Origin of the sequence: Rhodoferax potami (assembly GCF_032193805.1) — a bacterium.
GTDB lineage: Bacteria > Pseudomonadota > Gammaproteobacteria > Burkholderiales > Burkholderiaceae_C > Allorhodoferax > Allorhodoferax potami_A.
In genome coordinates, this window is the sequence record NZ_JAVBIK010000001.1 from 1,615,687 (window position 1) to 1,726,714 (window position 111,028).

Genomic DNA, 111,028 nt, shown 5'->3' on the forward strand with positions numbered 1-111,028 from the left:
GCCTGAGTTTTTCTCTTTATTTATTTGAATAAATAGTGAATTTCTCTACCAACCATGCAAAAAGCCGGCCCACAGACTGGATTTTCACTACAGGGCAGAAGAATCAGAGTCCGAACAGGTTCTTGAGCTTGCCGGCTGCTTCCATCGCCTTGTTGGCGTCGTCCATCAGGTTGCGGGTTTTAGGTGCTTCCTGCGCGGGGGCCGGTGCGGGTTGTTGCGCAGTCGTGTTGGCAGTTTGCGCTGGTGCGGCAGGCGCCGGGCGGGTAGCTGGGGCCACCACGGGGGTTGCAGGCAACTGCGCAATGATCTCGACCCGGCGGTTCTGGGCGCGGCCGGCCTCAGTGGTATTGGCGGCCAGCGGCACTGTTTGGCCCATGCCACGGGTTTTGAGGCGCGGCGCGGCAATGCCGTAACTGCGGTTAAGCGCCTCGGCCACCGCCGCAGCGCGCGCCTCTGATAGGCGCTGGTTCCCGTCAGCACCGCCCACATCGTCGGTGTGGCCCACCACTTCTACATTCAGGCCCGGGTTGTCTTGCAGCACCCTGCCCAGCTCTTGCAAGGTCGGTTTGGAGCCATCGCGCAGCACCGCTTTGCCGGTGTCGAACTGAAAGCCATACAAATCCACCTTGCCGTCTGTGCCCAGCGCTTTGGCGATCGGGCCCTCGCCGGTCACGGCCATCAGGCCGTCATCCAGCTTCTCCTTTTCCACCACAAACAAAAAGGCGCCACCCTCGTTCACCCAGAGCGACACATAGGTGTTATTGCGCTGGGCAGCCAGGTACTGGTTGTCGGTGCTGTAGTTCAGGTAGAGCTGGCGCGCCTTCATCAAGCTTTGGAAATTGCTCAAATTCTCAGTGGTGCAAGGGCGATCACAGGTGAACAGGTCGCTAAAGCCACTGCGGCGCAGGGACGACTGGTAGTTGCGAAACACCTGCAGCGGCGAGACCGACTTGGGCATTTCATAGTGGATATAGGTAACTTTGCCTTCCAAAGGCATCAACTTGGCTGCAGTAAACGCGCCACCCGGGGCGCGCTGGGGTTTGGCGAGGATGAGCTGGAATTCTTCGTATTCCTTGTAGTCGTAGTTGTTGATGCGGGCGCCGGGAAAGCGGGCAACTTCGGGGTGGTCGGCCCCTTGTTCCGCACTTGCCACAACCGGCAAGGCTGCCAGCCCCATGGCCATCGCCACTGCAAAAGCGCCACGGCGCCATGACTCTTTAGTGAAAAGCACTGCTTATTCCTCCCATTTGTTTTTTGATGGGTACCGAGTGTAGGCAGGCTGCATGAATGAGGCCACAACACCCGCATCAAAATAGTTTCCATTCGTAGCACAGACCTCTGATCGGCATCGGCGAACCCACTTGAAGAGGGAGAAAGCAAAGAGCAAGGAGCAAACCGCAGCCACCATGGCCCAAACCTTTGGAGCCGTGAGCTGCCCGCTTGGCAGAAGAAGCCCCACCTATGCAAGCTGAAGTAAGCTCACGGTGTGAACGAACACATCGAACTCGACCGCATCGACCTGCGCATCCTGAGCTGCCTGCAAGCCGACGGGCGCATTGCGAACCTGAAGCTGGCAGAGACGGTGGGGCTCTCCCCCACCGCCGTGCTGGCCCGCGTCCAAAAACTCAGCAAAGAGGGTTACATACTCGGCTACGAGGCACGCCTGAACCCACTCAAACTGGGTGCCGGCATGATGGTGTTTGTGGAGGTGCTACTCGACCGCACCACACCCAATGTGTTTGAGGCCTTCAAGGCCGCGGTGCAAGTGCATGGCGAGATCATGGAGTGCCACATGGTGGCCGGTGGGTTCGACTACCTGCTCAAAACCCGCATGGCCGATATGGCCGCCTACCGCCACTTTGCAGGCACCGTCCTGTGGCAATTGCCCGGCGTGCGCGAGACCCGGACCTACGCGGTCATGGAAGAGGTCAAAAACACAAATCAGCTCAAGCTGTAATAAGCGACACCCAAAACGGCTGCTTTCAAGGAAAATGGGGCGATGATCAATCGTCGCCAATTCTCTCTAGCGGCCGGGGCCAGCGCCCTGGCAGGTTTTCCGGCTGTCCACGCACAGTCCGAGAAAATCATCATCGGGCAGTCCGCCGCCTTCAGCGGCCCGGCCGCGCAGTTGGGTATCCAGCTACACGCCGGCGCCAAACTCTTTTTCGACCAGCTCAATGCCCAAGGTGGCATAGGCGGGCGCTCGGTGGAAATCCGCAAACTCGATGACGCCTACGAGCCCGCCCGTTGCGAAGAAAACACCCGCAAACTGCTCGAAGAGGATGTCAGCGCCTTGTTCGCCTACGTGGGCACCCCAACCAGCGTAGTCGCACTGCCGCTAGCCACCAAAGCCAAGGTCCCATTTATCGCACCGTTCACCGGCGCCATGGCGTTGCGCACGCCCTTCAACCGCTACGCCTTTCACGTGCGCGCGTCGTACAACGACGAAACCGCGCTCATCGTGAACCAACTGCGCAATGTGGGCCTCACCAAAGTCGCGGTCATGTACCAGAACGACGCCTACGGCAAAGCGGGCCTCGATGGGGTGCAATTGGCCTTGGCCAAACACAACCTCAAGCCGGTCGCCATTGCAACAGTAGAGCGCAACTCGGTCGACGTGGCCAAGGCGGTTGAAACCATCAACGCAGCCAGCCCCGAGGCTGTGGTCCAGATCAGCGCTTACACCTCGTGCGCGGCCTATATCCGTGCCGCCCGCAAGGCGGGGTACGGCGGCGGGTTTTACAACGTGTCCTTCGTGGGCACCCAAGCGCTGGCCGACGAGCTGGGCAAATTCGGAGCCGGCGTGGTGGTGTCCCAGGTGGTGCCGTCGCCTTACAGCCCCGGCAAAGCCATCTCCCGGGAGTTTGCGGACGCGGTGCGCCGATCCAATGGCGCGGTGCAAAGCAACTACTCCAGCATGGAAGGCTATATCGCCGCCAAAGTGCTGGCGGAGGGGCTACGCCGCAGTGGCGGCAAAGGCGGCGCCGATGGCCTGATGGCTGCGCTGGAGAGCATCAACAACATGTCGATGGGTGGGTTCAATGTGAACTTCTCCAAAACAGATCACGTGGCCTCGACCTTCGTCGAAATGTCCATGCTCACCGGCGACGGCAAGGTCCGGGTTTAAGCAACACCCGGGTAGTGGCGGGCGCCGAAGATGGCGCTGCCCACCCGCACCATGGTGCTGCCGCCGGCAATGGCGGCATCGAGATCACCACTCATGCCCATGGAGAGCGTGTCCAGCGGCACGCCCTGCTCCACTATGGCATTAAATACGGCCTTAGCGCTCATAAATACTGCGCGCGCAGCTACAAAATCAGGAGCAGGCTCCGGGATGCACATGATGCCCCGCAGCTGCAGCCGTGGCAGCGCCCGGACCGCCAGCGCCAGCGCCGCGGCCTCCGCCGGGAGCACGCCGGACTTGGTCGGCCCGCCGTCCACATTCACCTGAATACAGACCTGCAAGGGCGGCAAATGGGCGGGGCGCTGATCGCTCAGGCGCTGGGCGATTTTGAGCCGGTCCACGGTGTGCACCCACTGAAAGTGCTCCGCCACCAACCGGGTCTTGTTGCTCTGGATGGGGCCGATACAGTGCCACTCGATCGGCAGGGCGCTGAGCGCCGTGATTTTGTCGACCGCTTCCTGGATGTAGTTTTCGCCGAAAGCGCGCTGCCCGGCGTCAAAAGCCTGCTGCACCGCGTCAGGCCCGAAGGTCTTGGAAACGGCCAGTAATTGCACGCTGCTCGTGGCCCGTCCGGTAGTTGCGCAAGCCTGCGCGATACGCTCTGTAACAGCGTGGAGATTGTCGGCAATCATCGTCATAATCTCTCGAGCGTAACAAACCTGCCATTCGCCGAAAGAGGACTCCGTGGACATTACCCAGCTGCTCGCATTTAGCGTCAAAAACAAAGCGTCTGACTTGCACCTCTCGGCAGGCCTGCCGCCCATGATCCGGGTGCACGGCGATGTGCGCCGCATCAACGTCGAACCCCTGGACCACAAACAGGTGCACGCCATGGTGTACGACATCATGAACGACACCCAGCGCAAGATGTATGAGGAGTTTCTGGAGATCGACTTCTCCTTCGAGATCGATGGCCTGGCCCGCTTTCGCGTCAACGCCTTCAACCACAACCGCGGCGCGGGCGCCGTGTTCCGGACGATTCCGAGCAAGATTTTGTCGCTGGAGCAGCTCAACGCCCCCCGCATTTTTGCCGACCTGGCCCTGAAGCCCCGCGGCTTGGTGTTGGTGACCGGCCCCACCGGCTCCGGCAAATCCACCACCTTGGCAGCGATGGTGAACTTCTTGAACGAAACCGAGTTCGGCCACATCCTGACGGTGGAAGACCCGATCGAATTCGTGCACGAATCCAAGAAGTGCCTAGTGAACCAGCGCGAAGTCGGCCCCCACACCCTGAGTTTTGCCGCCGCCCTGAAGTCTGCACTGCGGGAAGACCCGGACGCGATTCTGGTGGGCGAAATGCGCGACCTGGAAACCATCCGCCTGGCCATGACAGCCGCAGAAACCGGCCACTTGGTGTTCGGCACCCTGCACACCTCGAGCGCTGCCAAAACCATTGACCGGATCATTGACGTGTTCCCGGCGGAAGAAAAAGAAATGGTGCGCGCCATGTTGTCTGAGTCGCTGCAGGCGGTGATTTCGCAAACGCTGTGCAAAACCAAAGACGGCCAGGGCCGCGTGGCAGCCCACGAAATCATGCTGGGCACCAGCGCGATTCGCAACCTGATCCGCGAGGCCAAGGTGGCGCAGATGTATTCCGCCATCCAGACCGGCAACAGCGTCGGTATGCAGACCCTGGACCAGAACCTCACCGAGCTGGTCAAGCGCAATGTGATCAGCGCGGCGGAAGCGCGCTCCAAAGCCAAGATTCCTGAGAACTTCCCAGGCTAGACAGAAAGGTAGGTGTTCTGATGGAACGCGATCAAGCCACGAAATTTATCAACGACCTGCTCAAGCTGATGGTCAGCCGCAATGGCAGCGACTTGTTCATCACCGCCGAGTTTCCGCCCGCCATCAAGGTAGACGGCAAGGTCACCAAGGTGTCGCCGCAGCCACTGAACGCAGCGCACACCATGGCGCTGGCGCGCTCCATCATGAACGACAAGCAGATCGCCGAGTTCGAGCGCACCAAGGAGAGCAATTTTGCGATTGCGCCGGCTGCCATCGGCCGTTTTCGGGTGAATGCGTTTATCCAGCAAGGCAAAGTGGGCATGGTGCTTCGGGTGATTCCGCAGGTGCTGCCCACGATTGACGGACTGGGTGTTCCGCAGGTGCTCAAAGACATCGTGCAGGCCAAGCGCGGCTTGTGCATTCTGGTGGGAGCCACGGGCTCCGGCAAGTCGACAACGCTGGCGGCCATGGTCGATTGGCGCAATGAAAATTCCCACGGCCACATCATCACCATCGAAGACCCGGTGGAGTTTGTGCACGCCCACAAAAACTGTGTGGTGACCCAGCGCGAAGTCGGGCTGGACACCGACAGCTGGGAAGCCGCCTTGAAAAACACCCTGCGCCAGGCGCCGGATGTGATCCTGATGGGCGAAATCCGCGACCGCGAAACCATGGAGCACGCGATTGCATTTTCTGAAACCGGTCACCTCTGTTTGGCTACTTTGCACGCCAACAGTGCCAACCAGGCGCTGGACCGCGTGATCAACTTCTTCCCTGAAGAGCGGCGCAGCCAGCTGCTGATGGATCTGTCGCTGAACCTGCGCTCGCTGGTATCGCAACGCCTGATCCCCAAACAGGATGGCAAAGGCCGTATTGCCGCGGTCGAGGTGCTGATCAATTCACCGCTGATCTCGGACCTGATTTTCAAGGGCGATATCTCCGAGATCAAAGAGATCATGAAGAAGAGCCGCCAAGCCGGCATGCAAACCTTCGACCAGGCGCTGTTCGACCTGTACGAGGGCAACGTCATCACTTACGAGGATGCGCTGCGCAATGCCGACTCGCTCAACGACCTACGCCTGCAGATCAAGCTCAACAGCCAACGCGGCAAGTCGACCGACCTCTCCGCAGGCACTGAAAACTTCGCCATCCTGTGAATGTGACCCGGCGCAAAATGGCCCATTCGATCCACTGAATCCTCACATCCATGCCCAATATCAACGACAAAACCTACGAACCCTCGCCCGCTTACTCTGTCGCCTTTCTGGGCCTGGGCGTCATGGGCTACCCCATGGCAGGCCACCTGGCGCGCGCTGGCCACCAGGTCACGGTCTACAACCGCACTGCTAGCAAATCAGTAGCATGGTGCGAAGAATTCAAGAGCGCTAGCAGCCAATTGGGCACACATTCCCACGCACCGACGCCCCGTGAGGCAGTGCTGGCAGCGGACATCGTGTTTTGCTGCGTGGGTAACGATGCGGATTTGCGCAGCGTAACGCTGGGGGCCGACGGCGCCTTTGCCGGCATGAAGCCCGGGGCGATTTTTGTGGACCACACCACCGCCTCGGCGGACATTGCCCGGGAGCTGAGCGCTGCGGCGGTGGCGCGGGGACTGCAATTCATCGATGCGCCCGTGTCCGGCGGCCAAGCCGGCGCACAGAATGGCATGTTGACCGTGATGTGCGGGGGCGATGCCACCGCGTTTGAGGCGGTCAAGCCGGCGGCCATGGCGTTTTCCCGCGCATTCACCTTGCTGGGCGAGAGCGGCTCCGGCCAGCTGGCCAAAATGGTGAACCAGATTTGCATTGCCGGCTTGGTGCAGGGCCTGTCCGAAGCTGTGGCCTTTGGCCAGCGCGCCGGGCTGGACATGAACCAGGTGCTGGACGTCATCGGCAAAGGGGCCGCCCAGAGCTGGCAACTCGACAACCGGGGCAAAACCATGGTCGCGGACCAATTTGAGTTTGGTTTCGCCGTGGACTGGATGCGCAAAGACCTGGGCCTGGTACTGGACGAAGCCAAGCGCAATGGCGCACGCTTGCCGGTGACCGCGCTGGTGGACCAGTTTTATGCCGACGTGCAAGTCATGGGTGGCAATCGCTGGGATACCAGTAGCCTGATCAAGCGCCTCAAATAAGGCGCCGCCCCCATAAAAAAAGGCCTGCAATTGCAGGCCTTTTGACTGGGCAGAGCGAACCGCTTACTTCTTGGCGGGCTCCGCCGGCTGCGGCAGGGTGCGCGCCAGCTCTTCTTCGGAAATGATTTCCAGAATCCGCACTACACGCGCGACGCCGCTCACGCCACTGATGATGTCGGTTGCGCGCTTGGCTTCACGCGCCGTCACACGGCCCATCACATAGACGGTGCCGCGCTCAGTGGTCAACTTGAAGGCGCTGGCAAACAAATCTTTGGCGTCCACCAACGCGGCCTTGGCACGGCCGGTCACTAGGGTGTCCGAGGAGCGCTGAGTCAGGGTGGTATTGCCCATCACCTCAAGCTCGTTGACGATGTTGCGGACGTTGTCCACGCCGGCCACGATCTTTTCGATCAGCTGTTTGTCCTGCAAGTTCGGCACTTCACCGGTCAGCAGCACCTGGCGGTTGTAGCTGGTCACATTCACGTGCACCCGCTCGCCCAAGTTTTCGCGAATGCGGCTGGCAGCGCGGAGCTCAATGCCCTCGTCTTCCACCAAGCTGCCGGAGGTGCGGCGATCGGTCGCCACCAAACCGGTACCGACAAAGGCGCCGCCCACCACGAGAGGGAAGCAGCCGCTCAGGCTGACAGCCACCAAGGTGCCGAGGGCTAGGCGTTGAAGAAGTTGTTTCATGTTTAGGGTTCCTGTTCACCGAGTAATTGGGCATCCACCGCATCACAGATGCAATGCAGTGTGAGGATGTGGACTTCTTGGATGCGGGCCGTCCGGTCGTGCGGCACGCAGATATGGACATCGGTATCGCGCAATAGTTGCGCCATCTTGCCGCCGGATTTGCCGGTCAGCCCGACCACCACCATTTCACGCTCATGGGCGGCTTCAATCGCAGCCAGCACATTGGCAGAGTTGCCGCTGGTCGAGATGGCCAACAACACATCGCCGGGGGCACCCAGCGCGCGCACCTGGCGCGAGAAAATGACATTGAAGTCATAGTCGTTAGCGATCGCCGTCATGATGGAACTGTCGGTGGTGAGCGCAATCGCGCCCAGCTCTGGCCGTTCGCGCTCGAACCGCCCGACAAACTCTGCCGCGAAGTGCTGGGCATCCGCCGCCGAGCCCCCGTTGCCGCAGGCCAATACTTTGCCGCCACTGGTCACACACGCCAGCATGGCTTGCACCGCATCTGCAATCGGTTTGCTCAGTGTCTGGGCAGCCTGGTATTTGAGGTCGGCACTGTCGATAAAGTGTTGTTGTATACGTTGTTCCAGCATGGGCGGCATGATACCGCGCAGCGTATAAACCCTGATGTCTGAGCCTTGTCAGGGCGATCAGGATGCATCGAAGGCGGCGCGCAACCACTCGACCGCGTCGCCGTCCATCACCACCACATCAAACCGACACGAAGGAACGGTGCGCAACTGCAGCAAGTAATGCCTTGCGGCAAAGATGATGCGGCGCTGTTTGACATGCCCCACGCTGGCAGCGGCCCCTCCATGGTCGGTGCGGCTGCGTTTGCGCACCTCGACAAACACCAGGGTGCCGTCGCGGTCACGCATGATCAGGTCGATCTCGCCACCGCCCCGCCCGGGGGTCCGATAATTGCGGGCAACGAATTGCAGCCCCTTGGCTTGCAAAAAACCCGACGCCCGCTCCTCCGCCGCATCGCCCACTTGTTTGGTCGTGCGGGAAGCGGGTCGTGATGGAAGTAAGCCCAGTACGAGTGCGTCTTTTTCTTCAGCCATCCAAGCCGCCAAAGATGCGGCCGGTGCGCAGCATTATCCGCAAGGCTGCTTGTATGTCGTCGCCACGCCCATCGGCAACCTGGCCGACATCACCCTGCGTGCCCTGCATGTACTAGGACTTGCCGATTGCATTGCCTGTGAAGACACACGCCACACCCAGCAGATGCTGCGCGCCTACGGCATCGACAAAGCGGGCTCGGCCCTGCTGGCCGTGCACCAGCACAACGAGACCGAGGCTGCACAGACCGTGATCGCCCGCCTGCGGGAAGGCCAACGTGTCGCCTATGTGAGCGACGCCGGCACACCCGGTGTGAGCGACCCCGGGGCAAGGCTGGTGGCGCAAGTGCGGGCGCAAGGTTTACGCGCTGTTCCGCTGCCGGGGGCAAGCAGCGTGGTGACCGCTATTTCTGTGGCCGGACTGGTCGCCGCGGGCGAGGGCCATGGCGGTTTTGTGTTCCGGGGTTTTTTGTCCTCCAAAGCCACAGAGCGCGCCAACGAGGTCGCGGCGATAGCTGCGCAGCCCGACGCGGTGGTGCTGCTGGAGGCGCCGCACCGGCTGGAGGCACTGGCCAAGGCGCTTGCGCCCTTGGGCTCGCGCAAAGTCACGGTAGGCCGGGAACTGACCAAGCAGTTTGAAGAGGTGGCCATCGTGGATGCGAGCGAGTTCAGCGCTTGGTTGGCCGCAGATGCCAACCGCTTGCGAGGCGAGTTCGCGCTGGTCATTCACCCTGCGGCTGCAGCCGCCAGCACGGCGGATGACCGCGTCTTGAGTTTGCTGCTGGAGCAACTGCCACTCAAATCGGCGGTGAAGCTGGCAGCAGATATCACCGGCGAACCGCGCAACGCACTGTACGAGCGCGCCCTGCTGCTCAAGCAGGGCTCTGGCAGCGAAGACTAGGCCGTAGCAGCCTGCCAGGCCTGCACATAGGCACTGGCACGCTCGTGGACTTGCGCCGCTGTGACGCCCGGCGCAAACAACTGGCTGCCGATGCCGAAGCCGGTGGCGCCGGCTTTAACCCATGGTCCGATGCTCTCGGGGGTGATGCCGCCCACCGGCCAAAGATCGGTCCCAGCGGGAACCACGGATTTGAGCGCCTTCAAGCCGCCGTGCCCGAGCGACTCCGCGGGGAACAACTTGAGGGCATGCGCGCCAGCGGCCAAGGCGGCAAAAGCTTCGGTCGGTGTTGCCACACCGGGGGACGCCAGCATGCCCAACTCCACCGCACGGCGGATCACCGCCGGATCGCAGTTGGGAGAGACCATCAAGCGGCCGCCGGCCGCATGCACCGCGTCCACATGCGCAACCGTGAGCATGGTTCCACCGCCAATAAGGGCATCAGCCGGCAATCCAGCTGCGAGAGCTGCTATACATTCGATAGCGCCGGGGCGATTCAAGGGCACTTCGAGGCTCCGGAAGCCTGCTTGGTACAAGGCCTGGCCGATATCCAAAGCCTCTTCGGGCGTGAGCCCACGCAAAATGGCAATCAAAGGCATGTGGCGGGCTTGCGCCAACAATGGGAAAACAGAACTCATCAAGCGCTCCAATGGGAATGAATGTGTTGCACGGCAGCCAGAAAGGCTTGGCGGGCATCCAGAATGTCAAAACGGCAGTCCAGGCGCTGTGCCGCCTTTTGGTAGAGCTCTGCGAGCTGCGGCGAGCCGATCAACTGAAAAGTGGGGACCTCGCCGGCTTCCGCCCCGAGTACATCTTTGAGTTCCGCACCGATCAGGAGGCCGCTTAAATAGGAGGCGCTGGCTTGCGGCGCCATGTCTTTGCTGACCACACGGGCCCGGGTGCCAAACAGCACATGGCTCAGCGCATGGTGTCCGGCCGCATCCACCCCGGCTGCAAAAGCAGCATCGTCCCATGTAGCCTGGCCGCCCGCAGCTGCGGCCAGTGTGCCGTGCTTACGCAACAGGTCATAGAGTTCGCCGGTCATGTAGGTGCGCAGTTTGCGCACCACGCCATCTTGCAGTAACACCCATTTACTGTGCGTGCCAGGTAGCACGAACCAACCAGACACATGGCCCAAAGCCCAGGCGCCCAAGAGTTGGGTTTCCTCGCCGCGCATGACATCCGGCACACCTGCGGAGTTGCGAATGCAATAGCCGGGGACCAGCACCACGGGCGCGTCTCCCGGAGCATCTGGGACCCTGAACACATGGCGCCCCAAGTCCTGCAAGGGCACAGACGCATCGATATACGGCACTTCATGCCACCCGAGCGCACTCCCCACCATTCCGGAGGCGATCACCAAAGACGGGGTCGCCTGCACGCTGGTCAGCGCGCCGGTGAGCGCCTCCGGGAAGCGCCCTTTGCAGGCCAGCGCGCCATCGCCATCGCTGGACTCCCGGATGCACTCCCCCGTCGGTCGGATCACATAGGTGCGGCGGTGGGTGGTTCCCCAGTCCACACCGACAATGGCGGATGTTGGGCTCATAGTCATAGTTAAGTTCACGAAGATGGGTTTCCCCCCGATTTAAACATATGATCATTAAATGCCAATTCGCATGATGCCTGTCGATCCCAAAACGCCGCCCGTTCCGACCTCCCACGCGCGCTACAGCGGCCGCAAACTGCATGGGCAGGTGGTGGATGAGCTGGGCCGCCGGGTCGCAGGGGGGATCTACCCCGCCGGGCAGGTGCTCCCGAATGAGGAGTTGTTGTGCCAGGAGCTGGCCGTGAGCCGCACTGCCCTGCGTGAAGCCGTCAAGGTTCTGGCGGGCAAAGGTCTGCTGGAAGCCCGGCCCCGCATCGGCACCCGGGTGCGCAGCAAAGACCAGTGGAACCTGCTGGACCCGGACATCCTGGCGTGGCGCTGCGCCACCGGCGTAGATGCGGAGTTTTTGCGGCACCTCACCGAGCTGCGCGAAATCATTGAGCCTTCCGCGGCCGCACTGGCCGCGACCAGCCGCAGTGAGGAGCAACTCCAATCGATCGCGCAGGCGCTGCGCTCTATGGAGTCGGCAGCCTCGATCACCGACTGGGTGCAAGCTGATCTGGCCTTTCACACCGCCGTGCTCCAAGCCACCAACAACCCGCTGCTGATGCCACTGGCCGCCATCATCGGCAGCGCCCTGGAATCTTTGCTGGGCGTTACTGCGCGCACCTCGGACAACTTCAAACAAGCGTTACCGGACCACCAGAAAGTGTTTGAGGCCATCCGCCTGCAAGAGCCGCAGAACGCTTTGCACCGCATGGCCAGCATGCTTTCTGACACCCGCAGCCTGATCCGCACCACGATCCAGACAAGCTAAGCGGCTTCGTTTAGGCTTTATTTGTATGATGATTGCTTTTACAATCGTCGTCTATTTACCTCTTGGAGACCTATGAAGCCGGACACCCTCTCCCACTTCGCGCAGTACCCGAGCTTGCAAGGGCGCAGTGTTTTTGTCACCGGAGGCAGCTCTGGCATCGGTGGCGACATCGTGATTGCCTTTGCGCGCCAAGGCGCCAAAGTGGCGTTCACCGGCCGCAATGCTGTGGCCGCTCAGCAAGTCATTGAGGCGGCGCGGCAGCTGGGCCCTGAACCGCTGTTTCTGCAAAGCGACGCATCAGATGTGAAAGCCTTGCAAGCGGCCATCGGCACGGCGGCCGAGCGCTTTGGCGACATCACGGTGCTGATCAACAACGTGGCCAATGACCAGCGGCACGAGCTAGCCGATGTCACGGCGGAAGACTTCGACTGGCGGGTATCGGTCAACTTGCGACCCCACTTTTTTGCCGCCCAGGCGGTTGCCGAGGGCATGAAGCGTTCCGGCGGTGGCGCCATCGTGAACCTAGGCTCGACCAGCTGGAAGATCAAGGGCAAGGGCTACCCGGTCTATGCGACCTGCAAGTCAGCGACCGTGGGCCTGACCCGCAGCCTGGCGCGAGAACTGGGTGAGTTCAATATCAGGGTCAACACCTTGACTCCGGGCTGGATCATGACCGACAAGCAGTTGGCTTTGTGGGTCGACGAGGCGGGCGAAAAAGCCATGAAGGACAACCATTGCCTGCCCGGCCGGATTCTCGGCGCCGATGTGGCGAATATGGCTTTGTTTTTATCGGCCGCTGACAGTGGCATGGTGACAGCCCAAGACTTTGTAGTGGACGCCGGATGGACCTGAATCACACACTCCCCCAAGCCATCTGGCCTGCAGAACTGCTGCTGGGTGAGGGCCCCGTCTGGGAAGCCCGGACCGGGCGCTTTTTCTTTGTCGATATCCATGGTTGTGCTTTGCACGCCTGGACCCCCGCGACGGATGCGCGCCAAAGCTGGAAGATGCCCGAGCGCATCGGCTGGTTGATTCCCCGCAAAAACGGGGACGGCTACATGGCGGGCTTCCAAAGCGGCATAGTGCATCTGACGCTGGAGCCAGAACTGCGCTGGGAACCGATGGCTCAGCCGCATCCCGGCGAACCGTCCGTCCGGCTGAACGATGCCAAGGCAGATGCCTTCGGCCGTATCTGGGCCGGCTCGATGGACAACGACGACCCGGCCCGCTGCAAAGGACGACTCGCCCGCCTCGACCCGGATCTGCAATGCACCGTGGTGGAAACCGGCATCTATATTGCCAACGGCCCCGCGATCGCACCGGACGCCCGGTGGATGCTGCACACCGACAGCTTTCTGAACACGGTCTACCGATACAAATTGGATGCCTCGGGCAACATCACTGACAAATCGGTGTGGCGGGTTTTCTCGGAAGACGAAGGCACGCCCGACGGAATGACGCTGGACAGCGAAGGCCGCGTCTGGATTGCGTTCTGGGGCGGTGCTTGCATTCGGTGCTTCACGCCGGACGCGGAGTGCCTGCAGACCATCGCGATACCCGCGAGTCAGGTGACGAGCATCAGCTTTGGTGGCACCGACCTCCAAACCATGCTGGTGACGACAGCGCGGGTAGGGCTGGGTGATGCGGAATTGGCGCAGTACCCCTTGTCGGGTAGTGTGTTCACCCTGCGCACCGGCGCGACAGGGGTGCTGCCCCTGGCGTTTGGCTGAAACGGGACGCTAGTTTTTCTCTGCGCGCAAGCGACGGCGGCTGTTCCGTGCATTGGGCAGCCAGCCGCGCCAGAGCCAACGGCTGAGCAACAGCAAGCCGCGGATCCACTCGTCCAGCGCATAGGCCAACCAGATACCGGGCAGGCCGAACAAGCGGCCCAACCAAAAAGAGCCGACGCCCAGCACCAACACAAGGGACGCGACGCTGGACACTGCCGGGTAAATGGCGTCGCCCGTCGCACGGAGGGCTCCATTCAAAATCAGATTGAACACGCGGCCGGTCTCGAGCAGCAGCGATAGCCACAGCAAGGTTTGTGCGGCCTCAATGACGGCCGCGTCTTTGGTAAAAGCGCGCATCAACCACGGGGCGCCCAACGCGGCAAACAGTGCCAGCGAGCCGGAGGCCAGTAGCCCATTGCGCACTGCCTTACGGACCAGTCCATTGGCGGCCCTCAAATCGCCAGCTCCGACGAGGCGGCCCACCATGATTTCACAGGCCCAGCCAATGGCCATGCTGGTCAACAGCACATATTTGAGCAGCTGCAAGGTGTAGGAGTGGGTGGCGAGTGCGGTGACCCCCAAGCGGGCGGTCGCCGCCAGCGACACCATAAAGGCAGCGCGGTAAGTCACCTCGACCCCGGCGCCCGGAAGCCCCACCCGCAATACGGGCGCAAAGTCCACCCACGCAAATCGCCACCAATCTTGCCTATAGGGAGTCAATTGCATGCGGACCCGCCAGAACCACAGGTGCAATACCAGCCCCAATGCACGGCTGACCAGCATGGCTATGGCGTAGCCCTCAAGACCCATGCCATCCCAGCTACCCCAACCCCGCATGATCACGAATGCCAGCGCGAGATGTGTGCCGTGCATGGCGATCATGATCCGCAAAGAGTCTTTGGCAAACAGGTGGGCGCGCAGCACCGCCGCCATGCTGAGGTTGTAGGCGTCCAGCAGCAAGGCCGGTGCAAACCATTGCAGATACGGGGCGGCTAAGGACGCCACCATGGCCGGGGCGTTTAACCAGTCGAGCATGACGTCGTTGCCTGCGACCACCACCAGCATGATCGCAGCACCCACCCAGCTGCTGGCACCCAAGGCCAACAGGGCAACACGTCGGGCGGCGGCGTGCTGCCCTCCCCCGACATATTGCGTCACCATCACGCCCAAGCCGATGGCAAGCACCCGGAAAGCGACGCTCAGGGTTTCCAGGATCTGGTTCACCAGCCCGAAAGCACCTGCTGCGGCATCTGACTCATGCGAAGCCAGCCACAGCCCGCCCATCGCGACCGTCATACCCAACAAAAACTCGCCGAGCAAAGGCCCGGCGATCGTATTCAGGCGCAAACGCTCGGGTGTACTCATTCGAAGAATGTACCCGAGCCCTTTACCTGCAGGAGGTCAGGCATGGCCCAGAAAAGCGCCGCCCCATGCGGGCAACTGCAGCACCGCGCCCTGGCGAACTGCATCCCCCAGACCACTGCCCGTCACCGTGTGCATCGCAGCGAAGGCTACCGGGACTACCCACTGGGCCGGCTCAGGGCTGAAGTTGAATACGCAAACCATGCTGTGGCCTTCATGACGACGCACATAGGCGAACACCTGGGGATGCGCATCCAGCACCTCCAAGGTACCACTCACCAGGCAGGGCTGGGTTTTGCGCCAGCGCAGCAGGTTGCGATAGAAATGCAACAGCGATGCAGGGTCTTGGATCTGCGCCTCGGCGGTTAACTCCCGGTGGGTCGTGGCCACGGGCAGCCATGGTTTTTCCGGTGCCGGCGATGAGGAGAAGCCCAAATCTGCAGCATCCGCAAGCCACGGCATCGGGGTGCGACAACCATCGCGCCCTTTGAACTCGGGCCACATCGTGATGCCGTAGGGGTCCTGCAGGTCTTCAAATGCAATGTCTGCCTCTGGCAAGCCCAGCTCGTCACCTTGATAGATGCAAGGGGAACCGCGCAAGGACATTTGCAAGGCCGCGCCCAGGCGCAACAACTCAGGCGCCGCAACCGCAGCAGTACTGGCCCAGCGGGTAGCAACCCGCACCACGTCGTGATTAGACAGGGCCCAGCATGGCCATCCACCGGGAGCCACCTCTTCAAACCGTTTCACAAAGCCGCGGAAGTGCGCGGCACTGTGCGCGGTACCCAGCAGGTCAAAGCAATACGCCATATGCAACTTGTCACCGCCACTGGTGTATTCCGCCACGCGGGCCAGACCGTCGTCGTCACCGATTTCTCCCACCATGGTGGTGTCGGGATACGCGTCCAACAAGGCACGCAGCTCACGCAAGAAGGCCAGGTTTTCGGGCTGGCTCTTGTCATGTTGGTGCCACTGCCAGCCATAGGGGTTCACTGCGTTGACCGCAGGATCCTCACCATCGGGGCGACCGCGCGCGGGGTTGTCGCGCAGTTGGGCGTCATGGAAGTAGAAGTTGGCGGTGTCCAGGCGGTAGCCATCCACCCCGAGATCCAACCAGAATTTGACGGTCGACAGCAGCGCTTTTTGCACTTCGGGATTGTGAAAATTCAAATCCGGCTGGCTAGTCAGGAAGTTGTGCATGTAGTACTGGCAACGGCGGGTATCCCACTGCCATGCACTACCGCCAAAAATGGACAGCCAATTATTGGGCGGGTTCCCGTCGGGTTTGGCATCGGCCCAGATGTACCAATCGGCCTTGGGGTTGTTCAGGCTGGAGCGGCTTTCTACAAACCAAGGGTGTTGGTCGGAGCTGTGGGAGAGCACTTGGTCGATCATGACCTTCAAGCCCAGTGCATGTGCGCGTTCGACCAGCTGCTTGAAATCATCGAGCGTTCCGAACATCGGGTCCACGTCGCAGTAGTCGCTGACGTCGTAGCCGAAATCCTTCATCGGGCTTTTGAAGAAGGGCGACAGCCAAATGCCGTCTGCGCCCAGGTCGGCCACATAGTCCAGCTTGGCGGTAATACCGGCCAAATCGCCCACACCGTCGCCGTTGCTGTCCGCATAACTACGCGGGTAGATCTGATAAATGACGCCACCGCGCCACCAGTTGTTGTTCGTTGCTTTAGCCATGATGGAAAGGTCCCTTGAATGAAAACGGCGAATCTGCTTGCGCAAATTCGCCAAGGAAGGTTGGTCCTAAATTTACTTGACGGAGCCGCTCAGCAGCCCGCGCACAAAAAAGCGTTGCAGCGAGAAGAACACAGCAACCGGCACTGCAATAGAGACAAATGCGCTGGCGGTCAAGATCTCCCAGCTCTCACCGCGAGAGCCCAGCAAGTCGTTGAGCTTGATGGTGAGCACCACCTGGTCCGGCGCTTTGCCAAGGAAGACGAGTGCAATCAAAAAGTCGTTCCAGACCCACAGGAACTGGAAGATGGCAAAACTCGCCAACGCAGGGATCGACAAGGGCAGCACGATGCTGGTAAAGATCTGGAAATGCGAGGCACCGTCCATCCGCGCGCTCTCGATGATGTCGCGTGGCAGGGACGCAATGTAGTTGCGCAGCAGGTAAATCGCCAGGGGCAGACCAAACGCGGAGTGGGCAAGCCACACCCCGAGGTAAGACTTGGACTCTGTGCCAAAAACCTCGCCCATCTGGTTGTAGAGCCGCAGCAGCGGAATCAGTGACATCTGCAAGGGCACCACCAGCAGCCCCACCACCACAATAAACAAGAATTTGCGGCCGGGGAACTCCATCCAGCTGAAGGCATACGCAGCAAAAGCCGCAATTAAAATCGGAATAAAGGTAGCCGGAATCGTGACCTTGAAGGTGTTCAAGAATGCCTGGCCTACCCCTTCACCCGCAATCACCTTTTCGTAGTTCTGGGTCATGAAAACGGGTGGAGACTCGGCCACATAAAACACCCGGACACCACGATCCTTGTCATAGGGCTGGTCCAGATCAAGGCGATAGCTTCCGTCGGCTTTCACCGTCAGCGTGCCGTCGGGTTTGCCGTCTTCCTCGTCAAAGATTTGCCCGTCCGACACTTCCACTGTCGTACCAACGGCGAACTCTTTGGGGTTGGCCGACTTGAGCGAAAACTGCTTGATTTGTATGCCGCCCCCCTCGGGGAACAAGCGGCCGCTGATGACGTAGCGCTCACCTTCTTTCACCAGACTTTGGACCCCTGCCGTGCGACGCATGTCTGCACGGGTTTGGGTGGAGAGCGCGGTCCACCAGCCACTGCTGACCAGTTGCTGCTTTTCCCGGAAGCTGGAAACCAAGAGGCCGAAGGTAGGGAGCACCCACATTAACACGATGACCAGCAACAAGGCTTGCGCCATCAAAGATGGGAGAGAGAAATACTTTTTCATCGCTGAGCCTCCTCAGTGCGGAAGCGGCGGATATTGAATGCCATCACCGGTACCACTGCAAACATCAAAACCATGGCCAAGGTGGAACTGCGGCCGTAATCGCCACCGCCACGGAACATCCAGTCATACATCAGATTGCCCAGCACACTGGTATCCCACTGGCCACCGGTCATGGCCATCACGATGTCAAACACCTTGAGCACCGTGATGGTGATGGTGGTCCAGACCACCAGAATGGTGGACATCACTTGGGGCACCATGATTTCGAAAAAGATTTGCAGCTCGCTGGCGCCATCGATGCGTGCAGCCTCGATGGTTTCGTGCGGCACACCCCGCAGGGCGGCAGAGAGAATCACCATGGCGAAGCCTGTCTGGATCCAGATCAAAATCGCCATCAGGAAAAAGTTGTTCCAGAACGGAATCGTGACCCAGGCCTGGGGCTCAAAACCCATGCCCATCACCATGGCGTTCAAGATGCCGATTTGCTCTGCATCAGGCCCGCGGAAGTCGTACACAAACTTCCAGATCACACTGGCGCCCACAAAGCTGATAGCCATGGGCATGAACACCATGGACTTGGCAAAGCCACCCCACCAAACGCGGTCTGCGAGCACCGCGACCACGAGGCCGAAAGCAGTGGCCGCGGCAGGAACGACCAGCAACCAGAGAAAGTTGTTGCGGATCGTCAGCAAAAAATTCTGGTCTGCGAACACCCAGCGAAAGTTGGCGAGTCCGACGAATTGCTCTCCCGTTGCGTCATAAAAACTCAAGCGGAAGGTTTCAAACAAGGGGTACACCAGATAGGTACCCAGCAACAACAGGGCGGGCGCAATAAAGAGCAAGGGTCGCACGTTGGAGCGGAAGATTTCGCGTCCATTTTTACTGCCCACTGGCAGCTGGACGATTTTGTCCAACACAAAGTTGGAGCCGGCGAAGTACAGCAAGCAGAACGCAATACTGACCAGTACAGCGGTGATGGTCTGGATAACTTGATCAGTCATGGGATCAATGCTTTTGCGTGTCGTAGGGAATGGGATTCAAAAGGGCCGGCAGCCGAAGCCGCCGGCCTGAAGACGTGCCGCAAGGCGACGTCAGAGGAGATACTTACTTGATCGCGTCCCAGCTCTTCTGGATCTCGTCAGCTACTTCCTTGGCAGAGGCGCCGCCGGAATAATTGACCATGCCCCTCCAGAAGCTGCCTGCACCCACTGCGCCGGGCATCAGATCAGAACCGTCAAAGCGGAAGGTGGTGGCGTTTTGCAGAATCTCGCCTTGCTTCTTGAGCGAGGCGGTCTTGTACTTGGCCAAGTCCACACCCTTGTGCGGTGTCAGGAAGCCACCTTCAGCCATCCAGATTTCATGCGACTGGGGGTGCTGCAGGTATTCCATGAATGCACGGGCACCCTTGCTGTCTTTGGTGATGGTCAGAATCGTGCCGCCACCCAGAACCGGGTTGCCCAGCTTCTTGCTGCTGTAAGAGGGGAAGTAGAAGAAGTCGGCTTCGTCCGCCTTGCCTTCGGGGAAGAAAGCGGGGATGAAAGACGCTTGACGGTGCATGTAGCACTTGGGCGGGGAGCCGAACATGCCCTTTGGGCTGTCCTTGAAGCTCACAGTGGCCACGGCCTTGGCGCCGCCGTCCACATAGGCGTCGTTCTTGGCGAACCAGCCGTAGGCTTCGATCGCTTCGATCACGCGCTTGTCGTTGAACTTCATCTTGTTGCTGACCCACTGGTCATAGACCTCAGGCGTTTGAGTGCGCAACATCATGTCTTCGACCCAGTCAGTCGCAGGCCAGCCGGTAGCGGCGTCAGAGCCCAGACCGATACACCATGGCTTGCCGCCATCGGCTGCAATTTTCTTGGTCAGGGTTTGCAGTTCTTCCATGGACTTGGGCACTTTGTAGCCCTTTTCCTTGAAGTTCTCAGGGATGTACCAGACCAGGCTCTTCACGTTCACGTTGTAGAACATGCCGTAGAACTCTTTCTTGCCGGCCTTGTTGGCGTAGGTGCCCAGGTCAGCCCAGGAGCTGCCTGCTGCGTAGTTCTTTTTGACCCATTCCTGGGCCTTGGCGCCCAGCGGCTTCAAGCCGTCAATGGCGGCCATGTTGGCAGCCAAACCAGGCTGCGGGAACACGGAAATGTTGGATGGGGAACCTGCCTTAATGTCGATCACGATCTGCTGCTCGGAGCTTTGTGAGCAGGAGTGCTTGACGGTGGCGCCGGTTGATTTCTCAAAGTTCGCGATCACTTTTTTGAACATGCCTTCTTCAGCACCTGTCCAAGGGCACGTGATGGTGACCACTTCACCTTTCAGATTTGGCCCTTTGTAGTCGGCTGCCATGGCCGGTGCGGTCACGGCTGCTGCTGCCAGAGCGCAAGCGCCGGCAATCATGGTTTTCTTCATCATCGTCTTCTCCTCTAGTGGCGCCGCAGCCCATCCACGGCACGTTAAAAGCTGTCGCAGATCAGTCGACCCGCTTGCCTTCGGCATTGAACTTGTACAGGTGCTCCGGCGCAAAACCCAAAGCAATCGGCTGTCCGGGCGCCAGGCCCAAGGTGCCGTCCATACGGGCCGTGATGTCGCCAAACGCACCCGCACTGACATAGGCGAAAGTTTCGTTGCCCAGCTGCTCTGAGTGCTTGAGGGTGCCCTGGATCGGACCACCCTCTGTGACCCTCAGGTGCTCCGGACGCAAACCAATCGTGGCGACGTTGTGGCGGGCTGCGATGTCGCCGCCCAAAAAGTTCATCTGGGGGGAACCGATGAAACCAGCCACAAACATGCTTGCGGGCTTGTTGTAGAGGTCCAGGGGTTTGCCCACCTGCTCAACCCGGCCCTTGTTTAAGACCACGATCTTGTCCGCCAGGGTCATGGCCTCCACCTGATCGTGGGTGACATAGATCATGGTCGCCCCGAGGCGGCGGTGCAGTGTGGCCAGCTCCACCCGCATCTTGGTTCGCAAGGCGGCATCGAGGTTGGAGAGGGGCTCATCAAACAAGAACACCTTGGGATCGCGCACGATCGCGCGGCCGATAGCGACCCGCTGACGCTGGCCGCCGGACAGCGCTTTGGGCAAGCGGTCGAGGTATTCGGTCAGCTGGAGGATGTCAGACGCCTCGCGGACTCGCCGCTCAATTTCCGCTTTGGGCGTTTTAGCAATCTTGAGGGCGAAGGCCATGTTGTCGAACACGGTCTTGTGGGGGTACAGCGCATAACTCTGGAACACCATAGCCACGCCGCGCTCAGAAGGTCCGAGGTCATTCACCCGGGCGCCACCGATGTTGAGGTCGCCGCCAGATATCTCGTCCAAGCCGGCAATCATGCGCAGCAGAGTCGTTTTGCCGCAACCGGAGGGCCCCACAAACACGGCGAACTCGCCGGGCTCTATATCCAAGTCGATGCCGTGGATGACATCTGCCTTGCCGTAGTTTTTGATGATTCCGCGCAAGCGGACATCAGACTGACTCATAAACATGCTCCTGACGGGGGGCCCAGTCTTGGTGAGACTGCAGCGGGATGTGTTGGATGGTAATTAAATTACCTCCCCAACCACCTCGGGCAAACCCTTAGAAATCGATGCTTTTGCGCTTTTTTCTGCAAAATCAAAATCGGTTTTGTACAAAGGAGACACGCCGACGGCCAACCGGAGCTAAACCATGTGGTTTGGCAATTTGGTTACCGGATAGTTACGCTTTGACAACGTTTTCAAGATTTTGCCATGGCCACGACAAGATTTCAGCCATTCTTTGAACGACCCATGCAGATTGCGCTGGATTGAGCACGCAAGGTTCGGTGCGCAGGCCTAGGTAGCAGCGTTCGATCACGTCCTGCTCAGTAACACCGAGCTTGAATTGCATGTCTGCCGCGGTCGGCGCCAGCATTTGGGCCATGTCTTCGCACAGCTCGTACTCGGTCAACACCTGGGACAAGGGAGCAGACGGTTTGGTGCGGCCCGGCACCACGTACAGCTGCAGAAATGAGGGGGGAATTTCAATGGAGGGGGTGTACTCGTTCATACCCCATTGTCAGCGGGTTGAACCTGCCCCCCCCCCGCAGGCTCGCGAAGGGCGCCCCATCGGCAGCGCCTATTTCGTGCGGGCTTGCTGACGGGCGATGTGGGCCAGGAGGCCGTCGCAGGCGTCTTCCACCAGATCCAACACCTGTTCAAACCCCGCATCTCCGCCGTAATACGGATCAGGAACCACGCTCGCATCGTGGCGGGTACAGAACTCGGTCAGCCTGCGCACTTTGTGATGGTTGTAGTCGGGGCACTGCGCCTCTACGAGCGCGAGGTTGTCCCAGTCCATCACCAGGATGAGGTCGGCGCTTGCGAAATCGCTGGCTTCGAGCTGCCTGGCCCGCAGGTCCGCAAACGCGTATCCGCGGCGGACTGCGTGTTGCAAGCTGCGGGGATCGGGCGCCGCACCGGGGTGATAGTTGTGGGTGCCTGCAGAATCGATCCGTAAGACATCGGCACCCCAACCCTGTGCCAGCGCTTTGTGGCGCATGACGCCATGGGCCGTAGGACTCCGGCAGATATTGCCCATGCAGACAAACAGCAAAGTCGTGGGCGCAGTGGACTTAGGCAAGAAATTGACTGCTAGCGCTCATAAAGATTGCGCGAATAGCTATTATTTTTATAGCATTACTGCAATCGCGGCAGCAGGCCGGCTGCGCGCAATTTGTCTTTTTTACTGGGCCGGTGCCCCTTGATTCCGCCCGCTGCGCGATCAGCACTGATGGCTGGTAACGCCTGCGCAGGCTCAAAGCCCGGCACTTCTTCTTGCGGCACGGTAAGGGCATTGCGCTTTTCGATCAAGGCGAAATGTGCGGCGGTTTCTGCACTCACAAAGCTGACCGCGGTACCGGTTTTGCCCGCACGCGCAGTGCGGCCGATTCGATGCACATAGTCTGCTGCGGCACGTGGCAGGTCGTAATTCACTACAACCGGCAGCCCGGCAATATCCACACCACGGGCAGCGACATCGGTGGCCACCACCACTTGCACCACACTGGCTTTGAAATCAAACAGCACCTGACTGCGCTTGCCTTGGCTTAACTGGGCGTGAAACGGCTCCGCCTGCAATCCAGCGCGGCGCAGCTTGTCCGCCACCATTTCTGCGGCATATTTGGTCGCCACAAAGACCAGCGCACGCGGCCAGGCTTCGGCCGTGACCAAGCGCCGCAAGAGCTGCGTGCGGCGATTGGCATCCACCCGGATGGCTCGCTGCAAGATATCAGGCGGCGCTTGCTCTTCGGTGTCGAGTGTGATGCTCTCAGGATCCCGCAAGCGCGCCTCGGCAAGGCTGCGCACCGCAGGGCCGAAGGTGGCAGAAAACAGCAGGCTTTGGTGCCGCTCAGGGAGTAGCGCGTCAATCCGGTCCAACTCCTCGGCAAAACCCAAGTCGAGCATGCGGTCGGCCTCGTCCAGAACCAGGCAGCGAATCTGATCCAAGCGCACAGCGTTGCGCTCAACCAGATCCAGCAAGCGGCCGGTGGTGGCAATCACGATATCAGTGCCACCCCGCAAGGCCATCATTTGCGGGTTGATCGATACACCACCGAACACCACCGAGACCTTGACGCCAAGGCCGGCATCGCGCGCCAGGCCGGACAGGACTCCGCCCACCTGGACGGCGAGCTCCCGCGTGGGCACCAACACCAAGGTTTGGGGGTTACGCCCAGCGGACGACGACTCCGCCACCCAGCGCTGCAGCACCGCCAGCGCAAAGGCGGCTGTTTTGCCAGAGCCCGTCTGGGCGCAGACCAGCACATCACGGCCCGCAAGTGCGGCAGGAAGGGAGGCTGCTTGCACCGGCGTGGGCGCAGCAAACTGCCGCTCCATAGCAGAGGCCAGTGGGGCGCTAAGGCCTAAATTTGAAAATGACATGTCGGGTTACTCAGTGGCAGCCACGGCGGCACGAGCCCCCGTGAGCGTTCAGGCCGCAGGGCCGCGTTTGGGCTGTGCAGGCGCTTGGATAAATTGGCCCGCGCGATTCAAGCGGGTGGCGAGCGCGTCGAGGTAACCCAACAAGCGCTCTGCCTGCAGGGGTTTTTGGTACAGCGTCACCCAGTTAGGCAAGCGGCCGTCTTCTTCGACTTCCTTACGGGTCAGCGCAGTGAGCACAATGACCTCGATCGGTTGGTAGGCGCTCTCTTGCGCCATGGCGTTGATCAGGTGGTAGCCATCAAAAGGCGTCATCATCAAATCGGTAACGACCAAGTCAGGACGCTGGCGCTCCAACTGAATCAGGGCTTGCGATGCGTCGTTCGCAACCGTCAGTGCCACATCGTGGCCGCCACGCGCCAACAGGGCCTGAAAGTAAGCCACTTGGATAGGATCATCCTCGGCGAGCAACACACGCAGGGGGCGCGCACCGGTTTCTGTGGGAGCGGCGGTACCGCGTGACTGCACCAGCTTATCGATGGCGCTGCGAAAGATGCGGCGATGCCCCCCGGGAGTGACCCAAGCTTCCAACTCGCCGCTGATGACCATTTTCTGCACCGATGTGGTGGACAGCCCAAGGATACGGGCTGCTTGTTGTGTAGTCAGAACGTCGCTGCTGTTAGTCATGGCAAAGGAAAAAAAAGGCTCTGGGAACCGCGACCGAATTTAAATCTTTCAGTTTTGGGGCTTCCATTGCATTTTATTCGACACACACCACTTTGGCGCAGCCGCACATCCGCAAAACGTCGTTAATTTACCAATTTATTAATAGTTTATTTGTTAAAAAGCACAGTAACAACCTATCGAGAAATATTCGTATTTCGACCGTGCTTTTCTGACTCGGTGGCAAGTACTGCGGATTCAAGTGGTGCTTTATTGAACGGAATTTGCACCCCGTCGCTGGCGCCCTCCGCCTTTCCAGAGGCAGCCACACTTTCACTCCGCAGATAAGGCACCACGTTTGGATTTAACCAAAAACTGAAAGGCAATACTTCCACTGTTTCAGAAGATTTTTGCATGGCTTTAAATTTATTTAAATCAATTTAAATAAAATATAACATTTTTAGAAGTTCGCCGAAAGAAAATGTAGTTGCAGTCTTCAGGGCTACTTCTCAGTTGACGCATTCAAACTGTCACAGCAAGGCCCGCAGCTCCTGAGCGGCATCTTGCAATACGGGCAACAAAGCAACTCTGAATTCCTCGGGCTGCCACCGGTGTGGAGCGGCCACGACATTCAACGCGCCGACAACCTTACCCTGAGGATTGCGCAAAGGGACCGCCAAAGCCTGCACACCGAGTTCGTGCTCCTGAAAGGCCAAACTGTAGTCTGCCTTGCGCGCCGCCTCGACCTGTGCCTTGAGCACCGCGGGGTCTGTCACGGTGTGCGACGTCAAACGCCGCAAAGGGTGGGCGGACAACCACTGAGTCAGAGCCGCATCAGACAGCCCGGCCAAAAGCACCCGCCCGGTCGAGGTGGCGTGCGCAGGCAGTCTCGCGCCCAGGTGCAAACCATACGCGAGCACCTGGGTCTTGCCTGCGGGTGAGCTGCGCCAATCGTTCCCACTGCGGGCCACGATCACCACCTCGCTGCCATCCAACACCACCGCAGAAAATGACTCTTGCGTATGTGCCGCCAGGCGGTTGAGCGCGGGCTGCACCACCCGGGGAAACCGCGCCGAGGACAGGTAGGTGCCGGAGAAGCGCAAAACCTTGCTGGACAACCAAAAGTAGCTACCGTCTGTCTCCAGGTAACCCAGTGCGGTCAGCGTCAGCAAATGCCTGCGCGCGGCAGCCCGGGTGATCCCTGCCCTTTGAGCGGCCAGGGTGGCGTTCAAACGCTGCCGCTCAGTATCAAAGCTCTCCAGCACCGCCATGCCTTTGGCCATACCGGCAATCAGGTCCGCTTTGGCAACCACAAATGGGGCATCTGCATCCGGGGCATCAGACATCACTCAACTCCTGTTTTTGCGCGATATTCGCACATCGATTCTATTGATCGCACAAAAGCCCGTCGCACCAGACCCCCAAATACCTCCACGTCGATAACCTTTCGCTCAATCAAAAGGAGCAGACATGCGGACACAAGTGGCAATCATTGGCGCAGGCCCATCGGGCTTGTTATTGGGGCAACTCCTGCACAAAGCAGGCATCGAGACCGTCATCATTGAGCGGCAGAGCGCCGACTATGTGCGCTCGCGCATTCGAGCCGGCGTGTTGGAACAGGTCACCACAGATCTGCTCGACGAGGCCGGAGTGGGCGCGCGCATGCACCAGGAAGGATTGCCCCACACGGGTTTCGATTTGCTGTTCGGTGGTGAACGCCATCGGATCGACCTTCGGGCTTTGACGGGCGGGCAGCAGGTCATGGTCTATGGCCAAACCGAGGTCACTCGCGATTTGATGGCCGCTCGTGCTGCCGCGGGACTCAAGACAGTCTACGAAGCCAAAGATGTCTCGATTCACGACTACGACACCACACACCCCCAGGTGCGCTACCAAGAAGACGGTCAATGGCACACCTTGGACTGCGACTTCATCGCCGGATGCGATGGCTTTCATGGCGTTTGCCGTGCGAGCCTTCCCCCCGGTGCCGTGACCGAATACGAAAAGGTGTACCCCTTCGGCTGGCTGGGCCTGCTGGCTGACACTCCGCCGGTCCACCATGAACTGATTTACGCCAACAGCGAACGGGGGTTTGCCTTGTGCTCTCAGCGCAGCATGACCCGGAGCCGTTACTACCTGCAGGTGCCCTTGACTGACAAGGTCGAGAATTGGTCGGATGACGCGTTCTGGAATGAGTTGCGCCTGCGGCTCGACCCGCACGCGGCCGAGACACTGATCACCGGCCCCTCGCTGGAAAAGAGCATTGCTCCATTGCGCAGCTTTGTGGCGGAGCCCATGCGGTTCGGCCGACTTTTCTTGGCCGGGGATGCGGCGCATATCGTCCCCCCTACCGGCGCGAAGGGCCTGAACCTCGCCGCCACAGACGTCAAGTACCTGTCCACGGCGCTAATTGAGTACTTTGCCGAGCGATCCTCAGCAGGCATAGACCATTACTCGCAACGCTGCTTGGCCAGAATCTGGAAGGGCGAGCGCTTCTCCTGGTGGTTCACCAGCTTGATGCACCGATTCTCTGCCGATGGTGCCATCGGGCAGAAGTTGCAAAACGCAGAGTTAGAGTATCTGGTGCAGTCCCAAGCCGCTTCTACAGCGCTTGCAGAAAACTATGTGGGGTTGCCCTTGTAGCCTTACAGCACTGCTGGTTGCGCCCGTACCTGGCTTGTCAGTGCAAAGGGTCTACGTTAGCCTAGTGTGGTCACGCATCGATCCCACATAGCATGAACGAGCCACCTACCCCGCTGCCGGAGCTGTTAGACAAAATGTCGATCGCCCGGCAGCCCATCGTCAGCCCTGAGCGATCGGTACTGGCGTACCAACTGTTCAACCGCTCGACCCGCGCGAACGAACACTCAGAGGCCAGCGATCTGGCGCTGGCCCTGCACGCAGTCGCCCAAAGCGGTGCACCCTTTTCAACACAAAAGCACGACATCTTCATCCACTCGGTCCACAAAGGGCTGACCGGCCAGCAGTGGGATTTTTTACCCCCGACCCGCACAGTGGTGGAAGTCAGCCCTGCACCGCGCCATAGCGCTGACTTTGTGCGGGCGCTGGTGCCGGCCCTCCAAGCGCTCAAAGCGCGCGGCTTTCGCTTGGCGTTCAAACATAGTGTGGTGGCACCCGTGTACAAGCCATGGCAAGGCTTGGCGGATTTCGTGAAACTCGATGTCGGACGCATCGAGCCGGCGCAATACAAGTCGCTAGTGCACGCAACCCGAGTGAGAACCAACGCCGTATTGATTGCCGAGAAGATAGAGCAGCAAACGCAGTTTGAAAGCATGCTGGCTTTGGGTGTGACTGAATTCCAAGGCTATTGGCTCTCCGTGCCCGAGACCACCCAATCCAAAGTGCTGACCCCCGCGCAAGCCAGCGCGATACACCTCTTTCAACTGCTCAGATCCGGCGCAGAGCTGGACGAGGTAGAAACTGCCCTCAAAAAGGATGCAGGTCTGGGCGTGAGCCTGCTGCGGATCATCAACGCAGCCAGTACCGGATTGCCTCGAAAAGTCACGTCACTGCGGCAGGCTGTAATGTTGATCGGCTACGAGCGGCTGGTTCGCTGGTCAGCCCTCGTGCTCACCAACACCAGCGCACATGCCAGCATTCCAGGTACTGCAGCTGTCGTTCGTGGCCGCATGATGGAGTTGCTCGCACTCCAACAAAGTGGCGTAGAAACCGCTGATTCCGCTTTTTTGGTAGGGCTGCTGTCACAGCTCGACACGTTACTGGGTAGACCGATGCCGGAGCTGCTATCGCAGTTGGCCCTGGATGAAAGCGTGGCAGAAACTCTGCTGACAGGCCAAGGCGCTTTTGGGGATCTGCTGGCCTTGGTCTGCGCTTGTGAGTCAGACGAAGAGACGGAATTCAGCCACGCGTTTGCAAGACTTCCCTTCACCCTAAAGCAAGTCAACATCGCACACATGGAGGCGTTGGTGTGGGCAGATAGCCTAGCCGCCTGACTGAATTGCCACCGTCCGTGGCGGCGCTTCGTGGAGCGCGGAGTTCAAAAACATTGTCGCTGGAACCATATCTGTGCCGGGCGAGGAAGCATATCTGTGCCGTCGAGCAGATCTGTCCGGGCATAGGAGCAAATTATGAATCGCTCCAAACTGCGGCAATGGTGGATTCAGTTTCTGAGGCCAAAAGGGGCCTATGACGAAATAGACCCAGGTATCAAGCCACTAGTTGACGCGATGAATGCAACCGGCGTTATCAAAACCATTGCGTCATGTCAGGGGCATGCCTCTTATGGAATGCCTCCTTATGTTTACTTCAACTCTACTGTGGAAGTGGCCGGATTAATTGAACGGCAGCTCCGCAAGTCGAAGATTGACAGCGCGATTTCATTTGGAGGAGATTGGACCATCCAAGGAATGTTCGATGAACATTGCGAACTCAGATTCATTCTTTACTCCCCCTTTTATCACGAGAGATCTGAGACGTTATTCGCTCCAATTGAGTTCACGCTATACCGCCGAACAATTGCAAAGGATCTTTTATCGCTTGTGGATCAAGTTGATAAGGCCGTGCTCCCTGATGTCAGGGAGTAGTTCGATCCAAAAATAGCCCCCAACGGCGCACAGCAAAATGAGAACCACTAGTTTTTCCACTACTTTTCTCTTGAATTTCTGCTTCGATGGATCTGGCGTCCCGCAGGCAGGACATACTGGCGCTTTGATTCCTACAGGTTTTGTGCATACATAGCATGGGACAAGGGACATAGTTTCTCCGCAGAAATAAGAAATTTTGAGCTTTAGAGACCAAGGTTCCTGATCTCGCACAGGTTGCCCGATCAGGATTATGTACAGGGTGATTTTAAGTTTCCCCATTTCTTACTAATGAGAACAACGTTTTCCGCGTCGTCGGTGAACGACGAGTCGCTGAGTTTGTGTGTCAATGCCTTGCCCACACTCGACACCCAGAAGTCGAACTCGGCCAAATCCCGATCCGGGGAAGCGTGCCGACTTAGTCTGGGGGCAATGGAACGCGTATGCCGGTCCTCTCCTCCACCTGCAACACGTGATCCACCAGCCACCTAGGACTCCAGTCCCTTGGCGCACCGCCTTGATCGACCAGATCCGACCACGCACCGGGCATGTCGTGCAGTTGCAGGGACTTCAGCTCTGTAAGCACATCACGCCTGAGTGACTAGGAGCCGCTACCAGCTTTTCCTGCACATTTCACTCGACCGGGCATCTGCATTCTTCGATTTCCCCCGTTCTACATGAAATCGTGAGAAAATACGTTTATTCCATTTACTGAATTTATAAATCCATTATTTATCAACGAGTTACATCAATGTTGGACGAAATGAATGAAACGCAATCCGACTTAGCCCAGTTGATTAGGCTTGCACTCGCAGAACAGACAGAGGACGTGCGACTATTCGTCGCCCGGCTTGTGCGCAAGTATCGCAATACCGATCCCGAGCTGGCTGAACAGATGGACTTGTACTTGCGCGCAAAAGCCCCTCGCGCGAGCGCTCCCATGCGCAAGGTAGCCCCCCCTGTCACTCCTGCGCAAACTCTGCCGGTCGATGACGAGTCGAGGCTGTCGCTACTGAAGGTCTTTAAAGACGATCCCGATCGGGAGCAACCTTTGCTGTCGCTCGACCTGGAAGAATCCTTGAGCCAATTGATCCAGGAGCGCCGCCAGACCGAGCGCCTGGCATCGATGGGGCTGAACCCCACTCGTTCAGCTATCTTTGTCGGCCCGCCTGGTGTCGGCAAGACGCTGACGGCACGTTGGCTGGCATCTCAGCTGGGTGTGCCACTGTATGTGCTTGACCTGACAGCCGTCATGAGCAGCCTGTTGGGTCGCAGCGGCAGCAACCTGCGCTCTGCGCTCGATTTCGCCAAACGCAGCCCCTGTGTGCTGCTTCTCGATGAGATCGACGCGATCGCCAAACGCCGCAGCGACGATACCGACATCGGCGAACTGAAGCGCTTGGTCACGGTCATCCTGCAGGAAGTCGATGAGTGGCCGGCCACCGGTTTGTTGCTGGCGGCCACCAATCACGCGGAACTGATAGACCCGGCGCTGTGGCGTCGCTTCGACCTAGTGATCAACTTCAAGGCGCCAGAAATGCCAGCCGTCAAACAGGCAATCAAGCGTTTTCTCGGACCAGACTATGCGTTGTTCGGCCGCTGGATCGACATTCTGACCTTCGCCTTCAACGGCGAGTCATTCAGTGACATCGAACGGGATCTCCAGCGTTTTCGGCGCGCTGTTGCCTTGGGTACAGCCTCGGACGCCGACCTGATTGAGGAGTTCGTCAAATCGCGCGCACTCGTCTTGGACCGCCAGGGCCGCATTGACCTGGCTGTCCTGCTGGCCAAGCAGACCCGTCTGTCGCAGCACACTATCTCTGACATCACCGGCGTGAGCCGCGACACCATCCGCAAGTACACCGGCGAGCATCCAGCCGCGGTCAAGAAGATCTCGAAAGGAAAGTCTGACGCATGAGCCAAACCAATTTTCTTATCGGACGCGGCGAACTGCTGACCCATGACATCAAGGGGCCGAAGCGCATCCAGGGAAAAGCGGAGGTGTACTCCTTTGCGCAAGCCGCACAGCGACTGACGCCTCAGTTCTCAGCCACCGCCACGACCCTCGATGCCTTGCCGCCGTACGCTTGTCCTGGCGATTTCGGGGTGGCCCGGCTGACGATGAACCCCAGTTACATTGCCCGGTCTTTTTTCCCAACGGCTATGCTTCGCACCGTCGGCCTGGAGTCGGTCGGTAGCCGAACCGTGAAGGTGACGCCCGGCGGATGGACCAAGAAGGGCGTGCCGCATGTCACTTTTCACCACATACAGGCCAATTGGTTTTCGGCACATAGGAGCCAGAGCGTTTTCGGCACATATAGGCCATTTGGTTTTCGTCATATAGGAGCCAGCCGGGGGATTGGACGGGCATCTCGAACGCGACGTAACTGTCGTTACCTTCTGAATTTTTTGTTCAGGAGTAACGGATGGGTCGCAGAAAGATCGAGATGCATGAATACAGAAACGTTTTAATCAGACTACGCGCCGGTGACGGCGATCGCGAGATCGCGCGTCTGGGCCTTATGGGCCGGGTCAAGGTGGCGAGCTTTCGCGAACACGCCCGCAGCTTGGGCTGGTTGGAGGCTGAGCTGCCGCTGCCCGAACCCGAAGTTATTGCCCTGAGTCTGTGCGCAGCGGCCAAGCGCCCATCCAGCACGGTCTCCAAAGCCCACCCATGGCGCGAACAAGTGGCGCGCTGGATGGCTGCCGGGGTTGAGGGCGTAGCCATTCATGCCGCGTTGGTGCGCGAGCACCAGTTCTGCGGCAGCTACTCCTCTGTCTATCGCATCATGCGTGACATTGCCAAGGCACAGCCGCGTACCGATCTCACTGTGAGACTGAGCTTCAAGCCCGGCGAAGCCGCTCAGGTTGACTTTGGCGCGGGGCCATTTTTGGTGCATCCGGATGGACAGCGTAGGCGCACCTGGGCCTTTGTTATGACCTTGTGTCACAGCCGCCATCAGTATGTGGAATTCGTCTGGGACCAAACGGTGGCCACATGGCTGGGCTGCCACCGCCGTGCCTTTGAGTGGTTTGGCGGTGTGCCCGAGCGCGTGATCATCGACAACGCCAAGTGCGCCATCATCAAGGCTTGCCGATTTGACCCGCAGGTGCAGCGCTCCTATGCCGAGTGCGCTGAAGGTTATGAATTCAAGATTGACCCGTGCCCGCCGCACGATCCGCAGAAGAAGGGTATCGTGGAGTCGGGCGTCAAATACGTCAAGCGTAACTTCCTGTCTACCCGCGAATTCCGTGATCTGGCGGACCTTAATGCACAGGCGCAGGCGTGGGTATTGCAGGAAGCCGGTGTGCGCATTCACGGCACCACCCGCCAGCAGCCCATGGATTTGTTTGCGCTGGAGCGGGCCTTGCTCAAGCCGCTTCCACCGCAGGCGCCGGACTTGGGCGTTTGGCAGTGCGTGACGCTGCACCGCGACTGCCACGTCAAGTTTGACTACAAGCTGTATTCCGCCCCCTTTGCGCTGGTGGGCAAAGAGCTGTGGCTACGTGCCACCGATAACTGCGTGACTTTGTTTGATGACTACCGATTGGTGGCAACCCATGCGCGGGGACAGCGTCCCGGTGAACGCCTCACGACCAAAGACCACTTGCCACCCGAGGCACAACTCTTCTTTGCCCGTGACCGCGAGTGGCTGGGTACCCAAGCGCTGCAAATCGGACCGTACTGTCAGCAGGTTATTGACTGGCTACTGAGTGACCGGATTCTGGAGCGATTGCGCGCAGCTCAGGGTGTGATTGGTCTGGCAAAGACCTACAGCGCCCAGCGTGTTGAGCTCGCCTGCCGACGTGCCATGGCCCACAACAGTCCGTATTACCGCACTGTCAAGACCATCCTGAGCAGTAATTCCGACCGGCTACCGATGCCTGATCACAGCATCGTGCCTACCTATGCAAAGGCCCGGTTTGTCCGCGACGCCGCAAGCCTCTTCACCCCCGATACCCACAACCCGCAGCAGGATTTGCTGCATTAACTATCCAGGAGACCATCCCAAATGACACCCATCCCCGAACTCGTTCCACATCTCAAGCAGTTGCGCTTGTCCGGTATTCTGGATTCGCTGGACGCCAGAAACCGCCAGGCGATTGAATCGAAGTTGGCCTATACGGAGTTCCTGGCCATCCTGATGGGCGATGAAGTGGCCCGCCGGGAGCAGAACAGTTTCAGTACCCGCCTGCGCCGGGCCCAGTTCCGCTCCACCAAAACGCTGGAGCAGTTTGACTTCGAGCGGCTACCCCAACTCAACCGCGCGCTGGTGCATGACCTGGCCACCGGGCGCTACGTGCGGGAGTGTTCTCCGGTATTGATTGTTGGCCCTAGTGGAACCGGCAAGAGTCATCTTGCGCAGGCCTTGGGCCATTGTGCGATCCGTCAGGGCGTGGATGTGCTGTTTACCAACTGCTCGGCACTCACGCAGTCACTGCACGCCGCGCGCGCCACCAACGCCTACGAGCGCAAGCTGCAGACCTTGAGTCGCATTCCGGTACTCATCATTGATGACTTCGGACTCAAGCCTCTGCGTGCGCCGGCCGACGAAGACCTGCATGAACTCATTGCCGAGCGCTACGAGCGCACTGCCACCATCGTCACCAGCAATCTGGACTTTACTGAATGGGATCAGGCATTCCCAGTCAACCCGCTCTTGGCATCCGCAACCTTGGACCGCTTACGTCACAACGCATACTGCCTGGTGCTTGATGGCCAGTCCTATCGGGCGCCACGCCAGATGCCGACCACCATGCCGACAAAAACAAAGAATTCAACGCAACAAAAAGACGTCAAATAAAGGCAAAATCCATACCCGAGTGATGTCCGTCAGACACCCTCCGGCTGGTCTCTATATGCCGAAAATCACTGGCTCCTATATGCCGCAAAGTGACACCGCAAGAATGCACGACGACCGAACTGTTCGTCGCCGGCAAGCGCCAGGCATTTCGTCATCTCAATGACTGGACCCAGCAGATCGAACCCGAATCCGATGAAGCACTGGATCTAGCGCACATCGAGCAGTTCTCCGCATTCACGCCGCGCGAGCGTATTGCCGACAACGGTAGCGCCAAGGATCGTTTTTTCGAAGTGGGCATCCACCTGCTGCCTGAAGAAAACCGTCTGTTCGTCCAGCAGGCCTTCGTGAAATACGCTAAAGAGGTGAGCGTCAAGGTTCACAGTGAACTTGGCTTCACAGCAGGCAACCTGTGGTTCGTGCCTGTCGAAGGCAAGCACGATCGCATCGAACAACTTGCCGAATTCGTCTTCGTGCGCGTCATCCGTCCGGTACCCAAGCTGCGCGGTATGCGGCCGGTGCACCGCACAGGCGAGGTGACTGTCAGTTGCAATCTGCCGACCGAGCAGCCGCTGTCGTCAGAGCCCAAGGTCGCCATCCTTGACGGCGGCCTTCCCAAACAACACGCGATCGGTCCCTGGTTGCGCTCATACCGCGTCCTGGACGAAGACGCGCAAGACGATCCGGCGGGTCCGGAGCATGGCTTGGCGGTCAGCTCCGCCTTCCTGTTTGGCCCCATCCAACCTAACGGCACCGCTTCCCGCCCGTTCGCATACGTTGATCACCTGCGCGTACTCGACAAAGGCGCTGACAAGGAAGACCCGCTGGAGTTGTACCGTACCCTGGGCTTCGTCGAACAGGTCCTGCTCTCACGGCAATACCAGTTCATCAACCTCAGTCTCGGCCCTGACCTGCCGATCGAGGACACCGACGTACATGCCTGGACGTCGGTCATCGACGATCTGCTGAGTGACGGAGACACCTTGATGACCGTGGCCATCGGTAACAACGGCCAGATGGACCGCACCTCCGGCAATGCCCGCGTGCAGGTGCCTTCGGACTGTGTCAATGCGCTGGCCGTCGGTGCTACCAACGACACCGGAGCAAGCTGGGCGCGCGCGCCATACAGTGCAGTTGGCCCCGGCCGCAGCCCTGGCGTCATCAAGCCCGATCTGATGGCATTCGGCGGCAATGCCGGTAACTATTTCCATGTGCTGTCACCGGGCAAGAAGGCGACACTCTCGCCGCAGTTGGGCACCAGCTTCGCTTCCCCGTATCTGCTGCGCAGCGCAGTCGGCATTCGCGCAATCCTGGGTGCTGAATTGTCGCCGCTGGCGATCAAAGCGCTGTTGGTCCACGCCGCTGACACTGCAACGCACGATAAGCTTGAGGTGGGCTGGGGTAAGGTGCCGGAGGACTTGATGAGCATCATCACCTGCCCTGAAGGTGTCGCCCGTATCGTTTACCAAGGAGAGCTGAAGCCGGGCAAATACCTGCGCGCCTCGCTGCCACTGCCCGCCGGGGGCCTGACGGGCAACATCTGCCTCAAGGCAACTTTTTGCTACGCCTCCCCGACAGATCCGCAGGACGCCGCCGCGTACACGCGCGCAGGCCTGGAAGTCGTTTTCCGGCCCAGTGACGAAAAGATCAAGGACGGCAAAGCGAACGCCGACACGAAGAGCTTCTTTGACATGAAGAAGTACGCGACTGAAGAGGAGCGGCGGTCCGATATGGGCAAATGGGAAACAGTCCTGCATAGCGCGAAGAAGATGCGCGGCAGCACCCTCAAGAACCCGGTCTTCGACATCCACTACAACGCGCGCGAAGCCGGCCACAAGGCGAATGGTGCGGAGAAGATTCGCTACGCGCTGATCATCACCGTCGAAGCCCCCAAGCATGCTGATCTCTACAACGAGATCCTACGCGCCTACGCAAAGACGCTAGTGCCTATCCAGCCGCAAGTGTCGCTGCCGATCCGCATTCGATGACATGACCAGAGTTATCGCTGATCCATTAAACAAGAACACTGGAGGAAAGGATGCCGACAGCACTCAAACACAAGCAGAGGGACGGAACGCCCTATCGGCGACCACCCAATATTGAGTCATGGATTGAAAAGCTTGAGGCAATTGATGTGGCATCACGACTTTCGCAGTTCGCCCGCGCTTCAAGGAAGCATTCGGAGTATGTACCGACGGAGGTCGTGCTTCATTTTCTGCGACGAGCCTGGATCGACGGCGAACAGGGACAGTTCGAGAAGATTTTTGGGATCCTCCTGCCGCGTGTTGAGCAGTCACTCCGCTCAACGATCTGGAACTCTCGCATCGGCAGCGCGACCGATATCCGTGACGAGATTGTTAGCCGCTTTGTCGTGCTGATCACCAAAGATTGCACTTCGCAATCGAACCGTCTGGATTTCTTCGAAATCCACTTTGACCAAGCAATGGTGGCGCTTCGAACGTCCGTATTGCGCAAGTTCAAGTCGATAGCTGGTGACATTACGACTGTCCCTTTGGGTTCTCTGGAGTCTGATGGCCCGGAAGTTTCATCCGAAGTCGAAGCTGCCTTGGAGGCATTCTTGAGCGGTGACCCGCAAAAAATTGACGATCCCGCTTTCCGGTCAGTGCTGTTCGCTGCGATTGACCTTCTACCCCAGGATCAAAAGCAGGTCATCGGCCTCCTCCTGCAGGGAATTCCGATAGATGCGAAGGAAAAAGATGTCATGACAATTGCACGCATTCTGCAGTGCGACGAAAGGACGGTTCGCAACCGTCGTGATCGTGCCTGTAAAGCTCTTAAGGCCGTTCTTGAAAAGGAGGCCGAACTATGAGCGCTGAATATCCTAGACTCGACGAAGAAGAAGTTCTTCTTGCGTTCTCCGTGGAGCCGACGCATGACAGCGCAACGTTGGAGCATTACCTGAGTCAGTACCCGGAGCATACGCAGGCCCTCGTGGACTGCTCGATTGAACTGATGATGAATGCCTCCCGTGCCGACGAAGATGTACAGGTTTCGTCTGATCAGTTGGTCGAGCAAGCTTGGCGGCAGTTTCAAGCAGCGATGGGTTCGGCACAAAGCAGTGTTATTGCCAACCCCTTTGCGCAGTTGACTCCTACTGCGTTTAAGTCGATGGCCAAGAGGCTGGACATCAGCAATTTATTCTTGATTCGAGTGCGCGAACGGGCGATTGACGCCGCCACCATTCCCAGGCGGTTGGTCCAACGACTCGCCGCCGAACTTGGTGCAACCGCTGATGCGGTGTCAGCTTATCTGGGCAGCCCGCCCTCTATTGCGTCGGGCCAGAGTTTCCGATCAAACGTGAAGCCTGCGGTGGCTGCTCAGATATCGTTCGAACAGGCCGTGGAAACCTCCCAACTGAAGCCCGCTCAGAAAGAAGCTCTGCGGGCATTGCGAGACTAATCATGGATGCGACCGAAGCCGCACGGCGTGAGGCGGAACGCATCCACCACGCTGCGGTCGAGGAAGGTGATGATCCATGGGACCTGTTCGAACTCGTCAGTCGCGAAGCGGCTCGGCGAGATCTCGATGTCTACGCGTTAGCGCAGGGGGACTCAGCGCTAAAAGGCGGGCGCGCAGTGCTCGACAGCCAAGCCGGGTGCATTCTGTATGAAGACATTGGTTCAGCGTTTGACCGCGCCTTCCTGATAGCGCACGAACTTGGACATTTCGTCCTGGAAGGTGACACTCAAAATGTAGTGACGGAAGAAGTCGAACCGGACCGCTCAGTCGAGGATACGCCGGTCGGCGTAGAGCGCGTGCTCGACTATGGCGCCAGGGAGCGCCGAGAGGTCCGGATGGATCTGTTCGCACGCGAACTCCTGCTGCCGCGTTCAGTGGTGCGGCGTCATCACATTGACAGCGACTTCTCTTCCGTCGACATCGCCACACGTCTTGGAGCGCCGTTGCAAGTGGTCCAGCAGCAGCTTCTGGATGCCCTGCTGTTGCCGACCGAGCCACCCGTCATCGCGGAGCCTACCGCGGCAGGGCCTATACCGATCCCAGACCCTACCCAAATTGCAGCGGCTAACCATCGCGACACGGCACTCCTGTTGCAGGCGGGCCCAGGAACGGGCAAGACGCGAACGCTAGTGCAACGCATCGAGAGCCTTCTGGCCGAGGGCGTGGACCCGATGTCGATCCTTGTTCTCACGTTCTCGAATAAGGCCGCGAACGAGTTGAGCGAGCGGCTCGCCGCACGAAACCCGCAAGCTGCTGCAGCGATGTGGATTGGTACGTTTCACGCATTTGGCCTGGATATCGTCCGTCGCTTTCACGACAAGCTCGGGCTTCCCGCCAACCCGCGTCTCATCGATCGATCCGAAGGCATCGAGTTGCTGGAAGATGAGCTGCCGCGGCTATCCCTGCGCCACTATCGGAACTTATGGGATCCAGCGCTCGATCTCAGTGACATTCTCAGTGCGATTTCACGCGCCAAGGACGAAGTGGTCGATGCCGCCGGCTATCGGGCATTGGCGCAGTCCATGGCACAAAGTTGCAGCACCGACGCAGAGGCGATGAAGAGCGCTGAAAAATGCATGGAAGTTGCCTTGGTCTACGAAACCTACGAGCGCTTGATGGCAGCAAAGCACCTGATCGACTTCGGCGATCTTGTTGCTCAACCTGTGCGGTTGGTCGAAACTGATGCCGAGGTGAGGGACGCCCTGCAGGCGCGACACAAACATGTGCTGGTGGACGAGTACCAAGATGTCAACCGCTCTTCCGTACGCCTCCTCAAAGCCATCGTGGGTGATGGGCGAAACCTCTGGGTCGTCGGCGATGCACGGCAATCTATCTACCGCTTCCGTGGTGCGTCGGCAACCAACATGGCCCAGTTCACTTTGGATTTCCCCCGCGCACAGATCGCCCAACTGGGTGTCAACTATCGCTCGCGGCAAGAAGTCATCGACGCTTTTACCGCTTTCTCAGTCACGATGAAAGCATCGACCGGGTCGCTGCCATTGCACCTCAAGGCAAGCCGCGGTGCGTCAGTCAACAAGCCGGAATTCAGGGTTGTGGGCTCAACGGAAGACGAGATTTCCGCTGTGGCTGTCACGATCAAGAACCAGCGAGAAGCCGGAACCGCATTTCGCGAGCAGACATTGCTCTGCGCGTCCAACGCCCGCTTGAGCGAAATAGCCGAGGGCCTCGAAGCCAGAGGAATTCCGGTGCTTCACCTCGGGAGTCTGTTCGAGAGGCCAGAGATCAAGGATCTCCTGGCCATGCTTTCAATGCTGGGGGACCCTTATGCCGTCGGACTGGTGCGCGTGTCCACGATGTCAACGTACGAACTACCGCTGCAAGATGTCGTACAGATCATCGAGGGGCTACGCGAAAGCAAAGTTGCGGCTCTTGAGTGGCGCCTTGCCAAAAACTGGCCACCGGAACTCGCCAAAGCGAGCAAGGCGGCACTAACCCGAGCGGCAATGCTTTTCGACGGGTTAAGCCCGACGGACAATCCTTGGAGCATCTTGTCCACCTGGGTGATAGATCGTCTCGGTCTCGCAAAGTCGCTGTACCTGGCAGGTGACGCGCGAAGCAGGATGAAGGGCCTAGCGCTATGGCAGTTTCTCAACTTCTGCCGTCAACAACCCTCCGGTGCCGGCGCACCCTGCGTGCGTCTTCTTGATCGAATTCGCCGACTCGTCTTACTTTCGGAGGATCGCGGACTGCGCCATTTGCCTGGGGCCGCAGACTGCATCGATGCGGTCCGCCTGATGACGATCCATGCCAGCAAGGGGCTTGAGTTCCACACCGTGCATATTCCCGGCTTGGTGACCTCAGGTTTGCCGCGCAACAACATGGCACCGCGCTGCGTGCCACCCGACGGGCTCATTCACGGCTCGGACGGATTGACCGGCTTGGAAGCGGTGAAGGCCGGGCACGATGAAGAGGAGGAATGCTTGTTCTTCGTGGCGCTGTCCCGCGCGCGTGATCGGTTGTTTATCTATGCATCGTCAGTTCAGACCGATGGCAGAGCGCGCAGTCCTTCAAAATTTATTCCATCCATCCTGCACCATCTGATCCAACCGCCAACTCCGCCGCAGCGACCTTCCGGGTTGCGACCGATGTCAGCCCTGCAGATTGCTTGGGAGCAGAAGCCGGTCTGGACCGACAGCCAGTTCAACCTTTTCGAACGATGCCCACGTCGATTTCTCTACACCCACGTCATGAAACTCGGAGGCCGCCGTACTGAGACTGCCTTCATGAAGATGCACAACGTTGTCGGGGACGTATTCGATTGGCTGAAGACCGCGCATGCAATGACCTCGCCGAGCGAGGCTGAACTCGGCGCGCGCTTTGACCAGGCATGGCAAGCCAAGGGATCTGTCGACCATGGCTATGCCGAAGACTACCGGCGCATCGCGCGGCGGCTGGTGGACTTCGTCATCGAGACCCGTAGCCGCGGCGTACCGGCCCCTGCAACTCCAATCTCGCTGGGGTGGGCGGAAGGCGAAATTCTTGTCCGACCGGACAGTGTCGCCCAGGGTGACAAAGGGCAGATCGTTGTCCGGCGCGTCAAGACAGGGAAGCCACGATCCAACGCGTTTGATGACATCGAGTACACCCTGCTCCACCTCGCGGCAATGCAGGCCTACGGTGGATCGGCCCAAGTCGAGGTGACTTACTTGACCAGCGAGACAACGCAGCCGATGGAAATCACAGAAAGAAAGCTCAAGACGCGCAGTGAGAAAGTCCAGGAGTTCGTGAAGCGGGTTTACGCTGGTGATTTTCCTGCGAAGGAAGAAGCGCGCACTTGCCCACGTTGCCCCAGTTTCTTCATCTGCGGCAACCTTCCTGTTGGCGCGATCAGCATAAAAAAAGTTTGAATCAGCTTTCCGGTCCGGAAATCGGCCGCGATTGACTTAGTGGAGGCCAAGAAAACTGCAATCTAGCAGGTGGCCGACAGAAAGTTAATCAAATGCAAACTCAAAATCCTGGCGATGACAGCCATATCCCCCTCGAAGATGTTAGCGCCGCCATCCGCGAAGGCCGCAGCCTTCGCTTGGCACACCTCTATCGCATCATGGTGGCAGATGAACAGCTCAACGAGCGCAACCTGGATCTGGGCGATCCGGTCCCAACCGGCCGCCAGATCCTGCAGGCTGCTGGAGTTCGCCCGGTGGCTGACTACAGCATCTACGCGATCCTGCCATCCGGCGAATTTGAAGATCTGCGGCTCGACGAGACTTACGACTTGCGTGAACGCGGCGCGGAGCGTTTCGTCATCTTCCAGACGGACCGCGCATTCAAGTTCACGATCGACGATCGCCAAATGGAATGGGGTAAGCCCTCGATCAGCGGCAAAATCTTGAAGACGTTGGCTGGCGTCCCTACCGACACCTATGACGTCTACCTCGAAGTCCGCGGCGGCGGCCAGGATGTTCTCATCCGCGACGCCGACTTGATCGACCTCAGCAAGCCGGGTATCGAGCGCTTCATCACGCTGATCCGTGACACGACGGAAGGACTGGCGGCGCTGCCGGAGGCGGATCTGCGCTATCTGGACAGCCACGGCTTCGCCGTGGAAGTGGTCGGTGACGGCACGCACACGGGTGTTGTGTTGAAGCAGATGCAACTGCCGCAAGGCAAGTTCAACCACCCCGCGGCCGACGTGTTGGTGATCCTCCCACCCGGCTATCCCGACGTGGCGCCGGACATGTTCTTCTGTGACCCCTGGTTGACGTTGGTGTCCGCTGGCCGTTATCCGACATGTGCGGATCAGCCACACGCCTTCATGGGCCGCAACTGGCAACGCTGGTCTCGCCACAACACAAACTGGCGGCCGGGTGTCGATGGCTTGCACACGATGATCAAGCGCATCGAGCACGCACTGGCGGAGGCCAAGTGATGTCGGCCCCAGCGCTGGACATCATCTTGCTGGAATCCCATGAAGCGGCGCTCCGTGCGCTGCTTCATCGGGAGAACGGCTCGGAGGCAGCGGCCTATGTGCTGTTCGGCAAGGCCGAAATCGCAGCAGACCCATGGTCCAGTCAGCCCCGCATCCGCCTGATCTCGCACGAGGTGGTGCCGATCACGTTAAACGAAATGGTTTCAGCCTCCTCGACGCATGTGACGTGGTCGACTCAGGGATTCATGCGGCTGCTGGGCTTGGCGCTGCACCGCAACCTCGTTCCTGGGCTGGTTCACACACATCCTGGGGCCAACGCGTTCTTCTCCGACCAGGACGACCGCAACGAAGCTGAGCTCGCGCGCACCACCTTCAACAAGGGCACACAGGGGCTTGCCAGCATGGTCTTCGGCCAGCACGATGCCATCGTGGGGCGCCTGTGGACATCGGCCAAGGCATCCACGCAAGCCTCATCGATCTCCATTGTCGGAAGCCAGATCAAGATCTGGCGTGAGGATGCTGGGCACGAAGACACGGCGTTCTTGGCTCGACAGGCAGCACTGTTCGGCAAAGGATTCAACCCCATCGTGAGGGCGCTACGCGTCGGCGTGATCGGTTGCGGTGGTACGGGCAGTGCCGTGGTTTCGCTACTGACTCGGTTGGGGGTCGGTCACCTGGCGTTGATGGACAACGACACGATCGACACGACCAACCTCAATCGTGTGCACGGTTCACGCGCTGCAGACGTACCTGCTAAGCTGGCCAAAGTGGACATCCTCGCACGCGAAATCGAGGCGTGCGGCTTGGGCAACCACGTAGTCACCCGGCGGGCGTGGGTGGGAAATACATCGCTGCGTGACGTTCTGCGGTCTTGCGACGTGCTTTTCGGCTGTACCGATGACAACCAGGGCCGTCTGACCCTGAATCGGCTTGCCCACTACTACGGGATTCCCGTGATCGACGTGGGATTGCGTATGCGGTCGGCCAAAAGCGGGGGGGACTACGACATGACGGGCCGCGTCACGACGATCCGACCAGGCAACCCTTGCCTGATGTGTCTTGGCGTCGTCAGCGCCCAGCGTGCTGCAGCCGAAGGTCTGCAGCGCAATGATCCCGCGGAGTTTGAACGACGCAAGGCTGAAGCGTATGTGGAGGGCGGCGGCGACCCAGCCCCAGCAGTGGTCACGTTCACCACTAGCATTGCTTGCGCTGCAGTGGATGAGTTAATCCAGGGCTTGACAGGTTTCCGCGGCCAAGGCGGCATGGTCCACAACCGCATTCGCCGATTCGACCGTGTGGAGGATCGCGCCATGACCTGCCGTCCGGTTTCTACTTGCCCTGTTTGTGGAACCGAGGCTACCTGGGGCCGTGGTGACGTGAATCCCTTTCTTGGCGTGATCGGTTGACTATATGAAGCTTTTTTTCGCATTGATGCTACGCCGCCTAGGTCTTCTGGACTTCAACTTTCTTGTGAAACGAGTGGCTCGACATCCAGGCAAGACTGAGATTCCCGCGGGTGAACTGTGGCTGGTGATAGATGGCGGAGTCAAGAAATGGGCATGCTTGAGTTGCCCAGGCGGATGCGGTGTGCAGATATCGCTGTCATTGAACCCCGAGCGCCGTCCACGCTGGGAAGTTGATCAAGACTTTTGGCAGCGACCTACGGTTTCGCCGTCTATTCATCAGCAGAAAATGTGCAGATGCCATTTTTGGATTCGAAAAGGAATGATCCTCTGGTCAAAGACTTGAGCACTTGGACAGTTGATGCTCGAATGCATGTAGCTCAGACTAAGCCCTGGATGTCACTAAGATGCCGCTCAGAACTAGTCATGCGTCGAGCAGACCGGTAGGCCATGCGTTATCCAGCCACTCAAATTTTCAGGGAATTATTGAATCCATGTCCAACGAACTCTATATCCTCGCCGGAGCAACTGTGGGGGCCTTTGCTGCATACATCACGGCCAAAATTACCACCGGCGTACAAATGAATATTGCACGCCTCAATGCCGACAAAGACATCACATTGCAAAGAGATCGCCTAAATGAGGATCGGCTTAAGAATGAGATTTTTATAGAGCGAGGCAAGTTAGAAGTTTTGCACAGAATTCTTTCACGAATTGCTTTGGAGAACTCGCAAACGATGAGCTATATGCAGTCAGATGCCAATCTTCCAATTGAAGATTTTCGAACTCGCTATCTTGAGAATTGCGAGCGTCTTCACGAAGCCATGGGAATTGCTGATATCTACTATCCGAAAATGGGAAGAAAGCTGCGTGAAATATTCGCTCAATCGAGCATATTCTGGGGCAATCAGGAAAATCTTCTGCGAACTGACATTACTTCAAACCGTGATAGCTGGAACTCATTGCTCGGAGTTGTTTTAGAAGCGAGCAAAGCAATCGGAAGTCGAACTGATCAGCTTCAGGATGAAATCGCTGACCGCGCAAAGAAGTTGTCAGAAAGCATCGCCTAGTCGCGGCATGAACACATGTTCATTCGAGAGATTGCCAGGCCTACAGGCACCCTCGAATCTCTAGCGGTTTTCAATGGCTGCTGCTAACCACTCAATCACTGGAAAAATGAACTCTCACTTGCTCTTCACCGCTGAACTGATTGGCGCCATCAATCTATGGATGATTTCACCATCGCCTGCTGCGGCACAACGTATTGACTTGGCTGCCGTCGATCTGCCGGATCAATTCAAGACTCGTACCGAACCCGTGTTCCGCAAAATCGACCTCATCAAAGAACATGTATGGGACCTCATGGCAGAGGAGCGCCTAAAAGAGAAGATTTCATCTTGGACATTCAGCGAGTCTGTCGCCAAAACCTTTAACAACGGTGTACCGCCAGTTGGCTGGCAGGGCGTCATTTTCAAGATTGATCCGTCGAGAGGGCGAACCGTGCTCAATATCTCAGGACTATTCGCTACACCAGGATTTACGCAGGCCATCGAAGCGCATCGTCCCACAACGCCCAACCTTGAGCTCGGCATAGACCAGTTTCGGGACTCAGAACGCGAAGCCCTGGTTGAAATCGATGAATTACTCCCGAACGTAACCGGTCACTGTCCGGCGTTCTTGCGAACTGATTGCAGGTACCAAAGAATGCGCCCTGATCAACAAACAGGACGGGGTCGGATATGGAAGAGACGCAGAGCGTGCTCAGGCGTGCAGTGTTGAGTGAACAGACTTGGGCTGAGGTACTGGATCGTTTTGACCGCGCTGGATTGACGATAGATGAATTTTGCAGCCGCGAAGGCATCAGTCGCAGCAGCCTTGCTCGCCGACGCACGCTTAGGAATAAACAGAGGGGAATCGCGTCCCCGCTGCGAACGAACAAGGTAGCCCCCACCACCGTGCCGAAGGCGGCGTTCGTTGATCTGGGCGACCTTGCTGGAGTGCACGGCAGCGGCAATGGAGCCATGGAGTTACGCATCGAACTCGGCTCGGGCATGAGTTTGCATCTGGTACGCCGGTAATGTTCTTTCCCGAGGGCCGCATTCGCGTGTTCCTGTATGGCCAAGCTGCCGATATGCGCCAGTCCTACGACGGCTTGTACGCTCTGGCACGCCAGGGGTTTGAAGTGGATGTGCTGGCCGGACACATGTTTGTTTTCATCAACCGGCGGCAAACACAGATGAAGGTGCTGTACTTTGACCGCAGCGGCTGGTGCCTGTGGTGCAAGCGTTTGGAGAGCGGCAAGTTCTCCCGTAAAGGCGTTCAAGGCGGCAGTGGCGAGATCGACTGCACGGCGCTCAAACTGATGCTCGAAGGCATCGAAGTGCGCCGACGCCACAAACGCTACCAACACCCTGCGCGGAGGTGACGATGTGCCCATTTTCAATCCGGAGAAGCACTCTTTTGCTTTGTCCCTAAAGGCCGCAAGATAAGGCCCATGTCGATGCCCAATACCAGCACTCCCACATTTACCGTCGAAACGGTCATGGGGCTGTCGCCGCAGAGCATCGCGCAGACACTGCAAGCACAGGCCGCCAGCATCAGCGCGCTGGAGCAGCAGCTCGAATGGTTCAAACGCCAACTCTTTGGCAAGAAGAGCGAGCGCTTTGCACCCTTGCCCGATGCGCAGCAAATGCACCTGGGGCAACTCCTGGGCGACCTCCCTGCCACTGATGCGCCCGAAGCCGACTCCGACTCCAACACCATCCCTGCACACCAGCGACGCAAACCCCGCAGCAACTTTGCCGACGAGGGCACGCCCGCATCGTTCTTTGACGAAACCAAGGTGCCCGTGCACACCATCGAGCTGGCCAACCCCGAGACCAAAGACCTCTCGCCCGATCAGTACGAGGTTGTCAGCCAGAAGGTCAGCCACCGCTTGGCACAGCGCCCCGGTGCCTATGTGGTGCTGAAGTATGTGCGCTCTGTCATCAAGCGCCACGACACGCAAACCCTGCACTGTGCGGGCGCGCCAACAGGCATCATTGAGGGCAGCCGCGCTGACGTGAGCTTGCTCGCAGGCGTTGTTGTTGACAAGTTTGCCTGGCACATTCCGCTGTACCGGCAGCACCAGCGCCTGAGCCAAGCGGGCTTCAAACTCAGCCGGGCGTGGCTGACGCAACTGGCGCAAAAGACCATTTCCCTGCTGGAGCCGATTTACGACACGCAGCTCGAGTCGATCCGCAACAGCCGGGTCAAGGCAATGGACGAGACCCCCATCAAGGCCGGGCGCAGTGGGCCCGGCAAGATGAAGGCGGCCTACTTCTGGCCTGTGTACGGCGAACTCGATGAGGTGTGCTTTGCCTATTTCGAGTCGCGCCGCCACGAGCACGTACAGCAGGCATTGGGGCTGCCAGGGGCCACAGATGCCGTGTTGCTCACTGACGGCTATGAGGCCTATGCACGTTACGCTGCCAAGACCGGCATTACGCATGCCCAATGCTGGGCGCACTGCAGGCGTGGCTTCTTTGAAGCTCTAGGGGCCGAGCCACAGGCCGCTGGCCAGGCGCTGCAGCAAATTGGCGAGATTTACGCCCAGGAAGAAGCCATTCGTGAACGTGACCTCTACGGGGATGCCAAACGAGAGCACCGTCTAAGCCACAGCAAACCGCTGGTGCAGAACTTCTTTGAATGGGTGGATTTGCAGTTCGAGCGGCAAGGCTTCCTGCCCAGCAATCCGTTGACCAAGGCATTGGCCTATGCACGCGAGCGCCGCGCGCAACTGCAGGTGTTTCTGGGCGATGCGGATGTGGCCATGGATACGAACCATCTGGAACGCGCCTTGCGCGCGATACCAATGGGCAGGCGCAATTGGTTATTCTGCTGGACGGAGGTGGGCGCCAAGCGCGCGGGCATCATGCAGAGCCTGATCGTGACATGCCGTTTACATGACATTGACCCCTACACCTACCTGGTTGATGTCTTGCAACGCGTAGGCCACCACCCCGCCTCCAGAGTTTCAGAACTGACGCCTCGTCAATGGAAGCAGCACTTCGCCGAGAATCCATTGCGTTCACCATTACACGGTTTGGTAACGTAGGCAATAACGCCGGACAGTGACCGGTTACGACGGTACGACACGAAAGCGGAAGTGCCATAAAAAAACCGCCAAGGTTGCGCATGCTGAAAGCAGAGGCGTGGCGGTTGTGTTGGAGTCGATTTTAGCGCACTTGGGTCTAGCGCCAACTTCACGCTGCAACTAAGGTTTGGCGATGCGCTAAGGGCCTACTTCTTAGATGCACGTGCTCGCTGGCGGATGCCCCCGGCCGTTGGGATGTTCAAGGGGCTTATGGTTGCCATGGGTGCAACATTGCGCAACCAGTCCTCTCGGCCAAGCGCACGGACGATTGCAATGAGCGTTCTCAAGGTTGACCCGTTGCCAGACTCCAAATTCTTCAACGCGCTGACACTGCAACCCGCACGCAATGCCGAGGTGGCTCGTTCGATGTTCAGTTTGAGACGCAGCGATTTGATCTGCTGCCCAATGTCTGCCTCAAACTCTTCGATGGTATTTGCCTGCATTTTTATGGACTCAAATGGAGCAATAAAGTCAAAAATTGGTAGGTTGTGGCTTTATTCGGATCCATTATGCAAAGGCGCTCAATTTGCAACATCCAGTTCGGGCCAACTGAATAAGCCTTGGAATTGAATGGCCTCCTCATTCCAAATCTGAAACGTTTTCAATGCCTTTGGGGACAGTTTTTTGAAGTGATCCAGGCATCGATCCACCCAGGTGGTGTACATCAGTGCAGCGTGCACCGTGAGTGATTTGGTGGTGTTGTCTTCCGTATGGTCATCTGATTTCTCCTTTGGCAACTGGGGCTCGTGGGTGAGCAATCGCGCCATGTGAAGTACGCATAGGCCTTCCATGGTCAGAAGAATGCTCCGACCCTTGGTCCCTGCCAGGAAGGGCATTGTGGAAGGGCAATTTCTTAGGCTGTGGATCGCATATTTCATGAAAAAGACAAATTCGAATGGGTCTTGTGCAAGGTAAGACATACGCGCCTCTATGAGGCCGACCGCGACTCCGTCAAATCCTTTGATACCTTTCAAAACATCCACACCCAACTTAAGGTCAGAGTTGCGAGCGCGCCAAAACCAAAAATCCTGAGGTCGCGTTCCTTCTCCGCAGACGGATTCGTCGAAATGGAAGTACTGCCAGACATCACTGTCCATGGTCAAGTAGATTTCCTGTAATTGCTTGGGTCCAAGCAGAACCTCTAAATCCAGTAATTGCCACACCGAGTGGCAAAAAGTGCGTCTTGTACCGGGAAACAAGGGTTCAATGCGGTCGACTAGGGAATTGGTTGCGCCGACCTTGGCCCCCTGCGGTGAAACGTCCCCGCGCAAGTGTCGAGACCATTGGCCTTTGGAAAGCACAACGCGCTTACTCCTGCGGTTCAGAAATTGTTCGAACTCTTCGGACGTGCCCAATTCACTTCGATCTTGCACATGCATGCTCCAAGTGGCCACGCGCATGCGCTCACGAGGGGTCGTCGTTGGTCGTCCTCGGGGGCGTTTTCGCTCAGATGCCATGAAATTGCAATTTAATCGTAATTTATTGCAATTTTAGTCTTGACGAATTGACGAACCGTGATTCACCGGTAGCTTGGTTTTTGCGCAGGCGTGAGCCGGCGCGCTGGTGCATGCCGCACCAGCTTTTACCAACGCCGAGAAGGAAAGTGCAGATGTTCGCCAAAGCAAACCGGAAATGAAAAAGCCCAGGCCTTGCCGGGCCCGGGCTTAGTCCAAAGAAGCCATTGCTTCAGTAGTCGTACTTAAAGTATATGGCGCAAAAGCTCCACGTCAAGTGGGCTGGGGACAACTATTGCCTGTTGTTTTGTGAATTGTTGATGCTTGCCCGATCGGCATTTTCAGGAGTCTGAAATGCTGAACGAAAGTGAATTGGCCGAACTGTGCCGTGAACGCAAACTGAGCGACTTTGCCATCGCCACCATCCGCCGGGTGCGGGAAAGTCCCCCCTCGCGGATCGTGCGCAGTGGTACGCACAACATCGTGACCCATTACGCCAGCCGAAAAATGGGCTGCGTCATTAAGGCCGAGGCAGCAAGAACGGAGCTAGCGGCCATCTACCACTGGGATCACGACAAGACCACCTACGAGTTCTATGACCAGCCACCGGCGATCAAGAAGATTCATCTTCGGGACAACGGCAAAACGACCTCCCACCTCTACACGCCGGACTTCTTTGTGCTCGCAGATGATTTCATCGGCTGGGTGGAATGTAAGGCCGAAGACTGGCTGAAGAATCAGCTGGATCGTCCGTCGCCCCATTACGTCCGAGATTCAGAGGGGCGCTGGCGTTGTCCGTCAGCGGAACGGTACGCGCAAAGCGTCGGCTTGGGTTTCGCTGTCCGTTCGTCGGCCGAGTCTGACCCCATCACTATCCAGAACATCGCGGACTTGTCTGATTACTACCGCGAAGACTGTCCGATACCGAGCAAGGCGGAGCTGGCGCGGGTTCGTGAGTTCATGGGGTCTGGGGGGTGGTGCTGGTTGCGCGACCTCTTGGCCAATGAGCAAGGTCTGAGCGCCGACACGATCTTTAAGATGATTGCGGATGAAGAACTGCATGTCGTCATGCAATCCTTCCCCTTGATGAAAGAGCCGCATCGTGTGCGTGTCTATGCGACACGTGCGTTGATGGATTCCAGTGAACTCTGGTTGCCGGCGATGTTGGCGAAACCTGACACAGAAATTCATCAGGTACAGCCTGTGCCTGGCGAGGCGCTACTGTGGGATGGTGGCGCCTGTGAAGTAGTCAATGTCGGGGATACCGAAATCTTCCTGCGCATGTCAGGAGGCGCGCTGCAAAACCTGCCGTTGACAGACTTTGAGCGAATGGTGCGAGGCGGCGTCATCGTTGGCACCCGTACCATGGTCAATCCCCGTGCGGTTGCAGCAGCTGAGGTCATGCGTCTGGCCTCTGCCGAGGATATCAAGTCTGCAATGCATCGGTACTACTGCATCCATCCGCAGTTGTGCCCACCAAATGAAACTCACACATGCTGCAAAAGGGCCGTGCGCAAATGGAAGGCAATGGCCCGGAAAGGATGCATCGAGTACGGCAATGAATTTGTGGGCTTGATCCCCACCGTTCGCAAGCGTGGCAATCGCAATCGCAAACTGAGTGGACCGACGCTGGCGGTCATGCATCGCTTCATTGAGGATGAGGTCATGACCGCGTCAGCGCCCAGTCTGTTTGTTTGCTGGGCACTGGTCTGCAATGCCTGCAACAAGGATGGACTTACTGCTCCAAGTTACAAAACCTTTCTCGCCGAAATCAAACTGCTCAAATCCCCAGAGGAAGTGAAGAAGGCCCGGGAGGGGGAGAAAGCAGGTTACGACCTGGAGCTTCCTTTCATCAGCTTGGATCGAGAGACGCCTAAGCACGGGACGCGCCCCTTCGAGATTGGGCACATTGATCACACAGTCCTAGATCTTCAGTTCGTCACGGAGGGCACGAGTACGCCTATGGGCAAGGCCTGCCTGACCGTCATGATTGATGCCTTCACCCGAAAAATCCTCGCGTGGGTGATAACGTTTGATCCCCCCAGCAAACGCTCCTGCATGCTGGTGATCCGTGATTGTGTTCGTCGACACGGGCGGATTCCGACAACGATTGTGGTCGACCAGGGCGCGGAGTTCAAGGGAACTTACTTTGAGCAACTTCTGGCCTACATGGGGGCCCATAAGCGCATGCGTCCAGCCAGCCATCCCCGCTTCGGCAGCATCATCGAACGCTTCTTCGGCTTGCAGAACACAGCATTCATCCACGCTCTATGTGGCAATAACAAAGCCCTGCAGAGTCCACGTCGCATGTCAAAAACCCACGATCCACGCGAGTTGGCGGTGTGGAACCTGCGCGCGTTCCGCGAGGCCTTCGAGGGCTTTCTGACTGAGTACTACCACGCGGTAGAGCATCCCGCGCTGGGCATCAGTCCGGCAAAGGCGATGGAAATCGGTTTGCTGCAGTCGGGGGCAAGGGCTCACACGCTCACCGCCTATGACCGCAATTTTCTGATCGCCACCATGCCCACTACCGACAAAGGCACGTCCAAGGTGCAGCGCGATGGTTCTTTCAAGGCCAACCGGGTGGACTACTTTGCCGATAGCTTGGTCGAATACGTGGATCAAAACCTGCCTGTTCGCTACGACCCGTTCGACCTGTCCCGGGCCTTTGTGATGGGCCGCTCAGGTTGGATCGAGGCTCGCAGCCTGCATACCCACGAACTTGCCGGACGCACTGAGAAGGAAGTCGAGGTCATTTCTCAGGAGATCAATGCGATCAATGCCCGTACAGGCATTCGAGAAAAGGAGCGGGCTCTTGCGCTGGGTGCCTATCTGCAAACGGTACGGGGCCGCGAGGCCGCTCTGCGCCTGGAAATGCAGCAGGCACGCGACCGGGAGATGCGCGCAGTCGACGAAGGCGTCGGTCTGCTCGGGACGGCTCCAGCCTACACCGGCGACACCTTGGCCATCGAACAACAGTCGGTGCAAAGCCTGGCAACGGCGGAGAGCACCTTTTCGCACATCGCGCAAGAAACATACGAGGACTTCTGATCATGCAGCACATTGATCCCAAATTTCCCCAGCACCTGTTGAACGCAAGTTCCGAAGAAAAGCTGGCGTACTTCCATCAGAAAAAGCTCGGCCATCCACACCTGACGCAAGCCTACAAGCTGGCCCTCGATTGCATTGAGTTCAGCAGCAAGGGCGAGATCGTGCCCATCATCGGCCCCACTGGGGTTGGTACTACCGAGCTTGGTAGGAAGCTGTATCGCAACTTCAATGACATGGCGCCGACTCTGGATGAGAACGGTCGTGCGCTACCCTGGGTCGGTGCCATTGGGCTGGAGGCTCCGAATACGGGAGATCGCATCGACAAGGACTACTGGAAGCGTTTGACGACGGAGATACTTCACCGTGGCGGTGACATTCTGATCGACCGGAAGGTCTATGTGCCGCCGAGTCAATTCATGTTGACTCATCCGATTCCACGTGCAGATCCTTTGCAGAAAGGCATAGATACGCTAGTTCATGCCACGGCCAACATGCTGGAGCATCGCCATACGAAAGTGGTGCTGATAAACCATGCTGACCGCCTGTTCCCAGAATCAGATCCTGCAGGCTGCAACCGCAGCCAGCAAATTCTCATGGACCTGGCGGCCCAGACCAATGCGCGGTTTGTGCTCATTGGTGGTTACCAACTTATCCGCTCATCCTGTGCACGGAACAACTGGCTGCGACGCCAGCATACGGTGCACTTCCGGCGATACGACCGCAATGATCCGGCGGAATACGGGCAGTTCCGGTCGGTGCTGGTCGATCTTCTGGCACACATGCCGACCTTGCAGCGCCTGGACAAGATCAGTGATGAATGGGTCATGCGTCTCTACATCAGCACGGTGGGTTGCATCGGCTCCATGAAACGGGTACTGCTTTTGGCGTTTCAGCATGCGCTGCGGACTGGCGAGAAGATGACGGAGGCCTTCATCCTACAGTTCGTTCTCCACAATGTTGTTGCTTTGGAGATCGCGAAGGAAGCCCGCATGGGTGAGCACCTGCTCCTGGACGTGACTTCTGCAGAGGTCGAGCAGGTACTCAATGCCGGTTCACTTCCACCGGATATGGATAAAGGCGGCGCGATTTTTGTCAACAAACCGCGCCCCAAATCACCGAATGGAGGCAAAGCTGGCTTTGGACGTCGCCGCATCGGTGAACGGAAGTCCAGCCGTGACCCGGTGGGAGGCGGAGATGACAAGTAGCACGGTGGATCCGTTCGCTGGGGACTTCAAACCCAGCCTATCGGCTGCCCTCTATCCGATCAAGATGGAGGGCAGCCTCGATGCGCCAGAAGGACTGCTTTCGTGGGTAGTCGGACTGGCCCAGGCGCATTGTGTGGGGCCACGGGCGATGTTGAAGAATTTGCTTGCAGGCTCCGAGCAATATGACGACATCTGGCGCGGCTCAACGTTCTTTGAACGGGATTGCGGAACCGTTAACGGTCTTGGCGCCTATGCCCGGATGATGGTGGAACTGCTTGGCCCTGTTTTGCCGCATGAGGTCAATCAGATGACCATGCTGGGGTTATCTCAGTTTCTGCCACGCAATGGGGAAGGACTGACTGCGAAGAGTCCAAGGTGGTGTCCACACTGCCTTTGTGATCAGGCAAGGGCATTGCAGCGACCGCATTTCCCGTTGGTGTGGTCGTTTGAGTACTACCGGGTCTGCCATATCCACCACACGGTTATGCAGGAGCATTGCCCCGCCTGTGGACACACACAGTCCTACATTCCATGCTATCCCAGCTTGTTGCATTGCGGCTCTTGTGGTGAATCTATGTTGGTACCCTTGCCTGAAGGGTTCCACATGGAAGAGCCCGTTGCATCGGAGTTCGAAAAGTGGTGTGCCACAGCGTTGGTTGACCTGGTCAGCAGATTGGATTTGCTCTGGACAGCCGGAAGCCTAGTTCATCTGCGCAGCAATATCGATGCCATCGTGGACCGGTTCACGATGGGCAACCGCAAACGGTTGTGTGAAGACATAGGCCTGCAAATCTACGCGCTCAATGGATGGGTCAACAAGGATGAGCGGCCCTCGCTCTCGGTGCTGCTGCGGTTGTGTCACGGGATCGGGCTGATGCCCGCTTGCATATTCCTGCCTGGTGCCGTTGATCATGTCACGCGGACGAGGGCGGTGTTTTCATCTTTGAGTTCGCGCGAATGCAGACCGTTACTGGGTTATCGGCAGAGGGAGCGAATTCAGAAGCAGTTGGAAGTGATTTCGGCGGACACCACCGATCACCGGGGCTTGGCTGCGATTGCTGATCAGGTTGGACTATCTCGGCATGCACTCAAGTATTGGTTTCCCAAGCACAGCAGAAGCATCGTGCATAAAAAACGCGCTTGTGAGAGTCGCAGGCTTGAACTGCAGTACAAGGAGGATCATGATTTCCTGCGAGCTGTTATTCAGCGTATGTGCGCCCAAGGCATTTATCCTAGTCGCCGTCGAGTGAATGCCGAACTTGGTACACGTAAGATTTCATTGATTCGTCCAGACATTTTTAGAGTGTACGAACGACTTCGACAATCGCCAGCTTTCGTCGTATTCTCTAGCCACCGCTCAAGCGAAACGCCTCCAATTCGAGCTCGGCAAAAAGCGGCGGATGCGTGCAACACCAAGTTCAGCAGCGTGACGCTGTAGTTGACTCGTCGGATTAATTAACCTTGAGTGTTTATCATTGTCAGCAGATCCGCGTGCAGATGGAGGATCTAGAACGTCAGTTTGGCGGATTCTTGGAATAGCTTGAGTTGCCGCAAAATCGGGATGCGCGTATCTAGTCTTTTGCGTACGTTAAGCGTCTGTTGCTCTGTGCACCAAGCAGGTCCCGGTTTGTGTACTGAGCGCGTCAATTCGGCCTCTAAATTTGCGAGTTCTTTTGGAGTGGGGGCGCGTCCATACTGCGCATGTCCTGCAATCACTAATAGGGCACTCTTTGAACTGGAGTAGCCACCCAAAGAATAAATGTCGTTCGGGAGTAACCGGTCACTGTCCGGCGTTATTGCCTACGTTACCAAACCGTGTAATGGTGAACGCAATGGATTCTCGGCGAAGTGCTGCTTCCATTGACGAGGCGTCAGTTCTGAAACTCTGGAGGCGGGGTGGTGGCCTACGCGTTGCAAGACATCAACCAGGTAGGTGTAGGGGTCAATGTCATGTAAACGGCATGTCACGATCAGGCTCTGCATGATGCCCGCGCGCTTGGCGCCCACCTCCGTCCAGCAGAATAACCAATTGCGCCTGCCCATTGGTATCGCGCGCAAGGCGCGTTCCAGATGGTTCGTATCCATGGCCACATCCGCATCGCCCAGAAACACCTGCAGTTGCGCGCGGCGCTCGCGTGCATAGGCCAATGCCTTGGTCAACGGATTGCTGGGCAGGAAGCCTTGCCGCTCGAACTGCAAATCCACCCATTCAAAGAAGTTCTGCACCAGCGGTTTGCTGTGGCTTAGACGGTGCTCTCGTTTGGCATCCCCGTAGAGGTCACGTTCACGAATGGCTTCTTCCTGGGCGTAAATCTCGCCAATTTGCTGCAGCGCCTGGCCAGCGGCCTGTGGCTCGGCCCCTAGAGCTTCAAAGAAGCCACGCCTGCAGTGCGCCCAGCATTGGGCATGCGTAATGCCGGTCTTGGCAGCGTAACGTGCATAGGCCTCATAGCCGTCAGTGAGCAACACGGCATCTGTGGCCCCTGGCAGCCCCAATGCCTGCTGTACGTGCTCGTGGCGGCGCGACTCGAAATAGGCAAAGCACACCTCATCGAGTTCGCCGTACACAGGCCAGAAGTAGGCCGCCTTCATCTTGCCGGGCCCACTGCGCCCGGCCTTGATGGGGGTCTCGTCCATTGCCTTGACCCGGCTGTTGCGGATCGACTCGAGCTGCGTGTCGTAAATCGGCTCCAGCAGGGAAATGGTCTTTTGCGCCAGTTGCGTCAGCCACGCCCGGCTGAGTTTGAAGCCCGCTTGGCTCAGGCGCTGGTGCTGCCGGTACAGCGGAATGTGCCAGGCAAACTTGTCAACAACAACGCCTGCGAGCAAGCTCACGTCAGCGCGGCTGCCCTCAATGATGCCTGTTGGCGCGCCCGCACAGTGCAGGGTTTGCGTGTCGTGGCGCTTGATGACAGAGCGCACATACTTCAGCACCACATAGGCACCGGGGCGCTGTGCCAAGCGGTGGCTGACCTTCTGGCTGACAACCTCGTACTGATCGGGCGAGAGGTCTTTGGTCTCGGGGTTGGCCAGCTCGATGGTGTGCACGGGCACCTTGGTTTCGTCAAAGAACGATGCGGGCGTGCCCTCGTCGGCAAAGTTGCTGCGGGGTTTGCGTCGCTGGTGTGCAGGGATGGTGTTGGAGTCGGAGTCGGCTTCGGGCGCATCAGTGGCAGGGAGGTCGCCCAGGAGTTGCCCCAGGTGCATTTGCTGCGCATCGGGCAAGGGTGCAAAGCGCTCGCTCTTCTTGCCAAAGAGTTGGCGTTTGAACCATTCGAGCTGCTGCTCCAGCGCGCTGATGCTGGCGGCCTGTGCTTGCAGTGTCTGCGCGATGCTCTGCGGCGACAGCCCCATGACCGTTTCGACGGTAAATGTGGGAGTGCTGGTATTGGGCATCGACATGGGCCTTATCTTGCGGCCTTTAGGGACAAAGCAAAAGAGTGCTTCTCCGGATTGAAAATGGGCACATCGTCACCTCCGCGCAGGGTGTTGGTAGCGTTTGTGGCGTCGGCGCACTTCGATGCCTTCGAGCATCAGTTTGAGCGCCGTGCAGTCGATCTCGCCACTGCCGCCTTGAACGCCTTTACGGGAGAACTTGCCGCTCTCCAAACGCTTGCACCACAGGCACCAGCCGCTGCGGTCAAAGTACAGCACCTTCATCTGTGTTTGCCGCCGGTTGATGAAAACAAACATGTGTCCGGCCAGCACATCCACTTCAAACCCCTGGCGTGCCAGAGCGTACAAGCCGTCGTAGGACTGGCGCATATCGGCAGCTTGGCCATACAGGAACACGCGAATGCGGCCCTCGGGAAAGAACATTACCGGCGTACCAGATGCAAACTCATGCCCGAGCCGAGTTCGATGCGTAACTCCATGGCTCCATTGCCGCTGCCGTGCACTCCAGCAAGGTCGCCCAGATCAACGAACGCCGCCTTCGGCACGGTGGTGGGGGCTACCTTGTTCGTTCGCAGCGGGGACGCGATTCCCCTCTGTTTATTCCTAAGCGTGCGTCGGCGAGCAAGGCTGCTGCGACTGATGCCTTCGCGGCTGCAAAATTCATCTATCGTCAATCCAGCGCGGTCAAAACGATCCAGTACCTCAGCCCAAGTCTGTTCACTCAACACTGCACGCCTGAGCACGCTCTGCGTCTCTTCCATATCCGACCCCGTCCTGTTTGTTGATCAGGGCGCATTCTTTGGTACCTGCAATCAGTTCGCAAGAACGCCGGACAGTGACCGGTTACAGTGCGTCAGCACCACCCAGCGTTTGAGGCTGTAATCCAGTGCTTTTGCCGTCGCAGAGCCATTGGGGACCTTGCTTCGTTGCAATAACAGCCACTGATGCAGTGCATCGGCAACCGGTTTGGCCCTGTCCTGTCGAATCTTCTTGCGCTCCTCGGCGCTGAGCGCCTTTGCATCGCGCTCCACGTCATACAGTAGTTCAAAGAATTTAAGGCCCTCAGCAGCAATCAGGCTGCTGTGATTGGCATGCAGTTCAAACAGCTTTCTGCGGGCATGGGCCATGCAGCCGGACTCCGTGATGCCCTTGGTAAACAGCGCCTTGTAAGCCGCGTAGTCATCGCAAACCAGCGTGCCACTCCAGCCACCGTCAGCATCGGACTTGCCCAGGAATGCTCGGGCATGCTCGCCGGCACGGGACTCACAGAAGTCGTACACCACAGCCCGCGTGGACTCGAAGGCGCCCGGTGCATAGGCCCAGAGGTAAGCACGATGCGTCTTCTTGTTGCCCGGCTTGAGCATCGGGATCGGCGTTTCATCCGCATGCAGGATCGCGTGGCTCAGTACCGCTTGCTTGAGCGCATCTACCAATGGCTGCAACTGCACGCCGCACATGCCAACCCACGCACCCAATGTGGAGCGTGCTATCTCCAGACCCGCACGACCAAAGATCTTCTCCTGGCGGTACAGGGGCAGATGGTCCGCATACTTGGCCACCAATACCTGGGCCAGCAATCCTGCTGTAGGGATGCCCTTGTCGATGACTTGTGGGGGAACTGGTGCTTGGATCAAGGTCTCGCAACTGGCGCAGGCCCATTTGCCGCGCACATGGCGCTCTACCGTGAACACGCCGGGTGTGTAGTCCAGCTTCTCGGACACATCCTCGCCAATGCGCTTGCGTTGGCAGCCGCACTGGCAGGTGGTGGAGTCGGGTTCGTGGTGGACGTCCACGCGCGGCAGGTTGGCTGGCAGGGCTGCACGCTTGGGCTTCTTGGGTGGCTCGGTGTCCGCCTTGGGTGATGTGAGGTTCTTGAGTTCCTGCTCAACGGCGGCCAGGTCTTCGTCAAAGGCCTCTTCCAGCAGGCTGACTTGGGTACTGTCGACTTGCTCGCTGCTGCGACCAAACCGGTGGCGTTTGAGCACTGCCATCTCATGTGTGAGCAGATCAATCTTGGTCTGACGGTACACCAGTTCCTTGGCATCGCTGCTTGATGCCTGGTCCAGTTTCGCGATGTGCTGGTCTTGCTGTGCCACTTTGCTCATCAGGCCCGTGAGCAATTCGCGCAATTGGCTAAATACGCCCATCCCCTCTACAGGGACTTCCAGTTAAAGCAAGAGCGGATTTTTTTCTACCTTTTCGCATTCCCACATTTGAAATCTGACCAGTTGACGTTTGCTCGGGAGAGATACCAAGCAAGGACAGACTGCACATCTACAGGCGGGCTTGTTTCGGTGGGTTTCACCGAGGCCCCAGATACGAACCGCTCAGCAGGACTCCATTCGAAAAGCGTGATCAGGCACAGCCTGCCACTGAGGGAATGTCGAGTTCATCTGCTGCCGGTCTGACCTGTGGTGAGCATCTTCGAGCGCACGTCTGTTGGCAAAAAATCAATATTTTGGTTGCGCGATCTGACTGTGCCTAGGCAACTGACACTGCACCCGGATAGGTTGGGACGTGATCAGGGTCGAACGTTGTTCCCCTTGTCAGCACGCTCCAAAGTATTCTGGCATTTTTGTTGGCCAGCGCTACGACCGTTTTTTGCCAGCCAATGCGCTCCTTGAGTTGCAGCAGCCACTTGCTAATGCGGTCGCTACGTTTGCCTGCACTCATGACGGCGGACTTCGCCCCCTGAATGAGCAGGGTACGCAAGTAGGTGTCGCCACGTTTGGTGATGCCACCAAGCTTGGCTTTGCCTCCCGTTGAATTCTGACTCGGCGCCAGGCCAAGCCAGGCCCCGAATTGCCTGGCACTGTGGAACTGGGCGAAATCGCCCACCGTCGATACCAGTGCGGATGCCGTCAGCGGACCTATCCCAAGCAATTGGGCGGCCTTCTTTGCCTGCTCATCACTCTTGACGTGGGCGCAGATCCGTTCGTCGCACCAGGCTATTTCCTTGTCAAGTTCTGTGTAGTGTGAATTCGCACGGTCAAGTGCTAAACGCGCCACCGTTGGCAACTCGTTGCTGGCGTCCTCAAGGACCTCTTGTATCGTAACCGGTCACTGTCCGGCGTTATTGCCTACGTTACCAAACCGTGTAATGGTGAACGCAATGGATTCTCGGCGAAGTGCTGCTTCCATTGACGAGGCGTCAGTTCTGAAACTCTGGAGGCGGGGTGGTGGCCTACGCGTTGCAAGACATCAACCAGGTAGGTGTAGGGGTCAATGTCATGTAAACGGCATGTCACGATCAGGCTCTGCATGATGCCCGCGCGCTTGGCGCCCACCTCCGTCCAGCAGAATAACCAATTGCGCCTGCCCATTGGTATCGCGCGCAAGGCGCGTTCCAGATGGTTCGTATCCATGGCCACATCCGCATCGCCCAGAAACACCTGCAGTTGCGCGCGGCGCTCGCGTGCATAGGCCAATGCCTTGGTCAACGGATTGCTGGGCAGGAAGCCTTGCCGCTCGAACTGCAAATCCACCCATTCAAAGAAGTTCTGCACCAGCGGTTTGCTGTGGCTTAGACGGTGCTCTCGTTTGGCATCCCCGTAGAGGTCACGTTCACGAATGGCTTCTTCCTGGGCGTAAATCTCGCCAATTTGCTGCAGCGCCTGGCCAGCGGCCTGTGGCTCGGCCCCTAGAGCTTCAAAGAAGCCACGCCTGCAGTGCGCCCAGCATTGGGCATGCGTAATGCCGGTCTTGGCAGCGTAACGTGCATAGGCCTCATAGCCGTCAGTGAGCAACACGGCATCTGTGGCCCCTGGCAGCCCCAATGCCTGCTGTACGTGCTCGTGGCGGCGCGACTCGAAATAGGCAAAGCACACCTCATCGAGTTCGCCGTACACAGGCCAGAAGTAGGCCGCCTTCATCTTGCCGGGCCCACTGCGCCCGGCCTTGATGGGGGTCTCGTCCATTGCCTTGACCCGGCTGTTGCGGATCGACTCGAGCTGCGTGTCGTAAATCGGCTCCAGCAGGGAAATGGTCTTTTGCGCCAGTTGCGTCAGCCACGCCCGGCTGAGTTTGAAGCCCGCTTGGCTCAGGCGCTGGTGCTGCCGGTACAGCGGAATGTGCCAGGCAAACTTGTCAACAACAACGCCTGCGAGCAAGCTCACGTCAGCGCGGCTGCCCTCAATGATGCCTGTTGGCGCGCCCGCACAGTGCAGGGTTTGCGTGTCGTGGCGCTTGATGACAGAGCGCACATACTTCAGCACCACATAGGCACCGGGGCGCTGTGCCAAGCGGTGGCTGACCTTCTGGCTGACAACCTCGTACTGATCGGGCGAGAGGTCTTTGGTCTCGGGGTTGGCCAGCTCGATGGTGTGCACGGGCACCTTGGTTTCGTCAAAGAACGATGCGGGCGTGCCCTCGTCGGCAAAGTTGCTGCGGGGTTTGCGTCGCTGGTGTGCAGGGATGGTGTTGGAGTCGGAGTCGGCTTCGGGCGCATCAGTGGCAGGGAGGTCGCCCAGGAGTTGCCCCAGGTGCATTTGCTGCGCATCGGGCAAGGGTGCAAAGCGCTCGCTCTTCTTGCCAAAGAGTTGGCGTTTGAACCATTCGAGCTGCTGCTCCAGCGCGCTGATGCTGGCGGCCTGTGCTTGCAGTGTCTGCGCGATGCTCTGCGGCGACAGCCCCATGACCGTTTCGACGGTAAATGTGGGAGTGCTGGTATTGGGCATCGACATGGGCCTTATCTTGCGGCCTTTAGGGACAAAGCAAAAGAGTGCTTCTCCGGATTGAAAATGGGCACATCGTCACCTCCGCGCAGGGTGTTGGTAGCGTTTGTGGCGTCGGCGCACTTCGATGCCTTCGAGCATCAGTTTGAGCGCCGTGCAGTCGATCTCGCCACTGCCGCCTTGAACGCCTTTACGGGAGAACTTGCCGCTCTCCAAACGCTTGCACCACAGGCACCAGCCGCTGCGGTCAAAGTACAGCACCTTCATCTGTGTTTGCCGCCGGTTGATGAAAACAAACATGTGTCCGGCCAGCACATCCACTTCAAACCCCTGGCGTGCCAGAGCGTACAAGCCGTCGTAGGACTGGCGCATATCGGCAGCTTGGCCATACAGGAACACGCGAATGCGGCCCTCGGGAAAGAACATTACCGGCGTACCAGATGCAAACTCATGCCCGAGCCGAGTTCGATGCGTAACTCCATGGCTCCATTGCCGCTGCCGTGCACTCCAGCAAGGTCGCCCAGATCAACGAACGCCGCCTTCGGCACGGTGGTGGGGGCTACCTTGTTCGTTCGCAGCGGGGACGCGATTCCCCTCTGTTTATTCCTAAGCGTGCGTCGGCGAGCAAGGCTGCTGCGACTGATGCCTTCGCGGCTGCAAAATTCATCTATCGTCAATCCAGCGCGGTCAAAACGATCCAGTACCTCAGCCCAAGTCTGTTCACTCAACACTGCACGCCTGAGCACGCTCTGCGTCTCTTCCATATCCGACCCCGTCCTGTTTGTTGATCAGGGCGCATTCTTTGGTACCTGCAATCAGTTCGCAAGAACGCCGGACAGTGACCGGTTACAGATGATCGATCATGAGAGCGCCTCGACAATCGCCTCATGCGTGCGACGAAGCCGGAGTGAAACGCGGCGCCAGTCGCCTGTTCCGACCGTGATGCAACGAACGTAATCTTCTTCGTCGAAAAGATCTAAGAGCTTCTCCCGGACCTTGGCCTGGTGTTGAGCGATCAAGGCTCGTGGGAATTTCGCCAGTGAAGTCGCCTGTGCTTCAAAGACCGCTCGATTGATCGGTCCGCGTTTACTTGCGTAGGCGGGATTGCGTCGGAATGCGTATTTGCCTAGGACACGAATCGCGTTCTCCATGGCGAGGTCGAATTTGTTATGCATATCGACGAGCTGGCTGTCGGCAAAGCTTGGGCCGCTTGCTGGCCGGCCGTCGATACGCTTCGTGAAGTCGGCGAGATAGGCATCAAGGCTCGAGAACTGTCGGTAGACTTCTTGGTCGAAATCCAGGAAGGCACAAAATCGAAGTGCCAGCTCCCGGTTCATCATCCGGCCGGTGTCGCGCACCCAACGCGATGGGTCTTCAGGGTCCTTGCGAAAGAAATTCCGCACAGTCGCCTCATCGAATGACGGAAGCTCGGACAACTCCAGCAGGAATTGACGCGACCGCTTGCGGCTCATCGCGTGGCGAATCTCCTGGGTGGAGAGGGGGCTGCCCAGAGTGTTTACTCTACTGAAGATGTCGTACTTAACCTCATCGGGTGTCTGCGGTTCGATGATGTGGACGACGATCTGCGCGCTCCGGAAGCGTCGCATCGAAGCTTGATCGAGCTGCCCATATTTGAGGCCATCGAGATCCTTGAGGTACTCGAGATCGGCGGCGCTGAGTTCGTGACCATCGGCCATGAATAGAGAGATCGTCGACAGGCGCTGCACCCCGTCGACGACTTGGTAAGTGGCATCTTCCTCTTGATTGAAGTAGAACGCGGGCAATGGGATCCCGAGCAAGATGGACTCGATGAGACGGGTCCGCTGGCGACGCTTCCAGACGTATTCGCGTTGGAAGTCGGGGGACAGGTCTATTTCGTTCATCCGGATTTGATCGACGACTTCCCTAAGGGTGAAGTTCTTCGTCGTGATCCGGATCTTCGACGGATTCCACGGCTGGACGTTGAAATCCGCCCCTCCCGTGTCTTCGTCATCGACGGCATCTGGAGCGATTTCGTAGTCGCCATCAAATGGCGGATTAATGTCAGGTGTCATAGCTTGGTGACGACATGGAAGGTCTCTGTGGGTCGCGCGGAGGCCCATGAGCGGGTTATGGGCGCGATCGTTGAAATGCCATTGTGCACCCTGTAGCCATCGATGGCCTGCGGAAGGGCTGCCAGCGCCTAGCCAAAGGGTACATCGCCGCGAGCGCAATAGCTGTTTGTACTTCGCACACCGTGCTACAGGGCGATGTCTAACGTCCTTCGTGACCGACGGCACCCATCACTGATGGGGTTCTGGGGAGTGGCTACTGGCTAGACTGAAAGTACCTTGCGAACGACCGCTTGCAGGCGCCGAATTCGAGGAGGCGAAGGACCGCAACGGGTCGGAAGCATATCTGTGCCGCACGGAACCATAAGCGTTCCGTTTTGAAAATCGCTTTTAGATGAATCTGCGTCAGCAACGGGCTTTTTGACAGAAAACTGCCGCGTTTCAGCCTGAAACGTGAGGCTTTCCGAAGTCACAGGTTGGAAGCATAAATGTTCCGCCCCCAAATGGAAGCATAAGTGGGCCTAAACGGCCCACTTATCGTTCCAGTGACAAACAGTGTGTTTTTGAATCGTAAAAATGGTGCGGCTGGCGGGGATCGAACCCACGACCCTTGGCTTCGGAGGCCAATACTCTATCCACTGAGCTACAGCCGCAAGAGTGCATGGATTGTAGGTGGTTTCAGAAGGCCGACCGCTATAATTGCCAGCAGTTTGAAAGCCCCCGATTAATTTGAGGACACCCATGAGCGACAACAGCCAAGCAACTGCGCACGAAGAAGACCACACGGGCCCCGTCAAAACCCCCAAGCAATTGCTGTTGGCGGCATTTTTCTCGTTTGTCATTCCGATCTTCGTGATCATTGGTTTGGTGTATTACGTGACCTCGGCCAACAAGCCTGCTGCAGGCTCTGTGAATGTAGAAAAGGCTACTGCCGAGCGCATTCAAAAGGTCGGCATGGTAGAGATCCGCGATGCCAACCGCGAGATGAAGTCCGGTGAAGAGGTCTACAAAGCCCAGTGCGCGGCCTGCCATGCAGTGGGCGCCGCCGGCGCGCCTAAGTTTGGCGATGCGGGCGCTTGGGGTGCACGCGTCAAGACGGGCTTCGATGCTCTGTACAACTCGGCCATCAAGGGCAAAGGCGCGATGGGTGCGCAGGCAGGCGGCGATTTTTCTGACTATGAGATCGGGCGCGCTGTTGTGTTCCTGGCGAACGCGGGTGGCGGCAAATTCGACGAGCCGAAGAAGCCAGAGCCGGCGGCGAAGTAATCTTTCGCCCCATCAAAAAAGCCGACGCAAGTCGGCTTTTTTTGTTTCTAGCTCTTATGTAGCTTGCGCTCTCTGCTATTTATTTGATAGCAATATTCAAATCAGGCATGGGCTGTAAGCGGGCTGCGCACAAACCGGAAATGCGCAGCCAACCAGTCACTGGTGATTTCGCTGGGCACCCACACACCCTGCTCGACATGGGCGGCTGCGTGGGCCATATCCGCGGTGTGAACCAGTCCAATGCCCAATGTGGTTTGCAGGTACAGCAAGCCTTGCTCGTCGATATAGCTTTCCAACACAGACACAGGTGCACCCGTATGGGCGCGAACTTGTCCGTCAGGTTGAATGCGCCAGATCCAGGGCGTGTGCATCAGTTCGACATACACCCGCTGCGGCCCGTTCTGAAAGTACCAGCAACCCGATGCATCGGCGGCATAGTTCCGTTGGATAAAGTCGATCAGTTTTTCATGTTGCAAGCGGCTACCTCGTGCTTCCAAAACATGGGAGGCAAAGGCCCCACTGGCCTGCGCGGCGTCATCCCGCAGGTACCAATCGCCGCGTCCATCCAGCCCTAGCCAGCCATAGCAATCAGGCACGTTCGGCCACTTGGCCATGGCTTGTTTCACGATGTCATCCATGGGCGCGCTCCCCGCCAGGCAATGCTGAAGCGAGCCAGTTGCCCACCGCCTCTGGCATGGTACGCACATGACCCGGCACGTTTCCGTGTGGGAATCCGACATGGCCTCCATGCGCTGGTTGCCACAAGGTCACAAAGTCGCCAACATCAGCCTGCGAGGGAAGACTCCACGCAGGCACAAAGGGATCGTTGCGCGCATTCACCACCAGCGCAGGTATGCGAATGCGTGGCAAGTGCGGCTTGGCGGAGCCGCGGGCCCAATAGTCTTCGGTACTGCTGAAGCCGTGGAGGGGCGCAGTGAACAGATTGTCAAACTCGTAGAGGTCTTTGGCGGCGCGCAAGGCGTCGCCATCAAACAAGCCGGGGAACTGGGCCAGCTTTTGCAGCGCCTTGGGGACCATAGTGTTTAAGAACATGCGGGTGTACACCCACCGGTTGAAGCCGCGTCCGATGGCGTAGCCGCCTGCGGCAAGGTCGATGGGCGAACACACGGCCGCAACAGCTTGGGCCGTTTGGCCTGCTGTGTCACCGGCCTCCTCGGCCCATCGCAGCAGGGCATTGCCGCCCAAGGACACGCCGGCTGCGATGATGGGGCCCTGATGGCGTTTGCGGAACTGGTCGAGGATCCAGCCTATTTCTTCATAGTCTCCGGAGTGGTAGGCGCGTGGCGCCAGATTCAGCTCGCCGCTACAGCCCCGAAAATGGGGCACGGCGTAGGCATATCCCTGTGCGTGGGCATAGTCCGCAAAGGCTTCGGCGTAATGGCTGCGCGAGCTTCCCTCGAGCCCGTGAAACAGCACCAGGAGCGGGCGCTCTGCCAGTGCTGGTGTGACCAGCCAATCCACATCCACAAAGTCTTGGTCGGGGGTGCTCCAGCGCTCCCGGCGGTATTCCGGATACGGGCCGAAGACGCGTCGCGAGTACAAGGCCGGCCAAATGGTCTGGAGATTGCCACCCGGCAACCAAGCGGGCGCTACATAATTCATAGCGTTTGGCGCTTTTTTCATGGGCGTGCTGCCGCTATTCAATGGAGAACCTGTGGTGTTTGATGGTGCTGGGCTGCATCTTCAGGGCTCCCCGGGCTCGCGTGGTGTACGACGAGCCGCCAGCCTTGCGGAGTCTTGTGGTAGACGTTAGTAGCAACAACATGCGCTTTGCTAGGGCCTTCGGGCGTAAGAATCTCCACGGTTTCCAGCACATGGTGAACCGCACTGGCCAGGGACTCCACCCGACGAATATGTTCCGGCTTCACATGGATTGCCCCCCCGTGCGCGAACATCGCCTCGAATGCGGCGCGGATCGCACCCACGCCGATCAATCGGGTACCACCAGGATGGATACACGCGATGTCATCTTCGTCCGCCCAACATGCCATCAGCTTGTCGATGTCGCCAAGCTGCATCGCTTCGTAGAAAGCGGCTTCAATTTCATCAGGCGTTCCGCCCATAGCGGCGTGCATTTTTGCTTGGTTTTTAGGCATATTCACATTCTCGCGTATCTGTCATGGTCCTGAAGGGTCAGGGGACAGTAGGATGAGCACTTCAGTTCAGGAGTTTTTCATGGTGTATCGATACACAGCCCACAAAGGGAATTTGTTTGCACGGTTCACAGCGTATGCAGCCGCACTCGGATTTGCGCTGGTTTTGTCAGGCTGTGGGTACAACGAGTTTCAGCGCTTGGATGAACAGTCCAAGGCTGCTTGGAGCGAAGTGCTCAACCAATACCAGCGGCGCGCTGACCTGGTGCCCAACATCGTGGCCACCGTTAAGGGGGAAGCCGCTTTCGAGCAGGATACCCTTACCAAAGTGGTGGAGGCTCGCGCTAAGGCAACCAGCATGCAAGTGACTCCAGAGACTTTGAATAATCCGGAGGCTTTTTCCAAGTTTCAGAAGGCCCAGGGAGAACTGGGTGGAGCTTTGAGCCGACTGCTGGTAGTGAGCGAGCAGTATCCCAACTTGAAGGCGAACCAAGGCTTTAGTGATCTGCGTGTCCAACTGGAAGGAACCGAAAACCGCATCACGGTGGCCCGTAATCGTTACATCCAAAGTGTGCAGGACTACAACATCCTCGCGCGTAGCTTTCCTAGCAACCTCACGGCGTCCGTCCTAGGTTATCAGCCAAAACCCACTTTAGCGGTGGCGAATGAAGCAGCCATCACCGTACCACCGACCGTGGACTTCGAGAAGAAATAGCATGGAACTGTGGAACCGATGGTCGCGCGGCCTCGTTACCTTGCTTTTTGGCATGGTGATGTGGGGCGTCGGGCTGGGGTCGCATGCCGCGAGTGTGATCGCCGTTCCTGCACTTCAGGCCCGGGTCATGGATACCAGTGGCACTTTACAAGCCGAGGAAATTCGGCAACTTGAAGCGGAGTTGGCTGCAATCGAGACGGATACAGGTAGCCAGTTGGTCATCTGGCTTTTGCCCAGCAGTGGCGCCGAGGACATTGCAGCGTTGGCCAACAGGGTGGCTAATGAGTGGAAGGTCGGTCGAAAGCTGGAGGGTGACGGCCTGCTGATCCTCGTAGCCAAGAACGACCGGCGGATTCGCATTGAAGTGGCCAAGGCTCTCGAAGGAGCCATTCCTGACGTGATGGCAGGGCGCGTGATCCAACAGCAAATGGCTCCACGTTTTGCGGCGGGAGACTACGTTGGCGGATTACGCAATGGCGTGGCGGCTTTGGCATCTTTGATAAAAGCGGAAGGGCTACCTGCCCCGCAAGGGCCTTCTGGTTCCGGGGCACACGCGCAGAGCTTCAATTGGGTGGAACTTGGCGTATTTGTCTTCTTTGCCTCTGCCATCGGAGGCACGATGGCCCGGCGGGCCTTGGGCACTCGTCTTGGCTCTGCTGTGGTCGGAGTTTTATCGGCTGCATTGGTGTTTTATGTCACTCAATGGTGGCTGAGCTGCCTGATTGCGGGCGTAGGCGGCTTTATGCTTTCGATCATGATGAGTCGCGCTAGCACCAGATCTATGGGTCACCATGCATCGGGCTTGTCTTTTGGCACCGGCACCACCTTCGGGCACGATGCGGGCGGCTCCTCTGCCGGTAACTTCAGATCGGGAGGCGGCGGCAGTTTTGGCGGTGGTGGCGCCTCAGGAGGTTGGTAATGGAAATCCGCCTGCTTCGATGGATTAGACATCGCTGGTTGGACGACGCAGCCCTTCGACTCCCTCACGGGATTGTCGAGCGCTTGGCCGAAGGAATTCGGCATTGTGAGCAGGGTCACAGCGCACAGGTTAGCCTACATATCGAAAGTTCGTTGCCAACTTCCTACTTGTGGCGCAAGCAAGAAATGTCGGCACTGCTAGAAATACGTGCAAAGGATTTGTTTGCGTCCAAAGGCATTTGGGATACCGAAGAAAACAACGGCCTGCTCATCTATCTTTGTCTAGCTGAACGTTCCGTGGAGCTTGTCTTTGATCGCGCAATACAACGTGCTATTGCTGCCGCCGAGTGGAAGTCAATGCTGTCTCGAATGGCACAGCATGTGCAATCAAGCGATATTGAAGTGGGCATGCTCGAGTTGCTGGGTGAGATGTCGACGTTGCTGGCCGAACACTTTCCCGTCACTCAAGGTAGAACACTGACGAACGAGATCAGCGACACACCTACCCTCCAGTAGTGATGTTCAGCCCATAAAAAAAGCCACCCGAGGGTGGCTTTTTTGTTCAAGCAACAGAGCTTATTTCTTTTTCAAGAACTTGCGTGCTGCCGAGATCTCTGCGGCCATCACGGCGATTTCAGATTGGATACGGGCGATGTCGATTTCGCTCTTGGCGTTCTTCAAGGCCTCTTCCGCAGCCGCTTTGGCAGCATTGGATTTTTCCTCGTCGAGATCCCTGCCTCGAATGGCCGTGTCAGACAACACTGTCACGCAGTTAGGTTGCACTTCCAACAGACCACCGGCTACGAACACAAACTCTTCGCTGCCATCGGCTTTTTGAATGCGCACCGAGCCGGGCTTGATGCGCGTGATCAGGGGCGTGTGGCGGGGCTTGATGCCCAGCTCGCCAGCCTCACCGGGAAGCGCCACGAAGACGGCTTCACCGGAGAAGATGGACTCTTCTGCACTGACCACATCAACGTGGATGGTGTTCATGACTTAGACCTTCTTGGCTTTTTCGAACGCTTCGTCGATCGTACCGACCATGTAGAACGCTTGTTCTGGCAGGTGGTCGCATTCGCCGGCAACGATCATCTTGAAACCACGGATGGTTTCAGCCAATGTCACGTATTTACCAGGAGAGCCGGTAAACACTTCAGCCACGTGGAAAGGCTGGGACAGGAAACGCTGGATCTTACGAGCGCGTGCCACAGTCAGCTTGTCTTCAGGGGCCAATTCGTCCATACCCAGAATCGCGATGATGTCGCGCAATTCCTTGTAGCGCTGCAGAGTACCTTGCACTGCGCGGGCAGTGTTGTAGTGCTCTTCACCCACCACGTTAGGGTCCAACTGGCGGCTGGTGGAGTCCAAAGGATCCACAGCGGGGTAGATACCCAAAGAAGCGATATCACGGGACAACACCACGGTGGAGTCCAAGTGAGCGAAGGTGGTCGCTGGGGATGGATCGGTCAAGTCATCGGCAGGCACGTAAACGGCTTGGATGGAAGTGATGGAACCCACTTTGGTAGAAGTAATACGCTCTTGCAGACGGCCCATTTCTTCAGCCAGCGTAGGCTGGTAGCCCACGGCGGAAGGCATACGACCCAACAGAGCGGACACTTCGGTACCGGCCAAAGTGTAACGGTAGATGTTGTCCACGAAGAACAGCACGTCACGGCCTTCGTCACGGAAAGATTCCGCAATGGTCAAACCGGTCAACGCCACGCGCAAACGGTTGCCTGGTGGCTCGTTCATCTGGCCGTACACCATCGCCACTTTGGACTTGGGCAGGTCTTCCAGATTCACAACGCCGGAGTCAGCCATTTCGTGATAGAAGTCGTTACCTTCACGAGTACGCTCACCCACACCGGCAAACACGGACAAACCGCTGTGTGCCTTGGCGATGTTATTGATCAGTTCCATCATGTTCACGGTCTTGCCCACACCGGCACCACCGAACAGACCGACCTTACCGCCCTTAGCGAACGGGCATACCAAGTCAATCACCTTGATGCCGGTTTCCAGCAACTCTTGCGATGGGCTCAGCTCATCGTAAGTAGGCGCCTTGCGGTGGATAGATGCTGTCAGCTCGGAAGCTACAGGACCACGTTCGTCGATGGGGGCGCCCAGCACGTCCATGATGCGACCCAGAGTAGCCTGGCCCACGGGGACCATGATCGGCTTCTCGGTGTTAGACACGATCATGCCGCGGCGCAGGCCGTCGGAAGATCCCAAAGCGATGGTACGGACGATGCCGTCACCCAGCTGCTGCTGAACTTCCAGCGTCAGGGTAGAGCCTTCCATCTTCAGCGCGTCATAAATGCCGGGCATCTTGTCACGTGGGAACTCAACGTCCACCACCGCGCCAATACACTGAACAATTTTTCCCTGGACTTGGGAGTTAGCTTGAGCCATTTTTCGCTCCAAAAATTAAATCTTTAACAAAAACTCGGATGCTTCCGTGCGGACCGGTTTACACCGCCGCGGCACCGGCCACGATTTCCGACAACTCTTTGGTAATGGCGGCTTGGCGGGTCTTGTTGTAGACCAGCTTCAGTTCCCCAATCACGCTTCCGGCGTTGTCTGTCGCAGCCTTCATGGCCACCATGCGCGCTGATTGCTCAGACGCCATGTTTTCGGCCACTGCCTGGTACACCAGTGCTTCGACGTAACGGGTCAACAGATCGTCAATCACCGCTTGCGCATCGGGTTCGTAGATGTAATCCCAAGCGTGGTGGGAACCACTGGCTTGGGATTCAGCTTCCATCTGCGCAGCAGACAGAGGCAACAACTGTTGAACCACGGGTTCCTGCTTCATGGTGTTGATGAACTTGGTGTAGCACAGGTACACCGCATTCACTTCACCCTTGACGTACGCATCCAGCAATACTTTGACAGGCCCGATCAGCTTGTCGAGGTGGGGCGTATCGCCCAACTGGGTAGCGTGCGAAACCACTTTGGCGCCCACACGGTTCAAGAAACCCAAGCCCTTGTTACCGATCGCGACTGCTTGCGCCGAAACGCCTGCAGCCTGCAAATCACGCAGCTTGCCGGTCACGGAACGCAGCACGTTGGTGTTCATGCCACCGCACAGACCCTTGTCTGTGGTGACGACGATAAACCCGGAGGTCTTAGCGTCGTTGGTCTGCATGAATGCGTGCGTGTATTCCGGATTGGCCTTGCCGAGGTTGGTAGCAATATTGCGAATCTTGTCGCTATACGGACGGGCAGCCCGCATCCGGTCCTGCGCCTTGCGCATTTTGGATGCAGCCACCATTTCCATGGCCTTGGTGATCTTCTTGGTGTTTTCCACCGATTTGATCTTGCCGCGTATTTCCTTACCTGCTGCCATACAAGGCTCCTTGGGTCATCAGGTCGGAATTAGGCGAAAGACTTCTTGAACGCAGCAATTGCGGCATTCAATTCAGCTTCAGCATCCTTGTCCATGGCCTTGTCTGCTTCCAGCTTGGCCAACAGGGCAGCGTGCTTGTCCTTCAGGAAAGCATGCAGGCCGTGTTCGAACGCCAGCACCTTTTTCACTTCGATGTCGTCCATGAAGCCCTTGTTCACGGCAAACAGCGTAGCGCCCATCAAGCTGATGGTCAGGGGGCTGTATTGGGCTTGCTTCAGCAACTCAGTCACGCGGGCACCACGGTCCAACTGCTTACGGGTAGCTTCGTCCAGATCGGAAGCGAACTGCGCGAACGCAGCCAGTTCACGGTACTGGGCCAAGTCGGTACGGATACCACCGGACAGGTTCTTCACCAACTTGGTTTGCGCTGCACCACCCACGCGGGACACGGAGATACCGGCGTTGATAGCGGGGCGGATACCGGCGTTGAACAACGACGTTTCCAAGAAGATCTGACCGTCCGTGATGGAAATCACGTTGGTAGGAACGAAAGCAGACACGTCACCCGCTTGGGTTTCGATGATGGGCAACGCGGTCAAAGAACCGGTCTTGCCCTTCACGGCGCCCTTGGTGAACGCTTCCACGTAGTCGGCGTTCACGCGAGCTGCGCGTTCCAGCAAACGGCTGTGGAGATAGAACACGTCGCCGGGGTAGGCTTCGCGGCCTGGTGGACGACGCAACAGCAAGGAAACTTGGCGATATGCCACAGCTTGCTTCGACAAGTCGTCGTACACGATCAAAGCGTCTTCGCCACGGTCACGGAAGTACTCGCCCATGGTGCAGCCAGAGTAGGCAGACACGTACTGCATTGCTGCAGATTCAGAGGCGGTAGCAGCCACCACGATGGTGTATTCCATGGCACCGGCTTGTTCCAGCGCGCGCACCACGTTCTTGACAGAAGAAGCCTTCTGACCGATCGCAACGTACACGCAGGTCATGTTCTGACCCTTCTGGTTGATGATCGCGTCAATTGCCACGGCAGTCTTGCCGGTCTGACGGTCACCAATGATCAATTCACGCTGACCACGGCCGACGGGAACCATGGAGTCGATAGACTTCAGGCCGGTCTGCATTGGCTGGCTCACGGATTCGCGGGCGATCACACCAGGTGCCACCTTTTCGATCACGTCAGTCATTTTGGCGTTGATAGGGCCTTTGCCGTCGATGGGCTGACCCAAAGCGTTGACCACGCGACCACGCAACTCGGGACCCACGGGCACTTCCAAGATGCGGCCTGTGCATTTCACAGTGTCGCCTTCAGAGATGTGCTCGTACTCACCCAAGATCACGGAACCCACGGAATCACGTTCCAAGTTCAGTGCCAAGCCGTAGGTGGGCAAGCCATCGCTACCAGCGGGGAATTCCAACATTTCGCCCTGCATCACGTCGGACAGACCGTGAATGCGGCAGATACCGTCGGTCACAGAAACCACGGTACCCTGGTTGCGGATGTCTGCGCTCGCGGACAAACCGTCAATGCGGCTCTTGATCAATTCAGAAATTTCTGCGGGATTGAGTTGCATGACTCTTTCCTTCTTTCTTTGGTTGGGCTGTCAGCGAAAGGCCAGGCCTTACGCTGAAAGAGCCACTTTCATTTGTTCCAGACGGGCCTTGACGGATGTGTCAAGAACTTCGTCACCCACCACCACGCGGATACCGCCGATCAATTCAGCGTCCAACTCAACAGAAAGGTTGAGTTTGCGGCCGAAACGCTTCTCGAGAGAAGCGGCGACTTCCGCCAATGCAGCTGCATCGATCGGGAAGGCGCTGTACACAACGGCATCAGAAAAGCCGCCTTGGGCGTTCTTCAGTGCACGGAACTGGGCTGCGATTTCCGGCAACGCGGCGAGGCGTCCGTTATCGATCACAGTGCGCAGGAAGTTCTTTCCCTGCTCAGGCAGTGCAGCCTTGATAACACCTGCAACCAAGTCAAAGACTTGGTTGTTGGAGCTATTGGGGTTGCCGGCGAATTGCTGGAGTTGGCTGTTTTGCGCAACTTCAGCAAGTTCGTCCAGCCACACAGCTGCAGCGCTCAAGTCCGCTTGCGTAGCCTTGAACAAAGCTTCGGCATAAGGCCTGGCGATGGTGGCAAGTTCAGCCATGTGATTCCCTTACAGCTCAGTCTTCAGGCGCGACAGCAAATCTGCGTGCACACCAGCATTGACTTCCTTGCGCAGGATCTGCTCAGCACCTTTGACGGCGAGAGCGGCGACCTGTTCACGCAAAGCGTCCCGGGCCTTCACGGACTGCTGCTCGGCTTCAGCCTTTGCAGCGGCAATGATGCGGTTGCCTTCTTCCACGGCGCGAGCCTTGGCTTCTTCGACAATCGTCTGGGCACGGCGCTCGGCATCAGCCAAGCGGGTTGCAGTTTCATTGCGTGATGTAGCCAGTTCGGCTTCCACGCGCTTGTTGGCATTGGCGAGTTCCGCCTTTGCCTTGTCGGCGGCAGCAAGGCCGTCGGCGATTTTCTGTGCCCGCTCGTCCAGTGCTTTTGTGATCGGGGGCCACACGAATTTCATCGTGAACCACACCAGGATCGCAAAAACGATAGCCTGCAGGAACAGGGTAGCGTTGATGTTCACGGTTTGATTCCTTCTCTAACGTGAAGGGCCGTTGATTACTTCAGAACGAAGGGGTTGGCGAATGCGAACAGCAGAGCGATAGCAACACCGATCAGGAACGCAGCGTCAATCAGACCAGCCAAGATGAACATCTTGGTTTGCAGTTCGTTCATCAATTCAGGTTGACGAGCAGAAGATTCGAGGAACTTGCCACCCATCAGTGCGATACCGATAGATGCGCCGATAGCGCCCAGACCAACGATCAAACCGCAAGCCAGTGCCACGAGGCCGAGAATGTTTTCCATGAGAAGCTCCTAAAAGTTAGTGGAAAAGAAAAAAGAAAAACGAAACAGAGAAAAGTTACATCAATGTGCGTCGTGCGCTTGACCGGTGTAGATCAGCGTCAACATCATAAAGATGAAGGCTTGCAAGGTGATCACGAGGATGTGGAACAGTGTCCACACGGTCCCGGCGACGATGTGACCAATGGCCAAACCAACTCCGGTTGCCGACAGCGCCCAGCCGCCACCCATCAGGGCAATCAACATGAACACCAACTCACCTGCAAACATGTTGCCGAACAACCGCATGCCATGGGACACGGTTTTGGCAAGGTATTCAATCATCTGCATCAGGAAGTTCACGGGGTACAGAGCCCAGTGATCACCAAACGGTGCAGCAATCAATTCGTGCGCCCAGCCACCCAGACCCTTGATCTTGATGTTGTAAACCAAGCAAACAAACAAAACGGAGCAGGACAAGCCCAGTGTCGTAGACAAGTCGGCAGTCGGAACCACACGCATGTAGTCTTTGAAGCCCAAGGCGGGGCCGGCGCTATGCCAGATAGCAGGAATCAGGTCGACTGGCAGCATGTCCATCGCGTTCATCAGGAAAATCCAGACAAACACGGTCAAGGCCAGAGGAGATATCAGCTTGCGGCTAGTAGCGTTGTGGATCACGCCCTTGGCCTGGTTCTCCACCATTTCGGACAGGATCTCAACAGCAGCCTGGAAACGGCCGGGAACACCAGATGTCGCCTTGCGAGCAGCATTCCACAGCAAGAAACAACCTAGAACACCCAAAACGACCGAGAAAAACACGGAGTCGAGGTTAAACAGGCTGAAGTCAACAATGCTCGTTTGCTTAACGCTTTCGAAGTCAAAGTTTTTCTGCAAATGCTGCAGGTGATGCTGGATGTACTCACCAGCAGATGGGGCATGGGTTTCAGCGTTTTCAGAAGCCATATGTCACCAAAATTCAAAGGTTTTCAGCGGGATGCTGGCGCTTGGATTGCAGCCACGCGGCCACCCAATACACCTTCATCGTCACCACGAAGCCAGCCACAAGGGCCAACCAATTCAGCGAGGGAACCAGCTTAGGAGCCGCCAGCAGCAAGGCCACTGTCAAAACCACCTTCACCACTTCCCACACCACAAAACTCAAAAAGGCTGCCCCGGAGTCCTTCAACAGGGACTGCCTGCGCAATCCGCGGGCCAACACCATTGCAGGAACAATCACCGCCAGCGCTCCGTACGCAGCAGAGAACCCCGCTGCGCGCCCGAAACCCCAACCAACAACCACAGCCACCACGAAAGCAGCCACAACCTGCATCCCAATGACCCACCAAGGGGATACCGAAGGGTTGCGCCGGCGCCATTGATTAGCTTCTTCAGCCGTCAGGGGCTTGAACTCGTCATCTGCCACCCCACCTGGGTTGTCAGCGTCTACTGACTTGTGGTCTGCGTGCGTGTTTGTCATTATCAAAATCGCGCTCAGACCGCTACCCAGTTCAATGCACAGCCTCCGATTATACGTAGAAACCCACCTAAAAGACCACAGCGAATCAAAAAGGCGGCCGTAACATCACTCACAGCGCCCCCGACATTCGTCTGGCGTATGCCCGGACCACCGAAAGCGATAATCCGGCTCATCTGACACCGCAGCAGCCAATAGGTCAATGACCTTCGGGCCGCAGACAACCCTAGAAAGGCGCGAGCATGGCCACACAAACGCCCCCAAGCGACAACACAAACAACCCACGCGCTGAGTCCCTGATTGAGTACCCGTCGCTGTTTCCCATCAAAGTGATGGGCCACAAGGTCGACGGCTTGGTGCATGCCATCAGCATGATTGCGCAACAATTCGACCCCGCGTTTGATGCCAAGACCATTGAGCTTCGCGAAAGCAAGGGCGGCAATTACCTAGGCGTCACCATTACGGTGACTGCCACCAGTCGCGAGCAACTCGACGAGTTGTACCGCACCTTGTCGACGCACCCCATGGTGAAAGTGGTGCTGTAAGCCCGTGGCGATAAACCTGTTTCAGCGCGGCCGGTTGGACTATGTGCCGACCTATGAAGCCATGCAGCGCTTTACGAGCGAAAGACCCGTGGGTCCCGCATCAGAAGAGCGTGATCAGCTATGGATATGTGAGCATCCGCCGGTCTATACACAGGGCCTGGCAGGCAAGCCTGAACACATCTTCATGCCGGGCGACATTCCGGTCGTGCAAACCAACCGTGGCGGCCAGGTGACCTATCACGGCCCCGGGCAGGTGATGGGATACCCCATGATCGACCTCAAACGGGCGGGCTACTTCGTCAAAGAATATGTCTATCGCATCGAAGAGGCGGTGATCAAAACCCTGTTCCATTTTGGCGTGACCGGCCACCGCGTGGCGGGCGCACCGGGCATATACGTCCGGCTGAGTGACCCCTGCGGCCACCCCCCCTTGGAGCAGCGCCCCCGCATGGGAGCGACTAACCACCAAGACCCGGACTTCACAGGGCTGGGCAAAATTTCGGCGCTGGGCATCAAGGTCAGCCGCAACTGCACGTACCACGGGGTCGCGTTGAATGTGGCCATGGACCTGGAACCCTTCTCGCGCATCAACCCTTGCGGCTATTCGCAGCTGCAAACGATAGACCTTTCTACAATCGGGGTCCAAGTCAGCTGGCAAGATGCCGCAGACGTACTGGGCCAAAAACTCGCCACTTACCTTGCACCTTAAGGTGCGCCCGGGGCCACGGCCCCGCAGCAGAGACGCCACACCATGAGCCAAAGCGACACCTCCCTCGACACGAAGCGCGAACACAGCACCGCGAACCCCACGGTGCGCGAGGCCCAATCGACCGCCGATTACAACCCCTTGGCCAAGCAAAAAGCCCAGGCCAAATTGGCGCGCATCCCGGTCAAGGTGCAACAAGGCGAAGTGCTCAAGAAACCTGACTGGATCCGCGTCAAGGCCGGCAGCCCGACCACCCGCTTCTACGAAATCAAGGAAACACTGCGGGCCAACAAACTGGTAACCGTGTGCGAAGAAGCCAGCTGCCCCAACATCGGCGAATGCTTTGGTAAGGGCACCGCCACTTTCATGATCATGGGCGACAAGTGCACCCGCCGCTGCCCCTTCTGCGATGTGGGCCACGGCCGCCCCGACCCGCTGGATGTGAACGAGCCCGACAACCTGGCCAAGACGATTGCCCAGCTCAAGCTCAACTACGTAGTGATCACCAGCGTGGACCGCGATGACCTGCGCGATGGTGGTGCCGGCCACTTTGTAGAGTGCATCCGCAAGACGCGTGAACTCTCGCCTAAAACACAAATCGAGGTGCTGGTGCCCGATTTCCGCGGCCGCGATGACCGCGCACTGGAAATCCTGAAAGCGGCTCCGCCGGATGTGATGAACCACAACCTGGAAACCATCCCCCGCCTCTACAAAGAGGCGCGCCCGGGATCGGACTACCAGTTCAGCCTGAACCTGCTCAAGAAGTTCAAGGCGCTGTTCCCTGACGTGCCCACCAAGAGCGGCCTGATGGTAGGCTTGGGCGAAACCGACGAAGAGATTCTGGAAGTGATGCGCGACATGCGCGCGCACAACATCGAGATGCTGACCATCGGCCAGTACCTCGCGCCCTCCACCAGCCACCTGCCGGTGCGCCGCTATGTGCACCCCGACACCTTCAAGATGTTTGAAGAAGAGGCCTACAAAATGGGCTTCAAACACGCAGCGGTCGGTGCCATGGTGCGCTCCAGTTACCACGCAGATGTGCAAGCCGGCCACGCGATGGGCGCACCCGCCGCCTAAAAGCCGAATTGCTATAAATTTAATAGCTGCTGGCGCACATTCAATGTGGGCTAGCAGCTATTTTTATTTCAAGGCTTGGCGTATCCACGCTCCACCCACGCTACCGCACTGGCGCGGCTGAGCTTGAAAGCGGGTGACACCTTGACCTGCGCAATCACGTCATCGCCCTCATCCCTCGCCGTCAGGGTGGCGGTGGGATTTTCTTCGTCAGGCTCAATGTCCAGGTAGACCGTCACGCGGCCCTCGCCTGCCGCCACTTCCATACTTTGGTGCAGGCTGGCGTGTAACTGCTGTTCGCTGCGGCGCACAAATTCACGCGCCGTTTTCACCAAGGTCAAAAAAGCACTCTGGTCCAAGGGCTTGGGGTTCTTTTTGTCACGCCCCATGGTCCAAGGGCCGACCAGCGCAGGCTCTGAGGCACCATCGGCCGTCATCGCCACGGCCCAGCCATCGTCATCTTCGTTCTTCACCACGCGGGCAGTCCAGCCATCGCTGATCCACAGACGCGGCTCTTGGGTCTTCATGTCGGATTCATTCAAATTCATGGCGTGGAGTATGCAGGGAGATAGGCACACAGCGCCGGTGAGCTTTGCAGAAATCAGGGCAATTTTCTTCTGAATTTAAGCGCATAAAAAATGAACAACAATAGCGATCCTTTGTTGTCACTTTCACCCCTCATACACACCATGTACCACGCAGCCTCTGACCGATACGACGGACGTGTTCCCTACCGCACCTGCGGCAAAAGCGGCCTCAAACTCCCAGCGGTGTCGCTGGGCCTGTGGCACAACTTCGGTGATGCCACACCGTTTCAAACCCAGCGAGACATGCTGCGCACCGCATTCGATTTGGGCATCACCCACTTCGACCTGGCCAACAACTACGGCCCCCCGTTTGGCAGCGCCGAGACCAATTTCGGCGAACACTTGCGCCGCGACTTCATGCCCTACCGCGATGAGCTGATCATCTCCAGCAAGGCCGGTTACGACATGTGGCCCGGCCCTTATGGACAGGGCGGTGGCTCGCGCAAATACGTACTGGCCAGCCTGGACCAGAGCTTGAAACGTATGGGCCTTGAGTACGTGGACATCTTCTACAGCCACCGTTTTGACCCCGACACCCCGCTGGAAGAAACCATGGGCGCGTTGGCCACTGCCGTGCAGCAGGGCAAGGCCCTCTACGCCGGCATCAGCAGCTACTCCGGCACCAAAACCCGGGAGGCTGCTGCCATTTTGAAAAGCATGGGTGTGCCCATGCTGATCCACCAACCCTCGTACAGCTTGATGAACCGCTGGATCGAAGAAGACCTGCTGGACGCGCTGGAAGAAACCGGCATGGGCTGCATCGCCTTCAGTGCGCTGGCACAAGGCCTGCTGACCAACAAGTACCTCAACGGTGTGCCTGCAGACGCGCGCATCAACCGCCCGGGCGGCAGCTCTTTCAAGCAAGACCACCTGAGCGAGCAAAACCTCAAGCATGTGCGCGCCCTCAACGAGATCGCCCAAGCCCGCGGCCAAAGCCTGGCCCAGATGGCCACTGCCTGGGTCTTGCGCGATGCACGCGTCACCTCGGCGCTGATAGGCGCCAGCAAGCCTGAGCAAATCGTGGACCTGGTAGGTGCCATGAGCAACCTCACCTTCAGCACAGAAGAGCTGGCTGCCATCGACAGCCACGCGGTGGACGGTGGCATCAACCTCTGGAAACGCCCATCCACCGACCAGCGCCTTGCCTGAGCCCGCTACGCCAAACAGCGAGTACCGAGCGGCTAAACTTGCGGGCATGAATGCATCACTCCTTGCTTTAGCTGCCATCGCCCTGTGGGGCAGTCTCGCCCCTTTGGGCGTCTCTTTGGGCCATGTGCCGCCCTTTGTGCTCACAGGCGTGAGCTTGGTCATCGGCAGTGTGATTGGCTTGCTGCTATCGCGCGGGCGGGTAAGTGCGTGGAAGGTGCCGGCCGCCACGTTGGCGCTGGGTGTTTATGGCCTGTTCGGATTTCACTTCCTGCTCTTTATCGCCCTGCGCCATGCGCCGCCGGTGCAAGCCAACTTGGTGAACTACCTGTGGCCGCTGGGCATTGTGTTGATGGCTCCGCTGTTTCTGCCCGGCATGCGGCTGGGTGCGCTGCACGTAGCGGCCGCCTTGCTCGGCTTTGCTGGCGCGGCGCTGGCCATCTTGGGAGGCCGCGATTCGGGCAGCGGCATGGGGGGTTGGGCCTGGGGCTATCTGCCGGCCATGGCCTCTGCCTTTGTGTGGGCTAGCTATTCGCTGATGACCCGGCGGGTACCGCCTTTCCCGAATGCGGCGATCGGCTTGTTTGGGCTGGTGTCCGGACTGCTTTCGCTCTTGTGCCACGCGCTCTTGGAGCCATCCGTCACGCTGACAGCCCACGATTGGCAGCTACTGGCAGCGCTTGGTTTGGGGCCCCTGGGTGGTGCGTTTTACCTCTGGGATGCGGCGCTCAAACGCGGAGATGCACGCACCATCGGCGTGTTGTCATTTCTGACGCCACTGCTGTCCACCCTCGGCCTGCTTTGGATGCGAGGCGAGTGGCCTAGCGCCAGTGTGGCATTGGCCGCTGCCATGATCGTGGGAGCAGCCGTGTTGGGCTCTCGCGCCAAGGCTTGAGTACCGCAACAAAAACATGCTCTAGCCCAGACGAAAAGTGCGCCGTTAGCTATTAAAATAATAGCACAACGGCATTTGCATCACACGTATCCGCCCGCCATCTCCAAGGCCGGATCTTCCGCGGTGCGGACCCGCTGGGCCCAAAGGGCCAGCTTGGTGGTGTCGGAGCGCAAGATCTCTTGCTTGACCGCCAGAATCTGCGCGGGGTGCATAGAAAAGCTGCGCAGTCCCAAGCCCAGCAACAAGCGCGTCAGGGTCACATCACCCGCCATTTCACCGCACACACTCACGTCTTTGCCCTGCGCACGGCATTCGGCAATCGTGTCTGCGACCAGCCGCAGCACTGCGGGGTGCAGCGGGTCGTAGAGGTGGGCTACCGATTCGTCCGCCCGGTCGATGGCCAAGGTGTACTGGATCAAGTCGTTGGTGCCAATCGACAAAAAGTCGAAGTACTTCAAAAACAAGGGCAGGCTCAAAGCGGCCGCAGGAATTTCGATCATCGCGCCCAGCTGCACCGGGCCATACACATCACCCCGGCGGTCAAGCTGGGCACGGGCCCGCTCAATGTGGGCCAGTGTTTGACGGATTTCGCTCGCATGGGCCAGCATCGGTATCAGCAGACGGACTTTGCCATGCGCAGCCGCCCGCAAAATCGCGCGCAGCTGCGTCAAAAACATAGCGGGCTCGGCCAGGCTCCAGCGGATCGCCCGCAAACCCAGCGCGGGGTTGAGGTGGGCGTCGTCATGCACGGACTCATCCAGCGGCTTGTCAGCACCGACATCCACGGTACGGATGGTGACAGGCAGGCCCTCCATCCCTTCCACCGCCTTTTTGTAGGCCCGGTACTGCTCTTCCTCGTCCGGCAACTGGCCATGGCGCCCCATGAACAAAAACTCGCTGCGAAACAGTCCGACGCCCAAAGCGCCTGCCTTGAGTGCGGCTTGGGCGTCTTCCGGCATTTCAATATTGGCCAGCAACTGGATTTTTTCGTCATCCATGGTCACGGCAGGAGTGTGCAGCAAGCGCTGCAAGCGGCCACGTTCGAGTTCACCCTGGCGCTGTTTGAAGCCGTATTCCGCGAGGATGATGGGCGATGGGTCTACGATGACCACACCGGCATCGCCATCGATGATCACCCAGTCATCCTGCCGCACCAATTGGCTGCAAGTGCGCGCGCCCACCACCGCGGGGATGTCCATGCTGCGCGCCACGATGGCGGTGTGCGAGGTTTTGCCGCCCACATCGGTAATGAAGCCCGCAAACACACTTTGCTTGAACTGCAACATGTCGGCTGGCGACAAGTCATGGGCGATGAGCACTAGGGGCACATCCACGGTGTCGTCCAGCAACAAGTCCTGCTGCGCGCCTTTGCGGCCCGGCCGTTGAGCAGGCAGTACCGGCGACTGGCCGCCCTTCATCGCGCGCAGCACCCGTTCGCAAATCTGCTCCATGTCGGCCTTGCGCTCGCGCAGATAGGCGTCTTCCATTTCATCGAAATGGCGGGCAATGATTTCAAGCTGGGTGGTCAAGGCCCACTCGGCGTTGTACAGGCGGTCTGTGATCCAGTGCTTGACGCCGCCGACCAGCTCTTCGTCTTGCAGCAGCATCAAATGCACATCCAGCAAGGCGGCCAGTTCAGTAGGCGCCTCTTTGGGCCCCATGCGGCTGATGCTGGTTTGGAGGCGGTAGATTTCTTCAACCACCGCATCGCGGCCTGCCCGCACCCGGGCGATTTCGGCCTCCACCTCATCCGGTTTGATGAAGTAGTGCGCGACGTCCACCCGGCTTGACGCGACCAGGACCGCGCGCCCGATGGCAATGCCCCTGGAAACCGCGAGGCCGTGGACCGAAAATGTCATGTCCGCAGGCTCCGCAGGGACAGGGGCAACGGGTTCATTCGCCTTCTCCGAACTTGTCGTTGATCAGGGCCAACAAGGCGTCCATGGCTTCTTGCTCACGGTCGCCGCTGGTCTCGAGGGTGATCTCGGAGCCGATGCCGGCTGCCAGCATCATCACGCCCATGATGCTTTTGGCATTGACACGGCGCTCACCGCGGGACATCCAGACCTCGCAAGGGAAGCTGCCCGCCAATTTGGTGAACTTGGCCGAGGCCCGTGCATGGAGGCCCAGTTTATTGACTATGGTCGTGTTGATGCTGATCATGGGTTTTACGATGTTGGTTTTGCGGTGCGGTGACCGCGACTTGCATGATGCTCTGGGTGCCACCGGCGAGCGCTCGGGTGACCAAAACGTCCAGCGGCTCATGCCGGTAATTGACGGTGCGCAGCAGCATGGGCAGGTTGACACCCACCACCAGCTTGGACTGATGACCATCCACCACTTTTTGGGCCACGTTGCAGGGGGTGGCGCCGAACACGTCGGTCAGCACCAGCGCCTGCGGCGCACCCAATTGGCGGAGCAGCGCAAGGGCTGTGGCGCGGGTCACGTCGGGGTTTTCGTTGGCGGGAACATCCAGTGCGCTGATGCCGTCTCCCGCGTCCGGGTACACATGCAGCACACAGGCTCGCAATGCACTGGCAAGGGGAGCGTGGGCGATGATAAGGATGCCGGTGTTCATACGAAGTCAGAGTTGGGCATTGATTATGGCGTCTTTGCCCGGCACGCCACCAGATACGCCAGCACACTGGCCCCACCAAAAGCTGCGAACGCCACTTGAAACGCCTGCACTTCAGGCAGCCCTTGGGCCTTCAAGACGTCCAGCAACAGGCCAAGGCCCCACTGCACCGCAAACACACCCGCAAAGATCACCAGGTTGTAGGCCGACAGAGCCCGCCCGGCAAGACCGGCAGGAAACGCCATGCCCACCGCCGGCTGCGCAAGTGCGGCGACTGTGGAAGCCACACAATACAAGGCAAACACCACTGCAGCGCTCACCGATAGTGCAGGACCCGCTATGATTAATATAGCAAGCATCACGAAACTGACCGGCACCCAACGGCGGATCATCTTTTCGGCGGTATGCCCGTTGCGAGCTAGCCATGGGTTGGCCAATCCCCATAGCCAATACGCAAGCAACATGGCCACATTCAGCCAAAACAAACCACTGGCGGCTTGGGCCGGTGTGTAACCGGCTACCTTGGTCATCCAGGGACCCGCCCACAGGGTTTGCATGGCCACGAGGCCGCCATAGTTGACGAAACCCAGCGGGGCCAATGCCCTGAAATACGGGTTGCGCCACACCTCGGCGTAGCCTTGCGCCGGTGCGTTGGCGCCGGCAGCGGTTGCAGGGGCCTCCCACGCGGGGACCTGCCAGGCGATCAAGGCCATGCTGATCAGCATCAAGGCCGCCAACACCAAAAAGATGCCGCGCCAACCGATGACCGGCAAGAGCCACTGAACCGGCAAGGTGGAAGCGACCATGCCAAATGCACCGACCATCAACATCCACGAGTTTGCGCGCATCAGTTGTTCCGGGGCGAACCAGCGACGGTATCCGGTGAGGGCCGCCATGAGGCAAGCGCAGACCCCGATACCGCAGAGAATCCGCGCGAACAAAAGTCCCACAAAGCCGTCTGCCTGTGAAAACGCGAGGCATCCCCCCAACGCAGCCGCCAAAAAGAGAAGCTCCACCTTGCGCGGGCCATGGCTGTCCAGCCATTTACCCAGAGGGAGTTGCATGGCAGCGAAGCCCAGAAAATACCCGCCAGCAAGCAAGCCAAGGTCAGCGGATTGCAGTTGAAACTCTGCAACCAAAGTAGGCGCTATCGTGGCAGTGATCGCACGGATCAGGGCGGACAAAAAGTAAGCGAAGGCGAACGCCAGAAATACGGCGATCGCTTTATTGCGTGACATGGAACTCATAACAGCGAGATATCTTCCAGAAATGTTAGCGCCCACTCTGGCGAAACCTTTGGTGCGTAAACAGCGAGGTGATAGAGGCGTTGTTCGTGCAAGAGCCAGCTAAGGCGCGCCTGTATAGGCTTGCCCTGTGGATCGACACCGGTTGCCTGAATGGAAATAGCGCCTTTACCCCAGGAGGGCGACGTCCATGGAGCAGCCTCTGGCGTTCCTGCTTGCATGGAACGCAGGGCTTGTTGTTGCCACGCACTTTGAATATCACGAGCTGCCGCCTCGTCTGACACGGCGACCTGGCTGATCGCGAATAGCGCGTCCCCAGCCTCGCAGCCCATGATGTCCAGTGAAAGGGTTTTATCGCCAATCTGCTGATTGCGTGTGGCGCTGTCAGGCTTGCAGGGAAGATTGAAGGCCACCGCGCCCAGCGGGGCTTTGCGCCAATTCATCGTCGGGCTGCACGCAGAGACAGCCGCGGCTACGGCGAAGGCCGCCATCGCGCGGACCCAGCGAACACGGCTCATCGAAGCGTGCCGAATACTTTGCTGAGAATGCTGCTGCCGTAAGCAACCGGGTTTTGCCGGATTTTTTTCTCTTCCTCGCCAATCATGAAGTACAGGCCGTCCAAGGACTTGCCGGTGACGTACTGCTGAATGTTGGCGTCCTCTTTCTTCAGGAGCCCCAACTCGGAGGCACGGCCTGCGACTTGGTTGTATTTGTCCGCGAGCCCCACCTTGGAGGTGGCTTGGGTCACGATAGGCAGAAACTTGATGCCCAGCGGTGCCCGGGTTTTAGCCGCAAAGAACTGGCTGACGGCGGTGTCTCCGCCTGCGAGTATGCCCTTGGCATCTTGCACTGACATGCCCTGCACTGCCTTCATCAACACATCTTTGGCCATCGGAACCGCGGCTTCAGCCGCGCGATTCATGGAAGTCACCAGCTCATCGACTTTGCCGCCTTGGCCGAAAGTGCGCATCAATTTGGCTGCGTCTTCGAGATATCCAGGCAATGCGATGCGAACTTTCTCGTTGCCAAGGAATCCATCTACCGCGCCGAGTTGAAGAATAGCTGCCGAGGCGCCCTTCTCAAGCGCTACTTTCAGGCCTTTGCTCGCATCCGTGTTGCTGAGGTCAGCCAAACTCAGGGCGTGGGCGCGCTGGGTGATGGTGCTGAAAAGGGTCGCGGTGAGCAGTGAGAGCGACGTAAACTGTCTACGGTCCATGGAGAGATTTCCTGCGTATGAAAAAACAAGTGGTATTGGGTGCCATCGTAGCGGCTTGCTTGGTCGCTGGTGGTGCTTTTTTGGTGTCCGATACAAAGGCCGCGCCGGCGTCTACTTTCGTTTTGCTGGACGGCAGCAGCAAGCAGACCAGCGACCTTAAGGGCCGTGTGACCCTGGTGAATTTTTGGGCTACGAGCTGCACAACTTGCGTCGCAGAAATGCCCCAGATGGTGCAGACCTACGAGAAGTTCAAAGACAAAGGATTCGGTACCGTTGCAGTTGCGATGGCCTATGACCCGCCAAGCTACGTTGTGAACTTTGCACAGACACGCAAGCTTCCGTTCGATGTGGCCATCGACAACACCGGCGCTGTGGCCCGCTCTTGGGGTGAGGTGACCTTAACTCCGACCAGCTACCTAGTGAACAAGCGGGGCGATATTGTGAAACGCTACGTAGGCCAACCTGACTTTGATGAGCTACACCAGCTGATCGAAAAGCTCTTGCAAGAGTCTTAGGATCGGAACAACTGCTAGGGTGACGCGCGAAGCCTATGACATGGGTAAGCGGGTGCCAGGGCTTGTAGTGATACATTGCCTACTCAAAAGTGGCCGCATTCAGCATCGATCGCGTATGGCCCACCGCTTAACTCCGCTTACCCCACGCCTCCATGCAACCGCACATTCTGATCGCCGACACTCTTCAAACGCTAGAGGGTGTCCGCGGACTGTTTGTCGAATACGCCGAGAGCCTTGGGGTGGATTTGTGCTTCCAGAACTTTGAAGAAGAACTGAGCACCTTGCCCGGGGAATATGCGGCCCCGCGCGGTTGCCTGCTGGCAGTTCAGATTGATGGCGCATGGGCCGGATGTTGCGCACTCCGCCCACTTGATAACGTGGACTACCCCAACGCATCTGAAATGAAGCGTCTTTTTGTCCGCCCCGCTTACCGGAGGCTGGGGCTAGGTCGCTTGTTAGCAGAAGCGATTTTGGACGCAGCGAGAACCATGGGTTATGACTGCGTACTTCTAGACACCCTGAACGACATGGAGAGCGCTCGCGCTTTGTACGGAGAACTGGGCTTCGTTGAAGTGCCCCCGTATTACTTCAACCCAATAGCGGGCGCCCACTATTTGCGGGCAGAACTCTAGTTCCACCCGCGTTCTCGTTTAGGCCTGGGCTTGAGCCAGCAAGGTGGCAGCGTCGCTCACCTCAAATTTGCCGGGGCCTTCAATGTTCAAAGTTGCGACTTTGCCGTCCTTGACCAACATCGAATAGCGGTTAGAACGCAACCCCAAGCCTTTACCGGTGAGATCCAGAGTCAAGCCAGTCGCTTTGGCGAACGCAGCGTCACCGTCGGCAAGCATACGCACTTTGGTGCCGGTTTTTTGATCGCGCGCCCAGGCGCCCATCACAAACGCGTCATTCACACTCACGCACCAGATTTCATCGACACCAGCTGCCTTAAAGGCCTCTGCATGCTCCACATAGCCGGGCACATGTTTGGCAGAGCAGGTGGGGGTAAACGCACCAGGCAGAGCGAACACGGCGATCGTCTTGCCCGCGGTGGCTTTCGCGACTGGCACTGCATTTGGACCGATGCTGCAACCTTCGCCTTCGATCTCTGAGTACTCCATAAGTGTGGTGTCTGGAAGTGCGTCGCCGACTTGAATCATATTTGCTCCTTATGCAAAGTGTTAATACCAATGAAAACGGCCCACATTGTGGGCCGTTTCTTATTCAACTGCAGGAATGAAGTCGTAAAGACTTAAACAGCAGCTGCCTTCTCTACCAAACGGGTCGCAACCCAGTTCTTGGTTTTGGAGATCGGCTTGCTTTCGGTAATTTCGATCACGTCGCCCAACTTGTACTCGCCCTTTTCGTCATGGGCGTGGTACTTGCTGGTCTTCGCAACGATCTTGCCGTAGAGCTCGTGCTTCACACGACGCTCAATCAGCACTGTCACAGTCTTAGCACGCTTGTCGCTGACCACCTTGCCAACCAAGGTGCGCTTGAGGGATTTTTTAGCTTCCGTCATTTATCGCTCCTTATTTGGCGGATTTTTCAGCGCTTTGCTTCTGCACAAGAATAGTCTTGGCGCGAGCAATATCGCGGCGCGCAGAGCGCAACGAAGCGGTGTTGTTGATTTGTTGCGTGGCCTTTTGCATACGCAGACCGAAGTGGGCTTTTTGCAAAGCTTTGACTTCGTCTTTCAGGCCGGCAACGTCTTTTTGGCGCAGTTCAGCAGCTTTCGTCATTTCGATTTCTCCTGAATTACTGGCCGATCATGCGGCTGACAAATGTCGTACGCAATGGCAGCTTTGCAGCAGCCAAACGGAAAGCTTCGCGAGCGAGTTCTTCGGGCACGCCGACGATCTCAAACACGATCTTGCCGGGCTGAATCTCAGCCACGTAGTACTCGGGGTTACCTTTACCGTTACCCATACGCACTTCAGCAGGCTTCTGGGAGATCGGCTTGTCAGGGAACACGCGGATCCAGATACGGCCGCCACGCTTCACGTGACGGGAAATTGCACGACGTGCAGCTTCAATCTGGCGAGCCGTCAGACGGCCGCGGTCAGTACATTTCAGACCGAAGTCACCAAAGGCAACCGAGCTTCCGCGGGTTGCGACTCCAGTGTTACGGCCCTTTTGCTCTTTGCGGTATTTCCGGCGAGCGGGTTGCAACATGATTATTCTCCTTTACCGTCAGCTGCTGCAGCTGGCGCGGCGACTTTGCGAACGCGCTTAACGGCGGTTTTAGCGTCAGCACCAAGTGCTTCAGCGGGCTTGTCGCTGCCATCAGCGGGAGCGGCATTGCTACCGACCGGACGACGGGCGCCACGAGGTGCAGCGCCTGGACGCGCACCGCGGTCATCACGGCGTGGGCCGCGAGGACGACGCTCTTCTTCAGCACGGGGCTCAACGGCTGCTGGCAGATCGTTACGGCCCAAGGTGTCACCCTTGTAAACCCAAACTTTCACGCCAATGATGCCGTAAGTTGTCTTAGCTTCAGAAGTTCCGTAATCGATGTCTGCGCGCAGAGTGTGCAAAGGCACTCGGCCTTCACGGTACCACTCAGTACGTGCAATTTCGATACCGTTCAAACGGCCGGACGACATGATCTTGATACCCAAAGCGCCCAAACGCATAGCGTTTTGCATGGCGCGCTTCATGGCGCGACGGAACATGATGCGCTTTTCGAGCTGCTGGGTAATGCTGTCAGCGATCAGCTTCGCATCGATTTCGGGCTTGCGCACTTCTTCGATGTTCACTGCCACTGGCACGCCCAATTGCTTGCCCAGGTCACGCTTCAAGTTTTCGATGTCTTCGCCCTTCTTGCCGATCACCACGCCCGGACGAGCCGAGAAAATGGTGATACGTGCGTTCTTGGCAGGACGCTCAATCAGAATGCGCGAAACCGAAGCGTTTTTCAGCTTGGCCTTCAGGTACTCGCGAACCTTGATGTCTTCCGACAACATGCCGGCGAAATCACGGTTGCTTGCGTACCAGCGAGAAGACCAGTTACGGCTGATCGCCAAACGAAAGCCGGTTGGGTGGATTTTTTGTCCCATATCTTCCTGGCCTCTTTCAGTTTCCAACCGTCACGTACACGTGGCACGTGGGTTTGCGGATTTGATTGCCACGGCCCTTTGCGCGCGCGGTGAAGCGACGCAGCGAAGCACCTTGCTCGACGTAGATGGTTTTAACCTTCAATTCGTCGATGTCTGCGCCGTCGTTGTGTTCGGCGTTGGCAATTGCGGACTCCAAAACCTTCTTGATGATCACAGCAGCTTTTTTCTGTGTGAATTGCAAGATGTTCAGAGCTTGATCAACTTTCATGCCACGGATCAGGTCCGCGACCAGACGACCTTTGTCAACAGACAAACGGACGCCACGAAGGGTTGCACGAGTTTCCATGGTCACCTCCTTATTTCTTCTGGACTTTTTTGTCCGCAGGGTGACCCTTGAAAGTACGTGTGAGCGCGAACTCACCCAACTTGTGGCCAACCATTTGATCGGTGATATAGACAGGCACGTGCTGTTTGCCGTTATGCACAGCAATGGTCAAGCCGATGAACTCGGGCAGGATCATGGAGCGACGGGACCAAGTCTTAATCGGCTTCTTGTCCTTGTTTGCCACGGCCTTTTCGGTCTTGGCAATCAGGTGATGGTCGACGAATGGACCTTTTTTCAGTGAACGAGTCATTTACCTACCCCTTACTTCTTGCGACGCGACACGATCATGACCTGCGTGCGCTTGTTGTTACGGGTACGGTAGCCCTTGGTCAGATTACCCCAAGGATCGACTGCATGACGGCCTTCACCGGTCTTGCCTTCACCACCACCGTGCGGGTGGTCAACAGGGTTCATCACCACGCCACGAACGGTTGGGCGAATACCCATCCAACGCTTCACACCGGCCTTGCCCAACTGGCGCAGGCTGTGCTCTTCGTTTGCTACTTGACCGATGGTCGCGCGGCAGTCGATGTGGATCTTGCGGACTTCGCCAGAACGCACACGCACTTGAGCGTAGGTGCCCTCGCGAGCCAGCAAAGTAGCAGATGTACCAGCGGAACGGATGATTTGAGCACCCTTGCCAACTTGCAACTCTACGCAGTGAATGATGGAACCCACTGGAATGTTGCGAATAGGCAATGTGTTACCGACGCGGATAGGAGCTTCGGAACCGTTTTGAATGGTCGCGCCGACTTCCAGGCCACGAGGAGCAATGATGTACTTGCGCTCGCCGTCTGCGTAGCACACCAGAGCGATGTGCGCGGAACGGTTTGGATCGTACTCAATGCGCTCAACCTTCGCAGGGATGCCATCCTTGTTACGGACGAAATCCACCACACGGTAGTGATGCTTGTGACCACCGCCCTTATGACGGGTGGTGATGTGGCCGTTGTTGTTACGACCGGCTTGCTGGAATTGTGGTTCCAACAAAGCAGCGTGGGGAGCACCCTTGTGCAGGTGGTCACGCGAAATCTTCACCACGCCACGACGGCCTGGGGAAGTTGGTTTCATTTTAATGACAGCCATGATTACGCAGCCTCCCCGCCGAGGTTCAGCTCTTGACCTGGCTTCAGTGTCACGTAAGCTTTGCGAACATTGTCGCGACGGCCAACAGACTTACCGAAACGCTTGGTCTTGCCCTTGGTGTTCACCACAGAAACGCCTTTTACCTCGACCTTGAACATCAATTCCACAGCGGCCTTGATTTCATACTTGGTAGCGTCTTGCAGCACCTTGAAAGTCACAGCATTGCTCTTTTCAGCAACCATGGTGGCCTTTTCGGACACGATGGGAGCGACGAGCACTTGCATCAAACGACCTTCGTCGAATTTGGTCAGATTGGGACCGTGGCTCATGCAAACATCTCCTTGAGTGTGTCCATGGCAGCCTTTGTCACCAACACCTTGCGGTAGTGAACCAAAGACAGGGGGTCAGCATAACGGGGCTCAACCACCAGAACATTCACCAGGTTACGGGATGCCAGATACAGGTTTTCATCAACCTCATCAGCGATCACCAACACGGATTCCAAATTCATTGCCTTGAACTTCGCAGCCAAAGCCTTGGTCTTGGGAGATTCCACTTTCAGGGAATCCACCACGGCCAAACGGCCTTCGCGAACCAGTTGAGACAAGATAGATGCCATACCTGCGCGGTACATCTTCTTGTTGATCTTCTGGCCGAAGTTTTCATCAGGCATGTTCGGGAAGATACGACCGCCGCCGCGCCACAGTGGCGAGGAGGTCATACCAGCGCGAGCGCGACCGGTTCCCTTTTGCTTGAAAGGCTTCTTAGTGCTGTGCTTGACCTGTTCACGGTCTTTTTGTGCACGTGTACCTTGACGAGCGTTGGCCTGGAAGGCCACGACCACTTGGTGCACCAGATCTTCGTTGTAGTCACGACCAAAAACTGCTTCAGGAGCGTCGTATTTGGAAGTTGCCTGACCTTGCTCATTCAGGAGTTCGACTTGCATCAGTTCGCTCCTTTAGAGGCTTTGGCTTTGACTGCAGGACGCACGGTCACGAAACCGCCCTTGGATCCAGGGATAGCACCCTTGATCAACAACAGCTGGCGAGCTTCGTCAACACGAACCACGTCGAGGTTTTGAGTTGTCACGGTGGCATCACCCAGGTGACCAGTCATGCGCTTACCAGGAAACACGCGACCGGGATCTTGAGCCATACCGATAGAACCGGGCACATTGTGCGAACGGCTGTTACCGTGGGATGCGCGCTGCGAGGACATGTTGTGACGCTTGATGGTACCGGCGTAGCCTTTACCAATCGAAGTGCCCTGCACATCCACTTTTTGACCCACAGCAAAAATGTCGGTCACTGGCACGGTGGCGCCAGTTGCGTACTTTGCAGCAGATTCAGCAGTAACGCGGAACTCTTGAATGATTTCGCCGGCTTCAACGCCAGCTTTGGCCAAATGGCCTGCGACGGGCTTGGTAATACGCGAACCTTTGCGTGCACCAAATGTAACCTGCAAGGCTACATAGCCGTCGTTCTCTTGGGTTTTCACCTGTGTCACACGATTGTTAGACACATCCACCACGGTAACAGGAACAGCGTCCCCGTCGTCCGTGAATAGACGCATCATGCCAACTTTGCGACCCAGCAACCCTAAGTGATTGCTAAGACTCATTGTTTTCTCCGTAACTCCCAACCATTGCAACTTCAATTGGCTGCAATGTTTTTTACTTGGGAGACTGTTAATAAAACCCCGCGCGTCTCCACGCAGAGCCAGCGAGTATAGCCTGCACTTGCGGAGTGCGCAAGTGCTCAGCCGTTCGCCTAAAAAGGCCCCGCAGTAACGGGGCCTCAATTCGATTACTGCAACTTGATTTCTACGTCCACGCCTGCGGGCAGGTCGAGTTTCATCAGTGCATCAACGGTTTTGTCCGTTGGATCCACGATGTCCATCAAACGCTGGTGAGTGCGGATTTCGAACTGGTCACGACTGGCCTTGTTCACGTGAGGTGAACGCAGGATGTCGAAGCGCTTCATGCGTGTTGGCAAAGGCACGGGGCCTTTGACAATCGCGCCGGTGCGCTTTGCAGTGTCAACGATTTCAGCTGCCGATTGATCGATCAGCTTGTAGTCAAACGCCTTCAGGCGGATGCGGATTTTTTGTTTGGCGGCCATCGTAATTCCTTAATGTGCGAATTACGCGATGATTTTGGCAACCACGCCGGCGCCCACGGTACGACCGCCTTCGCGAATAGCGAAACGCAGGCCTTCTTCCATGGCGATGGGGTTGATCAACTTCACAGTGATGGACACGTTGTCACCAGGCATCACCATTTCTTTGCCTTCTGGCAACTCGATCGCACCGGTCACGTCCGTAGTACGGAAGTAGAACTGGGGACGGTAGTTGTTGAAGAAAGGAGTGTGACGTCCGCCTTCGTCCTTGGACAAAACGTAGATTTCGCCAGTGAAGTGGGTGTGTGGCTTGATCGAACCGGGCTTGCACAGCACTTGGCCGCGCTGCACGTCTTCGCGCTTGGTGCCGCGCAACAGGATACCGACGTTATCGCCTGCTTGACCTTGGTCGAGCAGCTTGCGGAACATTTCGACGCCTGTGCAGGTGGTCTTTTGTGTGTCGGCGATACCAACGATTTCGATTTCTTCGCCAACCTTGATGATACCGCGCTCAACGCGACCTGTCACCACGGTGCCGCGACCGGAGATCGAGAACACGTCTTCCACGGGCATCAGGAATGCGCCGTCCACTGCGCGCTCTGGCAGGGGGATGTAGGAGTCAAGTGCGTCAGCCAACTTCATGATCGCGCCTTCGCCCAGGTCACCCTTGTCGCCTTCCATGGCGAGCTTGGCGGAACCGTGGATGATGGGGGTGTCGTCGCCTGGGAAGTCGTACTTGGACAGGAGTTCGCGAACTTCCATTTCGACCAGTTCCAACAACTCAGCGTCGTCAACCATATCGCACTTGTTCAGGAACACGATGATGTAAGGCACGCCCACTTGACGAGCCAACAAGATGTGCTCACGTGTCTGGGGCATTGGGCCGTCAGCTGCGGAGCAAACCAGAATAGCGCCGTCCATTTGTGCCGCGCCAGTGATCATGTTCTTCACATAGTCAGCGTGCCCGGGGCAATCCACGTGTGCGTAGTGGCGGTTGGCGGTTTCGTACTCAACGTGTGCAGTGTTGATGGTAATGCCGCGTGCTTTTTCTTCAGGTGCTGCGTCGATCTGGTCGTACGCTTTGGCGGATCCACCAAACTTGGCTGCCAACACAGTGGTGATAGCCGCTGTCAGTGTGGTCTTGCCGTGGTCCACGTGACCAATGGTGCCAACGTTGACGTGTGGCTTGGTACGTGTGAATTTTTCTTTACCCATTTTTCAAATCTCCAAAGAGCTAATCCCGTGTGTTGGTTTTACGTCTGCACGGTGTTGCTGGTTCGCCCCGCACGAGGAACAGGGCGGCACACCGTCGCAGACAAGAGATTTTTATTTTGCGCGAGCAGCCATGATGGCTTCAGACACGTTACGAGGAGCTTCAGCGTAGTGCTTGAATTCCATGGTGTAAGTCGCACGGCCTTGAGACATCGAACGCAATGTGGTGGAGTAACCAAACATTTCAGACAGTGGAACTTCAGCCTTGATCGCCTTGCCACCACCGACCATGTCGTCCATACCCTGCACCATACCGCGACGGGAAGACAAGTCACCCATCACGTTACCGGCATAGTCTTCCGGAGTTTCGACTTCCACAGCCATCATAGGCTCCAAGATCACAGGGTTGGCCTTGCGGCAGCCTTCCTTGAAACCGAAGATAGCGGCCATCTTGAACGCGTTTTCGTTCGAGTCCACGTCGTGGTAAGAACCGAAAGTCAAAGTAACCTTCACGTCCACTACGGGGTAGCCAGCCAAAACACCTTGGTTCAAAGCTTCGATCACGCCCTTTTCAACCGCAGGGATGTATTCGCGAGGAACCACACCGCCCTTGATCGCATCGACGAATTCGAAGCCCTTGCCGGCTTCGTTAGGCTCAACTGTCAACACCACGTGACCGTATTGACCCTTACCACCGGACTGGCGAACGAACTTGCCTTCGACATCGGAGACGCTCTTGCGAATGGTTTCGCGATAGGCAACCTGGGGCTTACCTACGTTGGCTTCCACGCCAAACTCGCGCTTCATGCGGTCCACGATAATTTCAAGGTGCAGCTCGCCCTGACCACCGATGATGGTCTGACCGGACTCTTCGTCAGTTTGCACACGGAAAGACGGATCTTCCGCAGCGAGACGCGACAGAGCCAAGCCCATTTTTTCCTGGTCAGCCTTGGACTTCGGCTCCACGGCCTGACGAATCACGGAATCAGGGAACACCATGCGCTCCAAGGTGATCACCGCAGCGGGGTCGCACAATGTCTCACCGGTCGTGACGTCTTTAAGACCCACGCAGGCAGCGATGTCACCAGCGCGGATTTCATCCACTTCTTCACGGTTGTTAGCGTGCATCTGCACGATACGGCCGATACGCTCTTTCTTGCCGCGCACTGCGTTGTAAACAGTGTCGCCCTTTTTAAGAACGCCGGAGTAAACGCGTACGAATGTCAATTGACCCACGAACGGATCGGTCATCAGCTTGAATGCCAATGCTGCAAACTTTTCGTTGTCGTCGGCCTTGCGGGTGATTTCCTTCTCTTCTTCGTCGAAGCCCTTGATGGCCTTCACGTCCAAAGGAGATGGCATCAATTCGATCACAGCGTCCAACATGCGCTGAACACCCTTGTTCTTGAACGCGGTGCCGCACAACATCGGCTGAATTTCACCGTTGATGGTACGAGTACGCAGGCCACCGGTAATTTCTGCTTCAGTCAAGTCGCCTTCTTCGAGGTACTTGTTCATCAATTCTTCAGACGCCTCAGCAGCAGCTTCGACCATCTTTTCGCGCCACTCTTTAGCAACGCTTACGAGGTCAGCAGGGATTTCTTCGAAGGTGAACTTCATGCCCTGGGAAGCTTCGTCCCAGATGATGGCCTTCATCTTGCGCAGATCCACCACGCCGGTGAAGTTTTCTTCAGCACCGATTGGGATCACGATCGGCACAGGATTAGCCTTCAAGCGCAATTTCATCTGGTCCACGACCTTGAAGAAGTTGGCGCCTGTACGGTCCATCTTGTTTACAAATGCCAAACGAGGCACTTTGTATTTGTTAGCCTGACGCCACACGGTTTCAGACTGGGGCTGAACGCCGCCCACAGCGCAGTACACCATGCAAGCGCCGTCCAGCACGCGCATAGAACGCTCCACTTCAATCGTGAAGTCAACGTGCCCGGGAGTGTCAATGATGTTGATACGGTGCTCAGGGAAGGACGTGTCCATCCCCTTCCAGAAGCAAGTCGTAGCGGCAGAGGTAATCGTGATACCGCGCTCTTGTTCCTGCTCCATCCAGTCCATCGTGGCCGCGCCATCGTGCACTTCGCCGATTTTGTGGTTCACGCCGGTGTAGAAAAGAATACGCTCGGTCGTGGTGGTTTTGCCGGCGTCAATGTGCGCGGAAATACCGATATTGCGGTAGCGCTCAATGGGGGTAGTGCGAGCCATGGTGGATCCTTGGTTGATCAAATTCTTGAGGGGGTTTGCTGCGCTACGCAGCAAAACAAACGACTTTCAGAGTGTGAGTCAGCCACATGACAGCGCGATGGCGCTGCATTGCTGACCACGACCCTGAAAGCCGCAGTTTCCGATGATTAGAAACGGAAGTGAGAGAAGGCCTTGTTGGCTTCAGCCATGCGGTGCACTTCGTCGCGCTTCTTCATGGCGCCGCCACGGCCTTCAGTGGCTTCCAACATTTCGTTGGCCAGACGCTGTGCCATGGACTTCTCACCACGCTTGCGGGCGGCTTCCTTGATCCAGCGCATGGACAAAGCCAAGCGGCGGACAGGGCGCACTTCCACAGGCACCTGGTAGTTTGCGCCACCGACGCGGCGGGACTTCACTTCCACCATGGGCTTCACGTTGTTGATAGCAACAGTGAATGCTTCCAGGGGATCTTTATCGGGGTGCTTCTTGCCGATCAGGTCCAAAGCGCCGTAAATGATGCGCTCTGCAACCGCTTTTTTGCCGCCTTCCATGATCACGTTCATGAATTTGGACAGCTCTACATTGCCGAACTTGGGATCCGGCAGGATTTCACGTTTAGGGACTTCGCGACGACGTGGCATATTTCACCTCATATTGCTTCAGTTGGTATCTTTTCAGATACCGCGAGAGTTAATCAAAACCCCCACTTACTCGACCCACTCGGACAATTCCGGGTTTCGGGTCACTTCGCCGTATCTCCGCGCCACGCGGGGAAACAGCACCGAAAATTCGAACCTACAGGGCTTATTTAGCCTTTGGCTTCTTAGCACCGTACTTGGAGCGGGATTGCTTGCGATCTTTCACGCCTTGCAAGTCCAAAGAACCGCGAACGATGTGGTAACGCACACCTGGCAAGTCCTTGACACGACCGCCGCGAACCAGCACAACGCTGTGTTCCTGCAAGTTGTGGCCTTCACCGCCGATGTAAGAGATCACCTCAAAACCGTTGGTCAAGCGCACTTTGGCAACTTTACGCAGAGCGGAGTTAGGCTTTTTAGGAGTCGTTGTGTACACACGTGTGCATACACCGCGACGCTGCGGAGAGTTCTGCATAGCAGGGCTCTTCGACTTGATGGTCTCGACCTCACGGCCTTGACGCACGAGTTGGTTAATGGTTGGCATTGAAAAACGTCCCTAAACGTTTGAATATTACGAAAACGTGAATCCCTTCGGAAATTCCGAAAAGCCTTCTAATGTAGCAGAACAAGGGTTTACACGCAAACTATGGCCTGATCTTCAGCGAATCCAGAGGCGCAAGGCATCCCACGTGCGGCCAATGACGCCCGCTTGCTCGACGGCATCCAGTGCCACCAAAGGCACCTCGGCAACAACTTGCTCACCGGAGCGGACCTTCAAAGTGCCCAGCACTTGCCCTTTGGCGACCGGCGCCACAATCGGCTCGTTGCGCACTACTTCGGTTTTTAGTTGCGCGCCGCTTCCGGCAGGCACCGCCACGATCACGCCTTGCGGACGACCGACCTTGACAGCCGACTCGGCACCCTTCCAGACCTTGGGCGTCACCACCGCAGCACCCGCGTCGTACAACTTGACCGCCTCATAGGCGGTGTAACCCCAATTGAGCAGCTTTTGTGACTCGTTCGCACGCGCGCTTTCGCTCTCCGTACCCAAAACAATCGACAGCAACCGGCGGCTCCCCGCAGCGGCAGGCGAACCAGCGGGCGCACCGGCAGTCACTAAGGCCGGGAAATCACGTTTGGCAGTGGCCACAAGGCAATAACCCGCAGCTGCGGTATGGCCCGTCTTCAGCCCGTCGACCGTCGGATCACGGAACAACAGCAGGTTGCGGTTGCTATCGTTGGCGGCCGGTGTGCCGGGGTAGCGGTACTTTTTGATCGCGTAAAAGTGCACGAAATCAGGGAAGTCACTCATCAAGCGCATCGCCAAAATGCTCAAGTCCCGGGCCGTCGTCGTGTGCCCTGCTTCAGTAAGGCCTTCGGGGTTTTTGTAGCCCGTATTCTTCATGCCAAGGACCTTGGCCTGCTCATTCATCATTTGGACAAAGCGCTCCAAGGAGCCGCCAACGCCCTCTGCCAGCGCCATCGTGGCATCGTTTCCGCTCTGCACGATCATGCCTTTGATCAAATCCTCCACTGGCACTTGCATCTTGGGGTCGATGAACATCCGGGAGCCGGGCATCTTCCAGGCACGCTCACTCACGGGGAAGGTCTGCTTAAGATCAATCTTCTTGGATCGCAATGCGTCGAACACCAGATACGCTGTCATCAGCTTGGTGAGCGAGGCTGGCTCCACCGGCATGTCCAGATCTTTGGATGCCAGGATTTGATTCGCAGTGACGTCCATCAACAAATAGGCGCGTGCAGCCACTTCCGGCGGGCGCGGGGCTTCAGCGGCCACCGCAAAGCTCAGGGCCGCCAAAACGGAGGCAATCAATAGTTTCATAGTTCAGTCAGGTTGGAGAAAAAAGTGTCGAGAAAGCGCTGGGAGTAACCCGAGAGAGCTGGCGCAGCGTCAGCCACGCAGATGGCGCGCCACAATGTTGCGCAGTAATGGCAATTGTCCATGAAAGAAGTGTCCGCCCCCGGGCACGACCGTCACCGGCAAGCTCTGCGGCCGGGCCCAATTCATCACACCCGCTAACGGCACAGTGTCGTCTTGCTCGCCGTGCAGCACCAACGTGCGGTCATGAAAGTCGGGTGCAACGGGGGCCACGGCAAAGCGGCTCGCAGCCGTACCGACCAGCACCACCTGCTCAGGCTCACGCGCGGCCAATGCAAGCAGCGCATGGCTGGTCACAAACGCGCCAAATGAAAAACCGGCCAGCGAGAGCTTTCCTTCAGGGGCCATGTGCTGCACTACCGCTAGGAAATCTTGCAACTCCCCGTTGCCGTGGTCATAGACGCCTTCACTAGCGCCGACACCCCGAAAATTGAAACGAACCGCACGCCATCCGGCCTGAACAAACGCCCGGGCCAGCGTCTGGACCACTTTGTTGTCCATGGTGCCGCCGAACAAAGGATGGGGGTGAGCGATCACCACCGTACCGCGCGGGGCATCAAAGGGTGGATTCGAAGGCTCGTCAACCAGCCCCTCCAGCGAACCGGCCGGACCCGCCATCTGGAACTTTTGGGTAGAAGAATTCATTTTGCTATTATTTTTATAGCGGCACCCGCAAAAGATGAGGGCGCCAACTATCGAATACGCGGTAATCAGCGACCCAGGTGGGCGGGTGTCAGCAGTCGCTCAACGACTTTGCCGTTCTTAAGGTGCGACTCCACAATCTCTTCAATATCCTGCCCGTCCACAAACGAGTACCAAACCGCTTCGGGATACACCACCGCCACCGGGCCACCGGCACAGCGGTCCAAGCAGCCCGCTTTGTTGACACGGACTTTGCCGGGGCCCGCCAGTCCGGCCTCTTTGACAAGTTGCTTGCACTTGTCAAAACCCTCTTGGGCGTTGTGGTGCGCACAGCAGTCTTCACCGTTCTTTCGCTCGTTCAGGCAAAAGAAAATATGGCGTTCGTAATAGGAGGGGGCGGAAGTGGTGGAATCAGTCATGCGCTGATTTTAGGTTTTAGTATCTCTGCGCGCGATTTGCCCCAGAAGATACAAGGACGCCACATAAGGCCAGAGCCACCCCACCCATTGCGCCAGACCATTGAACCGGATAAACCGCCCCTGTTCCCACAACTGCAGGGTCTGTGCGAAGTATGGACTTTCAGGCGCCTGATTCAACAGACTCAAATAGACCCCCAGCGCCAACAGTGCCACGGCCGCACTGACGCGCCATGACACCAGTACCAGCAACAACGCCAAGCCAGCCCCCGCCAGCATGCCGATTTGCGTCGGCAAATCCAGCCAAGCCCAGGCATGGCCGGGGCCCCAACTCAAAGCAGCCGACAAAGCGGTGACCAACACCGCCGAAGTAGTCGTCACCACCACGACCACCACACGTCGCCACCGGGCCCGCACAATACAAAAACCCAGCAGACAAGGGATCAGCAAACCCAACGCAACGCATAGCAACTCTGTGCTTGGAGCCAAGGCGGGCCATTCCGTAGGTCCTTCGGGCAACCAGCGTTCAAACTCAGAGTCCAGCAGCGCACTGCGTAACATCTCCTCTACCCGGGTCACTACCTGACCCAAGCCCAAAGGCACCGAAGACGGGAACAACAAACCGAGGGGCCAGGTGGAAAGCAACACAATTCCGCCGCGGGAATGCGACACAAACCAGCGGCTACGCACTTGGTTCCACCGATCGATAGCACCGGCCCTTTGCAACACAAAAGCGATGGCTGCACCGCAAGCAGCGCCCAGTGAATTCAACAGAAAGTCTTCCCGAGAGGGCACCCGCAAAGGCAAGTAGCTCTGCAAGGCTTCCATCAGCAGCGACAGCAACATGACCCCCAGCGGCGCCAGCCACACGGAGATACGTGGCCACCCCGAGCGCAAAGCGCCAAGAACGACCAGCCCCCCTAAGGGCACATAGCCTGCAATGTTGATCGCGACATCAAAACCGGTCCAATACCGGGGCAGTGGTGCCAGCAAAAACTCCCAGCTGGCAATTCCCTGGTCGCGCCACTCTACAAAGGGGAACAAACTCGCATACGCGACCAGTGCCGCATACAGAGCGGCAAGTGGCCATGCGGTGGATTTGTGCACGGTTCGATACCGTCAGAACGGCTTGACCACCACCAAAACAACGATTGCGGTCAGCAACAGCACCGGGATCTCGTTGAACCACCGGAAAAACACATGGCTGCGCTGGCTCAGGCCGGCTTCCAACTTGCGCAACATCACCGAGCATCCGTGGTGGTAGCCAATGGCCAGCAGCACCAAAGCCAGCTTGGCGTGCATCCAGCCATTGCCCGGCCCACGCCCGATGCCATAACCCAACCAAAGATACAGGCCCAGCCCCAAGGCTGGCACAGCCAACAGGGTGGTGAATCGCAACAATTTACGTGCCATCAGCAACAGGCGGGCTCGCTCGGCATCCGAGCCGGAGGGCACCATGGCCAAGTTCACAAAAATGCGGGGAAGATAAAACAGGCCGGCAAACCAGCTGGCGATGAAAACAATGTGAAAGGCTTTGATCCAGAGCATGACCAAAGTGTAGCGGGACGGTTGCGTTTGCTACAGGCAAAAAAAACCCCAGCACACGGCTGGGGTGGTAAGCCTTTTTTGCTGTCACACATCAAGGCCCCGCTCAGGGAGGAAAGCGGGGGATAGCAAGCTATCCGGAGTTGAATTTAGCAATGTTGCGGTGGTGTGACAAGCAATTTCGGGAAATACCCCTCCACTTCGCTGAGGTATTCAGCAAATTGACTGGTTGGTCAACCCCGTGGGCCGGCCGCTTTCGGGCACAATTTTGGGAATGACCCCCTATGCCCCCTTCCCCGCCGGACGCCCGCGCCGCTTGCGCCGCGATAGTTTCTCCCGCAATCTGGTGCGCGAAAACGCCTTGACCGCCCATGACCTGATCTACCCGGTCTTTGTGGTGGATGGACAAGCACAGCGCGTGCCAATTGCATCCATGCCCGGCGTGGAACGACTCAGCCTCGATTTGCTGCTGCCGGTCGCTGAGCAATGTGTGAAGCTGGGCATTCCCGTCATGGCCTTGTTTCCGGTCGTCGATGCGTCGCTCAAAACCTATGATGGTGCAGAGGCCCTGAATCCGGATGGCCTGGTCCCTCGCGTGGTGCGGGCCTTGAAAAAGGAATTCCCCGATCTGGGCGTCATGACCGACGTAGCTCTGGACCCGTTTACCACCCACGGTCAAGACGGCATTCCGGACACCCGGCCCGAAGAAAACGGCTACATCCTGAACGAAGAGACCACTGCCCAACTGGTGCAACAGGCGCTGACCCAAGCGCGCGCGGGAGTTGATATCGTGGCGCCGAGCGACATGATGGACGGCCGCATCGGTGCCATCCGTACCGCCCTGGAAGCCGAAAAGCTGACCCACACCCGCATCATGGCCTACAGCGCCAAGTACGCCAGCGCGTTTTACGGCCCCTTCCGCGATGCGGTGGGCTCGGCGGGCAACCTCGGCAAAGGCAACAAAAAGGCCTATCAAATGGACCCGGCCAATAGCGACGAGGCCCTGCGCGAAGTGGCCATGGATATTGCCGAAGGGGCGGACATGGTGATGGTCAAACCCGGCATGCCCTATCTGGACGTCGTGCGCCGCGTCAAGGACGAGTTCAGGATTCCTACCTTCGCCTATCAGGTGAGCGGGGAATACGCGATGCTCAAGGCCGCCGCCCTCAACGGCTGGCTGGACCACGATGCGGTCATGCTCGAGAGCCTGCTGGCGTTCAAACGCGCGGGCGCCGACGGCATCCTGACCTATTTCGCGATCGATGCAGCGCGGGCACTGCGCGCCTGAAGCCATGCGCATCTTCCACATTGAGCCCGGCCATGTCCGTGAAAGCGCAGATTTAGAGCAGCTGCCTGCCGCTGACCTGAAAGGCTCGGGCTATGTGTGGATTGCCTGCAGCCGCCCCGAATTTGAAGTGGAACAAGCGCGCGTCCAAGCCGCCCTGCAACACTTGTGCGGCGAGCAACTGGTCGATCTGCACATCTCCGACCTGATCAACAAGCAGCTGCCGTCGCACTACGACTACACCTCCCAATACGACCTGCTGGTGTTCAGGCGCCTGGTCGCCGGCAGCACCGGCACCCTGCCCCTGAATGCGCCCAAGGCAGAAGGCACTCCGCCGCGCTTGAGCGGCCCGCCCATCTTGCGACGCATCGACACCAGCCCGGTCGGGTTTGCGGTGTTTGACAACGTGCTGCTCTCTGTGCACCCCGACGACTGCACTGTGCGCGATGCCTATGCCGACAAACTGCTGCAGACAACACCTGCCGCCGAGCCGCGCGCCGCAGGCGCCCGTCAGCCCACCAGCCCCGCCGACTTGATGCTGCGCATCGTGAACTCAATGGTGGATGGCTACCTCGCACTGCGCCGCGAACTCACACAACAGCTCGACCACTGGCAAAACGAGCTCTTGAGCCCCCGCACCCGCTTCACCAACTGGACCTCCCTGCTGGAGGCCCGCATGGCCTTGCACCAGCTCGATGATGTGTGCGAAGAGCAGCGCTCCAGCATTCAGGATTGGATAGAAGCCATCAAGACCTGGCCGGAGACGACGGGCCCCGCCGATGCCCGCGAGCGCGAGCTTCTGGAGGTACGCAGCCGCGATGTGCTGGAGCATATTGAGCGGGTAGTCCACCACGTGCGTCGCCTCGAGCAAAGCGTGGAGACTGCCGTGCAAATGCACTTCAGCGTGCAAGGCAGCCGCACCAACGACATCATGCGCACGCTCACGGTGCTGACCGCTATCTTTTTGCCGCTGAATTTGATGGCCGGTATTTTCGGGATGAACTTCGACTTCATCCCCCTGCTGCACCAGCAAGGCGGCTTCTGGTGGATTTTGGGGGCGATGGGCCTGACGGCGGCTGCATTGGCCCTCGTCTTCTGGCGCAAGCGCTACCTCGCGCGCACCAACCGGTAGCCTGGTTTAGGGCACCGGCGCCCCACTCGTCAACCGACGTGGGTGCGCAAAAAAGCCAGCGTGCGCTGCCGCGCGAGCGCAGCGGCCTCGGCCTGGTACGCGCCGCGCTGGTCGCAGTTGAAGCCATGCTGAGCCGGATAGAGATGCACCTCCACTCCCGGCTGCGCCAGAGTGAACGCCTGCACCGCGGCCAAGGGAATGGCGTGGTCCTGCTCGCCGAAATGCGCCAGCACCGGGCATGCGGGCGTGCGCTCGGCCTCGACCGGTGTTGTCATGCCGCCGCCGTAATAAGGCACCGCCCCGGCCAAGCCCGGCACCTGTTCGGCTGCACGCCAAGCCAGCCAGCCGCCCCAGCAGTAACCCATCACCGCCACCTTGCCGGCACTGCGCGCAGCCTCCACCGCGGCCTGCACATCTTGCAGGGGGCCGGGAGGCGGCAACGCCTCGGTGCGTACCTTGAGTGCAACACCGGTGGCCACATCATCCGGGCTATAGCCCAGCTCGACGCCGGCTTGCACCCGGTGAAACATGGCAGGCGCCACCACCAAGTAGCCATCGGTGGCGTAGCTGTCTGCCACGGCCCGGATGTGGGTGTTCACGCCGAAGATTTCTTGCAACAAGACCAAGCCCCCACGCGGGGTCGCGACAGGCGTGGCCACATAGGCAGGAATGGAAGTGCCGTCGGCACAGGTGAGAGTGATCGTGCTGCCCATGGGATGTCCTGACATGGCGTGCGCTGTTTACTGCACCTGAAAGCCGCTGGCTTTGATCAGCTTCGCCCAGACCTGGGTGTACGCCTGCTCACGCTTGGCGAGTTGCTGCGAGTTCATGAAACCCACCGTCAGGCCCATGGCGGTGAGGTGGTCTTTCACGTCGGGCTGTGCCAGCACTTTGGCCAGCGCGTCCGAGACCTTGTCGATGGCCACTTTGGGTGTGCCGGCCGGAGCAAACAGCCCGTAGTACGGCATGTCTTCCAAACCGCCTAAGCCGAGCTCGCTGAATGTGGGCACATCCGGCAGGATCGCCTGGCGGTTGCCACCGAGCACCGCCACAATGCGGATTTTTCCGGCCTTGTGGTTTTCAATGAAGTCCGGCACAGAGCCCACGCCAGCCGCAATTTGGTTGCCCAGCATATCGGCCATCATCGGCGCGCTGCCGCGGTACGGGGCGGCCACCAGGTCCAGCTTGTATTTCTCGCCCAGCACCTTGACCAGAAACTCCGGTGTGGAGGCCGGCGCCGGCACCCCCAGCGTGCCCTTCCCGCCCTGGGTGCGCACCCAGGCCACGTACTCGGCCGTCGATTTGGCGGGGGTGCCGCCAGACACCGCCAAAGCATTCACAAAGGTAGCGAAACCAGCGACCGGAACAAAGTCTTTGGCCGGGTCAAAACCGGGGTTCTTGACCACCTGCGGCAAGATGGAGATCGTGTGATCGTGGGTCAAAAACAGCGTGTTGCCATCGGGCGCTGCTGCTTTGAGGCTTTGGGCCGCAATCTGGCCGCCTGCACCGGCCTTGTTCTCCACCACCACCGGCACACCGAGCTGGTCTTTGAGTTTGTCCGCCAAGGTGCGGGCAATCGCGTCAGTTCCCCCGCCAGCAGGAAAGCCGACCAGAATCCGCACCGGCCCGGTCTGGGCCTGTGCTGCCGTGACCATGAAAGCCGATGCCACGGCCATACGCACACCCCATGCCGCTGCGCGGCGCATTCCTACGATCCAATTTGCCATAAAGTCCTCCGGATTGACCATTGAATGCCGTCGTTGCGGCAGTAAGCCACAAGCGTAAGCCAAAAAACGGCGTGCGCTTTACCATGGGCACCATGCAATCTATTGTTCTCATCACCGGTGGCTCCCGCGGTATCGGTGCCGCTACGGCTTTGGCGGCAGCGAATGCCGGCTATGCCGTCGCCGTCAACTACGCACACAACTCACTGGCGGCCGACGAGGTGGTGCGCCAGATTCGCCAGCAGGGCGGGACCGCGATCACGGTACAGGCCGATGTGGCCGAAGAGGCCCAGGTACTCGCCATGTTTGACAAAGTCGATGCCAAACTTGGCCGCATCACCGGGCTGGTCAACAACGCCGGGGTGGTGGACCATGCCTGTCGTGTGGCCGAAATGAGTGCAGAGCGCATGCGCCGCATGCTCAACACCAACGTGTTGGGCAGCATGCTGTGTGCCCGCGAAGCCGTGCGCCGCATGAGCACCCGCTGCGGCGGTGAAGGCGGCAGCATCGTGAACCTCTCCAGCGTGGCCGCTACCCTGGGCTCGCCCGGGCAGTACGTGGACTATGCGGCCAGCAAGGGTGCGATCGACAGTTTCACCATAGGCCTGGCGCGCGAAGTGGCGACTGAAGGCATCCGGGTGAATGCGGTGCGCCCCGGAATCATTGACACCGACATCCACGCTTCGGGCGGACAACCGGACCGGGCCCGGCGGCTAGCGCCCCAGGTGCCCATGCAGCGCCCCGGTCGCGCCGAGGAGGTCGCCGCCAGCATCGTGTGGCTCTTGAGCGCACAGTCCAGCTACACCACAGGCGCGCTGCTGGATGTCGCCGGCGGGCGCTGACAGCGGTCTCGCCTCACGGCCGTGCGGCGGGCTCAGGCGGCAAGCCGAAGAGCGCCGCCGCATTGCCCCATGCAATTTTGCGGGCCACAGCAGGCGGCAAGCCGCCCAGCCAGGCGCGGTACTCGGACATCAGCGCTTCGTAATACTGCCAGCGCTGGTTGACCCAGGTGTCGGAGCCGATCACGAACCGGTCCGGAAACTCCAGCAACAAAGCCCGCCACTCGGGGCATAGCACGGGGGCCGATCCGGTGGTGCAGGTCAGCCCCGGGCGGTAAGACAGCTCCCCCATCAAACCCGGGTACTTGCGCAGCAAGGCGCGCACCCTCTCAACCGGTACACCACCTATGCCGGTGTGCGCCCAAATGAGCCGGCTGCGCGCACCGCCGGAGGGGGTGGCACTCAACAGGCCATCGATGGCGATGTCGTCTACATGCGCCAGCACCACCAGCCCTTCGCGCTCGGCCCGCGCCATCAACTGCACTGCCACCGGGCCGCTGGCATTGGCGCTGTCATAGAGGTGGAACTCGCCCAGCCCCCGGTAAGGGCCCGCCGCCGTGCCCCGCGCCAATTCCATATCCACCATGGTGGCAATCGTCGGGTCGCGAAACCAGTTGTCGTAGTCGGCGCGGTCCCGGTAGAGGCGAACCAGCGGAACCACCGTGACGCCGGCCGCCTGCGTCAAAGCACCGGCTGACGCCAAGGTGCGGGTGCCGTCATTGGGGCGGGAGTTGGCCAGCACCGCCCGCACCCCGCTGCGCTGCATGCGGGCGAGCACGTCGTCCAAGGGATGGGCTTGCTGTGCCTCCACGTTGTAGTGCAAATGGGCATCAAAAATAGGGCCTGCATAGTCGGCGGCTTGCGCGCCGGCCGCCCATGCCATTCCGGTAAACAGCCAGGTCAAAAACGTGTGTTGCATCGTGCGCGCTCCGCCAAAGAATGGATCGCAGGTGTAGCAGGTTTTACCGATGCGCGCACTGCCCGGGTGCATTACTATCCGTGCCTCTGCCGCTCCCGGCAGCACCAACCGGACCGAGCTATGGACCTTAAACCTCTGGTGACCCTGCTGGCCATCGTGAACCCGCTGGCCATCGTGCCATTTTTCATCCACTACACCCAAGGATTCTCCGGGGCCCAACGGCGCAACACTATCTGGGTGTCCTCGTTCAGCGCCTTTGTGGTGATTGCGGTCAGCGCATTGCTGGGCTTGCAGATTCTGGAGTTTTTCGGCATTTCGCTGGCCAGCTTCCAGGTGGGCGGCGGTATGTTGCTGCTGACCAGTGCCTTGAACATGCTGAACGCGCAACCCGCCGAAGCCAAACCAAGCAGCCACGAACTGCAGGATGGCGCAGAGAAGGCCGCCATGGGTGCCAGCATTGCGGTCGTGCCACTCACAATTCCGCTGCTGACCGGCCCGGCCACCATGTCCACCGTGGTGATTTATGCCGACAAGGCGAAAACGTTTTTCCAACTCGGCACCCTGGTCGGGTACGGCGTGGTGATCGCGCTGGCCACCGCTCTGTGCTTCTCGCTGGCACAACCGATTGCGCGTTTTCTGGGCAAAACCGGCATCAATGTGATGACCCGGCTGATGGGACTGATTCTGGCGGCCTTGGCCGTCGAGGTGATGAGCGACGGGCTGACCAAGCTCTTCCCGGTGCTCGGCGGCCCATAAGCGGCCTGCGCAGGCTCAGGTGTCTGCTATGCCGTGGCGGTTTAAAAAGTCGCCCACCAGCTCCAGGCGGAGCAAGGGGTTGTCGAGCTGCATCAGCCCTTGGCGCAGCTCTGGCGGGAGCTGCAGCAACTCGCAACACCGGTTGGCGACCCAGGCGCAGTCGTCAAACTGGTAAGGCGGCTGCACCGGCAGCTCTGCCGCTCCGTTGCGCAGGCTCAGGTTCTCCAACAGCGACTCCAGCGCTTTGGACACTACTTTCAAATCGTCCGGCACCGGCATGGTGCGATCAGGCGGCAGGCCTTGCACATCCGCCACCCACAAACCGTGCTTGAGGCGCTCGCGCCGGGTAATGCGAAAGCGCTCGCCCGCCGTGCAGCGCACCAGCATCAAGCCCGCTTGCGGTGCCGAAAACTCAGTCACGGTCGCCAGGGTGCCGATGTCCACAAACGCTTCGTTCGCAAACCCGTCGCCGGAAGCCTCGGGGCGCCGCACCTCTTGCCCCTGGGTCAACGAGACCACGCCGAAAGGGGCTCCCGTTTTGTGGCACCGGCCGATGAGGTCCAGGTAGCGCACCTCGAAAATCTGCAGCTGCAAACTGCCACCGGGATAAAGCACCGTGTTGAGCGGAAACAGCGGCAGGGATTGCAAGGTCAGAAGTTCAGCCATGGCTTCGCCCGTGGGTTCAGGGTCTGGTGGGCAAGGCGGCTTGGGTTTGCTGCACCCAGTCGTCAAGCTGTGTGATCGCGGACTGGGCCGCTACGGTCAAGGCGCGCACACCACCGGCCGCATCGGGCGTGGGTGCGGGGCTGCTGGCCACTACAGTGCGCTGCGCCACCAGGCTTTCGCCCCCTGGACCTGCACGGAGCAAGGTGGCCCGCACCCGCAGCACGCCGCGGCTGGCCTGCGGGCTGTCGAACAGCTGGCTGAACTCTTCGAGCTCCATGCGCAACACCAGCGCCCCTGCAGGGCTGGGGCCACCTTCGTTCGCATTGAGGATCGGGCGCTGTGCGCTCAGTGTGGCCCGCAGTTGCTGGCGCAGTAGCTGCGCAGGCGGCATGCTCCAGCGGGCTTGGGCATAGGGGCGCAACAGCTGGCCATCGGTGTAGTTGAGGCGGTAGAGCACTGCCGAGCCCTCCAGCGCAAGCGGGGCCTGCACATCGGCCATCACCAACAAGGGCAAGGGCGCCATGCGGTTCTGCGGCTGCGGCTCCACCACGCCCGGGCCGAAGTCATACACCGCCGTGGTCACCCCACGCGGCGCAGAGCAGGCGCCCAGCGTCGCAACAAAAATCAAGCCTAATGAGGCTCTAGCCCAAGCAATATCTGCGCGGGCAGCTATATTTTTCATAGCAAATTCACTCTCATGGTTCAGAACCCTCATGGTGCCGTAGCCGGCGCAGGCGCCACAAAGCCGGGCTCGCCGGGGCCGGGCAAACCGGTAGTGCGCCCGAACAGCACACTCTGGGGGTTGTCATTCAGGCTCTCCACCGCGCGGCCCACCTGGCGGGCTGTGCGGCCGGTGTCCTCGACCGTGCGCTGAAGGCGCGGCAGCAACTGGATCTGGATCTGGCGGCTGGTCGTCGCCAGCGCATCGGTGCTCTGGCCGATTTTGTCGAGGGTGCCCCCCGGGTCGCTCATGCGCTTGGAGGTCCGCTGAAACTCGGTGGCCGAGTTGCGCACCGCATCGGCACTGGCGCCCAGGCGCTCGGTGGTGATTTGAATACTCTTCAGGGTAGCGTCTGCCTGGGCCACCATGTGGGGCAGGTTCATTGCCACCGGGTTGCCGTCCGCACCCAACACCTGGTCTGCCCGTTTGGTCAGGGCGCTGATGTTGGCGGCGGCATCGCTCAGGTTGCTGATCGCGCCCATCAATTGCTTCTGGTTGTCGTTGGCCAGCAAGCCGTTCATCCGGATGCTGGCTTGCTCGAGCTGGGTGAGCAGGTTGCCGCCCTGCTCCGACAAGCGCGACACCATGCTGGCCCGCATCGGGATGCGGGGGGCCGCGTCGCCCTCGGCCACCAGCGCGGGGCTGCCTTCGTCCTTGTCGTCGAGCTGCACAAAGGCCAAGCCGGTCACACCCTGAAAACCCAGCGAGGCATAGGTAGTGCGGGTGATCGGGGCGGCCTCATTGACCGCAATGCGCAACAACACATTGCCCCGCTGCAGGGGGTCGAGCGCAATGTCGGTCACCCGGCCGACCAGCACCCCTTTGTAGCGGACTGCGGCCTGGGGCTGCAGTCCGGTCACGCCTTCGGCGCTCGATATCTCGAACATGCGCTGCTCAGTGGTGTCCCGGGTCAGCCACATTGCCAGTGCAGTCAGCAATGCCAACAGCGCCACCACAAAGGCCCCGGCAGCCAGGGCGTGAGATTTGTTTTCCATACCTTGTCGATCTAACCTGCATTGGAGGGCGAATGCAAGAGCGCTTGCGCACGGCGCCCTCGCCCACCCCTGAAAAAGTCTTGCACAAACGGATGCTCAAAAGCCACCACCGCCTCTGGTGCCGCATCCAGCACCACCCGCTTGTCCGCCACGACCGCAATCCGGGTGCTGAGTTCGAAAATGGTATCGAGGTCGTGGGTCACCATCACCACCGTCAAGTCCAGCTCCCGATGCAGACTTTGCAAGAGCGCACAAAAGGCATCGGCGCTATCGGGGTCCAGGCCGGCGGTGGGCTCGTCCAGCAGCAGCAAG

Annotated in this window: 121 protein-coding genes, 1 tRNA gene and 2 pseudogenes (1 of these 124 cut by a window edge); 46 read left to right on the plus strand and 78 right to left on the minus strand. The window is 58.4% G+C overall.

What is annotated here, in order from left to right; all coding sequences use genetic code 11:
* Positions 1-103: 103 nt before the first annotated feature.
* Positions 104-1,231, minus strand: a complete 1,128-nt coding sequence (locus RAE19_RS07660; RefSeq protein WP_313874334.1) for an OmpA family protein — start codon at positions 1,229-1,231, stop codon at positions 104-106.
* 255 nt (positions 1,232-1,486) lie between these two features.
* Between RAE19_RS07660 and RAE19_RS07665 the strand changes: the two genes are divergently transcribed.
* Entirely contained in the window at positions 1,487-1,957 is a 471-nt protein-coding gene (locus RAE19_RS07665) for an Lrp/AsnC ligand binding domain-containing protein (protein ID WP_313874335.1), read from the plus strand.
* Positions 1,958-1,999: 42 nt separating this feature from the next.
* On the plus strand, positions 2,000-3,127 hold the full coding sequence (locus RAE19_RS07670; protein ID WP_313874336.1) for an ABC transporter substrate-binding protein: 1,128 nt from the start codon (positions 2,000-2,002) through the stop codon (positions 3,125-3,127).
* On the opposite strand, the gene RAE19_RS07675 is transcribed toward RAE19_RS07670, so the two are convergent.
* Positions 3,124-3,822 (minus strand): YggS family pyridoxal phosphate-dependent enzyme, encoded by a 699-nt coding sequence (locus tag RAE19_RS07675; RefSeq protein ID WP_313874337.1) that lies wholly within the window; start codon positions 3,820-3,822, stop codon positions 3,124-3,126. The two genes, RAE19_RS07670 and RAE19_RS07675, sit on opposite strands and share 4 nt — an antisense overlap.
* Before the next feature lie 46 nt (positions 3,823-3,868).
* On the opposite strand from RAE19_RS07675, the gene RAE19_RS07680 reads away from it, so the two are divergent.
* Genes RAE19_RS07680 through RAE19_RS07690 form a run of 3 tightly spaced genes read left to right on the plus strand, consistent with a single transcriptional unit; the run spans position 3,869 to position 7,046 of the window.
* Positions 3,869-4,912, plus strand: a complete 1,044-nt coding sequence (locus RAE19_RS07680) for a type IV pilus twitching motility protein PilT (RefSeq protein WP_313874338.1) — start codon at positions 3,869-3,871, stop codon at positions 4,910-4,912.
* Positions 4,913-4,932: 20 nt separating this feature from the next.
* Entirely contained in the window at positions 4,933-6,069 is a 1,137-nt protein-coding gene (locus RAE19_RS07685; RefSeq protein WP_313874339.1) for a PilT/PilU family type 4a pilus ATPase, read from the plus strand.
* A gap of 50 nt (positions 6,070-6,119) precedes the next feature.
* Positions 6,120-7,046 (plus strand): NAD(P)-dependent oxidoreductase, encoded by a 927-nt coding sequence (locus RAE19_RS07690; protein WP_313874340.1) that lies wholly within the window; start codon positions 6,120-6,122, stop codon positions 7,044-7,046.
* A gap of 63 nt (positions 7,047-7,109) precedes the next feature.
* Here the strand turns inward: RAE19_RS07690 and RAE19_RS07695 are convergent, their stop codons facing one another.
* Genes RAE19_RS07695 through RAE19_RS07705 form a run of 3 tightly spaced genes read right to left on the minus strand, consistent with a single transcriptional unit; the run spans position 7,110 to position 8,803 of the window.
* Positions 7,110-7,736, minus strand: a complete 627-nt coding sequence (locus tag RAE19_RS07695; RefSeq protein ID WP_313874341.1) for a BON domain-containing protein — start codon at positions 7,734-7,736, stop codon at positions 7,110-7,112.
* Positions 7,737-7,738: 2 nt separating this feature from the next.
* Positions 7,739-8,332, minus strand: a complete 594-nt coding sequence (locus tag RAE19_RS07700) for a phosphoheptose isomerase (protein ID WP_313874342.1) — start codon at positions 8,330-8,332, stop codon at positions 7,739-7,741.
* Positions 8,333-8,389: 57 nt separating this feature from the next.
* Complete coding sequence (locus tag RAE19_RS07705; protein WP_313874343.1) at positions 8,390-8,803, minus strand: YraN family protein; 414 nt, start codon at positions 8,801-8,803, stop codon at positions 8,390-8,392.
* On the opposite strand from RAE19_RS07705, the gene rsmI reads away from it, so the two are divergent.
* The gene (gene rsmI / locus RAE19_RS07710) at positions 8,802-9,701 is read left to right on the plus strand and encodes a 16S rRNA (cytidine(1402)-2'-O)-methyltransferase (RefSeq protein WP_313876197.1); all 900 of its coding nucleotides are present in this window, start codon (positions 8,802-8,804) and stop codon (positions 9,699-9,701) included. The genes RAE19_RS07705 and rsmI overlap by 2 nt on opposite strands.
* On the opposite strand, the gene RAE19_RS07715 is transcribed toward rsmI, so the two are convergent.
* Both RAE19_RS07715 and RAE19_RS07720 read right to left on the minus strand, forming a co-directional pair.
* Entirely contained in the window at positions 9,698-10,336 is a 639-nt protein-coding gene (locus tag RAE19_RS07715) for a 2-dehydro-3-deoxy-6-phosphogalactonate aldolase (RefSeq protein WP_313874344.1), read from the minus strand. The two genes, rsmI and RAE19_RS07715, sit on opposite strands and share 4 nt — an antisense overlap.
* A complete protein-coding gene (locus RAE19_RS07720; protein ID WP_313874345.1) occupies positions 10,336-11,244 on the minus strand; it encodes a 2-dehydro-3-deoxygalactonokinase in 909 nt (302 codons plus the stop codon). Before RAE19_RS07720 ends, RAE19_RS07715 begins: the two co-directional genes overlap by 1 nt.
* Before the next feature lie 58 nt (positions 11,245-11,302).
* Between RAE19_RS07720 and RAE19_RS07725 the strand changes: the two genes are divergently transcribed.
* The 3 genes from RAE19_RS07725 (at position 11,303) to RAE19_RS07735 (ending at position 13,791) form a co-directional block, all read left to right on the plus strand.
* Entirely contained in the window at positions 11,303-12,061 is a 759-nt protein-coding gene (locus RAE19_RS07725) for a FadR/GntR family transcriptional regulator (RefSeq protein WP_313874346.1), read from the plus strand.
* Positions 12,062-12,133: 72 nt separating this feature from the next.
* Positions 12,134-12,913, plus strand: a complete 780-nt coding sequence (locus tag RAE19_RS07730) for an SDR family NAD(P)-dependent oxidoreductase (protein WP_313874347.1) — start codon at positions 12,134-12,136, stop codon at positions 12,911-12,913.
* A complete protein-coding gene (locus RAE19_RS07735; RefSeq protein WP_313874348.1) occupies positions 12,904-13,791 on the plus strand; it encodes an SMP-30/gluconolactonase/LRE family protein in 888 nt (295 codons plus the stop codon). Before RAE19_RS07730 ends, RAE19_RS07735 begins: the two co-directional genes overlap by 10 nt.
* A 9-nt stretch (positions 13,792-13,800) precedes the next feature.
* On the opposite strand, the gene RAE19_RS07740 is transcribed toward RAE19_RS07735, so the two are convergent.
* The 12 genes from RAE19_RS07740 to RAE19_RS07795 all read right to left on the minus strand — a co-directional run bounded on the left by RAE19_RS07740 (position 13,801) and on the right by RAE19_RS07795 (position 25,986).
* On the minus strand, positions 13,801-15,156 hold the full coding sequence (locus RAE19_RS07740) for an MATE family efflux transporter (protein WP_313874349.1): 1,356 nt from the start codon (positions 15,154-15,156) through the stop codon (positions 13,801-13,803).
* A gap of 36 nt (positions 15,157-15,192) precedes the next feature.
* Positions 15,193-16,845, minus strand: coding sequence for an alpha-glucosidase family protein (locus tag RAE19_RS07745; protein ID WP_313874350.1), 1,653 nt, complete (start codon positions 16,843-16,845; stop codon positions 15,193-15,195).
* A 72-nt stretch (positions 16,846-16,917) separates the two neighbouring features.
* Positions 16,918-18,090: a carbohydrate ABC transporter permease gene (locus tag RAE19_RS07750; RefSeq protein WP_313874351.1), complete on the minus strand. Its 1,173-nt coding sequence runs from the start codon at positions 18,088-18,090 to the stop codon at positions 16,918-16,920.
* Positions 18,087-19,091 (minus strand): carbohydrate ABC transporter permease, encoded by a 1,005-nt coding sequence (locus RAE19_RS07755; RefSeq protein WP_313874352.1) that lies wholly within the window; start codon positions 19,089-19,091, stop codon positions 18,087-18,089. Before RAE19_RS07755 ends, RAE19_RS07750 begins: the two co-directional genes overlap by 4 nt.
* Positions 19,092-19,194: 103 nt before the next feature.
* On the minus strand, positions 19,195-20,496 hold the full coding sequence (locus RAE19_RS07760) for an ABC transporter substrate-binding protein (protein WP_313874353.1): 1,302 nt from the start codon (positions 20,494-20,496) through the stop codon (positions 19,195-19,197).
* Between the two features lie 58 nt (positions 20,497-20,554).
* Positions 20,555-21,559 (minus strand): ABC transporter ATP-binding protein, encoded by a 1,005-nt coding sequence (locus RAE19_RS07765; protein WP_313874354.1) that lies wholly within the window; start codon positions 21,557-21,559, stop codon positions 20,555-20,557.
* A 217-nt stretch (positions 21,560-21,776) separates the two neighbouring features.
* Positions 21,777-22,106: an ATPase with chaperone activity gene (locus RAE19_RS07770; protein ID WP_313874355.1), complete on the minus strand. Its 330-nt coding sequence runs from the start codon at positions 22,104-22,106 to the stop codon at positions 21,777-21,779.
* A gap of 69 nt (positions 22,107-22,175) precedes the next feature.
* On the minus strand, positions 22,176-22,637 hold the full coding sequence (locus RAE19_RS07775) for a low molecular weight protein-tyrosine-phosphatase (RefSeq protein ID WP_313876198.1): 462 nt from the start codon (positions 22,635-22,637) through the stop codon (positions 22,176-22,178).
* Between the two features lie 98 nt (positions 22,638-22,735).
* On the minus strand, positions 22,736-23,980 hold the full coding sequence (locus RAE19_RS07780; protein ID WP_313874356.1) for a DEAD/DEAH box helicase: 1,245 nt from the start codon (positions 23,978-23,980) through the stop codon (positions 22,736-22,738).
* 48 nt (positions 23,981-24,028) lie between these two features.
* Complete coding sequence (locus RAE19_RS07785; protein ID WP_313874357.1) at positions 24,029-24,664, minus strand: response regulator; 636 nt, start codon at positions 24,662-24,664, stop codon at positions 24,029-24,031.
* Between the two features lie 173 nt (positions 24,665-24,837).
* Positions 24,838-25,056, minus strand: a complete 219-nt coding sequence (locus RAE19_RS07790) for a hypothetical protein (RefSeq protein WP_313874358.1) — start codon at positions 25,054-25,056, stop codon at positions 24,838-24,840.
* Between the two features lie 114 nt (positions 25,057-25,170).
* Positions 25,171-25,986 (minus strand): IclR family transcriptional regulator domain-containing protein, encoded by an 816-nt coding sequence (locus RAE19_RS07795; RefSeq protein ID WP_313874359.1) that lies wholly within the window; start codon positions 25,984-25,986, stop codon positions 25,171-25,173.
* 124 nt (positions 25,987-26,110) lie between these two features.
* On the opposite strand from RAE19_RS07795, the gene pobA reads away from it, so the two are divergent.
* From pobA to tnpC (RAE19_RS07890), 19 genes are all read left to right on the plus strand, one after another.
* Complete coding sequence (gene pobA / locus RAE19_RS07800; RefSeq protein WP_313874360.1) at positions 26,111-27,283, plus strand: 4-hydroxybenzoate 3-monooxygenase; 1,173 nt, start codon at positions 26,111-26,113, stop codon at positions 27,281-27,283.
* A 92-nt stretch (positions 27,284-27,375) separates the two neighbouring features.
* A complete protein-coding gene (locus RAE19_RS07805) occupies positions 27,376-28,614 on the plus strand; it encodes an EAL and HDOD domain-containing protein (protein ID WP_313874361.1) in 1,239 nt (412 codons plus the stop codon).
* A 135-nt stretch (positions 28,615-28,749) separates the two neighbouring features.
* Entirely contained in the window at positions 28,750-29,205 is a 456-nt protein-coding gene (locus RAE19_RS07810; protein WP_313874362.1) for a hypothetical protein, read from the plus strand.
* 748 nt (positions 29,206-29,953) lie between these two features.
* Positions 29,954-31,120, plus strand: coding sequence for an ATP-binding protein (locus RAE19_RS07815; protein ID WP_313874363.1), 1,167 nt, complete (start codon positions 29,954-29,956; stop codon positions 31,118-31,120).
* Positions 31,117-31,674 carry a hypothetical protein gene (locus RAE19_RS07820; RefSeq protein WP_313874364.1) on the plus strand — a complete coding sequence of 186 codons (558 nt, stop codon included), beginning with the start codon at positions 31,117-31,119 and terminating at the stop codon, positions 31,672-31,674. The genes RAE19_RS07815 and RAE19_RS07820 overlap by 4 nt, the downstream gene beginning before the upstream one ends.
* Positions 31,650-33,194, plus strand: coding sequence for an IS21 family transposase (gene istA, locus RAE19_RS07825; RefSeq protein ID WP_313876140.1), 1,545 nt, complete (start codon positions 31,650-31,652; stop codon positions 33,192-33,194). Before RAE19_RS07820 ends, istA begins: the two co-directional genes overlap by 25 nt.
* A gap of 21 nt (positions 33,195-33,215) precedes the next feature.
* Complete coding sequence (gene istB / locus RAE19_RS07830; protein ID WP_313873002.1) at positions 33,216-34,007, plus strand: IS21-like element helper ATPase IstB; 792 nt, start codon at positions 33,216-33,218, stop codon at positions 34,005-34,007.
* Positions 34,008-34,096: 89 nt separating this feature from the next.
* Positions 34,097-35,992: a S8 family peptidase gene (locus RAE19_RS07835; RefSeq protein ID WP_313874365.1), complete on the plus strand. Its 1,896-nt coding sequence runs from the start codon at positions 34,097-34,099 to the stop codon at positions 35,990-35,992.
* A gap of 50 nt (positions 35,993-36,042) precedes the next feature.
* A complete protein-coding gene (locus RAE19_RS07840) occupies positions 36,043-36,834 on the plus strand; it encodes an RNA polymerase sigma factor (protein WP_313874366.1) in 792 nt (263 codons plus the stop codon).
* Positions 36,831-37,424 (plus strand): hypothetical protein, encoded by a 594-nt coding sequence (locus RAE19_RS07845; RefSeq protein WP_313874367.1) that lies wholly within the window; start codon positions 36,831-36,833, stop codon positions 37,422-37,424. The genes RAE19_RS07840 and RAE19_RS07845 overlap by 4 nt, the downstream gene beginning before the upstream one ends.
* Before the next feature lie 2 nt (positions 37,425-37,426).
* Entirely contained in the window at positions 37,427-40,852 is a 3,426-nt protein-coding gene (locus RAE19_RS07850; protein WP_313874368.1) for an ATP-dependent helicase, read from the plus strand.
* 92 nt (positions 40,853-40,944) lie between these two features.
* Positions 40,945-41,874 (plus strand): multiubiquitin domain-containing protein, encoded by a 930-nt coding sequence (locus RAE19_RS07855; RefSeq protein ID WP_313874369.1) that lies wholly within the window; start codon positions 40,945-40,947, stop codon positions 41,872-41,874.
* Entirely contained in the window at positions 41,874-43,280 is a 1,407-nt protein-coding gene (locus tag RAE19_RS07860) for a ThiF family adenylyltransferase (protein ID WP_313874370.1), read from the plus strand. The genes RAE19_RS07855 and RAE19_RS07860 overlap by 1 nt, the downstream gene beginning before the upstream one ends.
* Before the next feature lie 25 nt (positions 43,281-43,305).
* On the plus strand, positions 43,306-43,623 hold the full coding sequence (locus RAE19_RS07865; RefSeq protein WP_313876199.1) for a DUF6527 family protein: 318 nt from the start codon (positions 43,306-43,308) through the stop codon (positions 43,621-43,623).
* A 148-nt stretch (positions 43,624-43,771) separates the two neighbouring features.
* Positions 43,772-44,347 (plus strand): hypothetical protein, encoded by a 576-nt coding sequence (locus RAE19_RS07870; protein ID WP_313874371.1) that lies wholly within the window; start codon positions 43,772-43,774, stop codon positions 44,345-44,347.
* Positions 44,348-44,420: 73 nt separating this feature from the next.
* A complete protein-coding gene (locus tag RAE19_RS07875) occupies positions 44,421-45,056 on the plus strand; it encodes a hypothetical protein (protein ID WP_313874372.1) in 636 nt (211 codons plus the stop codon).
* Positions 45,017-45,355, plus strand: coding sequence for a hypothetical protein (locus tag RAE19_RS07880; protein ID WP_313873005.1), 339 nt, complete (start codon positions 45,017-45,019; stop codon positions 45,353-45,355). The genes RAE19_RS07875 and RAE19_RS07880 overlap by 40 nt, the downstream gene beginning before the upstream one ends.
* Entirely contained in the window at positions 45,355-45,702 is a 348-nt protein-coding gene (gene tnpB / locus RAE19_RS07885; protein WP_313873004.1) for an IS66 family insertion sequence element accessory protein TnpB, read from the plus strand. Before RAE19_RS07880 ends, tnpB (RAE19_RS07885) begins: the two co-directional genes overlap by 1 nt.
* A 69-nt stretch (positions 45,703-45,771) precedes the next feature.
* Positions 45,772-47,373 (plus strand): IS66 family transposase, encoded by a 1,602-nt coding sequence (gene tnpC / locus RAE19_RS07890; protein WP_313872998.1) that lies wholly within the window; start codon positions 45,772-45,774, stop codon positions 47,371-47,373.
* A 185-nt stretch (positions 47,374-47,558) separates the two neighbouring features.
* Here tnpC (RAE19_RS07890) and RAE19_RS19425 read toward each other — a convergent pair whose 3' ends face one another.
* Together RAE19_RS19425 and RAE19_RS07895 are read right to left on the minus strand one after the other, a co-directional pair.
* Positions 47,559-47,855, minus strand: coding sequence for a helix-turn-helix domain-containing protein (locus RAE19_RS19425; RefSeq protein ID WP_430962520.1), 297 nt, complete (start codon positions 47,853-47,855; stop codon positions 47,559-47,561).
* Between the two features lie 78 nt (positions 47,856-47,933).
* Positions 47,934-48,791, minus strand: coding sequence for a hypothetical protein (locus RAE19_RS07895; RefSeq protein ID WP_313874373.1), 858 nt, complete (start codon positions 48,789-48,791; stop codon positions 47,934-47,936).
* A gap of 429 nt (positions 48,792-49,220) precedes the next feature.
* Here RAE19_RS07895 and RAE19_RS07900 point away from each other — a divergent pair, with 429 nt between their 5' ends.
* From RAE19_RS07900 to RAE19_RS07910, 3 genes are read left to right on the plus strand one after another with little or no spacing between them, the layout of a single operon-like run.
* Complete coding sequence (locus RAE19_RS07900; protein WP_313874374.1) at positions 49,221-51,917, plus strand: DDE-type integrase/transposase/recombinase; 2,697 nt, start codon at positions 49,221-49,223, stop codon at positions 51,915-51,917.
* Positions 51,918-51,919: 2 nt separating this feature from the next.
* The gene (locus tag RAE19_RS07905) at positions 51,920-53,122 is read left to right on the plus strand and encodes a hypothetical protein (protein WP_313874375.1); all 1,203 of its coding nucleotides are present in this window, start codon (positions 51,920-51,922) and stop codon (positions 53,120-53,122) included.
* Positions 53,112-54,560, plus strand: a complete 1,449-nt coding sequence (locus RAE19_RS07910) for a TniQ family protein (protein ID WP_313874376.1) — start codon at positions 53,112-53,114, stop codon at positions 54,558-54,560. The genes RAE19_RS07905 and RAE19_RS07910 overlap by 11 nt, the downstream gene beginning before the upstream one ends.
* A gap of 362 nt (positions 54,561-54,922) precedes the next feature.
* Here the strand turns inward: RAE19_RS07910 and tnpC (RAE19_RS07915) are convergent, their stop codons facing one another.
* The 10 genes and pseudogenes from tnpC (RAE19_RS07915) to RAE19_RS07960 all read right to left on the minus strand — a co-directional run bounded on the left by tnpC (RAE19_RS07915) (position 54,923) and on the right by RAE19_RS07960 (position 63,895).
* A complete protein-coding gene (gene tnpC / locus RAE19_RS07915; RefSeq protein WP_313872998.1) occupies positions 54,923-56,524 on the minus strand; it encodes an IS66 family transposase in 1,602 nt (533 codons plus the stop codon).
* Positions 56,525-56,593: 69 nt separating this feature from the next.
* Positions 56,594-56,941 carry an IS66 family insertion sequence element accessory protein TnpB gene (gene tnpB, locus RAE19_RS07920; RefSeq protein ID WP_313873004.1) on the minus strand — a complete coding sequence of 116 codons (348 nt, stop codon included), beginning with the start codon at positions 56,939-56,941 and terminating at the stop codon, positions 56,594-56,596.
* Complete coding sequence (locus RAE19_RS07925; protein ID WP_313873005.1) at positions 56,941-57,279, minus strand: hypothetical protein; 339 nt, start codon at positions 57,277-57,279, stop codon at positions 56,941-56,943. The genes tnpB (RAE19_RS07920) and RAE19_RS07925 overlap by 1 nt, the downstream gene beginning before the upstream one ends.
* A 90-nt stretch (positions 57,280-57,369) precedes the next feature.
* Positions 57,370-58,665: pseudogene (gene tnpC / locus RAE19_RS07930) on the minus strand (IS66 family transposase); the annotation flags it as partial.
* A gap of 334 nt (positions 58,666-58,999) precedes the next feature.
* Positions 59,000-59,569: pseudogene (locus tag RAE19_RS07935) on the minus strand (IS110 family transposase); the annotation flags it as partial.
* Between the two features lie 29 nt (positions 59,570-59,598).
* Positions 59,599-61,200, minus strand: a complete 1,602-nt coding sequence (gene tnpC, locus RAE19_RS07940; protein ID WP_313872998.1) for an IS66 family transposase — start codon at positions 61,198-61,200, stop codon at positions 59,599-59,601.
* A 69-nt stretch (positions 61,201-61,269) separates the two neighbouring features.
* Entirely contained in the window at positions 61,270-61,617 is a 348-nt protein-coding gene (gene tnpB, locus RAE19_RS07945) for an IS66 family insertion sequence element accessory protein TnpB (protein ID WP_313873004.1), read from the minus strand.
* The gene (locus RAE19_RS07950; protein ID WP_313873005.1) at positions 61,617-61,955 is read right to left on the minus strand and encodes a hypothetical protein; all 339 of its coding nucleotides are present in this window, start codon (positions 61,953-61,955) and stop codon (positions 61,617-61,619) included. The genes tnpB (RAE19_RS07945) and RAE19_RS07950 overlap by 1 nt, the downstream gene beginning before the upstream one ends.
* 96 nt (positions 61,956-62,051) lie before the next feature.
* Complete coding sequence (locus RAE19_RS07955) at positions 62,052-63,245, minus strand: DUF262 domain-containing protein (protein ID WP_313874377.1); 1,194 nt, start codon at positions 63,243-63,245, stop codon at positions 62,052-62,054.
* A 574-nt stretch (positions 63,246-63,819) separates the two neighbouring features.
* Positions 63,820-63,895, minus strand: a tRNA-Arg gene (locus RAE19_RS07960).
* 88 nt (positions 63,896-63,983) lie between these two features.
* On the opposite strand from RAE19_RS07960, the gene RAE19_RS07965 reads away from it, so the two are divergent.
* Positions 63,984-64,508: a c-type cytochrome gene (locus RAE19_RS07965; RefSeq protein WP_313874378.1), complete on the plus strand. Its 525-nt coding sequence runs from the start codon at positions 63,984-63,986 to the stop codon at positions 64,506-64,508.
* A 101-nt stretch (positions 64,509-64,609) separates the two neighbouring features.
* Here RAE19_RS07965 and RAE19_RS07970 read toward each other — a convergent pair whose 3' ends face one another.
* Genes RAE19_RS07970 through RAE19_RS07980 form a run of 3 tightly spaced genes read right to left on the minus strand, consistent with a single transcriptional unit; the run spans position 64,610 to position 66,625 of the window.
* The gene (locus RAE19_RS07970) at positions 64,610-65,146 is read right to left on the minus strand and encodes a DUF2946 family protein (protein ID WP_313874379.1); all 537 of its coding nucleotides are present in this window, start codon (positions 65,144-65,146) and stop codon (positions 64,610-64,612) included.
* Positions 65,139-66,131: a YheT family hydrolase gene (locus tag RAE19_RS07975; RefSeq protein ID WP_313874380.1), complete on the minus strand. Its 993-nt coding sequence runs from the start codon at positions 66,129-66,131 to the stop codon at positions 65,139-65,141. Before RAE19_RS07975 ends, RAE19_RS07970 begins: the two co-directional genes overlap by 8 nt.
* A gap of 38 nt (positions 66,132-66,169) precedes the next feature.
* Positions 66,170-66,625 carry a YybH family protein gene (locus tag RAE19_RS07980; RefSeq protein ID WP_313874381.1) on the minus strand — a complete coding sequence of 152 codons (456 nt, stop codon included), beginning with the start codon at positions 66,623-66,625 and terminating at the stop codon, positions 66,170-66,172.
* A 79-nt stretch (positions 66,626-66,704) separates the two neighbouring features.
* Between RAE19_RS07980 and RAE19_RS07985 the strand changes: the two genes are divergently transcribed.
* The 3 genes from RAE19_RS07985 to RAE19_RS07995 are packed head-to-tail and all read left to right on the plus strand — an operon-like array spanning position 66,705 to position 68,771.
* Positions 66,705-67,337, plus strand: coding sequence for a LemA family protein (locus RAE19_RS07985; protein ID WP_430962569.1), 633 nt, complete (start codon positions 66,705-66,707; stop codon positions 67,335-67,337).
* A 1-nt stretch (position 67,338) separates the two neighbouring features.
* Entirely contained in the window at positions 67,339-68,256 is a 918-nt protein-coding gene (locus RAE19_RS07990; protein ID WP_313874383.1) for a TPM domain-containing protein, read from the plus strand.
* Entirely contained in the window at positions 68,256-68,771 is a 516-nt protein-coding gene (locus RAE19_RS07995) for a TPM domain-containing protein (RefSeq protein WP_313874384.1), read from the plus strand. Before RAE19_RS07990 ends, RAE19_RS07995 begins: the two co-directional genes overlap by 1 nt.
* A gap of 60 nt (positions 68,772-68,831) precedes the next feature.
* Here the strand turns inward: RAE19_RS07995 and RAE19_RS08000 are convergent, their stop codons facing one another.
* Genes RAE19_RS08000 through RAE19_RS08040 form a run of 9 tightly spaced genes read right to left on the minus strand, consistent with a single transcriptional unit; the run spans position 68,832 to position 75,983 of the window.
* A complete protein-coding gene (locus RAE19_RS08000; RefSeq protein WP_313874385.1) occupies positions 68,832-69,248 on the minus strand; it encodes a F0F1 ATP synthase subunit epsilon in 417 nt (138 codons plus the stop codon).
* Between the two features lie 3 nt (positions 69,249-69,251).
* Positions 69,252-70,667 (minus strand): F0F1 ATP synthase subunit beta, encoded by a 1,416-nt coding sequence (gene atpD / locus RAE19_RS08005; protein WP_087495433.1) that lies wholly within the window; start codon positions 70,665-70,667, stop codon positions 69,252-69,254.
* Positions 70,668-70,725: 58 nt separating this feature from the next.
* A complete protein-coding gene (gene atpG / locus RAE19_RS08010; RefSeq protein ID WP_313867913.1) occupies positions 70,726-71,604 on the minus strand; it encodes a F0F1 ATP synthase subunit gamma in 879 nt (292 codons plus the stop codon).
* A gap of 29 nt (positions 71,605-71,633) precedes the next feature.
* Positions 71,634-73,187: a F0F1 ATP synthase subunit alpha gene (gene atpA, locus RAE19_RS08015; RefSeq protein WP_087495435.1), complete on the minus strand. Its 1,554-nt coding sequence runs from the start codon at positions 73,185-73,187 to the stop codon at positions 71,634-71,636.
* Positions 73,188-73,235: 48 nt separating this feature from the next.
* Positions 73,236-73,766 (minus strand): F0F1 ATP synthase subunit delta, encoded by a 531-nt coding sequence (locus RAE19_RS08020; RefSeq protein WP_313874386.1) that lies wholly within the window; start codon positions 73,764-73,766, stop codon positions 73,236-73,238.
* A gap of 9 nt (positions 73,767-73,775) precedes the next feature.
* Positions 73,776-74,246, minus strand: a complete 471-nt coding sequence (locus RAE19_RS08025) for a F0F1 ATP synthase subunit B (RefSeq protein WP_087495437.1) — start codon at positions 74,244-74,246, stop codon at positions 73,776-73,778.
* Positions 74,247-74,281: 35 nt separating this feature from the next.
* Complete coding sequence (atpE, locus tag RAE19_RS08030; RefSeq protein WP_019429175.1) at positions 74,282-74,530, minus strand: F0F1 ATP synthase subunit C; 249 nt, start codon at positions 74,528-74,530, stop codon at positions 74,282-74,284.
* A 60-nt stretch (positions 74,531-74,590) separates the two neighbouring features.
* Positions 74,591-75,469, minus strand: a complete 879-nt coding sequence (gene atpB / locus RAE19_RS08035; RefSeq protein ID WP_313874387.1) for a F0F1 ATP synthase subunit A — start codon at positions 75,467-75,469, stop codon at positions 74,591-74,593.
* Positions 75,470-75,482: 13 nt separating this feature from the next.
* A complete protein-coding gene (locus RAE19_RS08040; RefSeq protein WP_313874388.1) occupies positions 75,483-75,983 on the minus strand; it encodes an ATP synthase subunit I in 501 nt (166 codons plus the stop codon).
* 239 nt (positions 75,984-76,222) lie between these two features.
* Between RAE19_RS08040 and RAE19_RS08045 the strand changes: the two genes are divergently transcribed.
* The 3 genes from RAE19_RS08045 (at position 76,223) to lipA (ending at position 78,311) form a co-directional block, all read left to right on the plus strand.
* A complete protein-coding gene (locus tag RAE19_RS08045; RefSeq protein WP_313874389.1) occupies positions 76,223-76,525 on the plus strand; it encodes a YbeD family protein in 303 nt (100 codons plus the stop codon).
* Between the two features lie 61 nt (positions 76,526-76,586).
* Positions 76,587-77,234 carry a lipoyl(octanoyl) transferase LipB gene (gene lipB, locus RAE19_RS08050; RefSeq protein ID WP_313876200.1) on the plus strand — a complete coding sequence of 216 codons (648 nt, stop codon included), beginning with the start codon at positions 76,587-76,589 and terminating at the stop codon, positions 77,232-77,234.
* Between the two features lie 42 nt (positions 77,235-77,276).
* Positions 77,277-78,311 carry a lipoyl synthase gene (lipA, locus tag RAE19_RS08055; protein ID WP_313874390.1) on the plus strand — a complete coding sequence of 345 codons (1,035 nt, stop codon included), beginning with the start codon at positions 77,277-77,279 and terminating at the stop codon, positions 78,309-78,311.
* A gap of 68 nt (positions 78,312-78,379) precedes the next feature.
* Here the strand turns inward: lipA and RAE19_RS08060 are convergent, their stop codons facing one another.
* Positions 78,380-78,856: a hypothetical protein gene (locus tag RAE19_RS08060; protein WP_313874391.1), complete on the minus strand. Its 477-nt coding sequence runs from the start codon at positions 78,854-78,856 to the stop codon at positions 78,380-78,382.
* A gap of 141 nt (positions 78,857-78,997) precedes the next feature.
* Here RAE19_RS08060 and mgrA point away from each other — a divergent pair, with 141 nt between their 5' ends.
* Together mgrA and RAE19_RS08070 are read left to right on the plus strand one after the other, a co-directional pair.
* Complete coding sequence (mgrA, locus tag RAE19_RS08065) at positions 78,998-80,044, plus strand: L-glyceraldehyde 3-phosphate reductase (RefSeq protein WP_313874392.1); 1,047 nt, start codon at positions 78,998-79,000, stop codon at positions 80,042-80,044.
* A 46-nt stretch (positions 80,045-80,090) separates the two neighbouring features.
* Positions 80,091-80,936, plus strand: a complete 846-nt coding sequence (locus RAE19_RS08070; RefSeq protein ID WP_313874393.1) for a DMT family transporter — start codon at positions 80,091-80,093, stop codon at positions 80,934-80,936.
* 80 nt (positions 80,937-81,016) lie between these two features.
* Here RAE19_RS08070 and ptsP read toward each other — a convergent pair whose 3' ends face one another.
* The 6 genes from ptsP to RAE19_RS08100 all read right to left on the minus strand — a co-directional run bounded on the left by ptsP (position 81,017) and on the right by RAE19_RS08100 (position 85,971).
* Positions 81,017-82,795 carry a phosphoenolpyruvate--protein phosphotransferase gene (gene ptsP, locus RAE19_RS08075; protein ID WP_313874394.1) on the minus strand — a complete coding sequence of 593 codons (1,779 nt, stop codon included), beginning with the start codon at positions 82,793-82,795 and terminating at the stop codon, positions 81,017-81,019.
* A 34-nt stretch (positions 82,796-82,829) separates the two neighbouring features.
* On the minus strand, positions 82,830-83,099 hold the full coding sequence (locus RAE19_RS08080; RefSeq protein ID WP_313874395.1) for an HPr family phosphocarrier protein: 270 nt from the start codon (positions 83,097-83,099) through the stop codon (positions 82,830-82,832).
* Entirely contained in the window at positions 83,068-83,514 is a 447-nt protein-coding gene (locus RAE19_RS08085; protein ID WP_313874396.1) for a PTS sugar transporter subunit IIA, read from the minus strand. The genes RAE19_RS08080 and RAE19_RS08085 overlap by 32 nt, the downstream gene beginning before the upstream one ends.
* A gap of 23 nt (positions 83,515-83,537) precedes the next feature.
* Positions 83,538-84,749, minus strand: a complete 1,212-nt coding sequence (locus RAE19_RS08090) for an MFS transporter (protein WP_430962521.1) — start codon at positions 84,747-84,749, stop codon at positions 83,538-83,540.
* Between the two features lie 5 nt (positions 84,750-84,754).
* Positions 84,755-85,198 carry a hypothetical protein gene (locus RAE19_RS08095; protein ID WP_313874398.1) on the minus strand — a complete coding sequence of 148 codons (444 nt, stop codon included), beginning with the start codon at positions 85,196-85,198 and terminating at the stop codon, positions 84,755-84,757.
* 71 nt (positions 85,199-85,269) lie between these two features.
* Positions 85,270-85,971, minus strand: coding sequence for a DUF4197 domain-containing protein (locus RAE19_RS08100; RefSeq protein WP_313874399.1), 702 nt, complete (start codon positions 85,969-85,971; stop codon positions 85,270-85,272).
* A 17-nt stretch (positions 85,972-85,988) separates the two neighbouring features.
* Between RAE19_RS08100 and RAE19_RS08105 the strand changes: the two genes are divergently transcribed.
* Entirely contained in the window at positions 85,989-86,486 is a 498-nt protein-coding gene (locus RAE19_RS08105) for a TlpA disulfide reductase family protein (RefSeq protein WP_313874400.1), read from the plus strand.
* A 152-nt stretch (positions 86,487-86,638) separates the two neighbouring features.
* Positions 86,639-87,118 carry a GNAT family N-acetyltransferase gene (locus RAE19_RS08110; RefSeq protein WP_313874401.1) on the plus strand — a complete coding sequence of 160 codons (480 nt, stop codon included), beginning with the start codon at positions 86,639-86,641 and terminating at the stop codon, positions 87,116-87,118.
* Positions 87,119-87,136: 18 nt separating this feature from the next.
* Here RAE19_RS08110 and RAE19_RS08115 read toward each other — a convergent pair whose 3' ends face one another.
* The 21 genes from RAE19_RS08115 to RAE19_RS08215 all read right to left on the minus strand — a co-directional run bounded on the left by RAE19_RS08115 (position 87,137) and on the right by RAE19_RS08215 (position 101,682).
* Positions 87,137-87,643 (minus strand): peroxiredoxin, encoded by a 507-nt coding sequence (locus tag RAE19_RS08115; RefSeq protein WP_313874402.1) that lies wholly within the window; start codon positions 87,641-87,643, stop codon positions 87,137-87,139.
* 92 nt (positions 87,644-87,735) lie between these two features.
* Positions 87,736-88,005, minus strand: a complete 270-nt coding sequence (gene rpsQ / locus RAE19_RS08120) for a 30S ribosomal protein S17 (RefSeq protein WP_313874403.1) — start codon at positions 88,003-88,005, stop codon at positions 87,736-87,738.
* 10 nt (positions 88,006-88,015) lie between these two features.
* Entirely contained in the window at positions 88,016-88,225 is a 210-nt protein-coding gene (rpmC, locus tag RAE19_RS08125) for a 50S ribosomal protein L29 (protein ID WP_296511048.1), read from the minus strand.
* 16 nt (positions 88,226-88,241) lie between these two features.
* Positions 88,242-88,658 carry a 50S ribosomal protein L16 gene (gene rplP, locus RAE19_RS08130; RefSeq protein ID WP_068836220.1) on the minus strand — a complete coding sequence of 139 codons (417 nt, stop codon included), beginning with the start codon at positions 88,656-88,658 and terminating at the stop codon, positions 88,242-88,244.
* 2 nt (positions 88,659-88,660) lie between these two features.
* Positions 88,661-89,542 (minus strand): 30S ribosomal protein S3, encoded by an 882-nt coding sequence (gene rpsC / locus RAE19_RS08135; RefSeq protein WP_296511047.1) that lies wholly within the window; start codon positions 89,540-89,542, stop codon positions 88,661-88,663.
* Between the two features lie 16 nt (positions 89,543-89,558).
* The gene (rplV, locus tag RAE19_RS08140; RefSeq protein ID WP_313874404.1) at positions 89,559-89,888 is read right to left on the minus strand and encodes a 50S ribosomal protein L22; all 330 of its coding nucleotides are present in this window, start codon (positions 89,886-89,888) and stop codon (positions 89,559-89,561) included.
* 10 nt (positions 89,889-89,898) lie between these two features.
* On the minus strand, positions 89,899-90,177 hold the full coding sequence (rpsS, locus tag RAE19_RS08145) for a 30S ribosomal protein S19 (RefSeq protein WP_313874405.1): 279 nt from the start codon (positions 90,175-90,177) through the stop codon (positions 89,899-89,901).
* Positions 90,178-90,188: 11 nt separating this feature from the next.
* Complete coding sequence (rplB, locus tag RAE19_RS08150; RefSeq protein ID WP_313874406.1) at positions 90,189-91,013, minus strand: 50S ribosomal protein L2; 825 nt, start codon at positions 91,011-91,013, stop codon at positions 90,189-90,191.
* A gap of 2 nt (positions 91,014-91,015) precedes the next feature.
* Entirely contained in the window at positions 91,016-91,342 is a 327-nt protein-coding gene (gene rplW / locus RAE19_RS08155; protein WP_087495491.1) for a 50S ribosomal protein L23, read from the minus strand.
* The gene (gene rplD, locus RAE19_RS08160) at positions 91,339-91,959 is read right to left on the minus strand and encodes a 50S ribosomal protein L4 (RefSeq protein ID WP_087495492.1); all 621 of its coding nucleotides are present in this window, start codon (positions 91,957-91,959) and stop codon (positions 91,339-91,341) included. Before rplD ends, rplW begins: the two co-directional genes overlap by 4 nt.
* On the minus strand, positions 91,959-92,633 hold the full coding sequence (rplC, locus tag RAE19_RS08165; RefSeq protein ID WP_313874407.1) for a 50S ribosomal protein L3: 675 nt from the start codon (positions 92,631-92,633) through the stop codon (positions 91,959-91,961). The genes rplD and rplC overlap by 1 nt, the downstream gene beginning before the upstream one ends.
* A 185-nt stretch (positions 92,634-92,818) precedes the next feature.
* The gene (gene rpsJ / locus RAE19_RS08170) at positions 92,819-93,133 is read right to left on the minus strand and encodes a 30S ribosomal protein S10 (protein ID WP_068674876.1); all 315 of its coding nucleotides are present in this window, start codon (positions 93,131-93,133) and stop codon (positions 92,819-92,821) included.
* A gap of 21 nt (positions 93,134-93,154) precedes the next feature.
* Complete coding sequence (gene tuf / locus RAE19_RS08175; protein WP_313874245.1) at positions 93,155-94,345, minus strand: elongation factor Tu; 1,191 nt, start codon at positions 94,343-94,345, stop codon at positions 93,155-93,157.
* A gap of 111 nt (positions 94,346-94,456) precedes the next feature.
* Positions 94,457-96,559 carry an elongation factor G gene (fusA, locus tag RAE19_RS08180; protein ID WP_313874408.1) on the minus strand — a complete coding sequence of 701 codons (2,103 nt, stop codon included), beginning with the start codon at positions 96,557-96,559 and terminating at the stop codon, positions 94,457-94,459.
* A 146-nt stretch (positions 96,560-96,705) separates the two neighbouring features.
* Positions 96,706-97,179: a 30S ribosomal protein S7 gene (gene rpsG, locus RAE19_RS08185; RefSeq protein ID WP_313874409.1), complete on the minus strand. Its 474-nt coding sequence runs from the start codon at positions 97,177-97,179 to the stop codon at positions 96,706-96,708.
* A gap of 163 nt (positions 97,180-97,342) precedes the next feature.
* Positions 97,343-97,720 carry a 30S ribosomal protein S12 gene (gene rpsL, locus RAE19_RS08190; RefSeq protein ID WP_011466063.1) on the minus strand — a complete coding sequence of 126 codons (378 nt, stop codon included), beginning with the start codon at positions 97,718-97,720 and terminating at the stop codon, positions 97,343-97,345.
* Positions 97,721-97,834: 114 nt separating this feature from the next.
* Positions 97,835-99,019: a D-alanyl-D-alanine carboxypeptidase family protein gene (locus RAE19_RS08195; protein WP_313874410.1), complete on the minus strand. Its 1,185-nt coding sequence runs from the start codon at positions 99,017-99,019 to the stop codon at positions 97,835-97,837.
* Positions 99,020-99,088: 69 nt separating this feature from the next.
* A complete protein-coding gene (locus RAE19_RS08200) occupies positions 99,089-99,721 on the minus strand; it encodes an alpha/beta hydrolase (protein ID WP_313874411.1) in 633 nt (210 codons plus the stop codon).
* A gap of 65 nt (positions 99,722-99,786) precedes the next feature.
* Positions 99,787-100,137, minus strand: a complete 351-nt coding sequence (locus RAE19_RS08205) for a (2Fe-2S) ferredoxin domain-containing protein (RefSeq protein WP_313874412.1) — start codon at positions 100,135-100,137, stop codon at positions 99,787-99,789.
* Between the two features lie 9 nt (positions 100,138-100,146).
* Entirely contained in the window at positions 100,147-101,241 is a 1,095-nt protein-coding gene (locus RAE19_RS08210; RefSeq protein WP_313874413.1) for a VanZ family protein, read from the minus strand.
* Positions 101,242-101,253: 12 nt separating this feature from the next.
* Positions 101,254-101,682, minus strand: coding sequence for a CopD family protein (locus RAE19_RS08215; RefSeq protein WP_313874414.1), 429 nt, complete (start codon positions 101,680-101,682; stop codon positions 101,254-101,256).
* A gap of 271 nt (positions 101,683-101,953) precedes the next feature.
* Between RAE19_RS08215 and hemB the strand changes: the two genes are divergently transcribed.
* Both hemB and RAE19_RS08225 read left to right on the plus strand, forming a co-directional pair.
* A complete protein-coding gene (hemB, locus tag RAE19_RS08220; protein WP_313874415.1) occupies positions 101,954-102,967 on the plus strand; it encodes a porphobilinogen synthase in 1,014 nt (337 codons plus the stop codon).
* Between the two features lie 4 nt (positions 102,968-102,971).
* Complete coding sequence (locus tag RAE19_RS08225; protein ID WP_313874416.1) at positions 102,972-104,096, plus strand: magnesium transporter CorA family protein; 1,125 nt, start codon at positions 102,972-102,974, stop codon at positions 104,094-104,096.
* Between the two features lie 29 nt (positions 104,097-104,125).
* Here the strand turns inward: RAE19_RS08225 and RAE19_RS08230 are convergent, their stop codons facing one another.
* Both RAE19_RS08230 and RAE19_RS08235 read right to left on the minus strand, forming a co-directional pair.
* Positions 104,126-104,809 carry a dienelactone hydrolase family protein gene (locus RAE19_RS08230; RefSeq protein ID WP_313876201.1) on the minus strand — a complete coding sequence of 228 codons (684 nt, stop codon included), beginning with the start codon at positions 104,807-104,809 and terminating at the stop codon, positions 104,126-104,128.
* 27 nt (positions 104,810-104,836) lie between these two features.
* A complete protein-coding gene (locus RAE19_RS08235) occupies positions 104,837-105,772 on the minus strand; it encodes a Bug family tripartite tricarboxylate transporter substrate binding protein (protein WP_313876202.1) in 936 nt (311 codons plus the stop codon).
* Positions 105,773-105,915: 143 nt separating this feature from the next.
* Here RAE19_RS08235 and RAE19_RS08240 point away from each other — a divergent pair, with 143 nt between their 5' ends.
* Complete coding sequence (locus RAE19_RS08240) at positions 105,916-106,662, plus strand: SDR family oxidoreductase (protein ID WP_313874417.1); 747 nt, start codon at positions 105,916-105,918, stop codon at positions 106,660-106,662.
* Between the two features lie 13 nt (positions 106,663-106,675).
* Here RAE19_RS08240 and RAE19_RS08245 read toward each other — a convergent pair whose 3' ends face one another.
* Positions 106,676-107,578, minus strand: coding sequence for an amidohydrolase family protein (locus RAE19_RS08245; protein WP_313874418.1), 903 nt, complete (start codon positions 107,576-107,578; stop codon positions 106,676-106,678).
* A gap of 120 nt (positions 107,579-107,698) precedes the next feature.
* Between RAE19_RS08245 and RAE19_RS08250 the strand changes: the two genes are divergently transcribed.
* Positions 107,699-108,334 carry a MarC family protein gene (locus tag RAE19_RS08250; protein WP_313874419.1) on the plus strand — a complete coding sequence of 212 codons (636 nt, stop codon included), beginning with the start codon at positions 107,699-107,701 and terminating at the stop codon, positions 108,332-108,334.
* Between the two features lie 15 nt (positions 108,335-108,349).
* Here RAE19_RS08250 and RAE19_RS08255 read toward each other — a convergent pair whose 3' ends face one another.
* The 4 genes in view from RAE19_RS08255 to RAE19_RS08270 are tightly spaced (at most 29 nt apart) and all read right to left on the minus strand, a layout consistent with a single transcriptional unit that may run on beyond the window.
* Positions 108,350-109,000 carry an LON peptidase substrate-binding domain-containing protein gene (locus RAE19_RS08255; RefSeq protein ID WP_313874420.1) on the minus strand — a complete coding sequence of 217 codons (651 nt, stop codon included), beginning with the start codon at positions 108,998-109,000 and terminating at the stop codon, positions 108,350-108,352.
* Between the two features lie 16 nt (positions 109,001-109,016).
* A complete protein-coding gene (locus RAE19_RS08260; RefSeq protein WP_313874421.1) occupies positions 109,017-109,682 on the minus strand; it encodes an ABC-type transport auxiliary lipoprotein family protein in 666 nt (221 codons plus the stop codon).
* A gap of 29 nt (positions 109,683-109,711) precedes the next feature.
* Complete coding sequence (locus RAE19_RS08265) at positions 109,712-110,716, minus strand: MlaD family protein (protein WP_313874422.1); 1,005 nt, start codon at positions 110,714-110,716, stop codon at positions 109,712-109,714.
* Positions 110,717-110,727: 11 nt separating this feature from the next.
* A protein-coding gene (locus tag RAE19_RS08270) for an ABC transporter ATP-binding protein (protein WP_313874423.1) crosses the window boundary here: on the minus strand, positions 110,728-111,028 show its 3' portion. 497 nt of this gene lie beyond the right edge of the window; the window shows 301 of its 798 coding nt (coding positions 498-798); its start codon lies beyond the right edge, outside the window; its stop codon occupies positions 110,728-110,730.

Coding starts and splice junctions, on each gene's coding strand:
- RAE19_RS07670 (WP_313874336.1), top strand. CDS start 2,000: ATGATCAATCGTCGCCAATTCTCTCTAGCGGCCGGGGCCAGCGCCCTG.
- RAE19_RS07675 (WP_313874337.1), bottom strand. CDS start 3,822: ATGACGATGATTGCCGACAATCTCCACGCTGTTACAGAGCGTATCGCG.
- RAE19_RS07685 (WP_313874339.1), top strand. CDS start 4,933: ATGGAACGCGATCAAGCCACGAAATTTATCAACGACCTGCTCAAGCTG.
- RAE19_RS07690 (WP_313874340.1), top strand. CDS start 6,120: ATGCCCAATATCAACGACAAAACCTACGAACCCTCGCCCGCTTACTCT.
- RAE19_RS07695 (WP_313874341.1), bottom strand. CDS start 7,736: ATGAAACAACTTCTTCAACGCCTAGCCCTCGGCACCTTGGTGGCTGTC.
- RAE19_RS07700 (WP_313874342.1), bottom strand. CDS start 8,332: ATGCTGGAACAACGTATACAACAACACTTTATCGACAGTGCCGACCTC.
- RAE19_RS07705 (WP_313874343.1), bottom strand. CDS start 8,803: ATGGCTGAAGAAAAAGACGCACTCGTACTGGGCTTACTTCCATCACGA.
- RAE19_RS07715 (WP_313874344.1), bottom strand. CDS start 10,336: ATGAGTTCTGTTTTCCCATTGTTGGCGCAAGCCCGCCACATGCCTTTG.
- RAE19_RS07720 (WP_313874345.1), bottom strand. CDS start 11,244: ATGAGCCCAACATCCGCCATTGTCGGTGTGGACTGGGGAACCACCCAC.
- RAE19_RS07725 (WP_313874346.1), top strand. CDS start 11,303: ATGCCAATTCGCATGATGCCTGTCGATCCCAAAACGCCGCCCGTTCCG.
- RAE19_RS07730 (WP_313874347.1), top strand. CDS start 12,134: ATGAAGCCGGACACCCTCTCCCACTTCGCGCAGTACCCGAGCTTGCAA.
- RAE19_RS07735 (WP_313874348.1), top strand. CDS start 12,904: ATGGACCTGAATCACACACTCCCCCAAGCCATCTGGCCTGCAGAACTG.
- RAE19_RS07740 (WP_313874349.1), bottom strand. CDS start 15,156: ATGAGTACACCCGAGCGTTTGCGCCTGAATACGATCGCCGGGCCTTTG.
- RAE19_RS07745 (WP_313874350.1), bottom strand. CDS start 16,845: ATGGCTAAAGCAACGAACAACAACTGGTGGCGCGGTGGCGTCATTTAT.
- RAE19_RS07750 (WP_313874351.1), bottom strand. CDS start 18,090: ATGAAAAAGTATTTCTCTCTCCCATCTTTGATGGCGCAAGCCTTGTTG.
- RAE19_RS07755 (WP_313874352.1), bottom strand. CDS start 19,091: ATGACTGATCAAGTTATCCAGACCATCACCGCTGTACTGGTCAGTATT.
- RAE19_RS07760 (WP_313874353.1), bottom strand. CDS start 20,496: ATGATGAAGAAAACCATGATTGCCGGCGCTTGCGCTCTGGCAGCAGCA.
- RAE19_RS07765 (WP_313874354.1), bottom strand. CDS start 21,559: ATGAGTCAGTCTGATGTCCGCTTGCGCGGAATCATCAAAAACTACGGC.
- RAE19_RS07770 (WP_313874355.1), bottom strand. CDS start 22,106: ATGAACGAGTACACCCCCTCCATTGAAATTCCCCCCTCATTTCTGCAG.
- RAE19_RS07775 (WP_313876198.1), bottom strand. CDS start 22,637: ATGGGCAATATCTGCCGGAGTCCTACGGCCCATGGCGTCATGCGCCAC.
- RAE19_RS07780 (WP_313874356.1), bottom strand. CDS start 23,980: ATGTCATTTTCAAATTTAGGCCTTAGCGCCCCACTGGCCTCTGCTATG.
- RAE19_RS07785 (WP_313874357.1), bottom strand. CDS start 24,664: ATGACTAACAGCAGCGACGTTCTGACTACACAACAAGCAGCCCGTATC.
- RAE19_RS07790 (WP_313874358.1), bottom strand. CDS start 25,056: ATGCAAAAATCTTCTGAAACAGTGGAAGTATTGCCTTTCAGTTTTTGG.
- RAE19_RS07795 (WP_313874359.1), bottom strand. CDS start 25,986: ATGTCTGATGCCCCGGATGCAGATGCCCCATTTGTGGTTGCCAAAGCG.
- pobA (WP_313874360.1), top strand. CDS start 26,111: ATGCGGACACAAGTGGCAATCATTGGCGCAGGCCCATCGGGCTTGTTA.
- RAE19_RS07805 (WP_313874361.1), top strand. CDS start 27,376: ATGAACGAGCCACCTACCCCGCTGCCGGAGCTGTTAGACAAAATGTCG.
- RAE19_RS07810 (WP_313874362.1), top strand. CDS start 28,750: ATGAATCGCTCCAAACTGCGGCAATGGTGGATTCAGTTTCTGAGGCCA.
- RAE19_RS07815 (WP_313874363.1), top strand. CDS start 29,954: ATGTTGGACGAAATGAATGAAACGCAATCCGACTTAGCCCAGTTGATT.
- RAE19_RS07820 (WP_313874364.1), top strand. CDS start 31,117: ATGAGCCAAACCAATTTTCTTATCGGACGCGGCGAACTGCTGACCCAT.
- istA (WP_313876140.1), top strand. CDS start 31,650: ATGCATGAATACAGAAACGTTTTAATCAGACTACGCGCCGGTGACGGC.
- istB (WP_313873002.1), top strand. CDS start 33,216: ATGACACCCATCCCCGAACTCGTTCCACATCTCAAGCAGTTGCGCTTG.
- RAE19_RS07840 (WP_313874366.1), top strand. CDS start 36,043: ATGCCGACAGCACTCAAACACAAGCAGAGGGACGGAACGCCCTATCGG.
- RAE19_RS07845 (WP_313874367.1), top strand. CDS start 36,831: ATGAGCGCTGAATATCCTAGACTCGACGAAGAAGAAGTTCTTCTTGCG.
- RAE19_RS07850 (WP_313874368.1), top strand. CDS start 37,427: ATGGATGCGACCGAAGCCGCACGGCGTGAGGCGGAACGCATCCACCAC.
- RAE19_RS07855 (WP_313874369.1), top strand. CDS start 40,945: ATGCAAACTCAAAATCCTGGCGATGACAGCCATATCCCCCTCGAAGAT.
- RAE19_RS07860 (WP_313874370.1), top strand. CDS start 41,874: ATGTCGGCCCCAGCGCTGGACATCATCTTGCTGGAATCCCATGAAGCG.
- RAE19_RS07865 (WP_313876199.1), top strand. CDS start 43,306: ATGCTACGCCGCCTAGGTCTTCTGGACTTCAACTTTCTTGTGAAACGA.
- RAE19_RS07870 (WP_313874371.1), top strand. CDS start 43,772: ATGTCCAACGAACTCTATATCCTCGCCGGAGCAACTGTGGGGGCCTTT.
- RAE19_RS07875 (WP_313874372.1), top strand. CDS start 44,421: ATGGCTGCTGCTAACCACTCAATCACTGGAAAAATGAACTCTCACTTG.
- RAE19_RS07880 (WP_313873005.1), top strand. CDS start 45,017: ATGGAAGAGACGCAGAGCGTGCTCAGGCGTGCAGTGTTGAGTGAACAG.
- tnpB (WP_313873004.1), top strand. CDS start 45,355: ATGTTCTTTCCCGAGGGCCGCATTCGCGTGTTCCTGTATGGCCAAGCT.
- tnpC (WP_313872998.1), top strand. CDS start 45,772: ATGTCGATGCCCAATACCAGCACTCCCACATTTACCGTCGAAACGGTC.
- RAE19_RS19425 (WP_430962520.1), bottom strand. CDS start 47,855: ATGCAGGCAAATACCATCGAAGAGTTTGAGGCAGACATTGGGCAGCAG.
- RAE19_RS07895 (WP_313874373.1), bottom strand. CDS start 48,791: ATGCATGTGCAAGATCGAAGTGAATTGGGCACGTCCGAAGAGTTCGAA.
- RAE19_RS07900 (WP_313874374.1), top strand. CDS start 49,221: ATGCTGAACGAAAGTGAATTGGCCGAACTGTGCCGTGAACGCAAACTG.
- RAE19_RS07905 (WP_313874375.1), top strand. CDS start 51,920: ATGCAGCACATTGATCCCAAATTTCCCCAGCACCTGTTGAACGCAAGT.
- RAE19_RS07910 (WP_313874376.1), top strand. CDS start 53,112: ATGACAAGTAGCACGGTGGATCCGTTCGCTGGGGACTTCAAACCCAGC.
- tnpC (WP_313872998.1), bottom strand. CDS start 56,524: ATGTCGATGCCCAATACCAGCACTCCCACATTTACCGTCGAAACGGTC.
- tnpB (WP_313873004.1), bottom strand. CDS start 56,941: ATGTTCTTTCCCGAGGGCCGCATTCGCGTGTTCCTGTATGGCCAAGCT.
- RAE19_RS07925 (WP_313873005.1), bottom strand. CDS start 57,279: ATGGAAGAGACGCAGAGCGTGCTCAGGCGTGCAGTGTTGAGTGAACAG.
- tnpC (WP_313872998.1), bottom strand. CDS start 61,200: ATGTCGATGCCCAATACCAGCACTCCCACATTTACCGTCGAAACGGTC.
- tnpB (WP_313873004.1), bottom strand. CDS start 61,617: ATGTTCTTTCCCGAGGGCCGCATTCGCGTGTTCCTGTATGGCCAAGCT.
- RAE19_RS07950 (WP_313873005.1), bottom strand. CDS start 61,955: ATGGAAGAGACGCAGAGCGTGCTCAGGCGTGCAGTGTTGAGTGAACAG.
- RAE19_RS07955 (WP_313874377.1), bottom strand. CDS start 63,245: ATGACACCTGACATTAATCCGCCATTTGATGGCGACTACGAAATCGCT.
- RAE19_RS07965 (WP_313874378.1), top strand. CDS start 63,984: ATGAGCGACAACAGCCAAGCAACTGCGCACGAAGAAGACCACACGGGC.
- RAE19_RS07970 (WP_313874379.1), bottom strand. CDS start 65,146: ATGGATGACATCGTGAAACAAGCCATGGCCAAGTGGCCGAACGTGCCT.
- RAE19_RS07975 (WP_313874380.1), bottom strand. CDS start 66,131: ATGAATTATGTAGCGCCCGCTTGGTTGCCGGGTGGCAATCTCCAGACC.
- RAE19_RS07980 (WP_313874381.1), bottom strand. CDS start 66,625: ATGCCTAAAAACCAAGCAAAAATGCACGCCGCTATGGGCGGAACGCCT.
- RAE19_RS07985 (WP_430962569.1), top strand. CDS start 66,705: ATGGTGTATCGATACACAGCCCACAAAGGGAATTTGTTTGCACGGTTC.
- RAE19_RS07990 (WP_313874383.1), top strand. CDS start 67,339: ATGGAACTGTGGAACCGATGGTCGCGCGGCCTCGTTACCTTGCTTTTT.
- RAE19_RS07995 (WP_313874384.1), top strand. CDS start 68,256: ATGGAAATCCGCCTGCTTCGATGGATTAGACATCGCTGGTTGGACGAC.
- RAE19_RS08000 (WP_313874385.1), bottom strand. CDS start 69,248: ATGAACACCATCCACGTTGATGTGGTCAGTGCAGAAGAGTCCATCTTC.
- atpD (WP_087495433.1), bottom strand. CDS start 70,667: ATGGCTCAAGCTAACTCCCAAGTCCAGGGAAAAATTGTTCAGTGTATT.
- atpG (WP_313867913.1), bottom strand. CDS start 71,604: ATGGCAGCAGGTAAGGAAATACGCGGCAAGATCAAATCGGTGGAAAAC.
- atpA (WP_087495435.1), bottom strand. CDS start 73,187: ATGCAACTCAATCCCGCAGAAATTTCTGAATTGATCAAGAGCCGCATT.
- RAE19_RS08020 (WP_313874386.1), bottom strand. CDS start 73,766: ATGGCTGAACTTGCCACCATCGCCAGGCCTTATGCCGAAGCTTTGTTC.
- atpE (WP_019429175.1), bottom strand. CDS start 74,530: ATGGAAAACATTCTCGGCCTCGTGGCACTGGCTTGCGGTTTGATCGTT.
- atpB (WP_313874387.1), bottom strand. CDS start 75,469: ATGGCTTCTGAAAACGCTGAAACCCATGCCCCATCTGCTGGTGAGTAC.
- RAE19_RS08040 (WP_313874388.1), bottom strand. CDS start 75,983: ATGACAAACACGCACGCAGACCACAAGTCAGTAGACGCTGACAACCCA.
- RAE19_RS08045 (WP_313874389.1), top strand. CDS start 76,223: ATGGCCACACAAACGCCCCCAAGCGACAACACAAACAACCCACGCGCT.
- lipB (WP_313876200.1), top strand. CDS start 76,587: ATGCAGCGCTTTACGAGCGAAAGACCCGTGGGTCCCGCATCAGAAGAG.
- lipA (WP_313874390.1), top strand. CDS start 77,277: ATGAGCCAAAGCGACACCTCCCTCGACACGAAGCGCGAACACAGCACC.
- RAE19_RS08060 (WP_313874391.1), bottom strand. CDS start 78,856: ATGAATTTGAATGAATCCGACATGAAGACCCAAGAGCCGCGTCTGTGG.
- mgrA (WP_313874392.1), top strand. CDS start 78,998: ATGTACCACGCAGCCTCTGACCGATACGACGGACGTGTTCCCTACCGC.
- RAE19_RS08070 (WP_313874393.1), top strand. CDS start 80,091: ATGAATGCATCACTCCTTGCTTTAGCTGCCATCGCCCTGTGGGGCAGT.
- ptsP (WP_313874394.1), bottom strand. CDS start 82,795: ATGACATTTTCGGTCCACGGCCTCGCGGTTTCCAGGGGCATTGCCATC.
- RAE19_RS08080 (WP_313874395.1), bottom strand. CDS start 83,099: ATGATCAGCATCAACACGACCATAGTCAATAAACTGGGCCTCCATGCA.
- RAE19_RS08085 (WP_313874396.1), bottom strand. CDS start 83,514: ATGAACACCGGCATCCTTATCATCGCCCACGCTCCCCTTGCCAGTGCA.
- RAE19_RS08090 (WP_430962521.1), bottom strand. CDS start 84,749: ATGTCACGCAATAAAGCGATCGCCGTATTTCTGGCGTTCGCCTTCGCT.
- RAE19_RS08095 (WP_313874398.1), bottom strand. CDS start 85,198: ATGAATTGGCGCAAAGCCCCGCTGGGCGCGGTGGCCTTCAATCTTCCC.
- RAE19_RS08100 (WP_313874399.1), bottom strand. CDS start 85,971: ATGGACCGTAGACAGTTTACGTCGCTCTCACTGCTCACCGCGACCCTT.
- RAE19_RS08105 (WP_313874400.1), top strand. CDS start 85,989: ATGAAAAAACAAGTGGTATTGGGTGCCATCGTAGCGGCTTGCTTGGTC.
- RAE19_RS08110 (WP_313874401.1), top strand. CDS start 86,639: ATGCAACCGCACATTCTGATCGCCGACACTCTTCAAACGCTAGAGGGT.
- RAE19_RS08115 (WP_313874402.1), bottom strand. CDS start 87,643: ATGATTCAAGTCGGCGACGCACTTCCAGACACCACACTTATGGAGTAC.
- rpsQ (WP_313874403.1), bottom strand. CDS start 88,005: ATGACGGAAGCTAAAAAATCCCTCAAGCGCACCTTGGTTGGCAAGGTG.
- rpmC (WP_296511048.1), bottom strand. CDS start 88,225: ATGACGAAAGCTGCTGAACTGCGCCAAAAAGACGTTGCCGGCCTGAAA.
- rplP (WP_068836220.1), bottom strand. CDS start 88,658: ATGTTGCAACCCGCTCGCCGGAAATACCGCAAAGAGCAAAAGGGCCGT.
- rpsC (WP_296511047.1), bottom strand. CDS start 89,542: ATGGGACAAAAAATCCACCCAACCGGCTTTCGTTTGGCGATCAGCCGT.
- rplV (WP_313874404.1), bottom strand. CDS start 89,888: ATGGAAACTCGTGCAACCCTTCGTGGCGTCCGTTTGTCTGTTGACAAA.
- rpsS (WP_313874405.1), bottom strand. CDS start 90,177: ATGACTCGTTCACTGAAAAAAGGTCCATTCGTCGACCATCACCTGATT.
- rplB (WP_313874406.1), bottom strand. CDS start 91,013: ATGGCTGTCATTAAAATGAAACCAACTTCCCCAGGCCGTCGTGGCGTG.
- rplW (WP_087495491.1), bottom strand. CDS start 91,342: ATGAGCCACGGTCCCAATCTGACCAAATTCGACGAAGGTCGTTTGATG.
- rplD (WP_087495492.1), bottom strand. CDS start 91,959: ATGCAAGTCGAACTCCTGAATGAGCAAGGTCAGGCAACTTCCAAATAC.
- rplC (WP_313874407.1), bottom strand. CDS start 92,633: ATGAGTCTTAGCAATCACTTAGGGTTGCTGGGTCGCAAAGTTGGCATG.
- rpsJ (WP_068674876.1), bottom strand. CDS start 93,133: ATGGCCGCCAAACAAAAAATCCGCATCCGCCTGAAGGCGTTTGACTAC.
- tuf (WP_313874245.1), bottom strand. CDS start 94,345: ATGGGTAAAGAAAAATTCACACGTACCAAGCCACACGTCAACGTTGGC.
- fusA (WP_313874408.1), bottom strand. CDS start 96,559: ATGGCTCGCACTACCCCCATTGAGCGCTACCGCAATATCGGTATTTCC.
- rpsG (WP_313874409.1), bottom strand. CDS start 97,179: ATGCCACGTCGTCGCGAAGTCCCTAAACGTGAAATCCTGCCGGATCCC.
- rpsL (WP_011466063.1), bottom strand. CDS start 97,720: ATGCCAACCATTAACCAACTCGTGCGTCAAGGCCGTGAGGTCGAGACC.
- RAE19_RS08195 (WP_313874410.1), bottom strand. CDS start 99,019: ATGAAACTATTGATTGCCTCCGTTTTGGCGGCCCTGAGCTTTGCGGTG.
- RAE19_RS08200 (WP_313874411.1), bottom strand. CDS start 99,721: ATGAATTCTTCTACCCAAAAGTTCCAGATGGCGGGTCCGGCCGGTTCG.
- RAE19_RS08205 (WP_313874412.1), bottom strand. CDS start 100,137: ATGACTGATTCCACCACTTCCGCCCCCTCCTATTACGAACGCCATATT.
- RAE19_RS08215 (WP_313874414.1), bottom strand. CDS start 101,682: ATGCTCTGGATCAAAGCCTTTCACATTGTTTTCATCGCCAGCTGGTTT.
- hemB (WP_313874415.1), top strand. CDS start 101,954: ATGACCCCCTATGCCCCCTTCCCCGCCGGACGCCCGCGCCGCTTGCGC.
- RAE19_RS08225 (WP_313874416.1), top strand. CDS start 102,972: ATGCGCATCTTCCACATTGAGCCCGGCCATGTCCGTGAAAGCGCAGAT.
- RAE19_RS08230 (WP_313876201.1), bottom strand. CDS start 104,809: ATGGGCAGCACGATCACTCTCACCTGTGCCGACGGCACTTCCATTCCT.
- RAE19_RS08235 (WP_313876202.1), bottom strand. CDS start 105,772: ATGGCCGTGGCATCGGCTTTCATGGTCACGGCAGCACAGGCCCAGACC.
- RAE19_RS08240 (WP_313874417.1), top strand. CDS start 105,916: ATGCAATCTATTGTTCTCATCACCGGTGGCTCCCGCGGTATCGGTGCC.
- RAE19_RS08245 (WP_313874418.1), bottom strand. CDS start 107,578: ATGCAACACACGTTTTTGACCTGGCTGTTTACCGGAATGGCATGGGCG.
- RAE19_RS08250 (WP_313874419.1), top strand. CDS start 107,699: ATGGACCTTAAACCTCTGGTGACCCTGCTGGCCATCGTGAACCCGCTG.
- RAE19_RS08255 (WP_313874420.1), bottom strand. CDS start 109,000: ATGGCTGAACTTCTGACCTTGCAATCCCTGCCGCTGTTTCCGCTCAAC.
- RAE19_RS08260 (WP_313874421.1), bottom strand. CDS start 109,682: ATGAAAAATATAGCTGCCCGCGCAGATATTGCTTGGGCTAGAGCCTCA.
- RAE19_RS08265 (WP_313874422.1), bottom strand. CDS start 110,716: ATGGAAAACAAATCTCACGCCCTGGCTGCCGGGGCCTTTGTGGTGGCG.